The organism is Corynebacterium nasorum (genome assembly GCF_032821635.1).
In the GTDB taxonomy this organism is placed as follows: domain Bacteria; phylum Actinomycetota; class Actinomycetes; order Mycobacteriales; family Mycobacteriaceae; genus Corynebacterium; species Corynebacterium kefirresidentii.
Window position 1 is genome coordinate 56807 of the sequence record NZ_JAVBIE010000002.1, and the last position, 113414, is coordinate 170220.

A 113414-nucleotide genomic window follows, 5' to 3' on the forward strand; every position below is an offset into this window, starting at 1 on the left:
TCATGAATGGTGAGTACCGCGGCCGCGGCCTCGTGCGTGCGGCGGTACTTATCCCCTGGGCCATTCCAACGGCCGTCACGGCCAAGCTATGGCAGTTCATGTTTGCCCCGGATGGCATCGTCAACTCGCTGCTTGGAGCACAGATCGCCTGGACCACGGACCCGTTCTACGCCCGCCTGGCCGTCATCATCGCGGATGTGTGGAAGACCGCCCCGTTTATGGCACTGCTTATCCTGGCGGGCCTGCAGATGATTCCTAAGGACGTCTACGACGCCGCCCGCGTGGACGGCGCCAATCGTATCCAGACGTTCTTCCGGATCACTCTCCCGCTGGTGCGCCCGGCGCTCATGGTGGCCGTACTCTTCCGCACCCTGGACGCACTGCGCATGTATGACCTGCCGGTCATCATGATTTCTAGCTCCTCCAACTCCCCTACCGCGACCATCTCGCAGCTGGTGGTGGAGGATATGCGCCAAGGCAACTTCAATTCCGCCTCCGCGCTCTCCACCCTCATTTTCCTTCTTATCTTCGTCGTCGCCTTTATCCTCATTCGCTTCCTTGGTGCGGATGTCTCCGGCAGGAAGGCAGCTAAATAATGCGTAAATTCGAACACTTCGCCGGCATCATTTTCATCATGTTCTGGGGCCTCGCTCCCTTCTACTGGATGCTGGTAACCGCGCTGCGAGATCAGCGATTCACCTTTGATACCACGCCATGGCCTACCCATGTCACGCTGGATAATTTCCGCGATGCCTTGGCTACCGATAAGGGAAATGACTTCCTTGCCGCGCTCGGTAACTCGCTTCTCATCTCACTGATTACCACCGCGGTGGCCGTGCTCATCGGTGTCTTTACCGCCTATGCGCTCTCCCGTTATGACTTTCCTGGCAAGGGAATCGTGACCGGCATTATTCTGGCCGCCTCCATGTTCCCGGCCATTGCCTTGGTCACCCCGCTCTTCCAGCTCTTTGGCAACCTGGAGTGGATTGGTACCTACCGCGCAATGATCATCCCCAATATTTCCTTTGCGCTTCCTCTCACGGTCTATACGCTGCTGAGCTTCTTCCGCCAACTTCCCTGGGAACTGGAAGAAGCAGCCCGGGTAGATGGAGCCTCGCGTTCTCAAGCTTTCCGTTTGGTGCTATTGCCACTGGCGGCGCCAGCGCTGTTTACCACCGCGATCATCGCCTTTATCACCACGTGGAATGAGTTCATGCTGGCCAAGCAGCTCTCCACCACCGATACTGAGCCGGTGACCGTGGCCATTGCACGCTTCTCCGGCCCCTCGGCCTTTGAGTACCCCTATGCCGCGACCATGGCCGCTGGCGCGCTGGTTACCATCCCACTGGTCATCATGGTGCTCATCTTCCAGCACCGCATCGTCGCTGGCCTGACCGCAGGTGGTGTCAAGGCCTAATGCGCAGGGCCATGCTGTGGGATACCGCGCTGGGCTTCCTTGGTTTCTTCAGCATCCTCGCGGTTATTCAGGCCATCATCAACCTCTTTCACGACTCCCCCTCCATCTGGCCCGGTCTCGTGGCCGGAGTACTGTGCCTTCTTACCTACCTAACCTGGCGGGCCAAAAGAAAGGACCTTTCATGAGCTGGTACCACAATGCAGTCTTCTACCAGGCCCTCGTCGGCTCGTTTAAGGCCGATGGTGATAAGGAGGTAGGAACGCTGCGCGGGGTCATCGATAAGCTGGACTACCTTCAATGGCTCGGCGTGGACTGCCTGTGGCTTTCGCCGTTTTATGCCAGCCCCTTGCGCGATGATGGCTACGATATTGCGGACTACTACTCCATCCACCCAGATTATGGCACGATGGAGGATTTTGAAGAGCTCATTGCGGAGCTGCACCGCCGTGGCATGCGCATTATGACGGACTTGGCGCTCAACCACACCAGCTCCGATCACCCATGGTTCCAGGCCTCCCGCACGGATCCCACAGGCCCCTATGGCGATTTCTACGTCTGGGGCGATGACCCGGAGCGCTACCCCGAAATCCGCGTCATTTTCACTGACGTGGAGACTTCCAACTGGACTTGGGATGACAAGCGCGGCCAGTACTACTTCCACCGCTTTTATTCCCACCAGCCGGATTTGAACTACGATAACCCGGCCGTGCAGGAGGAAGTATTCAAAATTTTGTCTTTCTGGATGGACAAGGGCTTGGACGGTCTGCGCCTCGATGCTATTGCTTATCTCTTTGAGCGCGATGGTGTAGGCGGTGAGTCCCTGCCGGAGACCATCGAGTTTGTGGAAAAGATTCGCTCCTTCATGGATGCGCACTACCCGGAAGCCGTGCTCATCGCGGAGGCCAACCAGCCGCCGGCCGAAACCATGCAATTCTACGGCCAGGGCGAGCGCTTCCACATGGTCTTCAACTTCCCGGTCATGCCGCGGTTGTATCAGGCTTTGGCGCTTGGCGACGCCACCCCGGTCTACTCCATCCTCGACGAACTTCCTTCCCTACCGGAAGGGTGCCAGTGGGGCACCTTCTTGCGCAACCACGATGAGCTCACCTTGGAAATGGTGGACGATACCGTGCGAGATCTGATGTACCAGGCGTACCTGCCAGAAGACAATATGCGCGCGCACGTGGGTATTGCCCGCAGGCTTATGCCACTGATGAACGGCGACCGCCGCAAGGTGGAACTGATGTTTTCACTGCTGATGACCCTGCCGGGCGCACCGTTTATCTACTACGGCGATGAGATTGGCATGCTCGATGACACGACACTTCCGGACCGCTATGCGGTCCGCACCCCCATGCAGTGGGACGATTCCGAACACGCCGGTTTCAGCATCAATGCGCCATCCCGGCTGCCGGTTGTAGGCGGAACGTCTGTGGCCGCCCAGATTGAAGACGCCGCCTCGTTGCTCAATACTGTGCGCTCCATGATCGCCGAGCGCCATGCCCACTCTGATCTCGGTACCGCGCCGTGTGAGCCGGTTGAGACCGGCGAAGAGGCCGTCCTTGGCTACCAACGCGGTGATCTGCTGTGCCTGCACAACTTCAGTGATCGTTCCATCGATCTCGGCCCAGTGGGGCTCGGCGCTTATGGCTACGCTTGGCTACCTGCCTAACCCCTGTCCTCTCGACTCAAGCTTCCGAAAGCGCCTAGCCGAAAGAAAAGCGCCTCGCCAGTCCTTTCAGATTGGCGAGGCGCTTCCTTAATGGGGTGGATTAGTTCCACTCAGGGGCGTCTTCCAAGCGCAGCTCAGAGTAGCGCGCTTCTGGCACGGAGGCCGAGTACGGCTTGCCCTGGGCTTCCCACTGCTGGTCAGAGTTGCAACGAACGTCCTGACCGTCAGTATCGAGCATGGTAAAGCCCCACACCAGCTTGCCCTGCGAATTCGCTGGCAGGGTGTACGGACCAACCACCTGGTTTAGCTTCCAGTGCTGCTCACTGACGTAGTTGAAGCCATAGGTCTTGGTCAACACCTTGGCCAGATCACCGGTACCCTCAACGGAGCCGGAGACCTCGATGGTCTGGGTGCGGGCCTTGGTGACGGTGTGCTTGACCGGCACTTCCTCGGCATTGCGATTAGCCACGCTGGTGGCGTCGGTCTGCTTGAACCAGCGGCGCTTTGCCGTGACGTAGGTGCCGTTTTCACCCGGCGTCGAGCAATGTGTGCCCGGCTTATAATCGTCGTTCCAGCGCTGGGGCAGCTCGAAGTCCCCACCGAAATCAGCGGCGTGGGCAACAGGAGCGGCCACCAGGCTCAGCGCCGCAAGGGCGCTGGCGATGGACGTCTTGCTCATGTTTAGCCCCAATCGTTGTTATCGCGAGTGGAAACCTCGACGTGGCGTTCCTTCGGCAGAGAAGCCGTGAAGGTGCCGCCATTAGCCTGCCACTTGTGGTCGGAGCCACACACGGTCTTCTGACCTTCGAAATCAGAAACAACCCAACCGGCGCGCAGCACGGCAGTCTTGCCCGGAGCAATGTTGTACGGACCAACCTGCTCGCCTACCTCGTAGGACTGACTATCGGTGTAGCTGGAAGAGAAGGTGAAATTAATGAGATCCAACAGCTTGAAATCGACGCCAGCAGACACGTTCCAAGTCTTTGTCTTGGTCTCCTTGATAGAACGGGTGACAGGCAATGGCTCATCGTTGTAGTTGGACACAGTCCAGGAACCGGCGGAGCCATCAAAATAGGTGCGCTTGATCTTTACGGTCTGGCCGGTGTCACCTGGGTTGGAGCAGCGCTCGCCGATGGTGGTCGGGTTAGCTGGGCCTAGGTCGCGCTGTGGTAGGGCGTTAGCGGCCGGAGCGAAGATCAGGCCGGAGGCAACGGCGAGAGCCGCGGTGGTAGAAGCAATCTTGGACTTGAACATGGAACTTTCTCCTTGTGTAGGTGTGGTGGGGTTTAGTAGATGGTCTGGGTCGGAACCGGCAGGTCGCGGAATTCGTCCGGAGTGACGTCCTCAGTACGGGTATTGCCGGCCTTATCGGTGATCTTGGCCTCTGCCCAGAACCCACTCGGGGCGGAGGTCTGCTTGTAGTTAGAGGTGAGGTCGTAGTTTCCGCTCTTGCCGCAGTGAATCTCGCGGTAGTTGATGCGGGTCATGGTGGTGCCATACTCCACGCGCACGCGCTCGCCTGGCTTGAGGTCAACGTGCTTGAGCTCGGTGCCGACCGGCATGTAGGCGCGCTTTACGGCACCGACGGACTCCAGCCAGCCCTTCGGAATATCGCCGCGGTTGCCCTGCCAGTTGGTGTACGGGGCGTGCTCGGCGCCAACGACGAAGTCAGTCACTGGGGCGAATTCATAATCGCCCTTGGACCAGTTGAGGAAGTCGGTGGAGTAGCCGGCCTTGCGGTAGGTCGGCTTTACAGCGGTGATGTCCAGCGGGTACCAGGAGGTATCGCCAGCTTCACACTTATCGCCTTCCTTTGGCCAGGATGGATCGCGCTGCAGTTCCGCGGCCGGCTGCATGATCTCATCCTTTTTAGGATCGGCAATCTTTTCTAGGCTCGGGCCGGATACGGAGGTGTAGGTACCCTCGATCGGCTTGGAGTTTGCCCCCGGAGAGCGGGAAGGAATTTCCATGGCCAGATCGGACACGGAGCCATCTGCCTTAATGATGTAGGCAAAGGCGTAACGCTCGGCCGGGCCCTTACCGCGGATGACGTTGGCACCCGGGATGTTTTCCAGGCGGTCATCATTGCAGCCCACGAACATGGAGATGAAGTCCTTTTCGATGACCCCGTACTCGACGCGGAAGGACTCACCCGGCTTCAGCTTCACTGGGCCGAAAGTTTCTTTATCGCGCCAACCATTGGTCATCTTCAGACCAATATCGGACTTGGCGGTGGTGTCCCAACCAGAAGGCAGCTTGGCCTTAGAATTGGCATCAATCTCGTGATTGGTACCGGTTTCTACCTCGGCGGTGTAGGGCACTTCTTGATTGGTGGTGTTTTTGAACTGCAGGGTGCCATCGCTCATGTAGCGGCGGCCGGTTTCTGCAAAGCGCCATTCGCGCTCGACATTGTCGCCAGCGGCACTGCAGCTCTTATAGAGGTTGGAAATGGGATATGCCTGCGGCATCGGGGGAATATCTCCCGCGTGCGCCACTGGCGTGAAGAGAGCCGCTACGGCGAGCGGTGCGAGCAAGCGCAGTCCCTTTTTAATCACCAGAAGACCGTCCTTAATAGATCGTTAAAAAACAGGGGAAACATTCATGAAGACTCAGATAATAATAAGGGATTACAAGACTCACATCAATAGTTGAATGAAAACTTTTCTAATCTTTTTACCTCCCTTGAGGTGCAACAATTAGCGCTCACCTGCCCAGCGCCCTAAAATGTTTACACTGGTCACCACCCCCACAATAGGGTAAGCGAGCGGGGTGCCATTCAAGGAATTCCCAGGTTTAATGCTTAGTCCACGGTGCGGTGGCAAGTACCACATAAACGATTTTCACTCCTCGCTCTTGCTGCCTTTCATTCCGCATTGACCGGGGTGCGCTAGTAGTGTGGGGGCCTATGACTGACCTGAAAACCACCGCCGGCAAGATCGAGGACCTGGACGCCAAGCTTGCCGAGTCCCGCGCACCGCTGGGAGAAGGCGAGCCGGCCGCCCGCACCCGCGTGACGCAGCTGCTCGATGAGGGCTCCTTTGTGGAAACGGACGCACTGGCCCGCCACCGTTCCACCGACTTCGGCCGCGAGCATGACCGCCCCTATACAGATGGCGTGGTTACCGGCTACGGCACCATCGATGGCCGCCGCGTATGCGTCTTTAGCCAGGACGGAGAAATCTTCGATGGAACGATGGGTGAGGTTTATGCCGAAAAGCTCACCAAGATTTATGACCTCGCCATCAAGACCGGTGTTCCCGTTATCGGCATTTATGAATCCACCGGCCCGCGTGTACAAGAAGGCATCGTCACCATGGCTGGATACGCCCGCCTCATGGCGCGTGTCTCCCAAGCCTCGGGCCTCATTCCGCAGATCTCCGTTATCGCAGGCAATACCAGCGGCATTGCGGCGTTCGCGCCGACGTTTGCTGATGTCCTTATAGTCACCCAAGGCACCGCCCTCCACCAGGCTGCCAGCCACGTGGCCGGCGCGGAGCCAGAGACCTTTGGCGGCGCCGCAGCCCACGCAGAGTCCGGCACCGCTCACCTGGTGGCCAGCGACGACAAGCAGGCTTTGTCCCTCGTGCGCGACGTTTTGGCTTACTTCCCCGCCAATAACCGCGCAGAGGCGCCGCGTGTGGATGCCGGTAGCGTCGCGGACTTTGATCTCAATAGCGTCATCCCGGATACCGCCGCGCAGGCCTATGACATAAACGATGTCATTAAGGCTGTAGTCGATGAGGGGTCATTCTTCGAACTCTCTGCAGAAGCGGCCCAAAATATCGTCACTGGCTTTGCCTACATCGATGGCCGCACCGTCGGCATCGTTGCCAACCAGCCGCTAGCATTGGCCGGTGCACTGGATTCCGCCGCCGCAGAAAAAGCCGCGCGCTTCGTGCGCACGTGCGATGCCTTCAATACTCCCATCGTGGAATTCGTGGACTCCCCAGGCTTTGTGCCTACCCCGGAAGAGGAAAAGGCAGGCCTGCTTCGCAGGGCGTCGAAGTTTGCCTATGCGCAGGCCGAAGCGAGCGTCGGCAAGCTCACTGTAATTACCCGCAAGGCTATTGGCCCGGCCTACGTATTTATGGGTGCAAAAGACCTGGGGGCGGACCTGGTCTACGCGTGGCCCACCGCAGAAATTGCCGTCACCCAAGCCTCCCAGGCTTCCCTGGCCATCTATGGCTCTGAGGAAAAGGAAGAAGAGATGGACGAGCTCTTCTTGCACCCGTATGCCGCTGCGGAGCGCGGGCTGGCCGATAATGTCATCGAGCCTTCCGCCACCCGCCACTACCTGGTGGAAGGCCTGCGTCTGCTAGAGCGCAAGGCCGTGGCGCAGGTACCCAAGAAGCACGGAACTGTTTAGGAGGCGAGATGTCTACGCCTGAAATCAAGGTAGTAAAGGGCAATCCCACTGAAGACGAGCTCGCGGCCCTGCGCACGGTGTTGGCGCAGATGAGTGCAAAGCACTCGGGTGCTATCGGCGAGCGCAATGAATGGGGCAACCCGGCTGAGCGCTTCGAGCGCTTTGGGTCGCAGCGCATTTATAATCCCTCCGCTTTCCATACAGTGCGGTACTTCTAATGCGGCTCATCCTCGCCTCCCAATCGCCCTCGCGTGCGTCCATCTTGCGCGGCGCGGGCGTAGAACCTGTCTTGGAACCGGCCGACATTGATGAGCGCTCCCTTGAAGCCTCGCTCGCCGGCCGCCCACCGGCCGATATCGTGGCGGCCCTAGCGACAGCCAAGGCCGAAAAGGTGGCCGAGCGCTACCCCACCGAGCCCGTCATCGGCGGCGATTCTATGCTGTTGCTCGGCGGCGAGTTACAAGGCAAACCGCACGCCGAGGAAGCCACCATCGAACGCTGGCACCAGCAAGCCGGCCGCACGGCCGAGCTGCTTACCGGCCACTGCCTCCTCTTTGGCGATAGGCGCCATGTGGAAACATCTACCACCACGGTTCACTTTGCCCACGCCAGCGAAGCCGATATCGCAGCGTATGCCCGATCCGGTGAGCCACTCCAGTGCGCCGGTGCTTTTACTTTGGAGGCAATGGGCGGCTGGTTCATTGACCGCATCGAAGGCGATCCTTCCTCCGTTATTGGGCTTTCCCTGCCGGTGGTGCGCCGCGCGCTGTATTCATTTGACCTTAACGTCTCCGATTTCTGGTAGCTGCGCGCCGGCGTCGCTACAGTGGGGTGGCATGGAAATGAAAGACATGCTTGCCCCGAAACCCATTGAGCTGCCAGCCGATCCCGGTGCGGACTCCACCTCGGATCTCGCCGCCGGCATCGTTGCCCATCCGGATTCTCCGCTGCTGTGGGCCTTGCTTGCTGAGCAAGAGCTTAAGCAGCAGGAGGGCGCTGAGCCAGCCGCTTTCATCACCGCCTACGCCTACGCGCGCACGGGCTACCACCGTAGCCTGGACCGCCTGCGCGGGAATGGGTGGAAGGGCTGGGGCCCGGTCCCCTTCTCCCACGAACCGAACCAGGGCGTGCTGCGCGCCATCGCCGCCCTCGGCCATGCCGCTAAGGCCATCGGCGAGGACGATGAGTACGACCGCATTCGCCAAATGCTTTCCGACGCCGACCCAGACAGCGTCGCCACCCTCCTCGACTAGACTTGGAGAGCCGCCATGCCTGCCGTGCCTCCTCGCCGCTTACGGCGATTCTCTGCCGCTCTGCTGCTTGCCACTTCCCTGCCACTAGCGCTTAACGCCTGCGGTTCCCAAGAGGATTCTTCTTCCTCCGAACAGCCAGTCTTTTCCAGCCAAGCACCGGCCGAGACTGAAGCGTCCGGAGCGGACGACGCCGCTTCTACTAAGGCGTCATCCCCGTCAGACTCCACCGACAAAGGTGAAAAGGCCACCACGCAGCAACAGGAAAAGGGCAAAGACCGCGAATGCGCGGAACTGCCCAACGACCCGCGCAAGGTTTATGCCTCTGGCACCGCACCTGGGCGCATGCCCGCTGACGATGGCAGCGATTTCAACTTTTGGATCGGCGATATCGAGAACGCCTATGATCCCTGCGCCACGATTAGCTGGATCATTTTCCGCGGTTCATTGGGCGATGTGGAAGGTCCGGCAGGCACCGGCGCCTCAATGGTTGATGGACTCGCCCTCTATGTCAACGGTGCTCCGGCCAAGGACATGTCCGTCTTCGAAAAGGTAGAAAACGTCACCTCGGTCTCTGACGACCAAGTCGATTTCACCTGGGGAGAGCGCAGCCGCTCCACCGCGGAGGGCATTACCGCGCACCACACCGTGCGCCTACAGGCACAAGGCGACACCATTGCACCAGTTTCTGGTGAAGTCGAGGAATTCAACAAGATGTGGGTTGATCTTCCCAGTTACCAGCTTGGAACTTACGACTAGCCTTTAGCCAGCCCGCAAAAGGCCTCGGACTCTACGACAAGCGCCCCAGTACAATCTGCTGGGGCGTTCCTCATTTCTCGCATTGCCACTCGCTTTGTTCAGCGAGCCACTCATCGCAAAAGATTAGTCCATTTTGTCGAGGATATCGCCGGTGTTTTGGGCGATCCGCACGTTTGCCACCATAGCCTCTAGGAACAGCCTGATAGCCACCATAAAAGCGTAGAAGATGATGGTGCTCAGGACCGCTAGGAAGATGAAAGCAAAAATGCTTCCGAAGATGGCGGACGCGGAGTCCTCCTCGATGCCATAAATGCCCATGCCGGTAGCGAATAAGAAGGCACCGAGAAGGTGCAGAATCCACATGATTCCACCAAGAATCATGGCGACCTTATAGATCTCCTTCACGTGGGTGATGGTCAAGAAGTGCTTGAACTCGAACTCAAAAAGTCCGCCCAAGAGCCCATCCTTTTTGGCCAAGCCCTTGAGAGCACCGCTCATGCGACTGTTCTTATTATCCAAATCCTGGTCAGAATTGGCAGGAGCAGCGCTAACCGAAGGGAACTCTCCGAATCCTTGCCCCGTTCCCTGCTGTTGAGCGTAACCGCCAAAAGCCGGTTGCTCGTTCGTGGACTGGGCGGAACCGAATTGGTTGCCGTTCGCAGCAACGTCCGTCGATGCCGAATCCGTAAATGGGTTATGCGCACGGGAGGCAGCGCCCTGACCTGCGGCGGAAGACTGCGTGGCCCAGAAATCGGAGTTGCCGGTACTTGGAGATGCCGCAGAAGCAGCCGAACTAGCCCGCTCGGCTGGCTTCTGAGAGGAAAGATCCCGCGAGTTTCCAGAATCACCAAACTGATCAGTGTGACCAAATGACTTCGTTTCATCTACATCGAAAGAGCCAAACTCCTTGGTCTCATTCACCTCGGCAGCGCTGGCTCCCTCAGCGTTTTTCGCAGCATCCCCAGCGCGGTGGTGCGGAGTTTCGGAAAAATCGCGCGGGGAAAAATCCTTCGGGAAACCGTCGGAATTGAAGTCATTATCAGCCATTATGCGGTCCTCAAAATGTTTTAGGGATGGTAGGAAAATGCCCCACGGTCTCCCGTGGGGCTACTTGGCAGGATACAGCTAGCGCTAGGCGTTCGCGTCCTGAACGCGTCGAATTGCCTCGGCGGCAACCTTTTCTTGGATTCCCATGTCCAGCTCGGAAGTGAAGCCAACGCAGGAGCAGTTGATCTCGCCGAGGACGTAGGTGTCGGTGCCATCGGGGGCGTCATCAAGCATGAAGTCCGCAGTCCAAATCAGCGGAACATCCTTGGTATCGCCGAGCTTCTCTGCGATAACGGGGCGCGCCTTATCAAACATCTCCAGCAGTTCCGGCCACGATTCCGGCTTATCGTAGGTGTACTTGGCACCAGAGAAGAGCGTTGCGGAGAAGTTATCGCCGCCTTCCGCTGGCTTCTTGTGCACAATGAATACCGGCTCATTGCCCACGAGCAGGATGCGGATTTCGCCCTCTACAATGCGCGGCATAAAGCGCATATCCACCAGCATGCCGTTATCGCCCACAATGTACTGGTCGCAGAAGTCCATGAAAGCACCCAGCTTGTAGTCATGGGTCTGGTTATCCACTGCCTCGGTGCACTTCAAAGCGGTATCGAGCGGGAGCGCAGTCCCCGGCTCAACGGACTGGGCAAGATCCGTATCCGCGAGGCGCACGCGCCAAATGCCTTCACCCGTGGAGCCGCGGTTTTGCTTGAGCACGCGCTCGCCATAGGACAGCGAGGTGGGGAAGGTATTATGCAGCTCTTCCACCTCGTAGTACGCGGCAGTATCGTCCGGCACCAGCGGGGTGTCATTGAGCTTAACCAGGGCGTCCTTGGCGCCATAGGCCATCATGTCCGCCGGAGTGGACATACCTACCAGGCCGGCATCTGCCAGCTTGCTCAGCAATTCGAAGTAGCCCTTCTCACCGCCGGGGATATTGCCGGGGTTGACGCGGGAGATATAGGCATCAAAGTTTTCAGAAACCTGAGTGTAGATCTCTTCAGACTTGTCCGGATGGAAGTAGATTACCTCTGCCTCCCAGCCTTGTTCCTTGATCGCATTGACGATTGGCATGGTGTCTTTGCGGTGGCCATCTGCGCCTTTATCCGAGCCGCCTTCTACCTCAAATACAACAATTGCCTTGTGCACTTGCAGTTCCCTTCATAGGTGGTGTTCATAGCACGTTGTCGCACCATATCCCGAGTTTATCCCAGCTCTTCTTCCTCCGCGCGCCCAACTGCCCCCTCCCTTTAACCCCGCCGGCCGGCGGCCCCAATCACCGGTTAAAACCTGTATCTCAGGCCACAGGAATAATGCCCGAGTGATCATCACGGGAAAAATCGGGTTAAAGTGGTGGGAGCGAATTATTAACCCTTATAGGAAAGGCAGGCGGACAGTGGCTGACGTTGATCCCTATCCCCCATTCCAGGAATACGCACATCCCGAACGCCTCGTGTCTGCACCGTGGCTGTCCGCACGCCTAGGCATCAAAGGCCTGCGCGTTATTGAGGTGGATGAAGACTCGCTCCTCTATGACATTGGCCATATCCCCACTGCCACCCGCATTAACTTCCGCACGGAACTACTTAGCCCACTTACCCGTGATTTCATCGACGGAGAAGAATTCACTTCCCTAATGCGAGAGAAGGGCATTAACGCCGACGATACGATTGTTCTTTACGGCGACAAGTCCAATTGGTGGGCTGCCTACGCCCTGTGGGTATTTACCCTCTTCGGGCACAAGGACGTTCGCCTGCTCGATGGCGGCCGCAATGCGTGGATGGCCGAGGAACGCGATACCTCTTTCATGGTTCCAGACTTCCCAGCATCCGAATATCCCGAAGTAAGCCGCGATGACTCTATGCTGCGCGCCTTCGTAGATCAGGTGCGCGAGACCGAAGGCACGCTCGTAGACACCCGCAGCCCAGAAGAGTTTGCGGGCGAGGCCACCGAACACGATCCCAATGGCGATTCCGCCTACGGCACCACCATGCGCCACGGCCATATCCCTAGCGCGATCAACCTCGAGTGGGATCGTTCCACCTACCCCAACTCCTGCTTCCGCTCGGCCGAAGAGCTTCAGGTCAATTACGGAATGTTGGAGCCTGAATCTGCCACAATCCTCTATTCCCACGTGGGCGCCCAAGCCGCGCATACGTGGTTTGTACTCACGCATCTTTTGGGATTCACAAAGGCGCAGGTCTACGATGGTTCGTGGTCTGAGTGGGGCAATATGGTGAAAATGCCGATTGAGCGTTAGTTTTTCGGTTTAGCCGTATAAGCCCATGTCCACACTGGATGTGGGTTTATTTTTGTTCAAAAATGTCCCCCTTGCGTGCGTGAAAATTAACTCATGCTTTTGTGTGCAAGAATAGATTGCGTATTCAACCTAATGTGTTCAGGAGGTTGCTGCCGTGGCAGTAGAAACCAAAAAGATCTCAAAGGTTCTCGTAGCGAACCGCGGTGAGATCGCCGTTCGCGTGATCCGCGCGGCCCGCGACGCTGGCATTGCTTCCGTCGCCGTCTACGCCGAGCCAGACGCCCAGGCACCTTTCGCCTCGCTTGCCGACGAAGCCTTTGCACTCGGGGGCACCACTTCTGCCGAGTCCTACCTCGTCTTTGACAAGATTTTGGACGCCGCAGAAAAATCCGGCGCAGATGCCATTCACCCCGGCTACGGTTTCCTATCCGAAAACGCCGACTTTGCCCAAGCCGTCATTGACGCCGGTTTGACCTGGATTGGCCCCTCTCCTGAGTCCATCCGCAACTTGGGCGATAAGGTCACCGCGCGACACATCGCCGAGCGCGCCGAGGCCCCTATGGCCCCGGGTACTAAGGATCCGGTAGCCGGTGCCGATGAGGTGCAGTCTTTCGCCATGGAATACGGCCTTCCCGTTGCCATCAAGGCGGCCTTTGGCGGCGGCGGTCGCGGCATGAAGGTGGCCTACTCTGCAGAGGAAATCCCCGAGCTCTTTGAATCTGCTACCCGCGAGGCTACCTCCGCCTTCGGTCGCGGCGAGTGCTTCGTGGAGCGCTATCTGGACCGCGCCCGCCACGTCGAGGCTCAGGTGCTGGCGGATAAGCACGGCAATGTGGTCGTCGTCGGCACGCGCGATTGCTCCCTGCAGCGCCGCTTCCAAAAGCTAGTCGAGGAAGCCCCCGCGCCTTTCCTTACCGATGAGCAACGCACCTCCATCCACGAGTCTGCCAAGCGCATCTGCCGCGAGGCCGGCTACTACGGCGCCGGCACCGTTGAGTACCTGGTGGGCGCCGATGGCCTCATTTCCTTCCTCGAGGTCAATACTCGCCTGCAGGTGGAGCACCCCGTATCCGAGGAAACCACCGGCCTCGACCTCGTACGCGAGCAGTTCCGCATCGCCGAGGGCCACGAGCTTTCCCTGCAGGAAGACCCCGCCCCGCGCGGCCATGCTTTCGAGTTCCGCATCAATGGTGAGGATGCCGCGGCAAACTTCATGCCGGCTCCTGGCACCATCGTGAAATACTCCGAGCCGGCCGGTCCGGGTGTGCGTGTGGATTCCGGCGTCGTCCAGGGCTCCGTCATTGGCGGCCAGTTCGATTCCATGCTGGCCAAGCTCATCGTCTGGGGGCCAGACCGCGAGACCGCACTGCGTCGCTCCGCCCGCGCCCTATCCGAGTACACGGTTGAGGGCCTGCCCACCGTTATCCCGTTTGACCAGGCTATCGTTGCTGACCCAGCTTTCACCGCAGAAGACGGCAACTTCGGTGTCTACACCAAGTGGATCGAGGAGGAATGGGATAACCAGCTTCCCGCCCACGATGATTCCACTGATGCCGAGGCTGCCGAGGCAGAGCCTTCCCAGGTACACACCGTAGAAATCGACGGCCGCCGTATCGAGGTAGCCCTCCCCGCGTCCTTCGGTATCAACGGCGCCCCACGGAAAAAGAAAAAGCGCAAGGGTTCCGGCGCCAAGGCTGCCGTTTCCGGCGATGCGGTTACCTCCCCAATGCAGGGCACGGTCATCAAGGTCAACGTGGAAGAAGGCCAAGAGATCGCCGAGGGCGAGGTCCTCCTCGTTCTCGAGGCCATGAAGATGGAAAATCCCGTCAAGGCGCATAAGGCCGGCACCGTTACCGGTCTGGCAGTAGAAGCAGGCGCTTCTACCACCAAGGGCAGCGTGCTGCTGGAAATCAAGTAGCCTACCCCGCTAGCCTTGGAAGAATGACTGCTTCTTCCCTCGGCGTGCGCTTGGCCAAGGAAGAGGACCGCGACTATCTCGCGGGCCTCTTCCCTTCTTATATCTCTGAGTGGTCCCCCATCGTGGACGGCGGTGTCCTCGCCTTGCCCATGTCCGCGAACGAGGATCCCACCATTGCTCCCCGCGGCGCCGCGCTTTTGCGCTACTACCCCGCCGCTGACAAAGGCCCAGCTTTCTTGGGCGATCCCTTAGCCCACCCGCTTGACGACGCCGCCTGGCTCACCCCCTTCGATCCCGAGGAAATCCCCGAGCTCGTCGTCGCCACCGACGATCCAGCCGCCCGCACCCTGCTCATTAGCAACGCCATCGACCTCGCGGCCGAGCAGACCGCTCCTGGTATCTCGTCGGCCACGCCCCTGCCTGGTTTCGAGGAGCTTGCCCCAGGTAAATTCTTCCGCCGCTTTTAGCCCCCCCTAGGGCCAGCCGCCTGTCTGCTAACCTATCAACGATGTTGAAAATAGATGCAGCCTACGGACATGCCACTGCCCTAGGGCACCTCAATCGCGGCTTTGATGTCGGTCGCGTATACGGCCTGAAAGGCCCGAATGGTGCGGGTAAATCTACGCTGCTGCAGACGTTGAGCGGCGAGATTGCCCCACTAAATGGCACCGTTTTCATCGACGGTGCCGCGCCCGGTAGCGCTGCGGCGGCCGGTTCCGTCATCTCCGTCGGGGACCCAGTCTTTCTCCCCGACCTCACCGTGGGTGAGCACTTTAGTGTGCTATCCCGCCGGACCGGCGTGGACTTTACCGAGATCCATGAGCTCTGGGCCCTCGACCAAGCCATCCTGAATTCTGCGGTCAGCGATCTTTCCTCGGGCCAGCGCCAGCGCGTCTACCTCGCAGCCCAGCTCTATCAGCCGGCCAAAGCCCTGCTTATCGACGAGCCCGAACGCCACCTCGACCACACCTGGATCGACTTTTTGGCCGAGGAGCTACGCCACCTCGCAGCCGATGGCCGCTGTGTTGTACTTGCTTCCCATTCTCCAGCCATCTTCGATGCCTGCGACGAGGTGGTGGAGATATCATGAAACTTCTCTCCACAGCCTCCTCAGCCATCTATTACGCCTTCATCGCGGCACTTATCGCGAGCGTCAGCGTTTACGCCTGGCACAATGCTGCAGCGCTTCTGCCCTCGCTCGCGCAGCGCACGGCTGCCGCCCTTCCTGCCACCGCAATCATTGGTGCCGGGTTCGGCTCGCTCGCCCTCATCGTTCTCCTCGAGGCGCTCTATCCGCTGCGCAGCCTTTCGCTCGGGCGTTGGGTCTATGCGGATAGGCCGCGGGGGCGCATGGGAGGCGTCGATAAGCTGTCTATTGCGCAACTCGCCGGCATAAGCCTCCTTGGCCTCGCCCTGTGCACGTCACTGCATCTTCCACTCTATGCGGCGATAACCCTACCCCTGCTGCGGTTTGTCATCGGCTGGCGGTCCTTCGATCTCGCCTCGCTCCTTCACGCGGGCCGTACCCGTGCCATCGGCTCGTCCTCCTTTGGGCTACTGGATTCTGAGGTTTCTGCCGATGCCATCGCCTCCCAATCCGCGCGCCTGCGCCCGCGCTCGCGTGCCACGGCTTCGCTCAGTCTCCTTTTTGCTTGGCGCCTGTATCGCCGGTGGTACATCCCCCTCGGTGCAGTCGCCGTCATGGGGCTGACCCTGGCGCTTGCCCCACAGCTCGGCAGCCTTGCGCTCATTGGATTCACTGCCGCTTGGACCATTGTCAGCGCCGCTACCAGCCGCGCCGCCTCCTTCGGCCGCATCGTCGATGGTGCGTGGCCCGACTGGGGACTGCCGCTGGCTGCCACCGCAGGTGCTGCCGTTCTTGGCACCGCCTTCATCGCCACCGTGTGGAAGCTGTCCCTGTTCACGCTCGCAGCATGTTGTTTGGGGCTTAGCTACGCCGCCTTTAAGCGCTCCCGTCCCGCACGTGTGACCACCATGAATATCATCGATACCGGCGGCTTCGGCGCCTCCTTCTCTCCCGAGGTCTTCGGTTACTTCATGCGCGGGAGCTACGGTATTGCTGCCATCGCAGTAGCTCTTTTCCTCTAGTCTCCCTGCCCCAACACCCCAGGTATGTCACTGCGTTAAGTCACACATACCTGGGGTTTCTTTGGGATCTCATTTTGTATTACAACTAGCAATACAGATTGTGTTACTATAAGTAATACAGAAAAGAGATTGGAGGTGACAGATGTTCATTACCCTTAACCCCGAATCTGACGTCCCCGTATTTCAACAAATTCACGATGAAATCGTTTTGGCTATCGCTCACGGACAGCTTTCCGATGGCGACAAGCTAGATCCCGTCCGCCGCGTTGCCAAAGATATAGGCATTAACCCCGCCACCGTAAAGAAGGCTTACGACCTCTTGGTTTCCGAGGGCCTTGTAGAAACCGCCGGCCGGTCCGGATCCATCGTCAGGCCTGGTTCTCGCACCGCCTCACAAGAAAAACAACTGAATGAGCAATTAAGCCGCGTAGTCGCACTCGCCCGCGCCCAAGGCTTTAGCCCAGATGAGCTCCACGCTCGACTCAGCTCCACCCTTAATGACCTGGAAGTATCACCATGATTTTCACACTTTTAATGGCCGCCACCACCCTCGTTATCACCTGGATCATGGCCACAGCCCCCTCCCTGGCCTCGCCTGGCACACCGCTCGGAGTGCGCGTGCCCAAGGCTTATCTTTCCGATCCTGCAGTTACCTCTGCCCTCGCTGGATTCAAGGCACGCACGTGGAGCTGCGGCATCGTGGCAACGGCCATGTCCCTCTTTGCCTGGAAACTGCCGTTATTAGCTGCACTACCTTCCCTCGTGGTAGCGCTCGGTGGCATGTGGGCCTACATCTCCCAACGTCGCCGCATCATCGCCGCTAAAAAGGCGGGCGGCTGGTTCGACGAGGTGGAAACCACCATCGCTGCCCGTGTTTCCCGCAAATCCATTGGCACGCCCAACTTCGACGGCTTCCCTACGCCGACTTTTCCATGGGTAACCATGCTCTCTTCCCTGTTGTGCATCGCGGCCGGTGCAATCATCGTCGCTTCCCACTGGTCCGCCATTCCGGACCCCGTTCCCGTGCATTGGAATGGCTCCATGGAAGCCGACAATTGGAGCGACAAATCAATCGGGAGCGTGTTTTTCTCCTCATTCGTGGCTCTAGGCGAGCTCTGCCTATTTGCCATTATCTGCTCTTTTATCGCGCATAGTGAGGTGTCCCCACGCTCTGAGCGCAGCATTAAAGCGCGGCTGCGTAACGAAGCCAACCTCGCTGTCACGAACACCGGAATGGGAGTACTTACTCTGCTCATCAGCGCCGGGATGGCCTTCATACAGGTAACCGGCCCTATCCCGCACTATCAACGCTTCCACAGCGCCGCGATCATCACAATGTTGATTCTCGCCATTGGTGGCAGCATCGGTCTAGTTGTATTTCTTCTCTACAAGCAATCCCGGTTATCCGAGCAATTGCGCGGCATTCCCTTTTCCGATGAAGACAAAGAATCACCGGACAATGACCACCTCTATAAATGGGGCGTAATGTATTACAACCCGGATGACCCAGCGGTACTGGTAGATAAGCGCTTCGGTACGGGAATGTCGTTTAATTATGCCCGGTGGCAGGCCAAGGTCTTTTTCGGCCTCGTGATACTCATCCTGGTCGGCTCGTTAGCATTGCCCGTCCTCCTTGGCTAAGGCAAACCTCCGCTATCATCGCGAATCAACGATTTCGTCCATCTAAAGCAAGGATTTCGTCGACGGATCTGGTCATTTGGATGGGCGAAATCGTTGATTTCTACCGCTGCTAGACACCAAGGCGCCCCGCTGCCTCGAGATAAATCGAGGGAAGCGGGGCGCTTGAGTGTGCAGACTAGTTGATTACAGCAATGAGGTCGCCGCCTTCAACCTTGGTGGCCTGGCCGATGGCCACGCGTTCGACCACGCCATCCTTAGTGGCGGAGATGGAAGCTTCCATCTTCATTGCCTCAATGACGGCAATTTGGTCGCCGGCCTTCACCTCGTCGCCAGGCTTGGCGGTGGGATTGACCACGCCGGCGAATGGTGCGGCGACATGTCCCTCGTTGGAAGGGTCAGCCTTTTCTACGGTGGCGACGGTGGACTCGGCGTTTTCGTCGCGAACCTTCATCGGGCGAATCTGACCGTTGACATTGAGTACGACGTTACGCATGCCCTTTTCATCCGGCTCACCCACGGCGTCGAGACGCACCACGACCTGCTTGAGATCGGCGCGATCGGTGGAGCCTTCTGGGAAGTAGTGGACTACCTTTTCTTCGCCTTCAGTCAGACCGTAGAAGAAGGTGGTATCCGTCAGCGCCTCGGTATTGCCGTACTTACGGCGGAACTCGTTGAACTCCTCGAACTGCTTGGGAAAGAGCAGGCGGTTCAAGCTGGCACGGCGTTCATCCGAATTATCGGACTCGAGGTGCGGCTGCTCCTCAGCAGGAACTTCGCTGATTTGGGCGCCGGTCGCCTCGCGACCGTCGAGCACCTTATCGCGCAGTTCCGGCCAACCACCAGGAGGGGTACCGAGCTGTCCGCGGAGGAACTGGTTAACCGAGTCCGGAATATCAAACTTCGTCGGGTTAGCGGCGAAGTCTGCAGGATCTACGCCCGCGCCAACAAGGTGCAGGGCAAGATCGCCCACGACCTTGGAAGATGGGGTGACCTTGGTCGGACGTCCCAGCATCTCATTGACCGCTGCATAGGTGTCCTCGATGACCTCGAAGCGATCCGCCAAGCCAAGAGCAACGGCTTGGGCACGCAGGTTGGAGAGCTGACCGCCTGGAATCTCGTGTTTGTACACGCGACCGGTCGGGCCAGGGATGCCGTTCTCGAACGGAGCGTAGAGCTGGCGCACGGCCTCCCAGTACGGCTCGAGATCGGAAACCGCCTGCAGGTCGATGCCGGTATCGCGGTTGGATTGGGAGAAGGCGGCAATAAGCGCGGACAGCGATGGCTGCGAGGTGGTTCCTGCCAGCGGCGCAGAGGCGCCATCGACGATGTCGGCACCGGAGAGCGCAGCCGCATAGTAAGTGGCCATCTGTCCACCGGCGGTATCGTGCGTGTGCACGTGCACCGGCAGATCGAATTCCTTGCGCAGCGCCATGACCAGCTTGGAAGCAGCCTCTGGGCGAAGCAGACCCGCCATATCCTTGATGGCGAGGATATGGGCGCCGGACTCCACAATCTGTTCGGCCAGCTTGAGGTAATAATCCAGCGTGTACAGGTTCTCCTTCGGCGAGGCAAGGTCGCCGGAGTACGCCATGGCCACCTCAGCAACGGTGGTATTGGTCTCGAGAACGGCCTCGATGGCGGGGCGCATCTGGGAGACGTCGTTAAGTGCGTCGAAGATGCGGAAGACATCAACGCCCGACTTGGCTGCTTCTTGGACGAAGCCGCGGCAGACCGAATCTGGGTATGGGGTATAGCCCACGGTATTGCGGCCGCGCAGGAGCATCTGGATATTTTGGTTCGGCATAGCCTCGCGCAGCATGTCTAGGCGTACCCAGGGGTCCTCGTGGAGGAAGCGCATGGCGACGTCATAAGTCGCACCACCCCAAGCCTCCACGGAGAAGAGATTCGGGGTCATGCGAGCGACAGCCTCGGCGGCGGAAACCAGCGCAGTACTACGCACGCGGGTGGCCAGCAGGGACTGGTGGGCATCGCGGAAGGTGGTATCCGTAACCATGAGTGCGTGCTGCTTACGGATCTTTTCTGCCCACTTCTGTGGCCCAAACTCGAGCAGATCGTCGCGGGAACCGCGCGGTAGCGGCTCAGAAGAGTCCAGCTCGGGGAGCTTGTCAAAGGGACGAAGTGCCGTCGGGCGCTCGCCGTTGGGTTTATTAACGGTGGTCTCCGCAATGTACTCGAGGATTCGACCAGACTCATCGACGGCGGGCGGTGCCTTGAGGAGGTGCGGGTGTGCGTTGATGAAGCTGGTGTCCACACGGGTCTGAGTGAAGTCCGGCTCGCGCAGCAGGGCGCGCAAAAAGCCGATATTGGTGGCCACACCGGAGACGTGGAATTCGTTGAGCGCGCGCTGGGCGCGCTGCACGGCCTGCTCGAAATTGACGCCGCGACAGGTCATCTTTACCAGCAAGGAATCGAAGTTCGGCGATACCTCTGCACCCACAGAGGTTGCACCGTCCAAACGCACGCCAGCGCCGCCCGGCGAACGATACGCGGTCAGCGTACCGGTATCCGGGCGGAAACCATTATTCGGATCTTCAGTGGTAATGCGGCACTGAAGGGCAGACCCGGTGATGGAAATCTTGTCTTGGGCGAGGTGAATATCCTCCAGCGAGGCACCGGCCGCGATATTCATCTGGGCCTTCACGATGTCGACGCCGGTGATTTCCTCGGTCACGGTGTGCTCCACCTGCACACGCGGGTTCATCTCGATAAAGACGTGGTTGCCGCGCTCATCCACGAGGAATTCCACGGTACCTGCACCCTCATAGTTGATGTGTTCGCAGAACTTTACCGCATCTTGGCAGATGCGGTCACGCAGCTCTGGGTCTAACGTCGGCGCTGGGGCGATTTCCACTACCTTCTGGTGGCGGCGCTGGACGGAGCAGTCACGCTCAAAGAGGTGAATAACGTTGCCTTGGCTATCAGCCAGAATCTGCACCTCGATGTGCTGTGGCTTGATTACTGCGGTTTCAAGGTAGACGCTGCCATCGCCGAATGCGGCTTCCGCTTCGCGGGAGGCCTCGGCAGCCTTCTCGCGCAGCTGATCTTCGGATTCTACGAAGCGCATTCCGCGCCCGCCGCCACCGGCAACGGCCTTAACGAATACGGGGAAATTGAAATCCTTGGAGTATTCCACCAGCTTATCGACGTCCGTCGATGGTTCTGAATCCTGCAACGTCGGCAGCCCAGCTTCCTTCGCGGCGCTTACCGCTGCAGCCTTATCACCAGTCAAATCCAGCGTGGAGGGGGTCGGGCCAATGAACTTAATTCCATTGTCCTCACAGGCACGAGCAAGATCCGCCCGCTCCGAAAGGAAACCGTAGCCGGGGTAAATAGCATCCGCTTCCGCTTTCTTCGCGGCGCGAATGATTTCATCGATATCGAGATAAGCCTTTACCGGCTGCCCCTCGGTACCAATACGGACGGCCTCATCCGCAAACGCACGATGGAAGGAGTTACGGTCTTCACGAGGGTAGACCGCTACGGTCTTTGCCCCAGTTTCAAAGGCAGCGCGAAATGCACGCACGGCGATTTCGCCGCGGTTGGCTACCAGAATCTTTTTGAACGATGGAAGCGCGGGATTAGCCACTTCTGTGTTCCTTTCAGCTCGGAAGACGCCGCGATGCAACGCCTCCTGTTGGGTGATCCGCATCTCAGTCTAGAGGGCCACTCCTCAAATGTCTGCCCTTTTTAACGCCGAATTCGCCACACTTACCAGCCACGGAGCCACCTTGCGGACATTTCTACAGGTCGACCAGTAATAACAAGGTTGGCGATTCTGTAAATGTTGCAAATTTTTAATTCAACAACTTACACAGCGGGGACACCCGCTTTTACACCGCAGCTCCACCCCATATCACTCCTACCGTTGACCGCGGGCACCTTTCGTTATATGGTTACCCTCATAAATGGTTAACCCATACACCGGAAAGGGAATCATATGCCACGAATCAGAGGGGCCGCAGGATGAGTGACACCCGGCCTATTTACCAGCAACTGGCAGGAGGGATTAGGGACATGATCATCAGTGGCGAACTGCCAGAGGGCGAACGCGCCCCCAGTACCAACGAACTTTCCGCGTTCCACTCCGTCAACCCGACCACCTCTGCCAAGGCTCTCACCGTCCTCTTCGAGGAAGGGCTGCTAGAAAAGCGCCGCGGCTTGGGCATGTTTGTACGCGAGGGCGCGCGCGAGAAAGTTCGTCACCAGCGCCAAGAATCACTCAGGGAAGACTTCATCGTTCCCCTCCTGAAAGAAGGGGCCGCATTGGGATTAAGTGCCAGCGACATCGCTGACCTCATCGAAGCCGAAGGAGACCATCATGACGCACCTTAAGTTGCAGAACGTCACCTGCAAGCACCGCCTGCACGTGCCGCACCTCGATCTCAACTCCGGTATGTACGGATTGATCGGCCCCAATGGCGCAGGCAAGACCACTCTCTTGCGTGCGGTAGCGGGGTTCCTGCCTACCAAGGGCAGCATCGACGCCTCGTCAGTGGCGATCGCGCGCACCGGCGCCGATATCTTGCTTTCCGGTTCTACTGTGGCCCAACATCTGCGGGCCGCAGAGCACGTCCGCGATAAATTCGACGTGGAGTATGCGGAGGAGCTTTTGGATAGTTTGGGCGTCGATAAGCGCAGCAAGAACCGCTCTTTAAGCACCGGCCAGCGCCAACTGGTTGCCTGCGCCACTGCCCTGGCAGCGCGCACACCGGTCACCCTCCTCGATGAGCCTTTCAATGGCCTGGACGCACCGACGCGGACGCGCCTGCGAGAGCTCATCATCGCCCATGCCGCTGCCACTCCGGATTGGCTACTCGTGCTTTCTTCGCACCGCGCGGAAGACCTCGTAGGTTTGGTTGACCAGGTCATCACCGTGCACGACGGCACGGTCAATAAGCCCACCGACCTGGAATCCCAACGGCCGCACTACCCCGTGCTCACCGGCAGCGCAAAGGACGTTGAGCAAGCACTCGCGCTTGCCGACGCCCTGCCCCTCCACCAATCCTCCCTAGGCTCGACCACCAAGGTTCATGCCTGGTCCCCAGTACCATTTCCAGCTGATACCGCAGCTGCCGCCCACGTCACTGTTTCCTACCTCGATGACGGCCAGCTCATTGATTCCCTTGTTTCCCACGCCCTTGAATCCGCCCGCACCCGACAAGAGGAGTCCTAAAATGTCCCTGCTGAAGACCTTTAATCTCAACGCCACAAAGACCCTTATTGCCGTTTGCATTATCGTCGCGTTGCTGTGGAGCGTGCCTTATTTCCTGCCCACCGACCCAACAACGATTAGCGCTAACCCTGCTGGCTGGGGAATTCTCGCCGTATTCATTTGGGGCCTCTACTGCGCCTTCACCGCAACTGAATACCGGGCCCTTCGTGGCCTGGGAATGCGCCCACGGCAGTGGCTGATGAGCATGCACGCGACCCTATGGCTCGCCGCGTTCGTATTCGGCGCCATTGCTTGGCTGACATTTTATGCCGCGCTACGCGCTGGCGTAGACATGTACTCATCGTGGGTTATCTCTCCAGGCAGTTCCGGTCTCAGGCCTCTCTTCGCTCGAATCGCGACCTTGGGAAGCTTTATTTGTGGCCACCTACTTACCGGATACATCGGCACTTTCATCGGCTTAGTGGTCAGTAGCGCCAAACAACGCTCTCTGTTCACCCGGTTCTTGCTTATTGCTGGCATCCTTGTCGGCTTCTATGCAGCAGCACTCCTGCTGGCAATTCTTATTGATAGCCTAGGGACTGTCCAAATCGGCGCCCCTTGGCCGGGTCTATTCTTCTTCTCAGCTTTGGCTGTCATCGTTTTCTCACTATTGATGCATCAGTTAGCACAGCGCGTCCAGCCTTAGACTATCCGTGGAAAACGGCTGCTCCCCCACCCTGAGAATGAAAATTGTCTCTGGAGGAGGGGGAGCTTGTGAGTTTTAGAAGGACTTCGGCGGGACCGAACGCTGCTCCTCGCCGTTATAAGCGGATAGCGGGCGGATAAGCGAGTTATTCTCGTTCTGCTCTATGCGCTTCACCACGTCCCCACCGAAGCCCAAGAAGTAGCTACTTTAGGTCTCGCGCAATACGTCGCTGCCGCGGTCACCATGCCGGATGGCCATGCCTACCTGTGGTTGGGCGGTTTTGTGCAAGGAACCGGAGGGAAACTTTACTCCAGGTCGTCGTGAGCCACGAGGCGTCGCGCGGCCTCGGTAATGGTGCCGGACAGAGACGGGTAAACGGCGAAGGAATCGGCCAGCTGATTTACGGTGAGCTGGTTGGTCACGGCCATGGCGATGGGCAGAATGAGCTCGGAGGCGGTCGGTGCAACGATGACGCCACCGATAACGCGGCCGGAGGTCGCGCGGCAGAAAAGCTTGACAAAGCCGTGCTGCAGGGAACGCATCTTCGCGCGCGGGTTGGTATTGAGCGGCATGGTGATGGTGCGGGCGGCGACCTCACCGGCCTCGATTTCTGCCTGGGTAAAGCCTACGGCTGCGATCTCTGGGCGGGTGAAGACGGCGTTGGCCACGGTCTTCAGACGCAGCGGGGACACACCCTCACCCAAGGCGTGGTACATGGCCACGCGGCCCTGCATTGCGGCAACGGAAGCCAGCGGGAAAAGGTCAGAGCAGTCGCCAGCGGCGTAGATGCCGGCGATATTGGTGCGGGAGACGCGGTCAACCTGAATGTGGCCAGACTTGGCGGTTTCCACGCCAACGTTCTCCAGCTTCAAATCCTGAGTATTCGGGATGGAGCCGATAGACATAATGACGTGGGAACCGGTAATTTCACGCCCGTCCTGAGTGGTCACCAGCACGTTGCCGTCCTCAGTGCGGTTAACGGTTTCCACGCGGCAGTTCTTTTCCAGCTCGACGCCGCGCTCGCTAAGCACGGTCTCGAGGACGTCGGCCGCGTCGGCGTCGTCATGCGGCAAAATGCGGTCGCGGGAGGCAACCATGGTGACCTTAACGCCCAGCTCCGCAAAGGCGGAGACGAACTCGGCACCGGTGACGCCGGAACCGACGACGATGAGGTGCTCCGGCAGCTCGGTGAGGTTATAAACCTGCTGCCAGGTAAGGATGCGTTCGCCATCTGGCTGCGCACCAGGTAGCACGCGCGGGGTGGCGCCGGTAGCTACCAAGACGAGATCTGCGTTAATGGTTTCTTCGTGACCATCCTCGTTAAAGACGGCGGTGACCTTGTGACCGCCAAAGGCATCGGCTTCCTGATCCTCTGGGAAGTAGCCGCGGCCATCGATAACGCGTGCGCCCAGGGACTCCACAGTGGCGCGGATATCGGCGGACTGCTTGCTTGCCAGATCCTGCACGCGCTTATTCAGTGCGGTCAAGGAAAGGTGGGCCTGGCCAATGCCCTGGTTAAGTTCCATATCCTCGGCACGGCGCAGGTCGGTCTTGATATTAGCGCCAGCGATGAAGGACTTGGAAGGAACACAGTCCAAGATAACGCTGTTGCCGCCCATGCCCTGGTCTTCAATAATGGTGATTTCTGCACCATATTTAGCACCTGCCAACGCGGCCTCATAGCCGGCTGGGCCGCCGCCGATGATGACGATTCGCTTGGTCTGGTTCAACACGCACTTGCTCCTTTATCGGCTCCACTTTAAAAGTCGCTTACGAGTCTAACGTGTGGGACCTTAAAGCGCGTTAGTCTGTCTCCGCATTCTCCCCTATGAACTGCTCAACCACGGCGCCGAAGAGTTTGATGCCCACGCCGATGGCTCGCTCGTCCACGATGAGATCGCCCATGTGCAGGTCATGCTGTTCGCCTTCGCCGGACCAGCAGCCCAGCCGCGCCATGGAACCGGGGACCTTTTCCAGATACCAGGAAAAGTCCTCGCCACCGGAGGACTGCGGGGCTTGGACCACGGTCTGCGGATCGATGGATTGGGCCGCGGAGGCAAGCAGGGCGGTTGCGACGTCGTCGTTAAGCACCGGTGGTACGCCGCGGTTATAGGTCAGCTCATGTTCTACGCCTACCGGCGCGAGGATTTGATCCACCAGTTCGGTAAAGAGGCTTTGCATATCGCGCCAGATGCCAATATCGGCCGTGCGCATGGTGCCAGTCAGGCTGCCGGTCTCTGGAATGGCATTGGGTGCATACCCCGAGTTGACCTGGCCAAAGACCAAAACGGTGCCGGTGCGCGGGTCAACGCGGCGCGAGAGCAGCGCGGGCAGTTCGGTGATGACCTTGCCCAGGGCATAGATGACGTCGGCGGACAGGTGCGGACGGGAGGTATGCCCACCTGGGCCCTTGATATTGAGCTCCACCACGTCGGTAGCAGAAGTGATAGCCCCGGCGCGGATACCGATGCGCCCCACGCGCAGCTTGGGCTCGGCGTGGATGGCAAAAATGGAATGCACGCCTTCCAACGCGCCCCATTCAATAACGTCGGTCGCACCGCCGACCCATACTTCTTCGGCGGGTTGGAAGATGACTCGAATACCCAGCGGTAGGTCGTGGACGCGCTGAAAATCCGCCAACGCGCAGGCCAAGCCGAGCGCCACGGTGGTGTGTACATCGTGGCCGCAAGCATGCATCTTGCCGGGCACCTCAGAGGTATATTCCAGGCCGGTGACCTCGGTAACTGGCAGGGCATCAATATCCGCACGGAAAGCTAATCGGCCTAATTCCGTATCGGGGCCAATATCTACCATGAGGCCGGTCTGTGGGAAACGCTGGGGCACCAGACCGTAGTCCTGCAGGATTGAGGCGAGAAAGTTGGTGGTTTCTACCTCTTGGTTCGCGGTTTCCGGGTGGCGATGGATATGGCGCCGCCACGCAATGACCTCCGCACGGTGGGCATTGAACCACTCGTTGATGAATTCCGAGATCATCCGCGTGCCTTCCCTGTCGTTGAAATACGTCTGGGTGCAAAGTCTACAACTAGACCATGCGGTTCAGTAACTCAGGTGGTGATGCGGGGTGCTCTAGCTCAAGGCGCCGTTCCACGTGGCGGCAAACCGACGCCGGTCCACATAGCCTTGTGGGAAGGGCGCGACGTCCTCGGCGGCGGCCACCGCGGAATCGGTCAAATGCCCTTCCACCACGTCCCCGCCGGCCGGCAGCAGCACCGCCGGCGGGATTTCTAGGGCCAAGGCCAGCTTATATACCGTAGACAGCTGCGGGTCGGCCATGGCATGCACGCCATTTTCATTGCGCTCCAAATTGGAAATTTGGCTGCGGGAGACCCCAGAAATCTCCGCGAGCGCCTGTTGCGAAATCCCCCTACGTTTCCGCACGCGCCGCAATTGCTGTGAAAATCCGTGGCCATAACTCGACCACATTAAATGAATGAAACTCATATACTCCCCCTGGAAAGTGCGGTCGCCTTTCCAGGGAGAACACTACCTTAAAGGTCGATATTGCGCGGGCCGTAGAGGCGGTCGCCAGCATCGCCCAAGCCCGGCACGATATAAGCATCTTCGTTCAGGGAAGGATCGATGGCGGCGGTAACCAAACGTACCGGCAGGCCGGATTCGGCCAGCGCATCCACGCCCGGTTGTGCCGAGACCATGCAAATGGCGGTGATATCGGTGGCGCCGCGGTCAGCAAGTAGGCGCAATGCGTGCAGCAGAGAACCACCGGTAGCCAGCATCGGATCCACCACAAACACAGTGCGGCCAGTGAGATCTTCCGGCAGTGCTTCCAGGTACGGCACCGGTTCGTGCGTCTCTTCATTGCGGGCCATGCCGATAAAGCCGACCTGTGCATCCGGAATCATGGACAGGGCCGGATCCACCATGCCCAGCCCGGCGCGGATAATTGGCACGATAATGGGCGGGTCCTGCAGGCGGGTGCCTTGGGCGGTAGAAACCGGGGTGGCGCAGTCAAAGTTCTCCACGGCAAGATCGCGGGATGCTTCGTATACGAGCATGGCGCCCAAGTCTTTCAGGGCGGCGCGGAAGGCGGAGTTATCGCTGCGCGCATCGCGCATGAGTGTCAGGCGGGCGGCGGCTAGCGGGTGGTCTACTACGTGGATGTCCATGACCACCACTTTAAACTTTTTGGGAACCAAATGGGCCATTGGGCAGTCCAATAGGGCATGAGACCTTTCACGATCGATACCGACTATGCCCGCCACCTTGCCCGCGACCTGCATGCCCAGTCCCAAGGGGAGAATCCGCCCCATCCCGTTTTGCCTGAAGATTCCGCTTTCACTGCTTTTAATGAGGCCGTGCATGCCGCGCTCGATAATGTGGGCGCGCGCATGAGCGTGCTACGCAACGATATGGGGCAGGTAGCCCACTCCGGTTTCCAGATGTCGCGCGAGGCAGAAGATACCGATGCCGCGCTAGGCCAGCATCTTGGGGCGGCGATGTAGATGCTCGATAGCGCGCTCAAGCAGATCGCCACTATGCAACCGGCGCAGCTTCCGGAGGTAGAGCTTCCCCGCGTGCCGGACCTTTCCGCCGCCGCGCCTTTGGCAGCCATCGCCCACGGCAATCCCGCTCCTTTACTCGAGTCAGCCAAAAACATCGACCTCGATAAGGAAACCATCTCGGTTGCGCTCGGCCAAGCCCGCACCTTAGTGACAGGCACCATCCGGGATCTGGTGGGCATCGCGACACAATTGCTGCGCCAGGGACTTCCCACCGCGCTGGGTCTTCTTTCGCTGGATCCGTCCACGCGTGCCGCCGCCATGGCCAAGCTGCGCGCGCTTGTCTCCCAGCACCTGGGCATGGCTACTGCTCGCGTGCAACGCCTGATGGGTGATCTCAGCGCTGCCGCTCAATCTTTACAACCGGTGGCGCAGCGGCCGGTGCACTCCGCGCTTGCCGACGCCCCCGCGCACCCCACCAGCTCCCCACATCCCATTACCCTTCCGGAACAACCTGCGGCAGGCGCTGGAGCCGACGCCACGGCACACGAAGCGCACTCTCCCTCGCCCACACCAGAGTCCGCGGCCGAAGGTGGTTCTGCCGCCGGTCAGGCTGCCGTCGCCGCCGCGAAGAGCCAAGTGGGCCAGCCCTATGTATGGGGAGGTACTGGAAACGGCGGCTTTGATTGTTCGGGGCTTACCCAATGGGCCTACTCCCAGGCCGGGGTGGAGTTACCGCGCACTGCGGACCAGCAAGCCATCGGTCAGCAGGTCAGCGCGGATCAATTGCAGCCCGGTGACCTGGTGGTCTGGGATGGGCACGTAGCAATGTATTCCGGCAATGGCGAAATAGTAGAGGCTGGAGATCCGGTGCAAACCAACCCGCTGCGCACTACAAATATGGGCATGCAATTCAAAGGATTTTGGCGCCCCACGGCCTAAGGCCGATGCGCTCTCGCGCGGTACTTGAGGCGTTGGGTAGACTAAAACGCCATGAGCACCCGCGCAATTGTACCTGTAAAGCTCTCGCTGACCGAGGGCGATTTTTATACCCTCTGGGCACCCAAGTGGCGCCAAAGTGGCTCCGAATGGCAGGCCTTTCTGGGCGATGATGAGGATGTCCTAGCCTTTAACTCGCCGGCCGAGCTGCTGTGCTTCGTGGAGTCTGGCACCAAGCACGATTTGCTGGACCATCCGCTGTGGGACCAGTTTGCCGGCCGTGATGCGGACCGCGTTACCCCAGCCGAGCGCGATGAGTATGACCTCATCGGCATGCCGGTGGCGCTAGCTGGTCGCCCGAGCCACCAGAACGTGTCCACCGTGGCCCGCAACCTGGAGATTGCCTCCGCGCTTGCTGACGTCGCCGGTGCAGAACACACCACCATCTTCTTCGCTTCCCACTCCATTCTGCGCAATGTCTCCCGCGGCGCCGACCACTACTCCGGCGAGCAGGGCATGAGCGAGTGGTCCGGCGTGGGCCACGTCATCGCCGGCAATTGGAAGGGAGTCATCGAGGATCTGGATCAGCACGTTCGCGTGGTCTCCACCGATGACTTTGACGCGGCCAAGGTTTCCGATGCCAAGGAGCGCATCTCTTCTGCTGCCGCCGCCTCCGCAGCAGCGGCTAAGGAAGCCGAAGAAAAGCGCAAGGCCGCCGCCGAGGCAGCCGACCCGTACGACAACTCCCCGTGGGCCGCCGCCGGCATCGATCCCATCAAGATCACCGCGCAATCCAAGTCCGTCTACACCCTGCGCACCTACCTGGACGGCAAACCCATCTTCTTGGGCAAGTGGGGCGAAATCTTCACCTTCGATTCTCCGAAGACCTTGGTGCGCTGGATCATGGACAACGATGACCACGACCTAGCCCGCGTATCCACTTGGGAAGAGGTTGTCTCCGCTGCCAACGCCGGCGAATTGGAGGTACAGGTCCACCCGGATAACCAGTACTCTTTCAATGGCATTGTGCGCGATATTGAAAAGGGCCCAGAGGCTGTCGATTCCGATCAGATGGCGCGTTGCTACGAAGTATGCGCCGATGCCGCCGACTGGGCGGGCGACGATTCCATTAACTCCTATATGCTGGCCAACCCCCGCCTGCAGGACTACTTGGGCTACATGCTCGGCTCTACCGAGCACGCCGGCTATGTCCCCTCTAAGCCGTATAACGAGCACGCCGAGTCGTGGAAGGGCTTGGAAGACATGCTCATCAAGCGCTTCTCCAAGTTCTAAACCCGCACGGTCTGTGCCGCCTCACTTCTTCTCTACCACACAACAGGTGGGAGGAGTGGGGCGGCTTTCTGCGTTTAGTGGCCCCGTTCTTCTTTTTCTTGGCGTCGGCTCCGGTCGCGCATGTATTTATCGAAAAGCAGCCATACGATAAACAAGCCGAGCCCGACAATGGACCGGGCCAGGGTCCCTAGTCCAAAGACCCCGCCCAGTATCAGGCCGAGCACAATAGCGCTGACGAAGAATACGACCCACGATACGTGCGTGTTGTAGTTCACCGCTTGACCTCCCTGAGTGTGACTTTAAAGGTGGCGGCGGAGGTGGTCAATGAGGGCGTCGATAAGCTCACGCGATTGCGGGGCCTTGGGTTTAATCTGGTCAAACCCGTGGTAGGCACCGGCCCATACATCGAGGGTGGTTTCCACGCCGGCTGCGTCGAGGGCTCGAGCAAAAGCGACGGATTCATCGCGGAAAAGATCAATGCCACCGACTCCGATCCAGGTCGGCGGCAGGCCGGAGAGATCGGCTCGCGTGGCCGGCGAAGCATAGCGCGGCAGGTCAACATCCAGGTGATCGTTTCCCAGGTACATGGACCACGCGCCGCGGTTCGAGCCGGCCGTCCAGATGAACTGGCCCACCGCGCCGGACTTATCCGTGGTGCGGTGATCGAGCATGGGATAGACCAATCCGAGCGCGCGGACCGGGTGGCCCTCGTCGAAGGCACGCTGGACTAGGCCCGCGGCGAGGCCACCGCCTGCGCTATCACCGGCGACGGCGATGCGCGAGGTATCTCCGCCCAAGGTATCGCCGTGTTCTTGTACCCAACGCAGCGCGGCATAGCATTCATTGTGATCCGCGGGAAAGGGCTCCTGGGTGGATTTGTGGTAGCGCGGGGCTACCACGATCGCGCCCAGCTCGGCCGCCATACGAGCATTTTGCGGGTCATACATGGCCGGACCACCGATGAGATGGCCGCCGCCGTGCGTCCACACCACCACGGGGCGCGGTCCTGATGCGGCTGCTCCTGCGGAAGCACTGCGTGGGGTAAGTACGCGGGCGCTAAAAGCGTGGCCATCGAAGGAGGCGGAAAGCTCCGTAATGTCCACCGCATGTCGGATCGGCCGAGAAAAGTCGATGGTGGCGAAGAAGCGGCTGGCGCGGGCAAAGGTGGCGTCGGGAAGCACGTGCATCGGCAGATATAAAACCGGGCTGCGCAACCCTGGTGCTACCTCGCGCAGGTACGGCCGCCGACTTAGTGCATATGCCACCGCCCCAGCGGCCGCGGCAACCCCGGTTAGGGCTGCCCCGGCCTTGAGAAATCGCGGCATGCGCATTTAGAAGTCGCGCAAGATGCGCTGTGCCAGCGGCTCGGAAGATGCCGGGTTCTGGCCAGTGTAGAGGTTGCGGTCCACGATGACATTAGGGGACATCGGGTCAGTTTCCTGGTAGTCCGCACCGAGCTCACGCAGGCGGGTCTCCAGCGCCCACTTAGCTGCGGCCACCATCTCCTCGCCTTCTTCGGCATTGCTAAAGGCGGTCATCTTGTAGCCCTTGAACGGCCAATTCTCGTTATCCACTGCCAAGAGCGCAGCCGGGGCATGGCAGACCAAGCCGAGGGCGCGACCAGAATCCATGCGCGCCTGCAGGAGCTTAGCGGAATCCTGGTCATAGGCCAGATCCTCCATCGGGCCATGGCCGCCTGGGTAGAAGATGAGGTCATAGTCTTCCTCATTGACATCGGCCAGGTTCATCGGGTTTTCCAGCGCTACGCCCAACTCTGCCAGGTAGTTCTCCTGTGCCTCACGCACGTTGTCTGGCAGTACCTCCAGGCTGTACTCGTCTACGACCGGAGCCTTCGCACCCGGGGTGGCGAAGTGGATATCCCAGCCTGCGCCTTGGAAGACGCGGTGCGGGGCAATAAGCTCCTCGGCCCAGTAGCCGGTGGGACGCTTGGTCCCATCGGCGAGAGTCCACTCTTCAGCAGCGGTAACAACAAAAAGTACGGAAGGCATGTAGTTCTCCTTTAGTCAGTAATTTCTTCAGCGGCGTCTGCCGCATCAGCGAGGGATTCCTCCGTGTCCGGGCCAGCAAGCTCCGGATCAGATAATTCCTCGTATGCTGGCAGGATAACCGTTTCTAGCAGATGCTGCCGTAATTCCTGGTCAGCGAAGGAATTCTCCACTGCTTTGACGGTGAGATCGAAAAATTCTTCCAGCCCGTAGCCAAAAGTCTCGCTCAAGGCGAGGAATTGCTCGGTGAGCGTGGACTGTCCGGAGGACACGGCGCAGGTAAAGCCTAGCTGTTGCAGCAGAGGCAGTGGGTGGTCAGTCAGCTCCTCGGCCTCCTCCAGTGGGGTAAAGACGAGTGGAATGTGGCGGTCGCGAATGTAGCCAGAGGCCTTACCGGGCACGATGCCTTCGATATTCGCAGTGAAGTCATCGATCATATTCACCGGGTGGATCAGGCGGTTCACGCCGGACTGAGCGGCGCGCTCTACTTCTGCGAAGTCCTCTCCCACCAGGATCTGGGTAGGCAGGTAAGCCGCGCGGAAATCTGCGGCCGCACTCGCCTGGTTTTGTGGCAGGCTATAACCCACCACGGGGGCATCATCAGGCACTGCTTCCTCTGGGGCCGAACCAGCGAGGACGATGCGGGAATCAAGGTTAGGGACCCCAGCAGCGACGGCGGCTTCGGCAACCGCGGCAGCGTCCAGGCCGATCTCTGCTGGATCCAAGTGTAGTTCCGCATAGACCACGCCATCAGCGGCCAAGGCTTCGTAACGCTCGCGGATTGTCGCGGTCAGCTCCTCCGGCGTGGCGGCCGTGGAACTGATGGTCTCAAAGAGGGAGACCTTAGGAAGCTTGGCCACCACGTCGGCGGCGGAGTCCTTGTTTTCAGGGCTAATTAAAGGCGCGTCATGCATGCGTCCCATCGTAGGCACGGGCCTATGATGTGTCATGTCATGAAAAGAATTCTCGCTAGTTCTCTCACCGCCGTCTTGCTGAGCGGCCCACCGCTCGCGCTGGCGGAAGCGCCGACTACTCCTACCACCACGCGAACCACTGCCCCGGATACCGATAGGTGCCCTCACGCCGAGCGGCCGGAAAAGGCCACTACCACCTCGGAGCGGCTCGCCCCCGGGCAAGCCTCTCCCACCCCGCTGCCGCCGGTGGATAGCGATGAGGCCTGTGGCACTACCCTGCCTGCGGGGTTCCATGTGGACAAGGATGTAGTGGCCGCAGCATGGATGGTCTCCGATATCGATACCGGCGAGATTATCGCGATGAAGGACCCTAACGGCCGCTACCGGCCGGCCTCTATCATTAAGGCGCTGCTGGCGCTCGTGGTCATCGACGAACTGGATCTGCACAAGAAGGTCGAGGTAGGCGAAGAATCTGCACAGATTGACGGCTCTGCGGTAGGCATCGGTCCCGGTGGCAAGTACACGGTGGAGCAGCTCCTTGAGGGCTTGCTCATGGCTTCCGGCAACGATGCCGCGCACGCGCTGGCACAGGAATTGGGCGGCGACGAGGTCACTTTGCGCAAGGTCAATGACAAGGCGGCCGAGATTGGCACGAATTCCACCTTTGCGGCCAGCTACTCTGGGCTCGACGCCCCCGGCATGTCGACCTCGGCCAAGGATATTTCCCTCATTTACCGCGCGGCCTTCCATAACCCGACCTTTGCGCGCATTGTCGATACGGAGTCCGTAGATTTTCCCGGCTGGGGAGATTATGACGGCTACCAATTAGGCAACGATAACGGGCTTTTCCTCAACGATCCGGACGGTATTGGTGGCAAGACGGGTTTTACCGATGATGCGCACCATACCTTCGTCGGTGCGCTCGACCGCCACGGCCGGCGCTTGCAGGCGGTCTTACTCGATACCACCGTGGAGCACGGCCCGCGTGCCTGGGAACAGGCCCAAAAGCTTTTGTACGAGGCCTATAAGGTTTCCCCTGGGGATGGCGTAGGCCAGCTGCTTTCCGACGCCGACTCCCCTGCCTCCCCCGCACCCACACCTGCGCCCGATACCCAGGCACAATCTGCAAACTCCTCTTTAGCTGGGGTGCAGGGGTGGCTTGGCTGGGTCATCGCTGGCGCTGTAGCTTTGCTGGCTATTTGCGTGGGTGCTTTTTCACTACTTCGGCGTTAGCCCACTCATCGTGGGAGCCGCGGCGGTTATTTTTCTCCGTAATGGTGAAGGTGTGCACGCCGGCACCCACCCAGCTGGCGAAGGTACCAGGTCCCGGCACAACATTGACTAGGCGCCACCACTGACGCTTTGCGGACTGGGTGAGGCTAAGCCGCTCTTTGGTATCGACATCGCGCACTGTGTAGCCCATCAGCAGCTTGGCCGGGCTGGCGCCGAGCCAACACTCAGTGCCCAAAACGTAGAGCAGCAAGATGATGGCACCACCGATAAACGTCGAGAGTTCATCCACACCACCAGAAAGCAGCGCGCCGCCGAAGCTACCGCTGATGAGTGAGAAAAAGAATAGGTCCAAAATGGCCATTCCGATGCGCGCATCTTGACCGGCGCGCTGACTGATTTCAGGCGCTGGGTGTTGTAGCAGCGGTGCGGGGACGGCCGCGTTCGCCGTTGCCGGAGGGAAAGGATTGTGCTGCGGGGCAAAGGGGTTGCGTGAATACGGCGACCCGTAAGGGCTAGCAGTCTGCGCAAATCGTGATTCTTGGTGCGCTTGGTACCCCGGTCCTGCCGCCTGACCAGACTGAAAGAACTGAGCCTGCTGCGACTGCTGCGGCTGCTGCTGTTGCTGCGGCCGCGGGCTCCACTGGCCTATCGCGCCCAGCTGTCCCAAGTCACCCCACGTGGGGCGCAGACCCGCCTCACACGCCTTATCGTATTCCGCGCGCTTCGCAGCAGAGCCCAAGACGCTGGCGGCGATGCGCAGCTGCGCACGCCGCGGGTCCTCGATGTCTTGACCTTGCTGCTCTAGCGACAAATCCTTGGACTCCAGTAAAACTAAGAGTTCCCGCTCGCCATCGCGGCGGTCTAGTCCCCATTCTTCATAAAGATTCGGTGCGATGTCATTGGCGTTCATAATGTTCTATCTTAAAGCCGAATAGCAGCGGCGTCCTCACCCCTTAGGAGGAGATTTACTTGCGGCGCAGCAAGCTAAACGCACCCACGGCCGCAGCACCCAAAGCAGCACCAATGCCGAAGGTCGCGCCTGCCGGTGCGCCCTCCTTGACCTCATTGCGCACGCGAATTACGGCTGGCTCTGGGACAGGCGGGTGCGCAAACTTCAGGGACTCGGCGGTGGTGGCGGTCCACGCGGAGATATACAGCACCACGCGCCAAATCAGGTACATGACCACCATGATCACGATGACCGGACCGAAGACCGCACCGGCGGGGCTGCCGGTAGCAGAAGACATGATGACCGTAGACAGTTGCTTGAGCAGCTCGAAAGCCACCGCACCGATGGCCGCACCGATGAGGCCAGATTTCTTCGGCACCTTGGTGCGCGGCAGGATCATAATCATCCACCACATGACGATGAAGTTAGCCAATAGGCCCACTGCCAAGCCGACAAAGAAAATCACAAAATCCATGCCCGGGAAGGACTCGATGCCGACCTTCTCAAAAATCTTCTGGGTAAGACCAGAGGAACCGGCGGCAGTCACGCCAAAGGCGATGAGGAACGCCAGGATCAGGCCGATGAGACCTACCAAGTCAGAAAGCTTCTTCTTCAGGAAGGAACCGCCTTCGTTGGAGTCGATGCCCCACATAGCCGAGATGCCGATGCGCAGGTTATTCATCCAGCCCAGTCCGGACCACAGGGTGGTCAAACCACCGATACCAAACATGGCCCCGCGCTGCTCAATGGCTGTATCGAGAATCTCGTTGACCGTATCGCCCATATCGCCATCTAGCGAGCTGGTGATCTGGGACTGCAAGTCATTGAGCAAGTCCTCGCGATTAGCCAAGACGGCGGCGACGGTAGCCACGATCAGCATCGCGAGCGGGAAGATAGACAGCACCGAGTAATAGGTGATGCCGGCGGCAAATTGGTTTCCGCCTTCTGCACCATAGCGCTCGTTCATGCGCATCAGATGATCAACGAATCCGGACTTGGCGCGGATCTTATCTACCGCACCGGGATCGTCGGCATTGGCGCGTTCGATGCCGTAGTGGTCCGTCTTCTTCGAGGAGGATTGCGTGGTGGTAGGCACGTGCTTCCCTTCTTGCTCGCACAGTATTTATCCCACCTAGAGTAACTGGCAAATGTCCTGTTGTCCCTTTGTGGGGTGGAGCACGGGGGAAGCAGCCCCCTTGCTACTTGCGCAGGCGAGGAAGGAAGCCGACCTTTTCATAGACGTCGTCGACAAGCGGCTGGGCAATTTCTTGCGCCGTTTCTGCGCCCTTGGCCAGGATGCGCTCGAGCTCGCCGCGATCCGCCATCAGCTCATCAAAGCGTGCCTTGAGCGGAGTGGTAAATTCCTGCAGCGCATCTGCGGTATCGACCTTAAGGTGGCCATAGCCTTGGCCGGCGTACTTCTCCACCAGGGAATCGATGGATTCACCGGTCAGCGCGGACTGGATGACCAATAGGTTAGACACACCCGGCTGATTTTCGCGGTCAAAGGCTACCGAGCCCAAGTCATCCGTTACGGCGGACTTAATGCGCTTGGCTGAGGTCTTCGGCGCATCCAAGAGGTTGACCAAACCCTTGGGGTTGGCTCCGGACTTAGACATCTTGGAGGTCGGCTCCTGCAGGTCATAAATCTTGGCCGCGCCCTCTGGGATAAACGGCTCGGGCACCTTGAAGATATCGCCGTACTTATTGTTGAAGCGCTCGGCCAGGTTGCGGGTCAACTCCAGATGTTGGCGCTGGTCTTCGCCCACGGGCACATAATCCGGCGAGTACAGCAGAATATCTGCGGCCATGAGGATCGGGTAGGTAAATAGGCCTACCGAGGTGCGGTCCGATCCCTGCTTGGCGGATTTGTCCTTGAACTGGGTCATGCGGGAGGCCTCACCAAAACCGGTCAGGCACTGAAAGACCCAGGTCAACTCCGTGTGCGCAGGCACGTGCGACTGGACAAAGAGCGTGGACTTGTCCGGGTCAATGCCTAGGGCAATAAGCTGGGCGGCACCCGCGATGGTGCGGTTGCGCAGCTCCTCCGGATTTTGCTCTACGGTTATCGCGTGCAGGTCAGGGATGAAGTAGAAGGCATCATAGCCGTCCTGCAGGTCAATCCACTGCTTCAGCGCTCCCAGGTAATTACCCAGGTGATAGGAATCAGCGGTGGGTTGGATACCGGACAGGACGCGGGAAACGGTGGAATTGTCTGCAGTCATGGTGCTTTATCCTACCCCCTAGCTCCGGCGCGCGGTCCACATCCTTCCCCCAGCAGTGTCCCTCCCGGATCGAAAAATTCCCCCCCCGCCCGGAGGGCAGAGGGAATGCGACGCAAAGATTTTAAATCTTGCGGGAGGTGGGGCTGACCACGTCCATCAGGATGGCCCAACCGGAAACCATCAGCGCGCCGCCCACGCCCATGAGCACGATGGGGCCGAGGAAAGCGAAGGACGGACCAACAACGGTCCACCACCAGATGCTCAGGCCGAGGATTACAGCGCCGAGGATGAAAGAAATAATTGCGCGAGCCATGAACTTTCTCCGTTGCAGATTACTGAATTTTTTGACCTACCCATAGTAGCACTACTGCTTGTGTTTAGGCGCCTTGCGCTTGCCGACGTCCCCCTTATTAAAGCTCCACTGCTGCTCCACGTTTACTCCCCTCGCCCCTGGCGAGTGCCGGCCACTCGGCCGGGTAATCGATTGTTGCTTCGGGCGGCGCGCGATGCGGTTGCTGGAAATATCGTCGTAGTCCGCCCTCTCTGCCGCAGTAGAAAAAGCTCGTGTCTTGTTCTTAAACGGGCGGCTTAAAGGCCTAGTCAACGGACGCGTGATGGGGCTGGCGTATCGCGTGGCCGCGCCTGCCTTGCGCTTGGCCTTGCGGGCGCCATCGCGCACGATGCGCGCGGACAACCGCAGGCGCGGGTCCATCTGCTGTTCGGCATCGCGATATTCAAAGACGGGCAGGCCCTTCTTGAAGTAGATCGCGGCCAAGCGGGCAATAAAGCACACGGAGGCGGTGATGATCGCGGCCGGTTCTTCGGCTAGGCCGCCGTGGTAGAGCGCCATAAAAAGCGCCGCGGCCAGCAGGGAAATGGCGGCATAATATTCGCCGGAAAATACCAGCGGAATGCGATCTGAAAGCAGGTCACGCAGCACGCCGCCAAAGACGCCGGAAATCACCGCAGACACCGAGGCAATAATGAACCCGTGGCCCAGGTGGACTGCAATTTGGGTGCCCAGCACCGAAAAGACCGCGAGCCCTAGGGCATCCAAGATGAGGAAGAGATGCCGGAAGTAGTGCATGAGGAAGGACATGCCCACCGTCACCACTGCTGCCACGATGACAATCACCAGATAAATGGGGTGTTCTACCCAGGTAAATGGAGGGTCATCGAGGATCATATCGCGCACCGTGCCGCCGCCGAGCGCAGTCATGGAGGCGATCATGGTGACACCAAATAGGTCGAGTTTTTGGCGTCCAGCGGATAATGCGGCAGTCATGGACTCGGCGGTAATGCCGACTACGTAAAGGACGCTAAATAGTGGCGTCATCAGCTGTACTCCACCACTAGTGGGGAATGGTCGGACCAGCGCTGCTCCACGGTGGGGGCCTTTTCCACCCAGGTGCGCTGCGCGCGCTCCAGCATCGGACGGGTAGCCGCCTGGTAATCGATGCGCCACCCAGCGTTGTTATTAAAGGCCTGGCCGCGGTAGGTCCACCAGGTATAGGGGCCGTCTTCGTCCGGATGGAGGCGACGGGCTACGTCGAACCACTGTGGCTCTGTGGTTGGGGCCCACGGCTCGCCGCCGGCGTAGTCGACGACGCCCTGCCATTGCCCCAGGTTCTTCTTTTCCTGCGGCTTATCATCCGGGAACGCCCCAAAGACGTGGTCCATGAAGGCGCGCTCTTCGGGCAGGTGTCCGGCCTTCTTTTCATTGGCCTTATTATTCTTTAGGTCTTGGGCGCGGTGGCAAATATTCCAGTCGCCGCCGATCACCATTTCGGCCGGGCTGCCATCGGGGTTCGTTCGCGCCGCGTTATCCGCCAGAATGTCTTGGAACTCGTCCAAGAAGCGGTACTTTTCATCCAACTTCGGCGAATCCGTATCACCGGAAGGCAGGTACAGAGAGGCAACGCGGATATCGCGGGTGGTGGCCGCAACCCAGCGGCCGGCGTCGCTAAAGGAGCCGAAGCCCACTTCGACGTCAGCAAGCGGGGTTCGAGATAAGATGCCCACGCCGGCGCGGCCCTTTGCGGCGGCGTCGGCAAGAGCCAAGTGCCAGCCCGCCTCCAGGGCCGGGGCCAAGGCCTTTTCGGCCTGCTGCGGGGTAGCGCGCACCTCTTGCATGAGCACGATATCGGCCGAAGTCGCCTCTAACCAGGCATTCATGCCGGGATTATTTTCATTGCGCTGCTTACACGCAGCGCGGATTCCGTTGACGTTAACGCTCGCGATGGTAAGGGTCATGCAACCAGCATATCGGTCCGTTTATGAATGGCGAGCAAGGCGCTTTTTATCCCACATCGTCGCAGCCCACACCAGGCAACCCGCAGCCGCCAGGCTGGCTCCCGCCAGCGCCGGAGCGGAGTAGCCCAAACCAGCACCCACGACGGCGCCGCCAATGGTCGCGCCCGCTGCATTCGCTATGTTCAGCGCGGACTGATTGAGCGCAGCGGCCAAAGTCTGGGCGTCGCCAGCCACATGCACCAAGCGCAGCTGCAGCGAAGGCACAAGTGTGGAGCCCATAAAGGCCACGCAGCCAAAGCAAATCGTGGCCGGGATAGCGTGTCCAGAGAGGAAGTAAAAAGCGGTAAGGATAACGATAAGGCAGGCCAAGGCAAAGATGATGCCAAACTCCAGGTTGCGGTCCGCCAGCCAGCCGCCGAAGGCATTGCCGATGGTCATGCCGATGCCATAGGCCATGAGCACGACCCAGATGAGGCTCTGATCCATGCCGGCAACCTCGGTCATGGTCCAAGAAATATAGGTATAGACGGAGAACATGCCGCCAAAGCCCACCACGCCCATGATGACGGTGAACCACACCTGGCTATTTTTAAACGCCCCAAACTCCGTGCGGATATCGGTCTGTTTCATCTCCGTCATGTGCGGCATCAGGAAAAACAACGCAATGGCGGTGATAATGCCCAGCGCCACAACCACAAGGTAGGCCGCCTGCCAGCCTAACGCGGAGCCAAGCGCCTGCGCGGCCGGCACCCCAATGACCGTGGCGATGGCCAGACCCATGCCTACGTAGGCCATGGCCTTGCCGCGGCCGCCTGGAGGCGCCATGGATGCGGCCGAAAGGTTCGCCACGGAGAAATAAGCACCGTGCGGCATACCCGCAATGAAGCGCGCCACCATGAGGATGGCGTAATTCGGTGCCACCACCGATAGCAGGTTTCCCACCACGAGGAATCCAATGAGCAGCAGGATCAAGCGACGGCGTGGGAGCTTGCCGGTAAAGGCCGCAATCAGCGGGGCACCGACCACCACGCCCATCGCGTAAATGGTGATGAGAGTCGAGGCGTTTTCTTCCGAAATGCCAAAATCATCCGCGATAAGCGGCAGCAGGCCCATCGACACGAACTCCGTAGTGCCAATGGCAAAGGCACCAAGCGCCATCGCCACCATGACAATAGCGCGGCGACCAGCGGTAATCTCCGTTTGTAAAGGCAACGGACGACGCCGAATGCGGGGTTCATGGGCGCTGCGCGGGCTTAGCTCGTAGATGATTTTCATGGAGAGTGAGGGTACACCCCGCGTTTTTCTGCAGCATGCCCGCAGCGGGCGGCCGTGAATATCTCCACCCCGCCAGCCAGTGGGTGATGCTAGCCACGCAACCCTTTTCAAGGGGCGCAAATGGGGGATCACTATCAGCAAACTGGCCCACATGCCGCCCACAAAATCGGTACTCTGGGCACTTGAGCAATTTTCCAACGTTAATTAGGAGAATCATGGCAAAGATTACGTGGACCCGTACCGATGAGGCGCCGCTGCTGGCGACCTACTCTCTCAAGCCCATCGTGGAGGCCTTCGCTTCTACTGCGGGCATTGACGTAGAAACCCGAGATATTTCGCTGGCCGCCCGCATCGCCGCGCAGTTCCCAGAGCGCCTGACCGAAGAGCAGAAGGTCGAAGACGCCTTGGCAGAGCTGGGCAAGATGGCCAAGACTCCGGAAGCAAATATCATCAAGCTGCCGAATATTTCCGCTTCCCTGGTGCAGCTGAAGAAGGCCATCGCGGAGCTGCAGGCTGCCGGCTACGACCTGCCTGATTACCCGGATAACCCTTCCACCGAGGAAGAAAAGGACATCGCTACCCGCTACGATTCCGTCAAGGGCTCCGCTGTTAACCCGGTGCTGCGTGAGGGCAACTCCGACCGCCGCGCACCGGAGGCCGTGAAGAACTTTGTCAAGAAGCACCCGCACCGCATGGGTGAGTGGTCCAAGGACTCCAAGACCAACGTTGCCACCATGGCGGACAACGACTTCCGCCACAATGAAAAGTCCGTCATCCTGGAAAACGAGGACACCTTGTCCATCGTCCTTAAGACCGCCGACGGCGAGCAGACCCTGCTGCCGGAGTTGCCGGTTCTCAAGGGCGAGGTCATCGACGGCACCTTCATGTCCGCCAAGGCTCTGGATGAGTTCCTCATCGCACAGGTCAAGCGCGCCAAGGAAGAGGGCGTGCTCTTTTCCACCCACCTGAAGGCCACCATGATGAAGGTCTCTGACCCCATCCTCTTCGGCCACGTCGTCCGCGCTTTCTTTGCTGATGTATATGACAAGTATGGCGAGGAGCTGCTGGCTGCCGGCCTCAACGGCGAGAACGGCTTGGGCGCTATCTACGAGGGCCTGAAGAACCTGGACAATGGCGAAGAAATCAAGGCCGCTTTCGATGCCGCGCTTTCCGACGGCCCCGACCTTGCCATGGTCAACTCCCACAAGGGCATCACCAACCTGCACGTGCCTTCCGACGTCATTATTGACGCCTCCATGCCCGCCATGATCCGTACCTCCGGCCACATGTGGAATAAGAACGACGAGGAGCAGGACACCCTCGCCGTCATTCCGGATTCCTCCTACGCTGGCGTGTACCAGGCTGTTATCGAGGACTGCAAGGAAAATGGTGCCTTCGACCCGACCACCATGGGTACCGTGCCGAACGTTGGCCTGATGGCGCAGAAGGCCGAGGAGTACGGCTCCCACAATAAGACCTTCAAGATCCCGGCCGCGGGCACTGTTGAGGTTCGCAACTCCCAGGGCGAGGTCCTCATCTCCCACGACGTGGAGGAAGGCGATATCTGGCGCGCCTGCCAGACCAAGGATGCCCCGATCCAGGACTGGGTCAAGCTCGCCGTCAACCGCGCTCGCCTGTCCGGCATGAAGACCATCTTCTGGCTCGACCCAGAGCGCGGCCACGACCGCAATATCCAGTCCCTAGTGGAGAAGTACCTTAAGGACCACGACACCGAGGGCCTGGACATCTCCATCGAGGACCCGGTAACCGCTACCAAGACCTCCATCGAGCGCATCCGCCGCGGCGAGGACACCATCTCTGTTACCGGCAACGTGCTGCGTGACTACAACACGGACCTCTTCCCCATCCTCGAGCTGGGCACCTCCGCCAAAATGCTGTCTGTAGTTCCACTCATGGCAGGCGGCGGCCTCTTCGAAACCGGTGCCGGCGGCTCCGCCCCGAAGCACGTCCAGCAGGTAGAAGAAGAAAACCACCTACGCTGGGATTCCCTCGGCGAGTTCCTGGCCCTGGCCGAGTCCTTCCGCCACGAGAAGCAGACCAACGGCAATGAGAAGGCCGGCGTCCTGGCCGCTACCTTGGACAAGGCCACCGAGCGCCTGCTCAATGAGGGCAAGTCCCCGTCCCGCAAGGTAGGCGAAATCGACAACCGCGGTTCCCACTTCTTCCTGGCCACCTTCTGGGCCGAAGAGCTGGCTAACCAGACCGATGACGCCGATCTCGCCGCCGCCTTCAAGGACGTAGCTTCCGAGCTGTCCTCCCAGGCAGACGAGATTGCCCAGGCGCTTGTCGACGCCCAGGGCAACCCCGCCGACCTCGGCGGCTACTACTGGCCAAATGACGAGAAGACCTCTGCCGTCATGCGCCCAGTAGCAAAGTTCAACGAAATCATCGACGGCCTGAAGAAGTAATTCTTCCCAGGCAAAAGCCGCCCCGCAGCGTTCATCAATTCGCTGCGGGGAGGCTTTGGTATGCGCGCAGATTTAGAAGCTATCGAGCCAGGCGGCGTGCACGCGAGCGTCGCCATTTTCTTCTGGGTGAAAGCTCAGCGCCGTCACGCGGCCTTGGCGCACACCGACCACCGCGTCGCCGCCCTCTCCCGGCACCGTCGCGATGACCTCAACGCCCTCGCCTACGCGGGTGACCAGCGGTGCGCGAATAAAACTCGCCTTTATATCGAGCGTTTCCTCCCCCGTCGTAACGGGCACCGTGCGCTCTTCGGAAAAACGCTGGTTACCAAAGGCATTGCGGCGCACGGTCACATCCAGCAACCCCAGGGTCTGCTGCCCCGGCGCGGGGTTATCGAGCTCGCGGGCACAGTAGATGAGCCCAGCGCAGGTCGCGAGCACGGGCAGGCCTGCAGCTGCGGCGTCGCGAAGCGGCTCGGCCAGCCCGAAGCTGCGCGCCAGCTTATCGATGACACTCGACTCGCCGCCCGGAATCACCAGCCCGTCCAGTCCTTCCAGGTCCCGCGGCACCCGCACCCGGCGAGTAGCAACACCGAGCCCATCGAGAATGCGCAGGTGCTCCTCGACGCCGCCCTGCAGCGCCAGCACCCCAATAGTGGCTACCATCCGCGCTCTGCCAGGCGATGCGGCGCAGGCACGTCGTTGACATTGATGCCTACCATGGCCTCGCCTAGGCCGCGGGAAAGCTTTGCGAGTTCGGCCGGCTGGTCGTAGAGGGTCGCCGCCTTGACGATGGCCTCCGCACGCTTGGCGGGCTCGCCGGACTTGAAGATGCCGGAGCCGACGAAGACGCCTTCGGCGCCCATCTGGCGGACAAGGGCGGCGTCGGCAGGCGTGGCCACGCCACCGGCGACAAAAAGCACAACCGGGAGCTTGCCGGTCTCCGCAACCTCTGCGACCAGGCCATACGGCGCCTGCAGCTCCTTGGCCGCGACGTAGAGCTCATCGCGATCCAGGTGGCGCAGCCGTGCAATCTCGGCCTTAATCGTGCGCAGGTGCTTCACTGCCTCAGAGACATCGCCCGTGCCGGCCTCGCCCTTGGAACGAATCATGGCCGCGCCCTCGGTGATGCGACGCAGGGCCTCACCCAGGTTGGTCGCGCCACACACGAACGGCACGTCGAAGTCCCACTTATTGATGTGGTTGACATAATCGGCCGGGCTGAGCACCTCGGACTCATCGATGAAGTCCACGCCCAACTCGCCGAGGATCTGAGCCTCCACAAAGTGGCCGATGCGGGCCTTGGCCATGACCGGGATGTCCACAGCCTCAACAATGCCCTCAATTAGTTCTGGGTCCGACATGCGGGCTACCCCGCCCTGCGCACGAATATCGGCCGGCACGCGCTCCAACGCCATAACTGCCGACGCACCTGCGTCCTCCGCAATGCGCGCCTGCTCCGGCGTGACGACGTCCATGATGACGCCGCCTTTCAACATATCGGCTAGTCCTCGCTTCACGCGCGTAGTGGCGCGTCCTTGTTCATTTACCTGTTCAGTCATAGGTCACATAGTGGCCCACACAATTGGTACAAGACAAGAGCCATTTTCAGCGTGTTGGATTAGACCACTTATGATGAGGGAATGCCTCTCCGCCTCGATCCCTCCGATACGCGGCCGCTACCCGTGCAAATCGCCGCAGCCCTCCGCGCCCAGGCTGCTGCCGGCGTCCTCCTGCCCGGAGAGCGCGTTCCCTCTACCCGCACCTTGGCCGCCCAGCTCGGCGTTTCCCGAGGCAGCGTAGTCACCGCCTACGAGCAACTCACGGCCGAGGGATACCTCACGGCCGAGGTTGGCTCCGGCACCGTCATCAACCCGCTGCTCCCCCACGCACGCGCCCCGCGCCCGGAGCCGGCCCCCATACCGGCCGCCGAGCCCGAGCTGGTGTCCCTGACGCCCGGACTGCCCGACACCGCGGGAATCCTCACCCCTGAATGGAGGGCCGCGTGGCGCGCTGCGGCCGTCGACCCCTCCGGAGACCTCCCCCGCGAGGTCGCCGCGCACCTGCGCCACATGCGCGGGCTTAACGTCGACCCAACCTGCGTCCTCATCACGGCCGGCGCCCGCGATGGCCTTTCGGTACTCCTGCGCGCCCTCGGCCGCCAGCTGCAGGTGGGCGTGGAATCACCCGGTTACCCCAGCCTGCGCCGGGTCCCCCAGGCTCTCGGCCACACGCTGCTGGAAATCCCCACCGGCCCCGACGGCGTCACCGTTCCCACCGCCAACCTCGACGCCCTCATCGTCACCCCCAGCCATCAATATCCCTACGGCGGCTCCCTGCCTGCAGCCCGGCGCGCGGAGCTCGTCGAATGGGCCCGCGCGCACGATGCCCTCCTCATCGAGGACGACTTCGACTCCGAGCTGCGCTACGTCGGCCAGCCGCTGCCTGCCCTGGCCGCACTCGCCCCAGAACACACCGTGCTACTCGGGACCTTTTCTTCCGTCATTTCCCCCTCGATTGCCTGCGGTTACCTCGTCCTCCCGCCACGCTTGCGCCCGGCCGTGGACCGCGTGCGCGATATCTTCGGCCAACCCGTCGGCTCCATCCCCCAGGCCGCGCTCGCCCACTACCTTGCCAGCGGCGCTTTACGACGCCACACCGGCCGCATGCGCCGCACCTATAAACACCGCCGCAACCTAGTGGCCGAAGCGCTTGGCTCCATCGATGGCACCCAGCTCCTTCCCATCCACGGTGGTCTCCACGCAGTCCTACTGTGCGATCCGGCCGTTGTCCCCCGCGCTGCCGCCCGCGGCATCAAACTCACCCCGCTGCGCGATTATTGGGGCGGCGCCGATGCTGAAGACGGCGTCGTACTCGGCTTCGGCCACCTCAGCGATGCCGAGCTACGCGAAAGCCTTTCTGCAGTCGCGGCCGCTTTACGGCAGTGATACCTTAATTCCAACGATCATAAACGAAAGGTACTAGATGTCTTTAGGTCCGATTGAGCTCCTTCTCATCCTCGTTTTCGTCCTTATCCTCGCTGGAATTATCGCCCTCGTGGTCAAGCTCGTGCGCAATAGCAATGACACCCGCGCGAATACTAGCCGCATTGCTAATCAGCTCGAGGAGCACGACCGCCGCCACTAAGAAAGACACCCCACCAGACCAAGCGCCACACCGACCGCTTGGTCTATTTTTATTCTCACGGCTGCCAGCGCGTTTCTACAAAATCATTCGCTATATATACCGCTTGGTCTAGTCTTGCCAAGCATGACGACGAAATACGATAACTCCAATTCCAACTGGTCCTTCGCTACCCGCTCTGTACACGCAGGCCAAAACCTCGACGGGCACCACAACGCCCGCAATGTGCCGATTTACCAGACCACCTCCTACGTTTTTAACGACGCCGAGCACGCGGCCAACCGCTTCAATCTTTCCGACGCCGGCCCCATCTACACCCGCCTCACCAACCCCACCCAGGACGCACTGGAAGAACGCCTCGCTTCCCTCGAGGGCGGCGTCGCCGCCGTCGCTTTCGCCTCCGGCCAGGCCGCTGAAACCGCAGCCATTTTGAACCTCGCCTCGGCAGGCGACCACATCGTGACTTCCCCGCGCCTCTACGGCGGCACCTCCACCCTCTTTACCGTCACGCTCAAGCGCCTAGGCATCGACGTCACCCTCGTCGAGGACCCGGACGACCCGGCCTCCTGGCAAGACGCCGTGCAGCCAAATACCAAGGCCTTCTATGGCGAGACCTTCGGCAACCCCGTGGCCGATGTGCTCGATATCCCGGCCATCGCCGAGGTCGCCCACAATAACCAGGTCCCACTCATCGTGGATAACACCATCGCCACCGCCGCCCTCGCCCGGCCGCTGGACCTCGGCGCAGATATCGTCGTGGTCTCCACCACCAAGTTCTACACCGGCAATGGTTCGGCCATCGGCGGCGCGATTATCGACGGCGGCTCCTTCGACTGGACCGTCACCCGCAACGGCGAGCCCGTATTCCCCTATTTCGTCACCCCGGATGAGGCCTACCACGGACTCAAGTACGCCGATCTCGGCGCCCCAGCCTTCGCGCTCAAGGCCCGCGCCGGCCTGCTGCGCGATACCGGCGCCGCCATCTCCCCCTTCAACGCCTGGCTGACGCTGAATGGAATTGAGACGGTAGGGCTGCGCGTCGAAAAGCACAATGCCAACGCCCAGGCCGTCGCCGAGTACCTGGAAGGCCACGCCAAGGTCACCAAGGTCAACTACGCCGGCCTCGACTCCTCGCCGTATAAGGCCACCAAGGAAAAGCTCGGCTACGCCTATACCGGCTCCGTCCTCTCCTTCGACATCGACGGCGGCCGTGAAGAAGCCTGGGCGTTTATCGACGCCCTCAAGCTCCACTCCAACCTCGCCAATATCGGCGATACCCGCTCTCTGGCCGTACATCCGGCTACCACCACGCACTCGCAATCCGATGAACCTGCGCTGGCAGCGGCCGGCATTACGCAATCTACTATCCGCCTGTCCGTGGGCATCGAGCACATCGATGACATCATCGCGGACCTCGAGCTGGGCTTTAACGCGCTGGCATGAAGCTAGTTAGCATCGGCGATTTCCACACCGAAGCCGGCGCCACGCTTGCCGACGCCCACATTGCCTACCACCGCTTCGGCCACCTCCTCGGCGATCCGCATGGGGCCAATAACGTCATCCTGGTCGAACACGCGCTTACCGGTGACTCGAATGTGGCCGAGTGGTGGGCCGACCTAGTAGGCCCCGGCAAGGCGCTGGATACGACGAAGTGGTGCATTATCGCTACCAATACACTGGGCGGCTGCGGCGGCTCTACCGGCCCGGCTTCCCCGCACCCAGACGATGGCCGTGCTTGGGGTTCGCGTTTTCCCGCGCTTTCCGTGCGCGACCTCGTTGCGGCCGAGCGTGCCGCATTGCACGAACTTGGCATCACCCACGTGCATGCCGTCATCGGCGGCTCAATGGGTGGTGCGCGCACGCTCGAGTGGACACTGATGCACCCCGATTTCCTCGACGCGGCCTGCGTCATTGCCGTATCGGCCCGCGCCTCCGCTTGGCAGATTGGCATTCAGTCGGCGCAGATCGCGGCCATCGAGCAAGATTCGTTCTGGCATGGCGGCGATTATTACGCTTCCGCCCAGCGCCCGCGCGAGGGGCTGGCGGCCGCGCGCCGCATTGCGCACCTGACCTACCGCGGCGAACAGGAGATTGACGAGCGCTTCGGCGTTCAGGCACAGACCGGCGAGAACCCGCTCGGGCCTTACCGCCGCCGCGATAATCGCTTTGCCGTTAACTCCTACCTGGATTATCAAGGCATCAAGCTGGCCGACCGCTTCGATGCCGGCTCCTATGTCACTCTCACCGAGGCGCTCAACCGCCACGATATCGGCCGTGACCGCGGTGGGCTCAACCGCGCGCTGGGATCATCTAAGGTACCTACAATGGTCGTAGGCGTAGACACGGACATCTTGTACCCGTATCACCAGCAAGAACATATCTCGCGCAATCTGGGAAATCTATTGGCTATGGCCAAGGTGGTCTCCCCGGTAGGCCACGACGCCTTCCTTACCGAGTCACGCCAAATGGATCGCATACTGCGTAACTTCCTTAGACTTTCCCAGCCAGACCCGCGCATTGATGCAGCGGCAGGCGATCCCACCGAGTACTCGATTTAAAAAACTCGCGGCAGCAATGATCGCCAAAGCCGCGCAGCGCGCACTATGCGCTGCGCTGGAGCGGCGAAGGGACGAAGCGGCTCAGCGATCGTCGGGTGGCTTCGCCCAAGGCGGGCGCCACACGATGCCTTCTCCAGGACGACGCTCGAGCCGGCCGCGACGCGGCGGTGCATTCGGGTCATCGTCGTTCACAGCATTGTGATACTTGCACGCAATGGTGAGGTTTTCGGGATTCGTATCGCCGCCCAGCAGCCACGGGGTGAGATGGTGGACCTGGCATTCATCCGCCGGCGTGTGGCAGTCGGGCCACGGGCACACCGGGTTTTCTGCCATCGCCATTTGGCGTTGCTTCCATGTAGCCAAGCGCCGCGATTGATAAAGGTTGACGGGACCGGTGACGGGGTGGATGAGGGTGATAAGGCCGACGTCGGCAAGCGCGCGGCGGACAAGATCCGCACCAGATATCTGGGCGCCGTTGGTCAGCTGCAAGGTGACGTCCTCGCCGTGGGTGACCTTCACCATCTCATTCAGGTTGAGCACCACATTGGTGGTGATTGTGGAGGTAGAGGCGCCCTCGGCAAAGACGCGACGAGCATCGGCGACGGTGGAGACGTGGTTATTAATTTCTGCAACCAACTCGGACTCGGCGGTAATTGTCAGGGTCCACAGGTCATCGCGGCGGCGGGTCAGGCGCACGCCTTCGGAGCGCTTGGTGGTACGCTCCTCGCGCACTAGGCGACGGGCGCGCTTATCAATCTCGCTGGTGGAAAGGCGCAGGGCACATAGTTCCTCGCGCAATGCCCAGGCCGCCCGCTGGGTTTTCATCTTCTGTGCGAAGTGCTCGATAATTTTCAGCGCGTCGAGCGGCAGCGAAGTGCGGCGGGCGGCGCGCTGTTTAGCACCAAAGGCGGTGCGGCCGAAGTAAGTATCGGCCAGGCGGGCAAACTCGGCGGCCTCGCGATCACTAAAGCCCTTATCGACGAGCTCTTCTACCGACAGCCCAACGCACTCCTCGATGAGCACCATCGGGGAGTTCACGGCAGCCAGGTAGTTCGAAATCATGGCACCGAACCTAAGCCGGCCGTGCATAACGGCGCGCGGTGGTGGCCCAGAGCCTGTGGATAACCGCCCGAACCACACCCTTTCGGGCCGAGTTAGGTGAAGGCTCTACAAAAACCTGTGGATAACTAGCTACCGAGCGCGTCCACAGAAAAGGCCAGAAAGGCCATCGTGGCGCCGAGCAGGCCGGTAAAGCAGGCGTCAAAGCGGCGCGAGCGTACGGCCAGCACGCCGACGCGGCTGGAATCACACGTCAGTCGGACCACGGTGAGCCACAGCAGGGCCAGGCCGAGGAGGAACGTGGCCCGGCGCCAGTATTCGAAGACAGCATAGCCGCCGGAGATAACCACGCCGGCCACGAAGATGCCAATTGCTGCCCACTGCGCGGCAGGCGGCAGTGGGGAGGGCGCGAGCTCGGCGTCGTGCGGATTATCTAGATTCACGCCAACTTTTCCGCGCGTTCGACGATATTGCGTACCAGGAAGGCACGGGTCAGCGGGCCGACACCACCTGGGTTCGGAGAGACGAACCCGGCCTTATCCCAGCAATCTGGGTGAATGTCGCCGGTGAGCTTGCCGTCGACGCGGGAGACTCCGACGTCGAGAAGCGCGGCGCCTTCCTTAATCATGTCCGCGGTGAGCATGTGGGGCTGGCCGGCGGCGGCAATGACGATATCGGCCTCGCGGGTCTCAGCGGCCAAGTCCTTGGTGCCGGTGTGGCACAGCGTGACGGTGGAGTTCTCGCTGCGGCGGGTAAGCATCAGGCCGATGGGGCGGCCTACGGTAACACCACGGCCGATGACCACGGTCTTGGCGCCGTTGAGCTCGACGCCGAAGCGGCGCAGCAGATGCAGGCAGCCGTTCGGGGTGCACGGCAAGGGCGCCTCCTCGTTGAGCACGAGCTTGCCCAGGTTGACTGGGTGCAGGCCATCGGCATCCTTGGCGGGGTCAATGCGCTCGAGGATGGCGTTTTCATCCAGGTGCTTAGGCAGCGGCAACTGGACGATGTAGCCGGTGCAGGCATCATCGGCGTTGAGCTCATCGATGACGGCTTCTAGTTCTTCCTGGGTGATATCGGCCGGCAGGTCCTTGCGGATGGAGTTGATGCCAAGCTTTTCACAGTCACGATGTTTCATCTTCACATAGGATTGGGAGCCCGGATCCTCACCTACGAGGACGGTCGCCAGGCCAGGGGTAATCCCCTTCTCCTTCAGCGCGGACACGCGCTGGGCAAGGTCGGAAAAAATCTCGTCGCGGTACAGTGTGCCATCTAGTTTGGTAGCGCTCATAGCCACCATCCTAGACTGAAGGCATGAGCCAGCTGCACATTGTCTTTGATAACCCAGTCATCCCTACTAATACGGGCAACGCGATTCGCACGGCCGCGGTGACGGGCGCGAGCCTGCACCTGATTGAGCCGCTGGGTTTCAATTTCGACGATAAGCACTTAAAGCGCGCCGGTCTGGATTATCACGATTTGGCCGATGTGCAGATTCACAAGGACTTCCAGGCCTGCATGGATGCGCTGCCGGGCGCGCGCGTCTTCGCTTTTACCACGCATACGGATAAGTGGTTTACGGATATCGAATACCAAGAAGGCGATGTCCTACTCTTTGGCACGGAGCCGACCGGCCTGCCAGAGGAGCACATCAATCATCCGCGCGTAACGGACCACGTGCGCATTCCGATGGTGCCGGCCAGGCGCTCAATGAACTTGTCGAATTCGGCCTCGACGGCCGTATTTGAGGCGTGGCGCCAATTGGGATTTAACGGGGCGGTTTAAGCTCCGGCAGTTGGCGGGAGCGTAGCTGGGTAAGGAGTGCGGTGGCGTCGGCAAGCGTGAGGTTGCGCGCGTCCATACGTACCGGGCCCTGGACTAGGTCGAGGCCGACGGTGGCTAGGCCGAGCGCCTGGGAAATCGGCCCGCGGCGGTAGGTCAGCTCCTGGATATGGGAGGTGTGGATGGCTTTGACGCGGCGATTGAGCCGGCCGTTGCGCACTATGACGTAGCCGCCGGTAAGTGCCACGGTTTGTTGGCGGTAGTCCAGCGGGGAGACCCACTTGGCGCGGGCTGGCGAGGCGTAGGTGGGCGCGGCGTCGGCCGGCAGGAATTGCCGGGCTTGGGCGAGGGTGCCCACCGGCAGGATGCGGGTGGAACCAGAAGCCTTTCCGCTTGCCGACGCCCCATACCCCGCCACTGAGACCCGTACCTCGTACCAGCCTAGTGGCCGCCAGAGGAAGGGCTGAGTTATCTGCACGGCGTGGATGCGGTCAAGGCGAATGCTTTGGCGGCGGCGATCGGCCAGGCCGTAGGTGATATTGAGTACCTCGCCGTCGGTGCGGGCGGTATAACGCCAGGAAGAATCGAGCACGTTCCAGGCGTTGGGCAGGGCGCCGACGAGGATGGGCAGCGCGGCCGAGAGCGGCAGCCGCGTAACCACAACCAGGATGAGGAAGCCGACGAGGAAAAGCGTGGACGTGCGCAACGCGGCCGCAATCAGGGAGCGGGCGATGGGAATCTCGGGCACGAGAGCTGGTTCCTCGGCCGGTTCTTCAGCCGATTCCTCGGCCGGCGCCTCGGTTTGGGAGGTGGGAGCGCCGTGAACGCGGGCGAGGATGTCATCGCGTAGGGCCTCGGCGTCAGACTTTTTGAGGTAGGCGATTTCGATGACAGATGATTGGCCGCCTGCGGTTTCCACCCGCACGGCCGCAAGACGAAAGAGGCGGGCGATGACGGGTTCCACGACGTCAACGGCCTGGGTGCGGTCATAGCGCGCGGTGCGCAATTGGACAGATAAAAGGCCGCGGCGCAGGGAAAGCTCTTCCGCGCCGAGCTGATAACCCATGCGGCGCCACCATAGGCCGGAGGCGAGCCACACCACCGCGCAGACCGCGATGAAACCGGCGAGGGCAAGGGCGGTATCACGCAAGGCCTCGCCGCGGTGTTCGCCGGTAATAAAGGCAAAGATATCGCGCAGGGCCTCCATGTTGGCGTTGAGGGCGAAGCCCGCGATGAGGGCCAGGATGACCGACCACAGACGCAACAGTGGGGTAAGGCGGTGGACGCGACGGAAGTTCGGCTGGGGACTCATAGGCCGCTCATCCGTTCGCGGGCTTGGTGGGCAAGGCGGGTGCGGAGGGTGTCGGCAAGCGGGGCTTCCAAGCCTTTGATGGTGGCATCCGTGCTGGCCGAAGCTGTGTGGAGCTGCAACTTTTTCAGGCCGAGAGCGCGATCGATGGGCCCGGAGGTGACGTCGACGAATTGGATGCGGCCGTAGGGCACGACGGTGAAGGTGTACCAGAGCTTGCCGCGGGTGATAAGCAGCTCATCGTCGGTCTCGAGCCAGCCCATATTGCGCACTTGGGCGGGGATGAGCCAGAGCAGCCAGAAGAAAAGGGCAACGAAGATGCCGGCCGCCCAGTAGAACCACGGGGTCCACCAGAAGCCTGCCGCAGCGGCGGCCGCGGCGAGCAGAAACATCCAGCTCAGGTGGTGGATATAGCGCGAGGTCACCAGGCGCGGTGAAACGGGATTCATTTCTTCGCTCATAGTTATTGACAGTAACAATCAGGAGAAGCCCTTGGGCAACTTACCGTTTCCTTAACGGAAAACCATTGGTACCCTCGTCAGCTCGACATCGATTGGTGGGCCATCCAGCGCGGCATCACTCCAGTTAATCTCTCCGTTCTGAAGAATAATCGTGCCCAAGCCGTACGCTTTAGCACTCTGGCAGCACTATGCGCGGCACTGGACTGCCAGCCAGGGGATATCTTCGGCGTCGAGTAGCAACCCTTGCCAGGGTGTTGGGTTTATGCAATACTTTGACTTATGTCCCCAAAGAAGAAGCCCTCCGCACCCATTTATAACCGGGTACGCGTACTGCGCGCCGAGCGGGACATGTCGCGCGCGCAGCTGGCCGAGGCCATCGACGTCAATCCTCAGACCGTCGGCGCGCTTGAGCGCGGGGATCACTCCCCCAGCCTGGACCTAGCCTTCCGCGTCTGTGAGGTCTTTGACCTTCCCGTGGAGGCTATTTTTTCCCGCCAGGAATTTTCCCCCATGTCCACTGAAATCTACAGGAAGAATTCCTAATGGCTAACCCGATTCCCGCCTCCGTTTCTCGCCGCAAGCGCCTGGTCTTGGCCGGCGATATTTTCCTCGGCCTGGCCATCGTAGCTGCGGCCCTGCACTTCTTCACGCTCAGCTTGTCTAACTTGCTATGGCCGATTGCCGGCATTGCGGCCACCATCTGCACCACATGGCTCCGCCAGTCCATCCGTCACCTCGACGCACCCACCACCGAGATGGACGAGTACGAGCTGCGCCTGCATACCGACGCCCGCGACGCAGGCCTCAAGACCGCTGTGGTTATTTCCATAGTGCTCTTCCTCGTCGCCGGTGCCACCGCCTTCGGCCTGCGCTCCCTCGGAGCGGATGAAGTCGCAGCGGAGGAGGCAACCTCGGGGGCTAATATCGCCATCTTCTTTGCCAAGCTCATCTACATACAACTGCTGTGGATTCCATTTGCGGTAGCCAAAGAGTTGGCCAATAAACTCAACGCAGACGAGCTGCGCAGCTGAGGCAACTAGCGGAAATCGCGGGAGCCGCGGGAGAGGAATTCGCCAAAGTCCAGCGGCTCGAGCTTATCCGCGACCACGCTGACCGCGCCGGTGGCGTTTTGCACGATGCCGCGGATAATCATTGCGCGGGCGGTGCGGGCCACAACCTTATGCCGCGACCATAATCCGGGCGAAACCATCACGTTCATCAGGCCAGTTTCATCCTCCACGCCCAAAAAGGTCAGGCCAGACGCAGTGCGCGGGCGCTGGCGGTGGGTAATAATGCCGGCGATGCGCACGCGGGTGCCATCGGGGACATGGGGAAGTTGGGAGGCAGGCAGGACGTCGGCAAGCGAGGCACGCACCAGCTCCATGGGCTGTTGGTTATGGGTCACGCCGGTGGAGGCGACGTCGGTAGCCATAAGCTCGAAGGCGGACATACCAGGCAGGTGCGGTGCGGCTAGCGCGGAAGTGCCAGGCAGCATGCCCTCGCGCTCGGTGGCGGCAACGCCGGCCTGCCACAGCGCTTGCCGACGATCCAACCCCAGACACTCCAACGCCCCAGCCGTGGCCAGCGCTTCCACCTGCTCCACGCTGAGATCCGCCCGGCGCGAAAGATCGGACACGCTAGTAAAAGGCGCGGCCGCCTCCACGCGCTCGGCGGCAGACTCCCCCAGCCCCTTGATGAGGTTCAGGCCCAACCGAATCTCGCCCGACCTTGTCGCCCGGGCCTGCGCACCAGAATCATTGATACTCACCGGCAGCACCCGCACACCGTGGCGCCGGGCATCTTGGATGAGCGACTGCGGGGAATAAAAGCCCATCGGCTGCGCGCGCAGCAGGCCCACGCAGAATTCCGCCGGGTAGTGGTATTTAAACCACGCGGAGAAATACACCAACGAGGCAAAGGACTGCGAGTGCGATTCGGGGAACCCATAGGCGGCAAAGGCCACAATTTTGGTCCAGAGCTTATCGGCTACCTCGCCCTCGATGCCATTGGTCTCGCGCAGACCAGCATAAAAACGGCTGCGCAGCGCGGCCATCTTTTCCGGGGAGCGCTTCGACCCCATGGCGCGGCGTAAGTCGTCAGCCTCGGCGCCGGAAAAACCTGCCGCGTCTACGGCAATCTGCATCAGCTGTTCTTGGAAAAGCGGGATGCCCAGCGTCTTGCCCAGGGATTTTTCCAAGACAGGGTGGTCATAGGTCACCTCTTCTAGGCCATCGCGGCGACGCAAGTAAGGGTGCACGGATCCGCCTTGGATGGGGCCGGGCCGAATAAGCGCGACTTCGACCACTAGGTCAAAGAAACGGCGCGGCTTCAGGCGCGGCAGCGTGGCTAGCTGCGCGCGGGATTCCACTTGGAAGACGCCCACCGCATCGGCGCGGCAGAGCATGTCATAGACCGCCGGCTCGGCGAGGTCGAGCTCCCACAGGTGCACCTCGCGGCCGGTGGTAGCACGCACGGCGTCAATCATGTGGTGCAGCGCCTCCAACATGCCAAGGCCGAGCAGGTCGAATTTCACTAGGCCGGCGGCCGCACAATCGTCCTTATCCCATTGCAGCACGGAGCGATTTTCCATACGCGCCCACTCCATGGGGACAACGTCCGCGATGGGGCGGTCACACAGCACCATGCCGCCGGAGTGGATTCCTAGGTGACGGGGCTGGCCGAGGAATTGCTCGGCCAAAGATGAGACCTCAGCAGGCGGTTCGGAGGTACCCTTCGACCACGCATCGGCCGAGCCCTGCGGATACCCCAGCGCGCGGGCGGCATCGCGGGTAGCCCCCTTGCGGCGATAAGTAATGACATTGGCCACCTGCGCGGCTCGTTCCCGGCCGTGGGTGCGATAGACATACTGGATTACCTCCTCGCGGCGGCCGGATTCGATATCGATATCAATATCGGGCGGGCCATCGCGGTCCGGGGAAAGGAAGCGCTCAAAAAGCAGCTGCGCGGAGATGGGCTCGGCGTTGGTAATACCCAGTGCGAAACACACCGCAGAGTTAGCGGCCGAGCCGCGGCCCTGGCACAAAATATTTTCCTGGCGACAAAAATCCACCAGGTCGCACACAATTAGGAAGTAGCCGGGAAAGCCCAGTTGCTTGATGACGCCCAGCTCATGCCTAATCTGCTTCTTCGCCGCCTGCTTAATCTCGGCCGGCCGCGAGGCATAACGCTCCTTGGCACGGCGCCACACCTCGCGTTCTAGCCAGCTCATCTCGGTATGCCCCTCCGGAACGGGAAAGTTCGGCAGGTTCGGGGCAAGCGCGTCCCAGGTAAAGGAACACTCGCGAGCCAGGCGCACAGTTTCAGCAATAAGCTCCGGCCGGTCAGGCAAAAGCTGGGCCATCTGCTCGCCGGATCGCAGCCAGCCGGCGCCCATGGGGTGGGTGTGCGGCGCAGCGGCCGCAAGGGATTCGCGGCGAGCCAAGGCGCGCTTGGCGGCGGCGAGCCGAGCTTGGTCACGGGTCGCCGCCGCGGGCCGTGCGGTTGCGATGGCCCGCAAGTTATTGTATTTATCGAGGAAACGGTGCCGATCCGCGTCTTCAGGGGACATGCTGCACGAATATTCGAGAACTATGCTGTCTATTTTTATTCTTTCGAGCAGGTTATCGATTTCTGCTAACGCTTCCGGCCCTACCAGGAAGAAGCACTCCCCTTCCAGCTCGCGCACCACCTCATCTAGTGGCGGATAATCCACCCGATCCTTCTCCCCCGCTTCCATCCGTGCGTGCGCAATAAGGCGCGATAACCGGCGATACCCTTCTGGGGTGCGCGCCAGCACAGTCACTGGAGCCTCCGCGAGGGATAGCTCCGCGCCATATACGGCCGGGAGATTCGCTTTAGCAGCAGCTTCAGCGAATTTCATCAGCCCATAAAAGCCATCGCGGTCCACAATGGCCAGCCCCTCGAGCCCCAGCTCCACAGCCCGGCCAACCAGCTCTTCCGGCTCAGCAGCGCCGTCGAGAAAGCTATACGAACTTACCGCGTGCAACTCCGCGAAAGGGACAGCGGAATGGCCCCGCTGCACAGAATCCACTAGCCCATGAAGGTGCTTAACCGGCACAGGCGCAGCAGATTCGCAGCCAGAGAGAATGCGCTCCACCCGCGACCACGACAGTGCTTTTCCGCCATTAAATTCCACTCCACACAGCGTAATATCGAATTATTGTTCTATACAAGCCTGTAAGACGTGATGCCGACAATAGACAAAGCGGTTCGCCGATTGCTAAGTTGCTAAACAGACAAATTATTTCAACTCCTACAAGAAGGGGAATCCCCATGCAGATCCGTCGCGTAGTGGCTGCTACTGCCGCTGTAACCATCGCTGCCACCAGCTTGGTGGCCTGCTCCTCCGATGATTCCAAGTCCATCAAGGTGGGCACCACCGACGACGCCAAGAAGGCGTGGGTAGCGTTCGAGCAGGAAGCGAAGAACGCTGGCTATGACATTGAAATCCAGCCTTTCGCGGATTACAACACCCCAAACCAGGCTCTGGACCAGGGCGAGCTGGATACCAATAACTTCCAGCACCTGAAGTTCCTAGCGGAGTACAACCACGGCAATGACACCAACCTGGTGCCTATCGTGGCCACCGAAATCGTGCCGCTGGCACTGTTTTGGAAGGACCACGACTCTCTCGACAGCATCGAGGGCGAAGAGGTCGCCATCCCGAATGACTCCACCAACCAGGCCCGCGCCATCAACGTACTGGTCCAGGCCGGCCTTATTACTTTGAAGGATAAGGACAACTTGGAGCCCACCCCGCTGGATATTGATGAAAAGAAGTCCAAGGTCAAGGTCACCCCGGTAGACGCCGCGCAGACCACGTCCGCGCACGGCGAGGGCACCCCGGCGATTATCAATAACTCCTTCCTGGAGCGTGCCGGCATCGATCCGAAGACTGCCATCTTCCAAGACGATCCGAATTCTGAAGAAGCAGAACCGTACATCAATGTCTTCGCCGTTCGCGAGGAGGACGCCGATAACGAAGACATCAAGAAGCTTGCCGAGCTATGGCACTCCGACGCCGTCCAGGAGGGCGTCGATGAAGACTCCGCCGGCACCTCCGTCGAGGTGGAGCGCAGCCAGGAGGATCTGCAGAAGATCCTAGATAAGCTCGAAGCAGATCTGGACTAATCACCCTTGCTTTTACCCCGCCGGAACCCCCCGGCGGGGTTTGGCACTTTCCTAACTAAGGACGCAAACACGTGGCAGATTCCACTCAACGCGGCACCCGCATCGAGTTCCGCGAGATCACCAAGATCTTTAAGCAGAAAAAGGCGCGAGTTAAGGCACTCGACCATGTCTCCATGACCATTGAGCCCGGCGAAATTGTCGGCATCATTGGCTACTCCGGCGCCGGCAAGTCCACCCTTGTACGCATGATCAACGGCTTGGACACCCCGTCCGCGGGAGAGCTGCTGCTTGATGACACCAATATCGTTGGCATGTCCGAGAAGAAACTGCGCGGCATTCGCCGCAATATCGGCATGATTTTCCAGCAGTTCAACCTGATGAACTCGCGCACCGCGGCCGGCAATATTGAATACCCGCTGCAGCTGCAGGGCGTCGGCAAGCAGGAGCGCACCCAGCGCGTGCAAGAGCTGCTGGAGTTCGTCGGCCTGGGAGACAAGGGCAAGAGCTACCCGGAGCAGCTTTCCGGCGGCCAGAAGCAACGCGTCGGCATTGCCCGTGCGCTGGCCACCAACCCCTCGCTGCTGCTTGCCGACGAAGCCACTTCCGCCCTCGACCCCACCACCACGCAGGAAGTCCTCGACCTACTGCGTCAGGTAAACAAGGAATTTGGCATCACCATCGTGGTTATTACCCACGAGATGGAAGTCGTACGCTCCATCGCCGATAAGGTCGCCGTGATGGAAAACGGCCGCGTCGTGGAACAAGGCAGCGTCTACGAAGTCTTTTCCAACCCACAGACCTCCGTGGCCGCCAAGTTCGTAGCCACCTCGCTGCGCAACGAGCCCGACGTCGTTGAAACCGACGACCTGCTCGCGCACGAAGGCCGCCTATTTACCATCAACCTCACCGAGGAATCCGGCTTTTTCACCGCCGCCGCCCGCCTTAAGGAAGCCGGCGTGTCCATCGCCGTCGTCCACGGCGGCATCACCACGCTGCAGCAGCATTCCTTTGGCAAGCTGACCGTACGGCTCAGCGGCGACGATAACGCCATCGAAGAGTTCTACCGCACGCTTTCTACCACCACCCAGATTGAGGAGATTGCACGATGACCGTCACCACCCTCGCCCAAGCCAACTGGGACCGCCTCGGCCCTTCACTGGCCGATGCCATCGTCGATACCCTCATCATGGTCTCGACTACCCTCATCGTTTCCGGCATCCTCGGCCTTGGCCTAGGCATGCTGCTCTATACCACCCGCACGGGCGGCATCCTGCAAAACCGGTTCGTCTATTTCATTGTCAACCTGCTGGTTAACTTCGTCCGCCCCATCCCGTTCATCATTTTGCTGGCTTTTGCCCAGCCACTGACCGTCATAGTGATGGGCGGGACCATCGGCCGCGGACCGGCCACCTTCGTCATGGTCATCGCCGCAACCTTCTCCGTAGCCCGCGTGGTGGAACAAAACCTCGTGTCCATCGACCCCGGCGTTATCGAGGCCGCCCGCTCCATGGGTGCCTCGCCGTGGAAGATCATTACCTCCGTTATCGTCCCAGAGGCCCTCGGCCCACTGATTCTGGGCTACACCTTCCTATTTATCGCCATCGTGGACATGTCCGCTATGGCCGGCTACGTCGGCGGCGGCGGCTTGGGTGACTTTGCAATCGTCTACGGTTACCGCGCCTTCGAATGGGAGGTCACCGTCGTGGCCACGCTCATCATCATCGTGCTGGTGCAGGCCGCCCAGTTCTTCGGCAACTGGCTCTCCTCCAAGGTCATGCGCCGCTAGCCCCCGCTTGCCGACGCCGCCCTACCCCGCGACCGGCTCCACGCCGGTCGCTACGATGGCTTGGCCCGTCTTCGGGGCGTCACCACACGAGGAAACCACACCTTCTACCTCGCGCTCCTCGAGCGTCACGCGCCAGCGCCGGCCGTCAATGTGGCTGACCTCGCCGCTATCAGTGGCGGTGAGCTGGCCGTAGGAGAGCTCCTCGCCGGCGTCGATAAGCGCTCGGGCCACCGCCAACTCCGCCACCTGGCCGCGCGGGCCGAAAATACCGCGCCCGCGATTTACCGGGTAAAAATACTTTCCCCGCGCCGCCGCCGCAATCATCTGCGCGGCGGCTTCTTTATTCATTCGTCCAAAGGAATAGCCCCACGGCATGAGCATGACCGATGGCGCGAACCGGTGTCCCTTCGTGTGCGAGGTCTCCCAGACCATATCCGGGTAATCCTCCACCAGCTCCGCGGCCAACGGCCGCCCCTTGACCGCACAGCAGGTATCGCGCTTCGCGTGCGTACACACCAAAACCAGCGGTGTTTCCACTGCGCCGCCTCCATTGCGTCCAGGCCCTGTCAGATCCAGATCAAGGATTTTCTCTGGCCCTGTCAGCAGCACGAGTTCCATCACTCCCTGCTCGGCCCACACCAGGTAACAGCGGTGCATCTTGCCTACCTGGCGGCCGTCGCGGCCCGGCCGACGGATAAGCTGCAGCCCCGCCACCCCCTTCAGTTTGGCCTTAAGCTGCGCCGTGAGATCCGGCCCAAAGGTATCGCCATCGAGCACGTCTCGCGACCATCCGCCCGGCCACTCAAAAAGCACATAGACGGATTCCTTCTTGGCCGTGCCTGGCAGCGGCTCTACCTGGATGTCTGAACAGAACTCGGTCATATACCTAAGCCTAACCTTTCTGCATTTCAGCTCACACCCTTGGCCACAATTCGGCCACGAAATACCCCCTCGGCTATACAGTTCACGGCCGAAACTATAACCTAGGGGGCATGTTGAAAGTCCGTCTCGTCGCAACGCTTCTCGTCGCTGCTTCCCTCAGCGGCTGCGCCGCCCAAGAGACGGACCGCACCACCATGGCTGCATCTGCGGATAACTCCCGGCTCAATCCACTAGGCCAGGCCAATATGGAAATGAAAACCCTCCGGCCGCAGGCCCCCTCCGAGCTCACGGTGACCAACGTGCGCATCGGCCAGCACGAGGGTTTTGAACGCGTTGTCTTTGAACTCGACGGCAGCGGTTCTCCCGGCTGGTTCGTAGACTATGCCGACACGCCCACGCAGCAGGGTTCTGGCAAGACTATTGACCACTCCGGCGAGACCGCACTCAATGTCAATATCGACGGCGTGGTCTACCCCTTCGAGGCGGGGAAGGACGATCCCCACATCGGCGTGGTGGATGCCCCCGTAGAGGGAGTCGTCACCCAGGTGGTCAATGGCGGTACCTACGAGGGCCGCTGCCAATTCGTCATCGGCATGACCTCGCGCAAGCCCTATTCCGTGCAGGTGCTCGATAACCCCACCCGCCTCGTAGTCGATATTCGCGATTAATAGGTCGCCTCCACCCGCCAGCGCCCGCCGGACCATACCAAAAGCCAGGCCCGCTGGTGCTCTTCGTGGTCGGCTTGGCCCACCACCTGCAGGCGCGCTACGTGCTGCGGATTATCAGTCCACCACTGCGTATCCACCGGCCAGGGACCGGCCCAGCCCAGTACGCGGAAGCGATGAGCTCCCCAGCTCAATGCCACCGGCGCCCCCGAAAGGAGAGCCTCGGCGGTGACGAATACTTCGCGACGAGCGGCGTCGATAAGCCGGATGCGCGCGGCCGGATGATTAGGCCCACCGCCCAGCCGCGCAGGCAGGGGTGCCGGAATACGGCCGGGCCACTCGCCTTGTGGCGGTGCGTCGCGCTGCTCGCCATAGGGCACGTACTCGATGCGCTCGGCCACCCCACGGCCGCCCACCGCCCGCGGCTGCAGCACGCGGTCAACCCCCAGCTGTGATTGCACGCGCGCGATCACGCGTTTGACCTGCTCCTGCGATCCCTCTCCGCCCCAGAGCCCGGTGGCGGACGGGGTGGCCACCTCCGCCGGCTCCAGTGCGAGGCGGCGGATAGCCGCGCCCCCACCAGTGGCACGCGAGAGCCAGCCATCGAGCTGCCAGCGCACGCGGTCCGCGGTGGCCTGCTCCGTCAGCGCTTCCTGTGTGCGCCACACCCGCGCCAACTCCTCGCCGGTGCCAAACTCCGCCACCACGCGCAGCCGCAGGCAGACCTTGCCGGCCTCTTCCAAGCGGGCATGCAGCCGGGACGCTAGCTGACGGGCCGCGAAGGCCGCCGCGTCCACGCGCTCGATGCGCTCTTCCATTTCCACGGCCAGGTCTGGGCGTGCCAGTTCTGGGGCCACCCGCCTATCCGCACGAGCCTGGGCCAGTTCGTGCGCGCGACGCCCGGACTCACCGAAACGGGTGGCTACCTGCTTAAACGGCAGTGCAGCTAAGTCGCCCAGGCGGCGCACGCCCAACTTATCGAGCTGCGCAACAAACCCAGCATCAAAGCCCAAGGCCTCATCGGCGGCGAGCACTCCTATGGGCTGGGTGGCCAAAAACTCTCGCGAGCCGCCCTCTGGCACCACCGCGCCCATGCCACGGTGCCGGGCCGCGATAACGGCCGTAGCAATCTCATCGGCGACGCCGAGGGTGGAATCGAAGCCGGCGTACGAAGAGGCGTCGACAAGCATCTCTAATGCTTTCTCCCCGTGGTAGCGCAGCGCCGCGCCCGCGTCCACAATGGCCAAACCAGGGCGCAGCACCTCCACCGAGGACGCCACCGCATCCAAACCGGCCGCAACCTCCGCAAACGCCGCACCATCCCGATCCGGATTGGCCTCCACCACCGTCGCCTCGGGGCACAGCGCTTGGGCCTGACGCAGGCGCATCCCACGCCGCACCCCCGCCCGGCGCGCCGCTCTATCACATACCGCAACCGCGTGATTGCGCGCAATGACCATAGGGCCCTGCCCGCCGACGGCCTGGATGGGCCAATCCGGAAACCACACGGCCGCTACCCTCATACGGCCTCCAGTCTGCGGTGTTGGCCCACCGTGAGCACCCCATGCACGCTAGCCTGCTTCGAGGTCACCTCAACGTCCATGTCCACGCCGCGAATGCGCCCACTGCCCTTGCCGACGCCCCGATAGGCACTCACCTGCGCCCCTATCTCCACCGCCGTGCCGGGCAAGCGCGTGCCCACCGTCAGCACCGCCGCGCGCCCGCCGCGCACCTTCGCCAGCACCGGCCGGGCCTTGGTTGGGCTCACCTCACCGGGCGGCCCATGATGGATGACTAGGTCCAGTCCTTCCGCCAATACCCCTGTCACCATCCAGGAATCCACGCCCGGATCTGGGACGGTTACCACACGTTCGATAACACCTTCCTCGGCCACTTGTGCGAGTAGTAAATCTGGCCACCCCACCACACCTACATACCCGCCGCGGGCGGTGAGGTGACAGATAAGATCCACCACAAGCGCTGGACAGTTAGTACAGTGCACCACGTGCCGGCGCGCCAAGCCGCCCGCAGGAAGCAGACGTGCCAGGCCAGGAAGCGTATCTACCAGCTCCTCTTCCGGGCCACGCTCCATAGCGCGCATGCGAGTACGCAGCATCGCCACACGGTCCGACCTACTTAGTCCGGCCACCGCTTTTTCTAGGCGAACGCTCGTTTGATTCACCCGAATAGTATGAACCCTCACCCGGACACATGCAAGTGTATGTTCGAATGGTAGCCTTAGCGGCATGAACTTCAACGCTGCCTACGGTGCCATGCGCGAGCACACCACCCCCATTCCCACTCCGCCATGGGTGCGTTTGGGTTCGTCCATCCTCATCGGTGCGGCCGTGGCGCTTTTGGCCAGCCGCGCACATATTTTTGCTGCACTAATCGGGGCGCTCGTGTGCCTCGTGGCAGCTTTCGTTCTCGTCTTTGCCCACCCCTACCGCCACGCGATGCGCGATTATGCCACCAAGCGCAATGTCACTCTGGTTCCTAGCATCGCACAGCTCGTGCCGCTGATGATTCTGTGGCTTATGGTGATGCTCGCCCCCATCGTGGCCCTACCCGCGTGGGGTGCCGGCCTGGTATGGCTGGTGGTCTTTGGCCTGAGCTTTCTCGTCTTCCCCCACGTGGATGGCACGCGACGGCTCGCGTTTGCCTAATCTATACGACACTTTTCGGGGTTATCCACAGCTTTTCCGCCCCGCCTCGGGTATGTAGGCCGGGTTATCCACACAACTGGCCGCAGCGGTTGCTCCGGCCGTGCGCCGGTGTAGGTGCGCGTCGTAGCGTTGCAGGCATGAACGCACTCGAGACCTACCTCACTGCCTTAGGCCCCGGCATGGACATCATCGCCGGGTGCCAAGGCATGTCCGGGTCCGAGCTTATGGACTACGGCGCGCCCGATGCCATCGCGGCCGATCTGCTTCTTTTGTGTGAGAGCTACTTTGGCCGCACCAAATTTACCCGGCTACAGCGCCGTGCTATTGCCGACGCCCGTCGCAACACCCATTCTATCGCCACACTCACCGCCCTAGAGCGCATTGTTAACCGCGCCCCGAGCAAGAAACAGGCCTGGGAGCTACGCGCGGAGTGCTGCGCAATGACCGGCGCGATGAGCCATATTCTCAAGCACGCCCGCCGGCGCCTGCGCGAGATGAAAGACAACACCGTTACTCCAGGTGTGCGCACTTACCGACGCCCCAATGACTACTGGACGCTTGCCATCACCGGAACCTCTAGTTTCATCGCGGATCTCAACGCCGCGCTGGCCGCGACCGGGAAGCAATCGCTCGAGGCGGTAGAAAAAATTTTCTTTGACCAGGCAGCGGCCGCGCGGGCAGAGGTGATAACCAATGCCATCGTGCCATTAGACAAATTCATTCGCATCCGCGACGGCCACGGCTACGATATCGAGCTCGACCTGACCAATGGCGCCACCATTACCGGCACCGAATATCTGCGGCGCGTACTCAACGACGTCGGCTTTTCTGGCGATAGAGAAACCGGCTACGTCACGCTCGTGCACCCCGAAGAAGGGCCGGTCAACCTCTACCGCACGGCGCGCGTGGCCAATGACAAACAGCGCATCATGGCCGCTGCAGAAAACCCACGCTGCGCCTGGCCGGGCTGCAACCAACCGGCCGATCTCTCCCAGGTCCACCACCTCAAGGCGTGGAGTAACGGTGGGGAGACGAATATGAAAAACCTGGTCATGTGCTGCGCCTACCATAACGGCGTCAACGATGATGACCCCAACGCTCCGCCCCGGCGCGGCCGCCTCGAGCGGGTGGGCGGGCGCATTGTGTGGCGTCCACCGTTTACCCCGCGCGAATAAACACGCCCCTCAAACGAGCGAAAAGGCGCTCAGCACTAGACTGAGCGCCTTCTACGCATGCCGTTTTACTCCCACTCGATGGTTCCCGGCGGCTTGGAAGTGCAGTCCAAGACCACGCGGTTGACGTCCTTCACCTCGTTGGTGATGCGGGTAGAAATCTTCTCCAGTACCTCGTAAGGCAAACGGGTCCAGTCTGCGGTCATGGCGTCCTCCGAGGACACTGGGCGCAGCACAATCGGGTGACCATAGGTACGGCCGTCGCCCTGCACGCCAACGGAGCGGACATCGGCCAGCAGTACTACCGGGCACTGCCAAATCTGGTCATCCAGGCCGGCATTGGTCAGCTCGGTGCGGGCAATAAGATCCGCCTCACGCAGCGTCTCCAAGCGCTCCTCGGTTACCTCACCGATAATGCGGATACCCAAACCTGGGCCTGGGAATGGCTGGCGGTAAACGATTTCTTCCGGCAATCCCAGCTCGCGGCCGACGGCGCGTACCTCGTCTTTAAACAGCAGGCGCAACGGCTCAACCAGCTCGAACTCCACGTCATCTGGCAAACCGCCAACATTGTGGTGAGACTTAATATTCGCCGTGCCGTCGCCGCCGCCAGACTCAACGACGTCCGGGTACAGCGTGCCTTGGACGAGGTAGTCGACGGTGGAGCCTGCAGGGGCGTCGTCAAGCACGCTCGCAACCGCACGCTCAAAGGCACGGATAAACTCCGCGCCGATGGCCTTGCGCTTTGCTTCTGGGTCGTCAACGCCGGCCAACTTCTCCAAGAAGGCACTGCGCTCATCCGCAGTCACCAGCTTCGCGCCGGTGGAGGCAACAAAGTCCTTTTCCACCTGCTCACGCTCGCCGGCACGGAGCAAGCCGTGATCTACGAAAACACAGGTGAGGCGATCACCGATGGCACGCTGCACCAGTGCCGCCGCTACAGCGGAATCCACACCGCCGGATAGGCCACAGATGGCGCGGCCGTCCTCGCCCACCTGCGCGCGGACATCCGCAATGAGCTGCTCGGCGATATTATCGGCCGTCCAGTTCTGCTCTAGGCCGGCAATCTCGGTCAGGAAGCGGGTAAGCACCTCCTGGCCGTGCGGCGAGTGCTGCACCTCAGGGTGGTACTGCACGCCGGCCATCTTCTTTTCCAGGCACTCCATCGCTGCAACCGGGGCACCGGCCGAAGTGGCCGTAACTTCAAAGCCCTCGGGAGCGGCAGATACGGCATCACCGTGAGACATCCATACCTTATGGGTAGTCTCCAGGCCAGCGTGCAGTACGCCGCCCTTAACGTTCATATCAGTGCGGCCGTACTCACGCTCGCCAGTCGACGACACAGTGCCACCAAGAGCGTGGTTCATGGCCTGGAAGCCATAGCAGATGCCGAAGACAGGAATGCCGAGCTCAAGCAGCTCCGGCTTCAGGGCCGGGGCACCGTCAGCATAGACGGAGGACGGGCCGCCCGTCAGAATAAGCGCGACAGGATCTTTAGCTTTGATTTCCTCCACGGACGCGGAGTGAGGGACAACCTCGGAGTAAATCTTGGCCTCGCGCACGCGACGGGCAATAAGCTGCGCGTACTGAGCGCCAAAGTCCACAACGAGGACGGGGCGCGGGGTAGTGTTTGGCTTAGTCACGCCCCATAGTCTAACCCACTAAACTGATAGCTTATGAAGCGCTTGGCTATTGTGCTCACCACCGGGCTATTGTTATGCGGTTGTGACGCCACCCCAACTACGGCCGAGGTGACGTCTGCGCTGGATGAACAAGGTCCACAAGAGGTAACACTCCCAGCCGCAGAAGTCTTTGGAAGCGAGTGGGACGAGTGGGCTCCCTTATGCGGCACTCAGCAGGCAGAGCGCATGGGATACCCAGAAGTAGCGCATAATTCGGTAGTGCTGCGCGCGAAAGAGGAAAAGAAGGTTGTAGAACTCAATCCTGCGGGAGCACGCGTGTGCCCAGTCCACGATGCAGGACAATGGCGGCCGATGTCGCGCGAGACCACATGGAGGAGGGAAGGCGGTTGGCAGTTGGTTTCCTGACCACCCTCCTTCTCCGCCACGCTCTACCTCTCCAGAGGAAAAGAAAGCTTGAAGACAAAACGCGGCTGCGCCAAGAAAGCACAGCCGCGTTCGAGATTGCCGATTAGTGGCGGACGGCGAGCTCGACCTTCTGGAAGGACTTCAGGTCGGTGTAGCCGCACTTTGCCATGGAGCGGCGTAGCGCGCCGACCAAGTTGGTGCGGCCGAAGGGCTCGCTGGAGGGACCGTGCAACACCGTTTCAAGCGAAGGAGCGGCAGACTCTTCTGCAGCTTCGGCCGGGGTACCGGCGGTGAGGAAATCAACATCCAAGTCGGCATCAGCTCCGGAGAACTGGACGAAGCCGCGGGGGAAACGCGGGTGACCGGCCGTGGCGGGCCAGTACCAGCCTTTACCGCCGGCCTCGCGGGCCTGAGCAAGCAGTGGGCCGAGAGCGACACTGTCGGCGCCACAAGCAAAAGCCTTGGCAATATTGCCGGAGTTTTCAAACTCGGTATCGGCGATGATGTGCACGTAGCGGCCGCCAGTCTCGTCGAGGTAATCGCGGCGGGCTGCGGCGGCGTCGGCAATCGCAGTGGCCATGGCCGAGTCGATACCAACGGTCTCGGCGTTGGTCGTCACACCAGCGCCTACGATAACGCCGGCCGCGCCAGTGCGCATCAGGTGCAGCGCGGTGGTGTAGTCGGTAACTCCGCCCGCGATGACCGGCACATCCAGCGATCCGATGAACTCCTTGAGGTTCAGCGGCTCGCCCCCGGTAGCCACGTGTTCGGCCGAGACCAGGGTGCCCTGAATAAACAGCAACTCAGCGCCGGCCGCGATGACCTTCGGAGCCATCTCACGAGCATTTTGCGGAGAAACACGCACAGCGACGGTGACTCCGGAGTCGCGGACTTGGGAGATGCGCTGGGTGAGGAGGGCGTCGTCAAGCGGTGCGGCGTGCAGCTCCTGAATGATGGAGTTATCGCCCGGCTGCGAGTAAATGCGAGCTAGAGCGCCTTCGAGGTCCTCGTGGCGGCCCCACAACCCCTCAGCATTAATGACGCCCAGGCCACCTTGCTTGCCCATCTCGATGATGAACTCGGGCGTGGCGAGCGCATCGGTGGGGTGGGACACGAAAGGGATGTCGAAGGTATAGGCATCGATGTGCCAGGTGGTATCCACGTCCTTGGAGGAGCGGGTACGGCGTTGCGGCACGATGGATAGTTGCTCTAGATCAAAGGTGCGGCGGGCCTCGCGGCCGATGCCAATTTCGGCGTATTCACGCATGATATTCCTAGCGGTAGTTTGGTGCTTCTGCGATTTGCTGCAGGTGGTGCGGGTGGGATTCCTTCAGGCCCGCGGCGGTGATTTGAACGAAGCGCTTGGTCTTTAGCTCAGCCAGGGTGGCGGAGCCGGTATAGCCCATGGAAGCGCGCAGGCCGCCGATAATCTGGTGCACAATGGCATCGATATCGCCGCGGAAAGGCACTCGACCCTCAACGCCTTCCGGAACCAGCTTGTCTTCGCTGCGGACATCGGCCTGGAAGTAGCGATCCTTGGAATAGGAGCGCTTTTCGCCGGAAAGTCCACGGCCCTGCATGGCGCCCATGGAGCCCATGCCGCGGTAGCGCTTGTACTGCTTGCCCTGGTAGACCACGATGTCACCGGGTGCCTCGGTGGTGCCGGCAAACATGGAACCCAGCATGACGGTATCGGCGCCGGCCGCCAAGGCCTTAGCAACGTCGCCGGAGTACTGCATGCCACCGTCACCGATCACCGGTACACCGGCCGGGCCAGCTACTGCGGCAGCTTCCATCAGGGCTGTAATCTGCGGCGCTCCCACGCCGGCGACGACGCGGGTGGTGCAAATGGAGCCCGGGCCGATGCCGACCTTGATGGCATCCGCGCCGGCATCAATCATTGCCTGGGCTGCCTCGCGGGTGGCGAGGTTACCGCCGATGACATCGACCTTGGAGCCAAAGTCCTTTTGGACGCGGGAAACCATTTCCAACACGCGGTTGTTGTGGGCATGGGCGGAATCGACGACGAGGGCGTCCACGCCGGCGTCGACAAGCGCGGCGGCGCGCTGGTAGGACTCCTCGCCGGTACCGATGCCGGCCGCAACCAACAGGCGACCGGCCGAGTCCTTCGACGCGTTAGGGTACTGCTCGGATTTCACAAAGTCCTTGACGGTGATCAGGCCGGTGAGCTTATTATTCGCATCGACGATGGGCAGCTTTTCCACCTTATTGGCCGAGAGCAGTTCGAGGGCTTCCTTCTTGGATACGCCCTCGCGCGCTACGACGAGCGGCATGGCCGTCATAACCTCGCTGACCTTGCGGTCAAAGTCAGGCTCGAAGCGCATATCGCGGTTGGTGCAAATACCGACTAAGGTGCCGTCCTCATCTACCACCGGCAGGCCGGAGATACGGAAGCGGGCGCACAGCGCGTCTACTTCCCCAATGGTCATATCCGGGCGGGCGGTGATGGGGTCGGTGACCATGCCCGACTCGGAGCGCTTGACTATTTCTACCTGCTCGGCCTGGTCCTCGGTAGACAGGTTGCGGTGCAGCACGCCGATGCCACCCTGGCGGGCCATGGCAACGGCCATGCGGGCCTCAGTCACGGTATCCATGGCGGCCGAGGCAAGCGGGACGCCGAGGCGAATATTGCGGGTAAACTGCGCGCCGGTATCGACCTCGGAGGGCACGATATTGGATTCGGCGGGCAACAGAAGCACATCGTCAAAGGTCAGGCCGCGCAGGGCTACCTTGTTCGGGTCATCTCCACCAGTATGAATACAGTTCTCGCTCATCGAGGTCTCTCCTTAACAGGTTTAGCGGCTACCACAACTGTAGTGCTTTGCCGGCCGACGACACCATTTGGGCAGGGGTAAATTGCCTCGGGAGGGTAAGTTCAATAGGCTCGCAGGCGTGAACTTCTTCGCCAATATGCCCCGCGATCCTTTCGCCGATGACCCGAATGACCCCGCCTCCTTCCTGGAGGAGGACGAGCAGGTCATGCCGCTTACCGACGACGACCGAATCGCCATCATCCACGACCTCGCGCTGGTGCAGAAATTCGCGTCCATCCTCGGCCCGCGCGGCATCGATGGCATCTTCTTCCTGTGCGAGGATTGCCAGGAAAACCACTTCTACGAGTGGGATATCATGGCCGCAAATATGCGCGCCACGCTCGAAGGGGAGCTAGCGCCAGTACATGAGCCGGGCGCCGAGCCGGATCCCTCCCGCTATGTTCCCTGGGACTATGCCTTGGGATACTTGGATGGCCTAGAGGGCCGCTAGCTTCTACAGCTGCTGGCCCATATCGATGGTGGTTGTCGGCTCATCCTCAACGTTCGGGTTGGGCTGTGGGTTCTGCTGCGCCGGCTCCGTGACTACCACGGTTTCGGTGGCGTACTGAGTTTCGGTCACGGTAACCTGTTCCGGCTGCTGTTCCGGTTGGGAAGCTTCTTCCGCCACGGTTTCGGTGGCGGTCTCCGTCACGGTGTGCGGGGCGGGCTTCGGGTGCGCAGAGCGCTTGTGTTCCGCCTCACTGTTGGCGGCGATGGCCTTTTCTTCCTTGCCTTCGGCCGCGTCCAGCTTGGCTCGGGCATCCCTCATCAGTTCCCGAGCACCTTCAATATCGCCTTCGGCCGCGCGAGATTCCATCTCTTCCAGCGTTCCGGCCAGCTCTACATTGCGGGTCTTATCCCCTTTATCAAAAGTTCCGGCATGCAGCATTGCGCCACCGGCTCCAGCAATGACTAGGGTTGCAGCGGCCGCGCCAATGAGACCATGCACGAAAGGCCCGCCGCGGCGACGCTTGCGCACCTTACCAAGATCAATAACCTGAGGCTCCGCCTCAGCGCCTTCTACCAGCGGGGCCGGAGGCATGTGCTTGTCGACGTCCCCCTTTAACTCCAGCAGCAACCCCGCCAGGTCATCCTGACGGTCGGAAGGGTCGTTGCCTTTCGAAAGCTCAGTGAGGAATGCATCATCATCGACCAAGGGCTGGAGCTGGTCCACTAGGTCGTCGTTATCGCCGTGGTGCTTAGGAGCCATGATGGTGTCTCTCCCCCTTCCTTTCTGTTATGAAATATCTGCTGTGAGATTGGGCTATAAGCCCTTTAGCGTGCAGTTTCCTGCGCGGCTTGGAGGGTCTTTCGCAATTGAGCTAGTGCTCGGTGTTGTGCCACACGGACCGCGCCTGGAGTGGAACCCACAATTTCCGCGGTCTCTTCTGCCGACAAACCGTTGAACACGCGCAGAATAACGATGTTTTTCGCCTTATCACTTAATGTATCGAGCAAGGCGCGCATTCTGTTACTACCGTCGGCCTCTAGCGCCCACTCTTCAGGAGTGGCTTCACGCGCGGAGTCTTCCGGAATTTCTTCGGTAGGCGTGGACTTATCGCGGCCCATCGCGCGGTGAGCATCAGTGACCTTATTAAATGCGATGCCATAAACATAGGCCATAAAAGGACGGCCCTTGTCCTCATAGGAACCAATCGAGGTAGCCACTGCTAGGCAAATCTCTTGGGCCACATCTTCCGCGGTGGGTTGGCGGCCGCCCCCGATGCGGGCGCGGCAGTAACGCAGGACCTGCGGGTGAATGATCTGCAGGACTTTTTGCAGCGCTCGACGGCTGCCGTCGACGGCATGCGGAACGAGATCCGCTAGCTCCTGTTCCCTATCGCTCACGTATGCACCCTCTGAGATGTTTTCGACCGGTAACTAACCATATTGGCACACGGGGAGTTTATGCAAAGGCAACGCGCAGCCCCATTACCTATGCAAGCTGAGCGGCAGAAAATTCACAAACCGTTAACCTTCGGCGTTTGCGCTGGTAAACCATGGTGCAGGAAGAGGAAGTGCGAGAATAATACTTAAAAGTCAAAAATCGGTAACCCACCGTTTACCCACGCGCGAAACACTACGTGAGGTTGCTTTCCGCGACGCTGCGGAAGCCACACAAGAATTCTCGCCCTTACAAAGGAGCTTAGTAACGTGTCTCAGCCTCATTTGCTTCCCGGTCCCACCGCTGACCTGTGGGATTGGCAGCTACAAGGCGCCTGCCGCGGAGAAAACTCGGACGTATTTTATCACCCGGATGGCGAGCGCGGCCGCGCCCGCGCCCAGCGCGAGAATCGCGCCAAAGCCATCTGCAATTCTTGCCCGGTCATTGATTTGTGCCGCGAGCATGCCTTGCAATCCGCCGAGCCCTACGGTGTCTGGGGCGGAATGAGCGAATCCGAACGCGTGGTAGAGCTTCGCCAGCGTCGCCGCGCCGCCGCGCCGGTCAACGCTTAAGGCAGGAAAGTTAGGGGGAGACGAGGGCGTCGGCAAAACGCCCCTTCACCGAGTCACGCTGTTCGGCTAAGTCTGCTGGCGTGCCGCTAAAGACCGCCTGGCCGCCGGCCAAACCGGCTCCGAGGCCCAAATCGATGGCGTAGTCCGCGTGCGCGAGCACAGCCAGGTTGTGGTCGATACGGATGACGGTATGGCCGGAGTCCACCTGCTCATCACGCCCGGCTCCACGTAGACCACACCCGCGCCGTTGCGATTGAGGCAGGCACCCTCGAAACTCGCGGAATAAGAGTGCGGGTTTGATGCCATTGGCCTTGGCGAAGGCCTTGCGAACGGGGTCGGTATCACCGGTGACCTTGATGTATTCCACGGCCCTAGTCCAGGTACAACAAAACCCGCCTCGCGGGAAGCGGGGCGGGTGATGTTGGTAGCCAGTTTAGTGCTGGTGGCCGTGACCGGTGTCAGCTGGCTGCTCTTCCTGTGGCTTTTCCACCACGGAGGCCTCGGTGGTAAGAACCATGCGGGCCACGGAAGTGGCGTTGACCACGGCCGAGTGGGTGACCTTGACTGGGTCAATGATGCCGTTATCGATGAGGTTTCCGTACTCCAGGGTATTGGCATTGAAGCCTTCGCCATTGGACATCTCGGCAACGCGGGAGACGACGACAGCACCGTCGAGACCGGCGTTTTCGGCGATCCAGAACGCCGGGCGGGTCAGCGCGCGGGCGACGGCGAGGACGCCGACCTTTGCTTCGCCCTCAAAGCCCTCAGCGAAGGACTCCAGCTCCTTAGAGATCTGGACCAGCACAGAGCCACCGCCGGCGATGACGCCTTCTTCAACGGCCGCGCGGGCCGCGTTGATGGCGTCTTCGACGCGCAGCTTGCGCTCGTTGACCTCGGTCTCGGTGGCGGCGCCGACGCGGATGACGGCCACGCCACCGGAGAGCTTAGCCAGGCGCTCCTCCAGCTTTTCCTTATCCCAGGTGGAGTCGGTGCGCTCGATTTCGCGGCGGATCTGCTCGCGGCGCTCCTCTACCGCTTCAGCGGTGCCGCCACCATCGACGATGACAGTGTCTTCCTTGGTGATGGTCACGCGGCGAGCGGAGCCCAAAACGTCGAGGTCAGCCTCGTTGAGGTTAACGCCCACCTCTGGGTCGATGACGGTGGCGCCGGTAACGACGGCCAAGTCATCCATGAAGCCCTTGCGGCGCTCGCCAAAGTACGGAGCCTTCACGGCTGCGACCTTGAGCACCTTGCGGATGGAGTTGACGACGAGCGCCTGCAGCGGCTCACCCTCAACGTCCTCTGCGATGATGAGGGTTGGGCGGTTGGTCTCGGCGATCTTCTCCAGCAGCGGCAGGAAGTCCGGCAGGGAGGAGATTTTATTGCGGACGAGGAGCACAGCGGCGTCGTCCAGCACGGCGTGGTAGGTCTCTTCCTCCGTAGCGAAGTACGGGGAAAGGTAGCCCTTGTCAAAGGAAATTCCCTCGGTGACATCGACGGCGGAGTCGATGGTCTGGGATTCTTCGACGGTGACAACGCCGTCCTTGCCCACCTTGTCCATAGCACCGGCAACCATCTCGCCGACCTCCGGGTCGCGGGAAGAGACGGTGGCTACCTGGGCAATCTCGGACGAGGAATTGACTGCGGTGGCGCGGGCCTTGAGCTCCTCCACGGCCTTTTCGGCCGCCGCCGCGATGCCGCGGTTAAGCTCGATTGGGTTAGCGCCAGCTGCGACGTTGCGCAGGCCTTCGAAGATGAGTGCCTGGGCCAGCAAGGTGGCGGTAGTGGTGCCGTCACCTGCGATGTCGTTGGTCTTGACTGCAACGGACTTAACCAGCTGGGCGCCGAGGTTCTCGAATGGTTCCTCGATGTCGATATCGCGGGCGATGGTCACGCCATCATTGGTGACGGTGGGGCCGCCAAAAGCCTTGGACAGCACGACGTTGCGGCCGCGCGGGCCGAGAGTGACCTTGACGGCATCAGCCAGCGTATCGACGCCGCGCTGAATTCCCTCGCGGGCTTCTTGGTCGAATGCAATAAGCTTTGCCATAGTGAGGCCTACTTCTCGATGACGGCGAGCAGGTCACGGGAGGACAGCAGCAGGTACTCCTCACCGTTGTACTTCAGCTCGGTGCCGCCGTACTTGGAAAAGACCACGGTATCGCCCTCGTTGACGCCTACCGGGGTGACCTCACCCTTGTCGTTGGTGCGGCCTGGGCCTACTGCAACGACGGTAGCTTCCTGCGGCTTTTCCTTAGCGGAATCCGGGATAACCAGGCCGGAAGCGGTGGTGGTTTCAGCTTCTACGATCTGTACGAGGACGCGGTCCTCGAGAGGCTTAATGTTTGCCATGATGTTTCCTCCGTAGTGTTCGTATGCGCGCCGGTATGGCACGCGCGTGCCGGTTGTGGATGTCCAGCACAGCCGTCGTCGCGGGTGAACAACTGTGGGTCAAACAACCTGATTAGCACTCTACCCTCGCGACTGCTAACCCTCAACAATGACCCGGCCCACATTCTTAAGCCCTCAGCGATCCTTTCAGCGCTCCCGATTCCCCGCGCGTACAAAGCCGGCAAGCGCCAGCTTGACGACGCCCAGGGCGATAGACATCGCACCAAAAATTACGGCGAAGGCCGGCCACCACAGCTGCTCCACCAACGTTTGGCCGAAAGGAACCTGTGGGGTGAGCAGGTGGTGGAGTGGGAGGAGCGTCGCCAAGCACAGCGCCCAGACCACGCCGGCCGCAGTCAGGGTGAGGCAGGCCGCCTCCCCCACTTGTATGCGCGCCCAGGCCCCGGGGGTAGCGCCGGCGAGGGTGAGGCCGCGGATATCGGAGGCAATGCGTCCGTGCATGAGCAGCGAGGTGAGCACGGCACTCACGATGCTGGGGGCAAAGACAGGCCCTAAAAGGGCGACGAAGACCTGCCAGGACGATAGGGTGCCGCCGGCGCCTGCGGCGCTTTCAAAGCGCAGGCCAGAGCCTACGGCGACGATAAATCCGCCGACGAGGACCCACGGCACGATGTGCGGGGTAGAAAAGTTGCGACGCACGCGTACATTGGCCCCAGCGATGCCGGCCGCGCGGGTCCATTGGTCGATAGCGGGCATAAGCCAGGGCCAAAAGAGGGCGACGAGGATGACCAAGCCCATCTCGGCCGAGAGAAGATCGCCGGGATCGGCAATGTGCAGGCACCCGTAAACCGTGCTGCCGATGGCCGCGGACGCGAGCAAGAATTTCACCACGGTCCAGGCCGGGTGTGCGGTGGTGCGCGGCCGGAAGACTCGGCGCAGTGGAGGCAGCGCGCCAACTAGCGCTGCGGACATGCAGACTATGACCGCAATGACCGTGACCTGGCCGGTAATGGCAAGGTCCGGCATGGGGATGCCATCGCTGCGTAGCGCGCGTACGCACGGAGCGAGCAGCGGGCCGGCCGGCAGTACTCCAAGGAGCCCTGCGGCCGCGCTGACTACGGCGACCTGGCCTAGAATGAAGGCAATAATCATCCACCCCGGCATGCCCACCATGCGCCAGGAACGGTAGACCGGCTCGCGCTCGGCGATGATAAGGCGCATTTGCGATAGCGTCACCAACACCACCACGCACAGGGCCATGCCGAGTACCGTGCCGCCCACCGGGCCGGCGGGGTTTTCTTCGGCCCCGGAGGAGGCGACCAGCATGGCTAGCGCCAGGGTGCACGAGGTGGAAGAGACCACCAACGTCAGCGCCACAGCCAGCCACGATAACCAATTGGACTGTAAGTCCTTAAGCCACACCAGCATGGGCTACCTCCTCAAGGGAAATAACGCGGTCGGCCGCTTCAGCGGCGAGGTGCGAGTGGGTCACCATAATCACGCTGGCGCCATCGCGGGCGGCGGTGCGCAGGTGGGAAAGGACGGTGGATGCGGTGGCGTCGTCAAGCGCGCCTGTGGGTTCGTCGGCGAAGATATAGGGCGCTTGAGCCAGCAGGGCCCGGGCTACAGCCACGCGTTGTTGCTGACCACCGGAAAGCTGTGCGGGCAGGCGGCGCTCCAGACCAGCAAGGCCGAGCGAATCAAAGACCTCCGCCACCCGGCTGCGTGACGGGCGCCGGCCGGAAAATCGCGCGGTCAAGGTGGCATTGCGCTGCGCATTGAGGGATTCTAAGAGGTTATAGTCCTGGAATACAAAGGCACGCTGCCTGCGCCCCGGCGCGTTGACTTGTCCGGAAGTGGGTTTATCCAGCCCGGATAGCAGGTTTAGGAGCGTGGTTTTACCGCTACCGGAAGGCCCCATGATGGCGACGAATTCGCCCGGGGCGATGGAAACAGTGACCCGCTTGAGCACAGTGCGGCGGCCGTAGCGCTTGGTGAGATTTTCTGCTTTTAACATGCCTTTGATTCCACTCGGCCGCGCAGAAGAAAGACATGGGGCGGGCTGCCCAGAAAATGGTAGAGCTAGCTCTACTGCCCCACGCCGGGTAAGGCGGCTAGGCTCTTGGGTTATGCGAACCCTCAAAGCCTGCGCGTGGAGCCTTGTCCTTGGCGCGCTATTTATCCCGGCGTTGGTGGTTTCGGTGCTGATGCTGCCGTGGGTTCCGCTGGTGGGTCGGGCGGCGGAGTTTGTCGGCCGGTTGGGTGCACGGTGGATGGGCGTGGAGATCCCTTCCCGGCGTGCGGGCCGGTGGTTTGATTGGCAGCAGTTTTATCACCTTATTTTGCAGCTATTGCTTTCAGCTGCCTGCTTTGCCGCGTGGACTGCCTTGGGTTTTACGGCGGGTGTGCTGGTCATTGCGCCATTCGTGCCAAAGACCGAATTCTCCTTTGGCGAGTGGTCTACCACCAACCGGCCGCTCATTTTCTTTACCTGCTGGCTCACCGCGCCGTTGCTGGTGGCTTTATTGGTGGGGCTCAACCGCCTATTGGTCTTGGCGTCGACCTCGTTGACTCGGCTGGCGTTGAGCCCCTCGGCCGAGGAGTTGGCGGCCTCGCGCGCCACGCTTATCGATGCCTTCTCCGGCGAGCGCCGCCGCATCGAGCGCGAACTGCACGATGGACCGCAGCAGTACCTGACCGCGCTCAAGCTCAACTTGGCGGCGGCGAAGTTGCAGGCCCCGTCCGAGGCGCTGCCTGCTTTGGCCGATGCGGAACATAATGCTTCTTTGGCCCTGGCTTCCCTGCGCGCAACGGTGCGCGGCATTGCCCCGCAGGTGCTTTTCGACGCCGGGCTTATCCCCGCCCTCGACGAGCTACTCGCCCACTCCGGGCTGGAGACTGAACTGCACGTGGACGGGCCGGAACGCTCCGTGGACGAGACCACTGCCCTGCTGGCCTATCATGCGGTGGCCGAGGCGCTTACCAATGCCTCCAAGCACGGCACGGCCACCGAGGCGAAGGTAACGGTTACTTTCGGGGACATGCTGCGCCTGGACATCGTTGATAATGGCACCGGCCCCGACCTCAGCCCCACGGCCAAGGCGTCCACCACGGACGCGGCGACAGTCGCCACGTCGGGAGCCGGTACCGGCATAGCCGGGCTACGCGAGCGCGCCGCCGCACTGGGCGGCACGCTAAAACTTGCCGCGGCACACGAGACTGCCGCGGGCGAACGCGGCGGCCGACTACTAGTCGAGCTGCCGCTGAAGGAGGCGGAATGAAACTATTACTCGCGGAAGATTCCGCGCTGCTGCGCGCCGGGCTCGAGCAGCTACTCAGCTCTTTGGGCCATAGAGTTACAGCCGCCACGGATGCCGAAGAACTGCGCGCAATCGCTGGGCGAGAAGCCTTCGACCTCATTATCAGCGATGTGCGCATGCCGCCCACCATGACTGACGACGGCCTGCGAGCCGTCCATGACCTGCGAGCGCTAAACCCTACCCAACCAGTGGTGGTGCTAAGCCAATACGTAGCGGCAAGCTACCTCGACCGCCTCTTGGAGCACGGGGGATTTGGCTATCTGCTCAAAGAGCGCGTCTCTGATGTAGAGGAATTCGTGCGCACGCTCGACGAGGTCGCCCGCGGCGGCACCGTGGTGGACCCAGAGGTGGTTACGGCACTGCTGTCTGCAAAGCGCACTGGCCTCGCCCAACTCACCGCCCGCGAACGGGAGGTGCTGGGACTGATGGCGCAGGGGTTGAGCAATAAAGAAATTGAAGACACGCTCGTTCTTAGCGCTGGCGCGGTAAGCAAGCATGTCTCCAATGTTTTTACGAAGCTCGGGTTCCTGCCCGAGGATTCTAACCGACGGGTCAAGGCCGTGCTGGCGTGGCTGCGCCACACCGAGCGCTAATAACGCCGGCGACGCGAGCTACTTCTTGGAGCTGAGTCCACTCAAAGCATCGCTGGAGCTCAGGGAGCTGCCGCCTTCCGGATCCTGTGGCACCTCTGGGGTGTCGGGGTCGGTAGAGGCGTCGGCAGGCGCAGCGCCACGGTCCTTCTTCTTCAGCGAAACCTTGTCTACCAGGGTGTTATCGGCTTCGTTGAAGGTAGCGAAGGTGAGCTTGTCATCGGAGACATCCACGCGCATGTAGTCCTCGGTGTAGTCCTGGCGCCACATGGCGGTGGACTCATGGGCGAGCTTCGGATCGATGGTCTCCATGCGTGCGCCCTTGTGCTTCTGATTATTAACGTCAGTGAAGTCGTAGTACTTGCCGCCACCCGCGGTGGTGGTGGTCAGATACAAGGCCTCACCATCCTTGGGTTCGAGGACATCGCCGCGCTGCGGCTTCTTTTCTGGCAGAACTGGCTTGTTGTTTTTCATCAGGTGGCTGCGGGTGTAGATGTGGTCGTGGCCGGAGAGCACGGCATCGACGTTGAGCTCAGAAAGCACCGGGGTGAGCTTCTCGCGCAGGTTGGTGACGTCCTTATCAAAGTGATGCGAGCCCTGGGAGTACGGGCCGTGGTGCATACCGACGACGATCCAGTCATTATCCGCGCCGCGGGATTCGATAGCCTCGCGTAGGAACTGCTCGTGACGGGCGATATCGGCGTCGGAGGAAGCATTGGAGTCTAGGCCGATGAAGAGCACGTTATTGCGCTCGAAGTAGTGGTCGCGGATATCGTCCGCCTGGTGCGGGTTGGAGAAATGCTCATCATGATGTTTCATGGTGAGGTTATAAGTCTCGTGGTTGCCCGGAACGGTATTGGTCGGGATGTGACGAATTTCCGGGGCGGAGAAGTAGGCATCGTACTGCGGCACTTGGGCGCCCCAGCCTTCTACTTGATCCCCTAGGGACCAGATCATGTTGGCATTGGGCACATGGGAAGCCGCGTGAGCGATGGTCTTGCGCCACTGCTCCGCTTGGTCATCTACCTTGAGGTCCACGCCGATTTGCGGGTCTGCAACGGTGAGGAAAGACCACTCATCGCCATTGGAGCCGGTGTTAAAGGTCTCTGGTTCGGACCAGCCGCCTTCCTCAGAGCCAACGCGGTAGGAGTACTCGGTATCCGGCTGCAGATCGGTGGCGGTGGCGAACTGGGATTTATAAAGCAGGGCGCCGTAATCGCGTTCCTCGGCGCGGAAAGTCTTGGTGCCTTCCGGGCCGGTAACCTCGAGGACTTCGTCGGCTTTGGACTTGGTGCGCCACGTAACCATTACCTGGGATTCATCCTCGCCCGGCTGCAGGATGGTGCGGTAGATGGGCGAATCAGCGGCCAACGCCGGGGTGGCGGGCACGATGGTGGCGGCACCGCCCACGGCAAGGGCGGTAACGAAGGAGGCGACGAAGCGCGATGATCGAAGCATACAGTTTTCACCTTTTGGAGTCTTAGAAAAAGCAGTACGACTCCCTAGGACACCATAAGAATGTGAACACCGTATTACGAGCGCGCGAAAAGCGCTTGAACCCTACCTGTGAGGGGCTAGGTTTAAAGGCTCTTGGTGGAATTGATAACGGCCGCGCGCCAGAGCGTGTACTCCTCTGGGTTATCTTCGCGGTAGTTCTTGACGGCGCGAATGCCCTGCTCCACGGACTCGATGACGGCGTCAATGGTTTTATCTTCGCCCTCGGCATCAACGAAGATGACCGGACCACAAATGGAGCGGATGGGGTCTTGCAAGAAAGCGGCATTGCCGGTGGCGGCGGCGTTGCGCGCCAAGGAGGCTACTGGGTTGGGTTCGGCGCCTTCGGCCTTGGCTTCGGGGTTGTAGAGCGCCGCATAGGTGGTGCCGTCTTCTTGGAATACTACGGAGACGCGGTCCTCAGTGGTGCCGCCCAAGAACTGGTTGGCGTGCTCCAGCTCGAATTCCAGCTTGCGGCGGGTGAGATCAGGGTTGACAAGGAAACCGACGGTCATGAGAGAAAGCTCCTTCACAAAGCCAAGAGGGCATGAACGCCTTTTAGGGTACCGGCCCCGCACCCCGCCTGCAGAGCGAGAAAGAAGAACTTTAGGTTAACTGCGGCTCTTCTACATCCAGCTGGGTATCGGTGCCAACTCCGAGGCCAGAGGGCTGGGCACCTTCATGAATAAGCTGCGCACCAATGCCCGCGATCATCACGCCATTGTCGGTACACAGCGAAAAGCGCGGCACGCGCAGCTCGACCCCAGCGGCGGCACAGCGCTCGGCGGCGAGCTCGCGTAGGCGGGAATTCGCGGCCACGCCTCCTCCCAGCAGCAGGACGCGGGCGCCTGTATCTGCGCAGGCGCGGACGGCCTTAGCGGTCAGGACATCGGCCACGGCTTCCTGGAAGCTGGCGCAGACGTCTTCCACGCTGATGGTCTCCCCTGCCTTTTCGGCGCGCTCCACGTAGCGAGCCACGGAAGTCTTTAGCCCAGAGAAGGAGAAATCGTGGCGATGAGGGCCGCGCAGATCCTCGGGGCGGGACATGCCGCGCGGAAAATCGATGGTGGCTTTACCGCGGGCGGCGAGCTTATCAATCACGGGGCCACCGGGGTAGCCCAGCCCGAGGAGGCGGGAGACTTTGTCGTAGGCTTCACCGGCGGCGTCATCAAGCGTGGAGCCCAGCTCGCGCATGGGCTTGCCGACGGCCTCTACCTCCAACAGCTGCGTATGCCCACCCGAGACCAAGAGGGCCACCGAGTGCGGCAGCTCTTCGCCTTCCAGGTTGGCCACGGCAACGTGGCCGCCAAGGTGGTTCACGCCGTAGAAAGGCACGCCCCAGGCTGCGGCATAGGCCTTAGCGGCCGAGGCCCCCACCAGCAGCGCGCCGGCCAGGCCGGGCCCCACGGTGGCGGCGATGGCATCTGGCTTGGCGATGCCGGCCTCTTTGAGCGCCGCCTGCATGACCTGCGGCATGGCTTCAAGGTGGGCGCGGGAGGCGATTTCCGGGACGACGCCGCCGAAACGGGCGTGCTGTTCCATGGAGGAGGCGACGGCATTTGCGAGGATCTCCATGTGACCGTCCTCGCTAAGCTCGACGATGCCCACGCCGGTTTCGTCGCAGGAGGACTCGATGCCCATGATCTTCATGACTGCTCCTTAAGTTTCTTTAACGCTCGGACTGGCGCGGGCGCACCATCACGTGCGCATCTGCTCCGGAAGGTTGGTAATAATTCTTACGCATCCCCTGCTTGGCAAAGGCATACCCCTCATAAAGGCCGATAGCAGGTTCGTTGCCTACCCGTACCTCGAGGAAGACCGGGGCGTCTTTAAGATCCGCAATATGACAAATATTGTCCATCATCATGCGAGCGATGCCGCGGCGCTGTGCGGCGGGGTCGACGCCGATGGTGTGGATTTCAAATTCTGGATCAGCCGCTGGCCCCATCATGCCGATTCCCGCATAACCTAGCAGCACTGTGGATTCGTGCGCGGGGTCGAGCGCGCCTTCTACCCCGAAATAGAAGTTGAAGGGCTGGGCCATTTCCTGGTGGAAGACTCCGCTGGACCATGGGGTCTCTCCGGGGAAAAGGACCTTTTCCAGCTCGGCGCACCGGGGTGCGTCGGCCGGGGTCAACTCGCGCAGCTTCACAGTTCAACCTTAGGAATGGCGGCCGACAGCTGTTGCTGCTTCGGCGGAACCGCATCCGGGCGGCGTAGGTAGAGCGGCACAACGGGGGCCGGTTCCGCAGTGAGGTCAGCTACAGCCACTAGGGCTGCTGCGGTGGGATGGGCCGCGCGGTGCGGCAGCTCGGTCAGCTCCTCCGGTAGCTGAGCGGCGAGGCGCTCGGGGATGATGACCTCGGCAGTACCGGTGAGTCCCACCTCAACTTCTGCCGGCTTAGTTACCTCAGGACCAGAGATGCGCTGCACACCAGAATCGGTGGCGCGGTAGGTGGCCCAATAGATCTCTTTGCGGCGTGCGTCGGTAGCCACCAAGGCGGTGGCCTCGCCGTCCGCGTCTGCGGGGCTCGCGGGGAGGCCGGCAGCATGGGCGATTGCATCGTGGGTGCATACGCCGTGGAGGGGGATGGACAGGGCGTCGGCAAGCGCGGAGGCAGTCGCCATCCCCACGCGCAACCCGGTAAACGGGCCTGGGCCCACGCCGGTGACCACCGCATCTAGGTCGGAATACTCCATGCCTGCCTCTGCGAGGGCGTCAGTGATCGTAGGTATGAGCAGCTCATTATGAGCGCGGGTATCTTCCAATACGCGCTCGGTGGTCTGCCCAGTGGCGGTATCTACTACCCCGGTGACCAAGGCGGTAGTTGCCGTGTCGATCGCGAGGACGCGCATTAGCCAACCAGCTTCCAGGTTCCATCCTGACGCTGGAACGCCAAAGGCTGAGCGCCCTGGACCATCGGTACTCCGCCATCCAGGCTCTGGCCCTGCTGCTCCATGGCCTTGATTTGGGTATTGATCATTTCACAGACTTCGACCTTTTCCGGGTCCAGCTCTTCGATGAAGGGCTCAGTGCTCTGGGAGATGGCAACCGCATAGCTCTTGCCCTCTGGGACCTTGCCATCTTCAAAAGTGATGTCCTTGGTATCGATCTGTGCCTCTTTGACCTTATCTTCCTTCATGCCCGGGCAGATGAAGCCAATAGCGGCATAGTCCTTGCCGTAGACATCGGAAGGAATAAGGCTCATCGCCTCCAGGTTTTTCGGCGTCTTAGACAGCGTGGAGCTGAGGTTTCCCTCCAATGGATTGTCCTCGCGCAGGGTAGACGAGGCGAGGAGAACCATCATGACAACAATAAAGATGGCGATAATGGCGGCGGTAAGGTTGCGAGCGAATTTAGTCATGGGGTGAGTAAGGCTCCTTGAAAAGTTTTTAAGTTTCAGGCGGTGGGCGGTTTATCTGGCAACCGATGCTACCTGGTTAACCGCAACACAAAACCCACAGGGTAGTGCCTGCCAGTGTAGGCGGGCGACCCTGTGGGTGAGTAATTAACGCGATGTATTGGCGCTATAGCAACAACAGGAGCAATACCTGCGCGGCAATAATCTTGCCGATCATCGTGGTGGGATAAACCGTGGCCCATCCACGAGCTGCCAGCTCGGTGCCGGTTTGGTCACGAATATAGGCAAAGACCGCAGGGTTGGTGGTCATACCAGCCGCACAGCCCATGGCCTCGTCCCACTTCAGCTTCAGCACTAGCATGCCGATGACACCGATAAGAATGGCGGAGATCAAGGTGATGATAAGGCCCACGCCCATGATGGTCAGGGAGGACGGATCAGTTAGGGCATCGCGGAAGGAGGCGCCGGCCGAGGTGCCCACGCCAGCGAGGAAGAGGGTCAGTCCCATATTAGAAATGGTTTCGCGCGTGTGAAACGGCATCTGCCAGTTAAGCGGACCCGTCCGGTTGAGGTAGCCCAGCAGCAGGCCGACGACCACGGGGCCGCCGCCGAAGCCTAGCTGCAAGGTGGAGCCGCCCGGCATCGGAATCGGAATGAGGCCGAGCAACATACCCAGCGTCAGGCCGATAGCCATGGATAGCAGGTCCGCGTTACCCAAAGCAGCTTCAGAGTCACCGAGGTACTTGCGCACGTACGGCAGGCGGCTCGGGCTGGTTACTACGCGAACGCGGTCAGAATAGTTAAGCACCGTATCCGGGTGCGGGACGAGGTCTTTATCGCCCTTGCGGACACGAGCGATGATAAAGCCGTGGTCAAGAGCTTTGATCTCGCGGATCGACTTACCGGCAATATCCGGGTTGGACACGGTAACGCGGGTGTACTTTAAACCTGCATCCTCGGTCAGCTCCACCGGGTGTTCCTCACCCAAGACCTCGATGGCCTTATCGACGGCTTCTTCAGAGCCGTTAAGCAGATAAGCCTCACCCTCACACAGCGGCATTTCTGGAACAGCCAGGCGGTGGCGCTCTTCGTCAGAAATGATACGAGTAGCAACGACGGTCTGACCGGTTACGCGATAGATATGACCAGCGGTGTCATTAAAATTCTTGGTCAAGCGCACACCCTTGGCCACAAGCTCGGCGGGAATCATGCCCTCTGCGCGGGCATCTTCTTCATGGTTGACCTTGACCACCTTAGCGCCGATGGCGGCAACGAGAATAGCGCCGATAACCGCACCCGGGTAGGCCAGGGAGTAACCGACAACCGGGGTGGAATCGCCCACCATTTCCACCACGGCGGCCATACCCGGTGTGGAAGAAAGCGAACCGGCAAACATACCGGTAGCTTCTGGCGTGCTCAGGCCAAAGGCGCGGATGAGGCCAAAGCCTACGGCAACCAGGATTACCAACATTCCCAGCATGAATACCGTGAGCTTCCAGCCACGGGTCTTAAACTCGCGGACGAAGGAGGGCCCGAAGCTGAGGCCAATGGCATAAACGAAAATCGCCAAGCCAAATTGATAGACCAAAGGCGGAATTTGGATATCAGGATTGGCAGTAGAAAGACCCAGCGCCACAAACATCGCAGCCGCGGCACCGAGGGAGATGCCGAAGATCTTAATCTTGCCAATCGCTAGACCCACCGCCATGATGACGAAGAGAGATAGCAAAGGACTAGAGGCGAGAAAATTCAACACCTCAATAGAATTACGCACTGGTTATACCCGGGGCAAATTCTCCGCGTAGGAGATTCATCACTTATCCGCACTTTAGGCGGACATTTGTGCTAATGACCGCCCCGCAACGACCACGTAAAGCGGCGAACATCCTCGTCTGCGCCCGCGTATTCCGCCGGCTCGCGGTCGATGCTAATAAACAGGTAGTGCTCCACAATCTGCTCTACTAGTCCCCCACCCCATTCGGCAATGACCACGGCGTCTTCTAGCTCCGTGTCCAAGTCCAAAGCATCGAGCTCCCCTAGCGGATCCCCGGAATTAGCGCCGCCTTCATCGAGCAAACGGTAGGCATCAACGTGAACGAGGTCCGGCCCACCTACGGTTGAGCGGTGCACCCGGGCAATCACGAAGGTCGGCGAGGTTACCCGCCCCTTGACCTGCATGCCCTTGGCGACGCCCTGAGTTAGCGTCGTCTTTCCAGCCCCCAATGGCCCATCCAGGATCACCACATCGCCAGCCTCGAGCGCCGCGCCCAGCTCTTCGCCGAAAGCATAGGTTTCTTCCACCGTGGATAGGTCACGGCTGCCGGATTCCGGAAAGCTACTGCGCATCTTCTTCTCCTATGTATTCGCGTTCGGTGCGGCCATCGGGCAAGCAGACCACCTCGTAGTTGATGGTTCCTGCCGCCGCGGCGAGATCCGTAGCCGATACTCCCCCGTTGCCGAAAATCACGGCAGCTTGACCCGTGTCCACGCCATGGGGGTTGTCGCCCAAGTCCACCACAATCTGATCCATACAGATTCGGCCTACCTGTGGATACAGGTGCCCGCCGATGCCTACATGCAAGTCGCCTTGATAACCACGCGGTAGACCATCGGCGTATCCGCAATCCACGGTGGCCAAAAATCCCGGCTTATCCGCCTTCCAGGTCAGTCCATAACAGGTGCCTTCCCCTGGCTGAATCGGCTTTACGTTAAAAATCAGCCCGGACCAAGTCATGGCTGGGCGCAGACCATGCTCGCGGCCGTCAATAGGCTCCAAACCATAGCAGGCGGCGCCTACACGTACCTGCTCAAAATAGGAGGAAGGACGCGTCAGCACAGCTGGTGAATTGGCCAGGTGATTGACTGGGCACTCCAGCCCAATCTCGCGCGCGAGCCGCAGGGCCTTGCGGAACGCCTCCTCTTGGGCGTCGTTGTGTGGATTATCCGGCTCATCAGCACAGGCAAAGTGCGACATAAGGCCGAGGACCTTGATATGTGGGGCGTCGCGCAGCACCTTAAAAGTGTCCGCCCAATCCTCTTCATCCACACCGGAACGGTGCATGCCGGTTTCTACCTTGACATATATCTCAGCAGGAAAATCGGCTTTAACCAGCTTATGTGCCTGTTCAAGAGAGTTAACTGCTACCTCAATGCCGCAGGCAAGTGCCTCTTCGAGGATTTCGTCCGTCTGCCAAATCCACGCCACGATGGGTGCCTCCACACCCGCGCGGCGCAAATCCACCGCCTCCCGCAGAGTGGCCACGCCAAAGCTATCCGCGCCTGCACGCGCCATTACCGGCACGACTTTGGTCGCGCCGTGGCCATAGGCATCGGCCTTGACCACGCACATGAGCTTGACCTCAGGCCCTACCTTTTCCTTGATGAGGCGGACGTTGTGCGCAATGGCGGAGAGATCAATGGTGGTTTTCAGCATGTCCACCATTGTGCCACTGCTCACCCCTTTGCTGAATTCGGGCGGGTAGGGGCGCATTCGCCCGCGATAGCTCCACCTTGGAGTCGGCTCATCCAATGTCCTCTATGGAAACTTGCCTCGTAAGTTCTATCCGCGAGCAGAAATCTTCATCGTGGCTCACCACTAGCAATGCACCCCGATAACTTTTCAATACCGAGACCAGCCAATCAACAGTTGAAATATCAATATTGTTGGTCGGCTCATCGAGCATTAGCAACTGCGGCGCCGGATCCGCCAAGAGCACTCTGGCGAATTCCGCCCTGAACCTCTCGCCTCCCGAAAGGGTCCCTGTCAACGCATGAACCGAGTCAGATTGAAACAACAACTGAGCAAGCTGATCACGGATAAACTGCGGCTCCTCTTGTGGATTCGCGTTGGTAACCACGTCCCACACGCTGAGAGAAGGATCTAACACAATTCGTTGACGTAAGTATCCTGAGTTGTCGATAACGAAGCCCGCTCCACCAGAGTCAATTCGGTTTAAGAGCGTGGTTTTTCCACTTCCATTTGGCCCTGACAAGCGCACGCGTTCTGGGCCGACAATCGACAGCCCGGGAACCGAAATAACCCGCTTTCCTTCCGGCAGTTCAGTTCGTGGCAGCTCGATATACACCGAGTCATCATCACGTATATTTCGCTCTGCCCGAACTATAGAGCGTTGGGCTGCTTCAACTGCGCCTGAATGCAGCTGTGCTCTGCGCGATGCTGTCTTTTCGGCTCGCTGTTTATCAAGCTTCATCGTCATACCAGGTTTGCGCTTCGCCTCTGCGAACTTCTTTCCTCGGCGCGCATCACGCGCAATCCGTGTTTGCATTGCTTGTTGTTCGCGGAGTTGTTGCTTATAAGTCGCTTTGGCGGTGGACACTGCCTTTTGCGCAGCTTCCTGTTCTGCATCAATTGTGGCAAGGTAATCGGAATAATTGCCCTGGAAGAAGCGTAGGTTCCCATCCCTTAGCTCCGCTACCTCGGAAACTACATCTAACAGGTCTTTGTCATGGCTTACCACTAACACCGGCGCCGCGGCATTTACCAACATATCTTTCAGATGTTTCTTTGCAGCTCCGTCGAGGCTATTGGTCGGTTCATCGAGGATAATGAAATCTGGCTCGGACAAGAACACCGCCACCAAAGCGACGCGGACCGCTTCCCCTCCAGAGAGGCTTTCGATAGGGCGGTCCAACGGGATATCCAATCCAGCGGCGGAAAGGGCAGCGCTAATGCGCTCACCAACGTCCCATTGCTCCTCAATTAACTCATAGAGTTCTGGGTCATACTCACCAGATTCGACTACGGAAATCGCCGCGAGCACTTGGGTGACGCCGAAGATGTCTGCTACTACGTCATCTCTATTCCAAGCAAGGTCTTGTGGCAGGTAAGCTACCGATTCCGGCTTTTCCACCGTTCCGGCCGTAGGCAAGATATTTCCAAGGATGACGTTTAATAGAGTTGTCTTCCCTGCACCATTATCCCCAATTAGTGCAGTTAAAGGGCCAGAAAAGGCACCGTTTAGGCCACTGAAGCAGGTCGTTCCATCGGGCCATATAAGGGAAAGATCATTTAATAAAATAGGCATGCTTAAATCCGTTCTTCCTTTAGTGTTTTAGGCGAAAACACGACGGATGAGCACTGCCTACTCCTTTCACCGACAACGATTGCTCCCTAAAGCATAACAGTTTCAAGCTGCAAAGAAATGCCAAAGCCCCCCTTTCCTACCACGCAAGAAACGCGGCAGGTAAGGGGGCCTAACGGCGGACGCTTGGAGTGGATTACTCCACGGTCACGGACTTGGCCAGGTTGCGCGGCTGGTCCACGTCGTAGCCCTTGGACTTGGCTACGTGGGCGGCGAAGATCTGCAGTGGCACGGTAGCCAGCAGCGGCTGCATGAGGGTCGGGGCCTTCGGGATGCGGATGACGTGGTTTGCGTAATCCTCCACGGCGGTATCGCCTTCTTCCGCGATCACGATGGTGATGGCACCGCGGGCACGGATCTCCTGAATATTGGAGACGACCTTGGAGTGCAGGGAGTCGCGGCCACGTGGGGATGGCACGATAACGAAGACCGGCTGGCCCTCCTCAATAAGCGCAATTGGGCCGTGCTTGAGTTCACCTGCGGCAAAGCCCTCGGCGTGCAGATAAGCGATTTCCTTGAGCTTCAGCGCGCCCTCTAGCGCTACCGGGAAGCCGACGTGGCGGCCCAAGAAGAGCACGGATTCCGCGTCCTTCATGGAATTGGCCAGGTTGGCCACCTGGTCTTCCTCGTCGATGACGCTTTGGACCTTATCCGGCATGTGGCGCAGCTCAGCAAGAACGCCCTGGATCTCATCGGCGAACATATTGCCGCGCAGCTGAGCGAGGTAGAGGCCAAGCAGGTAGGTGGCGGTAATCTGCGCGAGGAAGGCCTTGGTGGAGGCCACGGCGATTTCCGGGCCGGCGTGGGTGTAGAGCGCGGCGTCGGATTCGCGCGGGATGGACGAGCCCTGGGTATTGCAGATGGCAATAACCTTGGCGCCCTGCTGGCGGGCGTGGCGCACGGCCATCAAGGTATCCATGGTCTCGCCGGACTGGGACAGCGCAACAACGAGGGTCTTCTCGTTCACGATCGGATCGCGGTAGCGGAACTCGTGGGCGAGCTCGACCTCGGTAGGAATGCGGCACCAGTGCTCGATGGCGTAGCGCGCCACGTGGCCGGCGTAGGCGGCGGTACCGCAGGCAATGACGATGATCTTGTCGATGGACTTCAGCACGGTCTCATCGATGCGCAGATCATCGAGGGTCAGTTGGCCTTGCTCATCGAAGCGGCCCAGCAGGGTATCGCGCACGGCGGAAGGCTGGTCGTGGATTTCCTTTTCCATGAAGGAATCAAAGCCGCCCTTTTCCGCAGCGGCGGCATCCCACTTGATTTCAAAAGGCTTGCCCTGTGCAGGGTTGCCCTCATAATCGGTAATTTCCACTTCGTCCGCGGTGATGGTCACAACCTGGTCGTTGTCCATCTCCACGGCAGACTTGGTGTAATCAATAAAGCCGGATACATCGGAGCCGAGGAAGTTCTCGCCCTCGCCCAAGCCGATAACCAGCGGGGAGTCGCGGCGAGCGGCAACAATGCGATCGGCCTGCTCGGCGTGGATGGCTAGCAGGGTAAACGCGCCCTCCAGGCGAGCGCAGGTTAGCTGCATAGCCTTGGTCAGGTCACCGGCTGCCTCGTTGTGGAAGACATCTCCCAGCAAGGTGGCAGCGACCTCGGTATCGGTCTCAGAAACGAAGTTATAGCCCTTGTGCAAAAGCTCGGACTTGAGCTCCGCAAAGTTCTCGATGATGCCGTTGTGTACCACTGCCAGCTTGCCGCCATCGACCACGTGCGGGTGCGCATTCAGGTCGGTGGGGCCACCATGGGTAGCCCAGCGGGTATGGCCGATACCCAGCACGGAGTCAGGCAACGGGCGGGCTGCAATCTCAGCATCCAGCGCAGCGACCTTACCGGCCTTCTTGCGCCAGCTGATATCTCCATCGGCGTACATTGCTACGCCAGCGGAGTCATAACCGCGGTATTCCAAACGGCGCAGCCCTTCTAGAACTACGTCGAGGGCGAAGTAATCACGGCCACCACCAGCGTGACCAATATATCCAACAATTCCACACATGGTTGCTGATTTTACAGCACAAGGGGCAAAGCTCTAGGCGGGCGGGGCGTCGGCAAGCAAGGCACGGCACCCCACCCGCTACTGTGCTGGGAAAACTAGCGCGATGCCTGTTCCAAAAGCTCCAAAATGTGGTGGTAATCCTCGCCGGTGGCTCGGGTGAGACCAAGCTCGCAAGTGCGGTTGGTCGAGGCGTGATACTGCGCTCCGATTGCCCTGACCTGTGCCGCTTCGGCGCGGGTGGCGGCAGCGGTAAGCTCCGGGTGAAGCATGCCGCGGTCGCCGGCATAGCCACAGCAATTCCACTCGGTGGGAATGTGTACCTCGGCCGCGGCGGCGCGGGCCACCTTTTCTACATCATCCATCATGCCCAGTTGGAAAGCAGAGCAGGTAGGGTGCACAGTCACGGAAGTCACTGGATTCTTTACTTCCAGCTGCGGCAGCAAGGTATCGGCCGTAAAGCTAATGGCGTCAATAACGGTGATACCCACCGACTCCAATATATCTTTAAAGCCAGCGGTGCAGCTGCTGGCGTCCACGATAACCGGCAGGCGCGCACCATCAGTAGCGTCCATGACGATATCGCGCACGCGCTGCTCCATTGCATCGTGGCCGGCCTGCATGCCCTTGGAAGACCATGGTGTACCACAGCAAAGCTTGTCGATGCCCTGCGGAACCTCCAGCGCGACCCCGGCGCGCTCCAAGAGCGCCACAAAGGAATCGGTAGCACCCTTGCCGCCGCCTTGCGGGCCGAACATGGTGTTCACGCAGGCGGGCAGATAGATTCCGGTGGTCTGGGCATAGCGATCACCTACGCGGCCGGCCAAGCGGCCGCGGGACTTGCCGCCCTTGCCCAACTCTGGCTGGTACTGCGGGAGATTATCGGCACCGATGAGACTGCGGCCCACATCGGTAACCTTTTTGACTAGCTCGGTGGGCAATAGGTGCGCGCCGGTAAGCGCTACCCCGGCGCCTTGGCTGACTACCTGCCAGTTCTTGGCGGCAGCACCCCACAGCTTTTGCTGCGCTGGCTGGGCTTCCTCGCGGCGCAAGCGCTTGATGAACTTGCCGGTATCGATGCCTACTGGGCAAGCAGTGCGGCACATCGAATCCACGGCGCAGGTCTCGACGCCCATGTACTCGTAGGCCCGATCTAGCTCAGCGACGAGTTGGCTATCGCCAGCTTCTTCCGCGCGCTTGCGGGCGCGGCGCACCACAATGCGTTGGCGTGGGGTAAGCGTGAGGTCGCGCGACGGGCAGACCGGCTCACAGTAGCCGCACTCCACGCAGCGGTCTACTTCCTCTTCCACGGTGGGATTGAGCTTGATGTTTTTGATGTGTGCATCGGGGTCATCGTCCAAGATGACGCCGGGGTTCATCGTGTTGGTGGGATCGCAGGCCCGCTTGAGTTCCTGCATTACCTCATAGAGCTCATCGCCGTACTGGCGGCGCACATACGGCGCCATGGCGCGGCCGGTGCCGTGTTCCGCCTTGAGATTGCCCTCGGCCGAGAGGACCAAGTCCACCATGCCCTCGTTGAAACCGTTATAGCGACCGATGGCATCATCGCCTTCAAAGCGGTCCGTAAGCAGGAAGTGGATATTGCCGTCCTTGGCGTGGCCGAAAATGACGGCATCATCATATCCATAGCGGGCAAAGAGTTCCTGCAGCGAAGAACAAGTATCTGCCAGATCGCCGACGGGCACGACGATGTCTTCCAAAAGGGCCGTCGTGCCAGACGGGCGCGCCTCTGCTACCTGGGCGTACAGACCCTTGCGGAAATTCCAAGCGGTAGTGCGCGTTGTGGCATCAGCCGAGAAGGCTGCCGGGGACTGCAGCGGCAATTCGCGCAAGAGCTGCGATCCCTTGCTTTCTTTCTCCTGCAATTCCTCTTGGGCATCAGCGTGATACTCAATGAGCAACGCGGCCTGCTTATCCACATCGAAACCGGTAATGGCCTGCGGCACCTTATCAAAGCCTTGACCGACGCGAATAGAGGCAGAGTCCATCAGCTCCAGGGTGGCCGCTCCGGTCTCCAAAAGTGCCGGCAGGGACTTGGTGGCAGCGCTGAGATCATCAAATACGGCCACCGTGGTGGTGGTCAGCTTAGAAATCGGCACCGTGCGGAAAACCGCTTCCGCAATGAAGGCCAGGGTTCCTTCCGAACCGATAAGCAGGTGCTCAAAAAGCTTGACCGGGCTATCAAAGTCGAGGAAGGAATTGAGACCATAGCCCATCGTGTTTTTCAGCTGGAAGTGACGGCGGATAATATCCACGGATTCCTGGTTATCGCGCACACGGCGCTGCAGGCGGATAAGCGTGTCCACCAGCTCCGGTTCCTGCTCCTGGAACTGCCGGTCTGCATCCGGATCGGCGGTGTTAATTACGGTGCCGGTAGGCAGCACAAAGGTCAGCGATTCCAGAGTGTTATACGTATTGAGCTCAGTGCCGCAGGCCATGCCGGAGGAGTTATTAGCCACCACGCCGCCGATGGTGCAGGCAGACTCGCTGGCCGGATCCGGCCCCAGTTTGCGGTTGCGCAGGCCTAGGCGGGCGTTGACCTGACGCACCGTCGCGCCGGGCTGGACGCACACGCGCTTGCCCTCATCAAGAACTTCTATACCGCGGAAGTGCTTGCGCACATCCACCAGGTATCCATCGCCGGAAGCCTGACCTGCCAGAGAGGTGCCACCGGAGCGCAGAGTTACCGGAACATTCTGCTGCCGGCCCGCACGGAAGATGGCCGCCACATGCTCGGCGGAGCGAGCCTCGATGACTGCCTTGGGGGTGTACAGGTAGTGCGAGGCATCGGAGGCATGTGCCACGCGGTCAATGGCCTCGGTCTTTACCTCCATCCCATAGCGAGTAGAAAGTTCTTGCACATCAACGACGCCGGTAGTCATGTACCGCAGCCTGCCTTCCCAGAAAAAGAGTACGTAGTTGTTCACACATTGCACTCCCCTGCGCTTAGCGTCGCAAGTTAGGAGGGGCTTAGGAAAGCTCGCCGCCACACCCGCTCCTCGGCCGGATACTGCGTAGATTTTTCTCATATAAACCCGCACCCTTTCCCGCCTGGCGGGTGATCTTCATCTATCCTGGAATGCGTGTCTGCGAATTTGAAAAAACATCTAGCAACGTTGTCGAAGCGTGGCCGCAACCGAGTTTTGGTTGGCGACCTTGACTATGCCGGAATCACCGGCAAGGTTTATACCCCCGCGGAGGGCCAGAGCCTGCCCGCGGTGGCTTTTGGCCATGACTGGATGCACAAAATTAAGGATTACCACGCCACCCTGCGCCACCTGGCTAGCTGGGGCATCGTCGTGGTAGCCCCCGATTCTGAGACCGGCCCCTTCCCCGACCACCGCAACCTAGCTGCGGATATGGAATCCGCGTTGCAGATTGCCGCCGGGGTAAAGCTAGGCTCCGGAAACATTACGGTCTCCCCGGGCAAGCTCGGCATGATTGGCCACGGCATGGGCGGTGGCACCGCCGTGCTTGGGGCCTTGGACAATAAGAAAGTCGCCGCCGTCGCCGCTATTTACCCCTCGGTCACCTCCCCCTCTGCGGTGCAGGCTGCCCGCCGCATTGACACCCCGGGCCTAGTCATCGGTTCCGGCCAAGAAGACATCTTCAATGCTGGCAACCCCGCCAAGCTGGCCTATAACTGGCGTGGCCCGGTGTGCTTCCGCGCCATCGACAAGGGCAGCCAGGCTGGTTTTACCGAGGATCGCCTGCGCAAGTTGGCCTTCGGAACGGCTGCTTTCCAGTCCGGCCCTACCGAAATCGCCCGCGGTTTGCTCACCGGCTTCCTGCTGGCCACCCTAAATGATGATTCCACCTACGCCGCCTTTGCAGATCCAGAGGCAAGCGCGAAGAAGGTAGAAAGCCTGGTAGGCGAAGACCTGGCCGAGCGCGCCGGCGTAACCCGCGACGCCTAAGGCTTTAGCCCCGCCGCAGCACTGATTGCACCTGCCCCGACGCGTTTCGTGAACGCGCCGGGGCAGCGCCATATCGGGGCCTGGGCGCCGCTGCTTGTCGACGCCCCACTTGCCCCTTCTCCCTCCGTGCCTCCTGCATGGCCTTATCCGCGGACTTTTCAAGCTCGTCTTGCGCTTTCGCCAGCGTTTTTTCAAATTCCAGCAAGCGTTTAGCCGTCCTTTCTCGAAAGCCCTGCGCAAACTCTGCGAAATCATTATTCATTACCACTGCCCTGCCTTTCGTGCCTTAATGGATGGTTCTTCTGGCGCGGGTCCTGCCTCTGGCTGGGGCGCTGGCGCCGGCGCAGGTGCTGGGTCGGGAGCTGGTGCTGGCTCAGGAGCCGGTTCTGGGCCCGGCTGAGGCGCTGGCGCAGGTGCCTGTTCAGGCGCCGGTGCTGGGGCTGGTGTCTCCGCTGCACCAGCGGCTTGGAGGTGCGCCACCTTTTCCGGTGGCGGCGTTGGCTCCTCTAGCTGAGACAGCTCTGGGGGCGGTGTTATGACTCCGTCATCACCAGTCGGTTCAGGTTCAGGGCAAGGCTCCGGTTCGGGCTCTGGCTTAGGCTCAGGGCAGGGATCAGGTTCTGGCTCAGGTACGGGATCGGGTTCGGGTTCTTGCACCGGACAATCCAGTTCGGACATGTTCTCCAAGCACTGTGCAGCGCCTTCCACAATGAGGCCCACGCCCACCAATGCGATTCCAGCTCCGACCAAGCCGAGGCTACCGCTACAGGAGGATTCGATCTCACAGACTTCTGAGCTGGTCTGGGTAGTAGTGACACATTCTTCAGTACTCTCCCCGGTATTCTCTGGGCACAGTGGTTCTTCGCTTGTGTCCGTTTCAGAAGCGGGTTCGGTTTCCATTTCTGGCTTGGGCTTCGGCTCTGGATGAGATTCTGGTTCCGGGCACGGCTCTTCTACCTGCTGCGGCTGTTCCGGTGCTTCCTGCGGCGGAATGATCTCCGCCTGCGCCGGCCTAGTGGTCTCTACTTCGCGCTCCGACTGTACTGGCCGCTCGGTGTTTGATTGCTCGGTGCACTCACAGCAGTGGCACCCAGCACCAAGCTCTGATGAGGTCTCCGTGTGCATTTCCGTCTCGGCTGCAGGCTCCGGTGCAGGGCATGCCTCAGGTGGAGTAGGCGTTGGTGAAAGAGGCGTCGGTTGTGGTGGAACGGAGGTGGCGTGGTGTGATTCCGGCTTGGAATCAGGCTCAGGCATCGGTTTGGGCACAGGTGGGCACTCCACTTGCGCAGGCTCGGTGGGCCGCGATGGCGAGCACTCATCCTTTGGCATCGGATTCGTGGGAGGTGGAGCGTCTGGGCACTTCTCTACGGGTGCCGGGCAGGCTTCATCTGCAGGTTTAGCCGGCGTCGGGCATTCTTCCGGCATCGGGCGCTCACAGACGCACTCACAGCGCGATTCGAACTCGCTATAACAGGATTCGATCGCATCATCGCGGTCGCGGCAGGTGCTGGCGATATTGTGATTTGTCTCCTCAATAATTTGCCCCCCGATCGTGGAAAGAATCGGGATGATGAACCTGGCTAAAGGGTGTTTGGTGGCGACCATGGACAAAATATTTAACAGTGGGATGACCGCAGAGACGAGCTCGGTAAGGGCCGTGTCAGAGACATCAACGACGTCAGCAATAGCGCCTGAGCACTGCTCCGCCGAGCTAGTCAGATGTGCGGCATCTTGGCGGTCAATGTCGAAGTCTTCCTGCACGCCGCACAGGTGCTCACGCATGGCTCCCTGAGCAACCTCGGAATCATCCTGCTGCAAATAGCCCGCTAGTCCAGCACCGCCTCCCTTCGGGCGATTGCCGCCCACGGCCGCAACGGTATTTTTCACCAAATTTTCGGGCGCAATGCCATCAACCGCACCGACTAACTCTCCTAGTAGATTCATCGGCATGCTGGGGCCCGAGTAGCTGCCCAGGCAGGCGAATTGGAATTGAGAAATAGCGTTAGAGTAGTCCCCCAACAGGGATTTTGTCAGCGTACTCACTTGCTGCCAGCCTCCCTACCGCGTGCAAAGGAGCTGCCAAAGGACTCATCAAAATCGGCGAAGGCGCGCACCTGTTCATGAGCGGCGTGGGCGGTGGCGGATAAATTATCCAACCTCTGCCCGCCGCGCTCATGGATGCGCGCCAAGACATCACGAATGCGCTCACCGTGGCCGCCAAAATTGCGTCCAGCCGCGGCCACCGGAAAATCCGGTACCTCGGCCCGGTGGGCATCGCGTTGCTCGTCGTTATCGGCTACGACCTGCCGTAGTGCGGACATCGCCTCCAAGGGGCGAAGAAAAACCTCAGACACTTGTGTATTCCCCCAAATCCATATGCGGTAAAAGTTCTCACCTTCATTGGACTGGGGATTGCGCCAAATGGTTCCCTCGGATTATAAAAATCTTCCACACTAAGCGGTGACTCTAGACCGAAGAAACGATGGCGGAAAGCCTCCCTGCAACCTTGCGGGCCTGCTCCTTGTCCGCAGCCTCTACCATGACGCGGAAAACTTCCTCGGTGCCGGAAGGTCGCAGCAGGACGCGGCCGGTCTCGCCGAGTTCTTCCTCGGCCTGAGCGATGGCTTCTTGTACTTCGGGGGCATCCATGATGACGCCCTTATCAGAAACCGGCACGTTGATGAGCACCTGCGGTAGCACGGTCATTACCGATGCTAATTCCTTTAGGGACTTCCCGGACTTGGCCATGCGCGCCATGATAGACAGGCCGGTAAGGGTGCCGTCGCCGGTCGTGCAATCATCCGTCAACACCACGTGGCCGGACTGCTCGCCGCCCAAGGAGAAATCGCCGCGGTTGAGCTCTTCTAGAACATAGCGGTCGCCTACTGCGGTGTGACGCACCTCGATGCCTTGTTCCTGCATCGCCAGCTTCAGGCCTAGGTTGGACATCACGGTTGCTACCAAGGTGTTATAGCGCAGGTCATTATCATCCTTCATGCCCACGGCCAACAGCGCCATAATCTGGTCGCCGTCAATCACATTGCCCTCGGCGTCCACAGCCAAGCAACGGTCGGCGTCACCATCGTGGGCCAGGCCCAAATCGGCGCCATGCTCGACGACGGCCGCCTGTGCCTTTTCAATATGCGTCGAACCGCAGTCCTCATTGATATTAAAGGCGTTCGGCTCATTGTGGATAGCAATAACCTCAGCCCCGGCCGCCTCATAGGCGATGGGAGCAACCTTGGAGGCCGCACCATTGGCGGTATCTACGACCACCTTGATGCCGCTCAAATCCGTGGAAACCACTTCCTTTAAATGGTTGAGGTAGCGCTCGCGTCCGTCTGGCGCCTCCGAAATGATGCGCCCCAACTTGGTGCCAGTCGGGCCGTCCTCAGTGAGGTTTTCCATAGTGGCCTGAATCTTGTCTTCTATTTCGTCCGGTAGCTTCTTGCCGCCGGCGGAGAAGAACTTAATGCCGTTATCCGGCATAGGGTTGTGGGAGGCAGAAATCATTACGCCGAGATCCGCGCCATAATCATCCGTCAGGTAGGCAATCGCCGGGGTCGGCAACACGCCCACGCGCACCACGTCAACGCCGCGGGAGGCCAAACCGGAGGCAATCGCCGCATCCAGCATCTCGCCGGAAACGCGCGGGTCGCGACCAATAATGGCCAACGGCCGACGCTCATAGGATTCCCGCTGGGCGGTGAATACCTCCGCAGCGGCCTGGCCTAGTTGCAAGGCCAGAATCGGAGTCAGCTTCTTGTTCGCGAGGCCGCGAACGCCATCGGTTCCAAAAAGTCGAGTCATGCAGTCAATTATGCATGCCTGTGCCCAGCGATTGCATGTTGGGGCAGTTTAGGCGAAATCAAGCTTTTGGTTTATCGACAGGTTGAGCAATATTCCTTCCACCCGCGCTTCCATAAAACGACGAAAGCCGCCTCCTCCAAAAGGGAAGCAGCGGCATTCTCGGCGTTTGCGCGCGCAGTAGAAGCGAGATTAACGCTTGGAGTACTGCGGTGCGCGACGTGCCTTGTGCAGACCAGCCTTCTTACGCTCAACTGCACGAGCATCACGGGTGAGCAGACCAGCCTTCTTGAGGGCGGTGCGGTCACCTGGGTTGTAGATGTTCAGTGCACGAGCGATAGCCAGACGCAGGGCGCCAGCCTGACCGGTTGGGCCGCCGCCGTTGACGGTGACCTTGAGGTCGAACTGGTTCTCGCGCTCCAGCAGGGTAAGCGGCAACAGGATGTCCTGCTGGTGCAGCTTGTTCGGGAAGTACTCGCCGAACTCGCGGCCGTTAACCACGATCTGGCCGGAGCCAGCAACGAGGCGAACACGAGCGACGGCGCGCTTACGGCGTCCGACGGTCTGGATCGGGCCCTCGTGTACCGGAGCGGCAGCCTCAACCTCTTCGGTCTCGGCCGGTGCGATGGAATCACCGATGGTGTTGGTGAACTCTTCGGTAGCGGCGCTTGCTGCAGCGATGTCAGCAGCGTCGGCTACGTTGTTGTCGATGTTCTGCTCAGACATTACTGTGCCACCTGCTTAAACTCGAAAGTTTCCGGCTTCTGGCCGGCGTACGGGTGCTCTTCGCCTGCGAAGACGTGCAGCTTCTTGATGGAAGCGCGGGAGAGCTTGTTGTGCGGCATCATGCCGGCAACGGCTTCTTCGATAACGCGAACCGGGTTGGCGTCCAAAGACTGACCCAGGGTCATGGACTTCAGGCCGCCCGGGTAGCCGGAGTGACGGTAGCGCATCTCGCGGCCGCGCTTAACGGAAGAAACGTGGATCTTGTCAGCGTTGAGGATGATGACGTGGTCACCAGCGTCAACGTTCGGTGCGAACTGTGGCTTGTGCTTGCCGCGCAGCAGGTCTGCAACGGTGGAAGCGAGCTTGCCCAGCACCACATCAGTAGCGTCGATGACGTACCACTTGCGGGTGATGTCACCGCTCTTTGGGTGGAAAGTAGACAATTTGACTCCTTGAAAGTCTGTCTCGGAACTGCCGGCCAGCGCTAAGCATCCATCCACTCCCGTACAGCGGCCGGTGGAGACCTGCAGGGAGCGCTTCGCCAGCTGCTAGCCGACGAGCGAACACATAGGTCTCCTACCCTACTTGCTCACCTGCTCGAAAACCAAAACGCCGAAACCGGTACCTTCCGCGGCTCAAACGGAAGGTACCGGCTCGTGGGTGTGGACTAGAAAGGTACGACTTGAAAAGGTGGAAGAGAGGAAAAGAGGTGTTGGTCAAAAAGTGCTCACGCTGCAATCTTTTGCCAAGACTGCGGCTGCGTCCGCCTCCTGCCACTCGAGTGTGGTCAGTGGCACCGCAGGCTCGGCCCAGACAGCCTGAAATAGTGCAGGCGGGGCGCGGATTTAACCCCAGCTTGCTGCGGCGCGACGGTTGACGTCACTCATTGCATCGTTGCCCTGGGAGACGGTCTTGGAGATGGTCGCGAGTACGGTATTGAGTTCCTGAGATGCCTTGTCCCATTTGGCCTGTGCTTGGTTATAAGCCACGGCGGCCTCGCCTTCCCATGTGCTCACCATCGGCTGCAGCCGCGCCTTCAGGTCTGCCAAGGTGCTGTTGATGCGACCTGAGGTGGCGTTGATATCGGCTGCGGCGGAAGAAATGGCACCGAATTCGTACTTGATCTCGGACATGTGGTGGTGGATTCCCTTCTGTGAATCTTTGGCTTTTGGTCGGTGGACTAGTGGACTGTGCAGTGCGGTTTAGAGGGCGAGGCCGCCACCAACATTGGAGAATGCCTGGGCGTTTTCTGCTTCCACGTTGTCGAAGTTGTGGGCGTTGCTGCGGATATTGTCAGAGATAGAGGCCAATGCCTCACGCAGCTGTTGTGCAGAGGTGTTGTAACGCTGCATCAGGTCATCGAAGGAGACCTGGGCTTGGCCTACCCAGCTTCCGCGCACAGAGTCGACGACTCCCTGCAGGCGGGTGAGCTCGCCTTGGACTTCATCATTGGTGTTATCGACTTTGCCGGCGGTGGCAACCATGACATCGGCTTGTGTCTTGAAAGTCTGAGACATAAGAGTGCGCCCCTCCTTAGGGCGGATGAGATTGTGTATATTCCCCCGAAAAAGCATCTGTGCTTTCTCACCTTTATTGGACTGAACTTTCTGCCAAACGGTTCCCGTCTGGGACAAAGTTTTTAAGACTATTTTTTGACCAGGCTTTCCGTAGCCATGCGGCAGGCTGCCTTTTGGACAGCATTGGAATTGTGGCGGGTATGGCATCCCACAGACATCTGATGCCCACGGTCTTCCCAGGTAGTCCACTCCACCAAAGAGCCGTCCCCCGGATCTTCGGTATAGCTCAGGCGGCCAGCCTTATCGGTGGCATCGCGAAGCGCCGGGTCTTCGTCAACCTGCGCGTGGATTTCTTTAAAAAGTGCATCCGCTGGCACGTTAAACATTTCATCCGCTGCCAATAAGATGCGCAGGTTCGGATCCTCCCCGGTGGCGGTAACCAGCCCATCTTCTACCTTGGCATGAAACCCGGTGGGAACGACCACAGACATTCCCTCAATATCTAAGCGCTTTTCTCCCGGATGTAATTCATCACCACCCGGTTCTGCAGCACCCGTGGCACCAGACTCTGGCGAGTTGGGTACGGATTCCACCGCGGTATCGCGGTTCGGCTGTGCGGCGCGTGGTTGTGGGCGGGGATCACCTGAGACGGCATCACCGTCCGCTGAATCTCGCTCGCCGATAGCCCACCAGGACGCTCCGGCAACAGCGATAATGACCACTGCAATTGCGAGGTGGAAGATATCAATAGCCCCGAGCCAACCGCGCAGCCGGTCGGACCAGTTTGGTGTTATTGGCTCTTCATAGGCTGGCGCTTCCATCACTCTGGTGGGAGGGGCTGGTTCCGTAATCTCCGTAGCCGGATGAGTAGGCGGTCCTAATGAGACTGGCGTAGCTGACGAGGAGATAGCTGGTTCTGGGTCAATGAGCCGCACCCCGGTGACTTCCAATTGCCGGCTGACGATGGTGGTGGCCTCTTGCGCAATGTCCGTGCCGGACGAGTCTGCCATCACGCAAGCTTCCACATCGGGCCAGGACGGTCCGGCCAGCTTCGAAATCTGATCCATGACCTGGCCCAAAGCCCAACCTTCCACGATTCCGGTACCCGGCAGGTCGTAGCGGTATACCGAATCAGGTCCTTCAAAAATGGTGGCCGCGTCCAGGATTGTGACGGTAATTGGTATGGCCTTGGTCTCCGCGCCGTAAGTGATTGGGGCGTCGGTGTGCGAATTCGCGCTGAGGTTGGTGGTCATTTACTTCTCTCCTTCTGGGTACACCACTTGGGCGACGCCAAGGTTTTCACCGCGGATGCTCCACTGACCGCGACCGGGTGGTTGTTGGCTGGGTTTAAGGCCAAAGATGGTGCCTTCGTCCCGGTCGGCGTCGAAAAGCAGCAACGCTGGTTGAAGATCGCGCACTGCAGAGAAGAATTGGCCGAAAAGGGCGCGGCCAATGCCACCAGACTTGCGAGCGACGATGAGATGCAAGCCAATGTCGCGGGCGTGCGGGAGTAGCTCCAGGAGCGGTGAAAGGGCAATATCGCTCAGCAGGTCCGCATCGTCGATGACTAAGTAGATATCTGGGCCCTCCCACCAGTCTCGTGCGGCGAGCTGCGCTGGGGTAATATCCGGGCCCGGCAGGCGGGATTCCAGTGTCCGGACAGTATCGAGAATGGTCTCTTGTGCACTTGTCTGCGTTGCGGCATAAGCGGCAACCATGTCTTGGTTCAAGGTTCCTAAGTGAGCCCGCCGCTGGTCGATGACCACAAGGCGAGCGTCTTCCCGCGCGAAGGCGCAGATGCCGCGCATTATCTGCGCCAAGAAGGTGGACTTGCCGCAACCCTGCGCTCCTATGGCCACTAGATGCGGCTCGCGCGATGGATTCCACGTCAGCGGATCGAGATCCCGTCCGCCGATACCCCAGGCGATCTCGCCGTCGGGAACGTTCCCTTGAGTAGCAAGGGCAGACGGGGTGAGTACCGCGGGCAGCATCTTGAGTTGCGGAACTGGATCGGCTGCGGCATGAACGCGGCAAATGTGGGCGATGTCCTGGTTTGATGTGCGAGCCAAAAGCATATTCTCTCCGGCCAAGGTAAGCCCGCGGCCCGGCGCGCTGGGTAGCTTCTGCTGCAACTTGCGGTCAATTAGCGAATCCAAGGACTCACCAAGACGCAGCTCAAGTCGGTTGGCTATGAGATCGCGAATGGCGGGGCGCATCGTGGTCCACCGCGAGGTGGCAATGATGACATGTACGTGGGCAGAGGCGCCATCGGCGACGATCTCTGTAACTTTCTCCGCTATGTCTTCAAACTCTGCATTGGAGGTGCCAATGTGGTGCCAGCCATCGATAACGAGGAAGGTTGCGCACTGTTCCGGGCGGCGAATAAAGCCGGCTACTTCGTCCACGATTCGCCGCACCTTTTCCCCTTCATCTCGCCCAGCAACTCCGGCAACGTGGGGAAGTCTCTCCAAAGACGCTAGCTGACCGCCGCCCAAATCGATGACGTAGAAGCGTGCCGCCTTGGGGCTATGCCGTAGCGCCAGAGCCGAGACGATGGTGCGCAGCGCACTTGATTTTCCTGACTGCGGGCCGCCGCATAGGGCCATGTGCCCGCCGTGCTGGTGGAAATCAATTATCAGTTCATCTTGACGTTGATAATACGGCCTATCGATAATGCCGACGGGAGCCAGCAGCGTCCCGTTACCTGCAACAGACGACGAGGCGCCCACGTCCGCTCCGCTAGACAGTCCGGGTAATGCAGATAGCTCAATGACCGGTGGTAGCGGCGGCAGCCAGATACGGTGCGCCGATTGATCACGCAATCGGGCTTCTTCTGCCGCGGCACGCACGACCTCGCTAAGCACAGTGGTGGTGTCATCGAGAACAACCACAGGGCTAGTGCTTTCTTCCTCCTCTGCCCAACCTCGAAAGAACTGCACGCGGCCGCGGGCTACGGCGGGTCCGTCCCCATGAGCTTCAGCTATCGCCCGGCGCGGCACGGGCCCAGAAACATAGGAGGCTTGGAAACGAATCAACGCCTCGGCATCAGACTTGAGGTAGCCCGCGCCGGGTTGGCCGGGCAAATGGTAGGCATCGGTCACGCCCAATACTTGACGGGATTCCGCCGAAGAGAAGGTTTTCAGCCCGATTCGGTAGGACAGGTGGGAATCCAGCCCCCGCAAGCGGCCTTCTTCGAGTCTTTGAGAGGCTAAAAGCAGGTGCACGTGGAGACTGCGCCCCAAGCGGCCGACGGCAACGAAAAGTTCCGCAAAATCAGGGTGCTGGCCCAAAAGCTCCGAGAACTCGTCAACAACAATGACCAAGGCGGGCAGTGGCCCGTGCTCGCGTACTGCGGCGGCGGAGGCGTTGTACTCGCTGACGTTGGCGAAGTTTCCGGCGGTGCGCAACAACTCCTGGCGGCGGTTCATCTCGCCGGAGATGGCATCGTACATGCGCTCTACCAGCGTAGATTCCTCTTCCAAGTTAGTAATCACCGCAGAGGTATGCGGCAGGTGGTCACATCCTAAGAAAGTAGCGCCGCCTTTAAAATCCACCAGTACGAGGTTCAGCTCGTCCGGGCTATGGGTAGCCGCAAGCGCGGTGACGAGGGTGCGTAGGAGCTCTGACTTAAATGAATGTGGGTTGTGGGTACTATATAGCATTTCCATACACAGCAGCACAGCAGCACGGCAGCACGGTACAGCAGCAGGTGGGGGTTAGGGGGCTTACTTTTAACCCTGCGCTAGAAAATAGGAAAATTTAAAAGGTTTTGTGTACCTAAGCTTCCATTTTTTTATGTTTTTGTATAGAGGGCCGAAATCCAAGCCCCATAAGCCCCATAACCCCCACCAAAAAGCACGCAGTAAGGCTGATAGCACCGGAGCAATCTCGGACGGTACCTAGGCCGCGCCAACCCCTACATGTCCCGTACCTAACGGCGGCGACCTGTGCCAAAAAAGTGCTCTTTTTTCTTGACGGCTGGCGGGTTGCTCCCTATACTTGTCATCAGTGTCGATTTTCCGTTATGCGAGGGAGTCGGCAGGGATAACCCCGAGAACAATGCTTAAAATGGGTAGCCCCGACGGCACGAGCATGCCGTTTCTCCGACGATAAAAGATACATCCGCGTAAGTCCTGGAACGGCAAGCCAGGCTGGGGACAGAGGTTGGGTAGGGAGTTAGCGCTCCCGTAAAGCGAAGCTGCGCACGGTGCTCTCAGACCGCCCAGATATAAGCCGGGAACGCACCCCTCTCCGGATAGCGATTAATGCTGTCTGGAGTACGCTTTGTCTTCCTCTGTTACCGCTCCTGCGGTCAACCCCCGTCTTTCGTTTTATACCCTCGCTGACCTCACCGACATGGGTCTCGGCAGCGCTGACGTTCTGCGCGACAGGATTAAGCGTGGCGAGCTGGGAGCACATCTTATCGGCGGCACGTACCGAGTAAGCCGCGCCGATCTCGATGCTTACTTAGCGGCATGTCACCGCCCGGCGACTGTCGAGGATTTCATCGATGCCATTGTAGCTGTTGCGCCTGCTTTAAGTGAGGAGCAACGTTGCCGCCTTACAACTGTTCTGTCTGGGGGTGCAGCGGCGTGACACATAAGAAAAGCGCCCCGGAGAGCGCCTCTCATAATCTGAACAACTCTGATTCTACTGCCTCGACTGTCATAAGTCCAGACATTGACCTTAATTCAGACCATCTAGCTGAGCTTCATGCCTCTGCTATTAGCGATGAAACAATCGCTGCAACTGGTGTCTATACTGCCTCCACCCGTGACGAGCTGCCTGAGCCGTTGCGCTGGATTGCAGATAGAAACGACACCCTTCCGGCTTTGGTCTATCCAATGGTTGAGGCCGGGCGCGGTGTGACGTGGCAAGTAAAGCCACAACCTGGTTCTTTGGTGGACGAGGAGGGGCGACCCCGTAAATACATCTGCCCGAAGAAAGAAGGGTCGAATATCTCGCCGTCGTTTATCGAGCGGCGACCGATTACGAGTGCCACACGTCGCGTGCTGGTGGTCGAGGGCACGAAGCAGGCTCTTGCTGCGATGACCTGGACTGATGACACGACTGCTGTGTACTGCATCCCTGGTATTCAGACATGGATGGGTGGCGAGGACGGGCCTAACCCTGCTTTTGCCCGTCTTAAAGGGCAGTCTGTCTACATCATCCCTGATGCTGATGCTGGCTCTAACCGTGCTGTCTACGACGGTGCGCAAGGCCTTGGTGAACACTGTAAGGCGTGGGGTGCATCCCCTGTCCGTTTCGTGCGTATGCCAGGCCACGGGTCGCAAGGGTTAGATGATGTCCTTGCCACTGTGGACGATGGCGAGCGCTCTGAGATGCTTGAGCTGTGGATTCGCCGGGCGCAGGCTAAGCCTGCCAGCAAGATGCCGAAGCGTGCTAGCAAGAAGCAGCGCAGCAACACTGACGAGACTCGCAACGACTCGCGTCCGAAGCTTCATACCGACTTGCCGCCTGAAACGCTATGGGATCGAGCTTGGGAGGCAATTGAGAGTAAACATGCAGGTGTGACACTGTTTCGCCAGGATTCTCGTCCTGTAATGATTTCTCGGCGTGATGGCCAGGCTGTCCTGGTGCCGGTAGACCGTGCAACGGGGCGGCGTCTGGCTGCTGCTGCTTTCGATTTGGTGCGTGAAACTGACGATTCCACCACTGTCGTGGCACCGATGGACAAAGATATCGACGTGATTTTCACTCCTTTCTATACCGATAGTCTGCCGCCGCTGCACAGCGTGACGCGGTCGCCGCTGGTTACAGAGACTGGCGAAATTATCACGCGCTCGGGTTACCACAAGGGCACGGGTGTCTATGTAGACCTCGACGATTCCCTTACCGGTATCTCTGTGCCAGATAAACCAAGTGATCAGGACGTGGAGAATGCAAAGGTGCTGCTTGAGGATGTTCTCTACGATTTTCCGTGGGTAACTCCTGCTGATCGCACCCGTGCTCTCGGTGCTCTGCTAACACCTCTGGCGCGTCCGATGCTTACCACAGCACCTATGCACGTGATTTCTGCCGTGCGCCGATCCTCTGGAAAAGGTCTGCTCACAGATGTTTTCCATCTGATCGCAACAGGCGAGACTGCTGCGGTGCAGGACTTGCCTGGTACTGAGACAGAGATGCGGAAGGTAATTGCGTCGAAGCTTTTTGCTGGTGCTGCAACACTTTTCCTCGACGAATGTAGCGTCGGTGTGGATAGTAAAGCTCTATCTGCCCTGCTGACAGCCGAGTCTTATACCGACCGCATCCTTGGTGAGTCGCGCATGATTTCGGTACAAAACAACCTGTGCGTGTACGCAGCCGGAAATAATATCGCTGTTGACGGCGACCTGGCCCGCCGTGTCGTTCCTATTCTTCTCGACCCGAAGTGCTCCAGGCCTGAATCTCGCAGCGGTTTCCGGCATCCTCACCTGCGCCGATATGTGCGTGCTCACCGGCGTGAACTGCTGGCAGCGGCACTGACACTAATCCGTGCATGGGCTGTGGCTGGCAGGCCATCGCCTAATGTGGCCGGCCCGTTCGGCTCTTTCGAGGGCTGGTATCACGTGGTCGGTGGCACTTTGGAGCACGTCGGGTATGCCGATCTCACGACAGACTTGGAGGAGATCCGAGCACGGTATAACGCTTCTGAGCAGGAAAACGCTGAGCACCTAGCGTGGCTCTATGAAGCAATGGAGGGCGACGATTTCCGCGCCTTCGACGCGGAATGCAAAATCGCTGACTCCCGCGACTATGTCCCTCTGCCTGAGGGTCTGGTTTCTTTGGACGAGGTCTCAGCACGCCGCCTCGGGCGTGTCTACTCCCGTCTGCAAGGCGCGTGGATTGGTGGATACTGTCTTGAAAGCGCTGGTGTAAAGCACCACACGAAGCTTTTTCATGTGGTGTGCGAGGATGACTGGGGTGGTGGCCCCGGCCCTGGTGCTGGTCCCGATAACAGTGTGCCGCCAGAGCCTTCTACCCCTGCAACACCTGAGCCTTCGGATACAGATAGTGTTGACACGCTGGTATTCGACTTGGAGACCGGCCGTGCCGATCACCTGCACGTGACGGATGACCCTGGCTTTGTCCGGCTGGCTACTTACTCCATCAATGGTGCAGAACCTGTAGCTACAACCGATATTGCAGGTGAGCTGCTACCTCTAATCGAGCGTGCAGGCGTGGTCGTAGGCCACAACATCGTCCAATACGACCTAGCTGCGCTACAGCGTCTTTATGGTCTCGATGTTGAGGCTCTGGTGAAGTCTAACCGTGTGCATGACACTCTCGTCATGGCGCGGCTGGCTGCAGGTGGTGCTAAGAACTTAAAGTACGACCTCAATGCTGTCGCGTCGCGTTACGGCGTTGGTGGAAAGTTGCTCAAAGATGGGAAAACAGTACTTGACGCGCAGGCGGAGCAGTTTGGTGGCTTCGACAAGATACCCACCGATCACCCTGACTATGTCAAGTACGCGCTCCAGGACGTGCGGGCGAACACTGCCGTATACAGCAAGCTTCTGCCTGAGACCATCGACGCAGTGGGCGAGGAATATCTCCAGCGTGAGCACGAAAAGACGTACGCTCTATCCGTCGTGGAAGCGAAAGGTATCCGTGTAGACACCGGTAAGGTCGAGGCTTTTTTCGCGGAGGAAGAACAGACGAAAAGCAATATCCGACAGTGGCTAGTAGACACTGTCGGTATGCCCGACGAAGGTACGTCGCCATGGGCTTCGGTAGATGGCAAGCAGGCTATTGCAGACTACTTTGGCCGATTCGGTGCCGAAGTGCCGCGTACAAAGAAAGGTGGAATCTCGATTAGCGGTAAGGCGATGCAGGAGCTTGCTGAGCAACATGCAGGCACCCCCGAGGTAGTCGAGCTGGCGACTAGGATGCAAACACTGCTGCAAGCCTCGACGCCTGCTGCGACGATTAAAAAGTATCTGCACGGTGACCGTGTGTACCCGTCTATTAAGCCCAGTCAGAACACTGGACGCTTGAGCACCAAAGATCCAGGTATGACGGTTTTCGGTTCTCGTGATAAAAGGCTTATCCGTCAACGCGAGATGATCCTCTCGGATAGTGCTGACGAGGTTCTTATCAGCGTGGATTTGAGCCAGATTGATGCTAGGTGCATGGCTGCTGGCAGCGGTGACGAGCGCTACTCAGAGCTATTCGCGCTTGGTCGTGACGCACATACAGAGATGGCTGTCCGTGTATTTGGCGATAAGTCCCGCAGGTCTGAGGCTAAAGCTCTCGGCCATGCGGCAAACTACGGCATGGGGCCAAAGTCGTTTGCCGACCATGCTGGCATCTCTGTTGTTGAGGCTCGGTCTCAGCTTGACCGCCTGCATCGTGAGTTCCCGGAGCTGGAGTCCTTCAAAGAGTCTCTGCGTAAAAGCGCCGAGACTCGTGGCTGGGTTTCCACCGGCTTCGGTCGCCGTGTCGCTGTCGCACGAGATAGGGCTTATACCCAAGCACCGGCTGCATACGGTCAAGGCACGGCCCGAGACGTATTCCTGGAGGGCGTTCTCAATCTCCCGAGGGAAGTCCTGGAGATGGTACGCATTTTCGTCCATGACGAGATTATTCTCTCGGTGCCACGCGAGCGTGCTGAGGGGATTAAGGAGTGTGTGGTAGCCGCCTTTAAGGCTGTCGAGCTGCCTTCCTCTGGTGGGGTCTCTGTCCCTGTGCTCTCGGATTCAGCTGGCCCTGGCGACAACTGGTCTGAGTGTAAGTAGGCGGTTTGCATGCAGCTCTCTCGCAGCCCTCCCCTAGACACTTTTATCGTCACAGAGACGTTAACAACGTAGGAACATACCCCTGGGAAGCCTTGAACCATCGGGTGCTTAACCCAAGTGCCCGATGGCACCGAAATACCGCAACCTAAAGAAAGGAGTTGGCCATGGAGCCACAATCACCGCAGCCACCCCGGACACCTCGCGGCGGGTCGAAGGAACGCTACGAAGCCGAGGAATCTGCAAAAGGCCTTATCGCAGGTTTAGTCGGCCTAGACTGCGCCGACATCATTCGTCGTTCTAATCGCGTCCAGGAGATTCTCGAGGATCTTGCCCAACACGCTCCCGCAGAGGGCGTGTCCCTGGAGCAGCTTAGGGAGGAGAGGAAAAAGGTCGATGCCGAAATAGACCAGCTGTCACGAGAGCTTGACGAACGCGACAGGAAAATGCAGGGCAAGCCCAACGGCAATCCCCCGGGCCAGCCCGAGCGCAAGCCCCGTAACGTCACGGTTAAAGACCCGCGATTTGCCCCTCTTTTCCAGAATGAACCAGAAGAAAACGACACAGATAAAGGATGGGAACCAGAACTATGATTACGAAGTCTCAGACCGCCTCTGCGATAAAAAAGTTTGAAGCTCGCCTGGAGAAGCAGAAGCGAGAGGAAACCGAATTGGCTGCGGAGTTCGAGGAAATTGAGCGTAGGTTAGGCAAAGTTCTCGCCGCCTGCGTTTATGAACCGTCGAGCAAATGGGCCGCATTTCTCGACCGTTCTGTCCGGGAACTGCTCGTGGAATGCGGCGCACAGGTGGCCCCCTCCCGCGAAGAGTCCGAGGAGGACGAGAGCGCTCATCGCGGGGAGGACGAGGGAGCTGATAAAGGCTCCGAAGTCGATTCCGAAGGCTCGACCGAGCCGGAGGAGTCGGAGGACGAAGAAGCCGATGAAGGCTCCGATGACTCTACAGAGTCGGAGGAGTCGGAGGGTTCTGAGGACTCCCACGGCGGGGAATACGAAGAGGCTGACGAAGCCTCTGAGGCAGATTCCGAAGGCTCCCCAGAGCCGGAGGAATCCCCCGCAGGCCCGGAGCAAACTGACCACTACGGTCAGTGAGCGTAGGACCAGAGGGTCGAGGGAGAGAATCTCCCTCGCCAGCGCCACGAGACACCGGAGGTGCCCGAGTGGCTTGCTGGCCGCCTGTTAGGGAGGGCCGTCTTTGACGGTGGCGAGTACGCCTGAAGCTGCGCAGCAGATTCAGGGGGCCGACACCGGAGAAGCGTGACCCTCACTAACAGACTGTGGCCCTGGCTGCGTCAGCAGCCGGGGCCACCCTGCCACAGTAAGTATGGAAAGTAGGAGGTGGATATGCGAGACAAGTTCTCGACATATTCGCGGACAACCGTGCGCCTCGACAAGGATTTGGACAAATTTGTCGAGGAGGTCGCACGGTTCGCAGGTGTGCAAAAAGCAGTCGTGTTCCGGGAAGCTCTCTATGTCCTCGCAGAGGAGGAGAGCGTGCTAACGCAAAAGCGTTTGGCCCCGGACACGCTGCGCCGGTGGGACGAGATGAACGAGCAACTGCGCCGGATTGGCATCAATCTGAACCAGCTGGCTCGGCGGGCAAATATCGACGGGACTGAATCGGTGTCCGAGTTGGTAGAAGGCATCGCTGACAAAGTCGATTCTCTCCGCCAGGAGGTGAAAGACTTTGTCCACAATCAAGATTAGCTACAGCCAGAACCTCCGCGCGGCGACAGTGTATGCCGTCTACGGAACGGCAGACAATGCCCGCAAGGGCCGGGCGCGAGCTGATGCTTTATGCACGGTTCAACCTAATGCTGAATCGTTCTCGCCGCAGGCGACATCTGGCCGCTGGTCTGGAGTGGACTTCATGGAGGCCAGTGTGGACGAGATGGAGCGTTATGCTCCGTCTCAGCGCACTGACGAAGCAATTATTTATATCCAATCGTGGGCGAAAGACGAGCTGGATAAGGACAACCCGGCTGATGTAGCTCGGGCTAATGCAGCCGGTTCAGAGCTGGCGATGCGGCTGACTAAAGGCACGGGAGTTCCGTTTACCGTTGCCACGCACACCGACAGTAAAAGCGGCTGCGTCCATAACCATATCGTCTTTGCCAACCACGACCCGCAGACAAAGAAGGCTGCACCGAGGGACATGCGTAACTGGTTTAAG

Annotated in this window: 108 protein-coding genes and 3 pseudogenes (2 of these 111 running past the window's edge); 49 read left to right on the top strand and 62 right to left on the bottom strand. The window is 60.2% G+C overall.

Going from position 1 to position 113414, the window contains the following annotated elements; genetic code table 11:
- From RAE07_RS02085 to RAE07_RS02095, 3 genes are all read left to right on the top strand, one after another.
- Positions 1-596: the 3' portion of a carbohydrate ABC transporter permease gene (locus RAE07_RS02085; RefSeq protein ID WP_023020706.1), read on the top strand. The gene continues 409 nt to the left of window position 1, outside the view; 596 of the gene's 1005 nt are visible here — the last part of the coding sequence; the start codon falls outside the window, past its left edge; its stop codon occupies positions 594-596.
- A complete protein-coding gene (locus RAE07_RS02090) occupies positions 596-1417 on the top strand; it encodes a carbohydrate ABC transporter permease (protein ID WP_317001225.1) in 822 nt (273 codons plus the stop codon). Before RAE07_RS02085 ends, RAE07_RS02090 begins: the two co-directional genes overlap by 1 nt.
- Before the next feature lie 181 nt (positions 1418-1598).
- Positions 1599-3089: an alpha-amylase family protein gene (locus RAE07_RS02095; RefSeq protein ID WP_317001227.1), complete on the top strand. Its 1491-nt coding sequence runs from the start codon at positions 1599-1601 to the stop codon at positions 3087-3089.
- A gap of 100 nt (positions 3090-3189) precedes the next feature.
- Here the strand turns inward: RAE07_RS02095 and RAE07_RS02100 are convergent, their stop codons facing one another.
- From RAE07_RS02100 to RAE07_RS02110, 3 genes are read right to left on the bottom strand one after another with little or no spacing between them, the layout of a single operon-like run.
- Positions 3190-3768, bottom strand: coding sequence for a hypothetical protein (locus tag RAE07_RS02100; protein WP_317001228.1), 579 nt, complete (start codon positions 3766-3768; stop codon positions 3190-3192).
- A 2-nt stretch (positions 3769-3770) separates the two neighbouring features.
- Positions 3771-4343, bottom strand: coding sequence for a hypothetical protein (locus RAE07_RS02105; RefSeq protein WP_049383651.1), 573 nt, complete (start codon positions 4341-4343; stop codon positions 3771-3773).
- Between the two features lie 32 nt (positions 4344-4375).
- Positions 4376-5644: a hypothetical protein gene (locus RAE07_RS02110; RefSeq protein WP_317001229.1), complete on the bottom strand. Its 1269-nt coding sequence runs from the start codon at positions 5642-5644 to the stop codon at positions 4376-4378.
- Between the two features lie 350 nt (positions 5645-5994).
- Between RAE07_RS02110 and RAE07_RS02115 the strand changes: the two genes are divergently transcribed.
- From RAE07_RS02115 to RAE07_RS02135, 5 genes are read left to right on the top strand one after another with little or no spacing between them, the layout of a single operon-like run.
- A complete protein-coding gene (locus tag RAE07_RS02115; RefSeq protein WP_023020699.1) occupies positions 5995-7455 on the top strand; it encodes an acyl-CoA carboxylase subunit beta in 1461 nt (486 codons plus the stop codon).
- 8 nt (positions 7456-7463) lie between these two features.
- Positions 7464-7673 carry an acyl-CoA carboxylase subunit epsilon gene (locus tag RAE07_RS02120; RefSeq protein WP_248099749.1) on the top strand — a complete coding sequence of 70 codons (210 nt, stop codon included), beginning with the start codon at positions 7464-7466 and terminating at the stop codon, positions 7671-7673.
- Positions 7673-8260: a Maf family protein gene (locus RAE07_RS02125; protein ID WP_317001230.1), complete on the top strand. Its 588-nt coding sequence runs from the start codon at positions 7673-7675 to the stop codon at positions 8258-8260. Before RAE07_RS02120 ends, RAE07_RS02125 begins: the two co-directional genes overlap by 1 nt.
- Before the next feature lie 31 nt (positions 8261-8291).
- Positions 8292-8708 (top strand): DUF3151 domain-containing protein, encoded by a 417-nt coding sequence (locus RAE07_RS02130; RefSeq protein WP_034655777.1) that lies wholly within the window; start codon positions 8292-8294, stop codon positions 8706-8708.
- 15 nt (positions 8709-8723) lie between these two features.
- Positions 8724-9464 carry a hypothetical protein gene (locus RAE07_RS02135; RefSeq protein ID WP_317001231.1) on the top strand — a complete coding sequence of 247 codons (741 nt, stop codon included), beginning with the start codon at positions 8724-8726 and terminating at the stop codon, positions 9462-9464.
- Between the two features lie 123 nt (positions 9465-9587).
- Here RAE07_RS02135 and RAE07_RS02140 read toward each other — a convergent pair whose 3' ends face one another.
- Both RAE07_RS02140 and RAE07_RS02145 read right to left on the bottom strand, forming a co-directional pair.
- Entirely contained in the window at positions 9588-10511 is a 924-nt protein-coding gene (locus tag RAE07_RS02140; RefSeq protein ID WP_317001232.1) for a DUF4282 domain-containing protein, read from the bottom strand.
- 84 nt (positions 10512-10595) lie between these two features.
- Positions 10596-11657, bottom strand: a complete 1062-nt coding sequence (locus RAE07_RS02145; RefSeq protein WP_317001233.1) for a Cj0069 family protein — start codon at positions 11655-11657, stop codon at positions 10596-10598.
- Between the two features lie 247 nt (positions 11658-11904).
- Between RAE07_RS02145 and RAE07_RS02150 the strand changes: the two genes are divergently transcribed.
- The 7 genes and pseudogenes from RAE07_RS02150 to RAE07_RS11960 all read left to right on the top strand — a co-directional run.
- The gene (locus RAE07_RS02150; RefSeq protein WP_023020692.1) at positions 11905-12768 is read left to right on the top strand and encodes a sulfurtransferase; all 864 of its coding nucleotides are present in this window, start codon (positions 11905-11907) and stop codon (positions 12766-12768) included.
- Positions 12769-12922: 154 nt separating this feature from the next.
- Positions 12923-14686, top strand: coding sequence for an acetyl/propionyl/methylcrotonyl-CoA carboxylase subunit alpha (locus RAE07_RS02155; protein ID WP_248099757.1), 1764 nt, complete (start codon positions 12923-12925; stop codon positions 14684-14686).
- A 23-nt stretch (positions 14687-14709) separates the two neighbouring features.
- A complete protein-coding gene (locus tag RAE07_RS02160) occupies positions 14710-15153 on the top strand; it encodes a hypothetical protein (RefSeq protein WP_248099759.1) in 444 nt (147 codons plus the stop codon).
- A gap of 41 nt (positions 15154-15194) precedes the next feature.
- Positions 15195-15776 carry an ABC transporter ATP-binding protein gene (locus tag RAE07_RS02165; RefSeq protein WP_248099761.1) on the top strand — a complete coding sequence of 194 codons (582 nt, stop codon included), beginning with the start codon at positions 15195-15197 and terminating at the stop codon, positions 15774-15776.
- Positions 15773-16795: an ABC transporter permease gene (locus RAE07_RS02170; RefSeq protein ID WP_239206229.1), complete on the top strand. Its 1023-nt coding sequence runs from the start codon at positions 15773-15775 to the stop codon at positions 16793-16795. The genes RAE07_RS02165 and RAE07_RS02170 overlap by 4 nt, the downstream gene beginning before the upstream one ends.
- Before the next feature lie 142 nt (positions 16796-16937).
- The gene (locus RAE07_RS02175; protein ID WP_239206227.1) at positions 16938-17315 is read left to right on the top strand and encodes a GntR family transcriptional regulator; all 378 of its coding nucleotides are present in this window, start codon (positions 16938-16940) and stop codon (positions 17313-17315) included.
- A gap of 422 nt (positions 17316-17737) precedes the next feature.
- Positions 17738-18358, top strand: a pseudogene (locus tag RAE07_RS11960) (DUF1648 domain-containing protein); the annotation flags it as partial.
- Positions 18359-18611: 253 nt separating this feature from the next.
- Here the strand turns inward: RAE07_RS11960 and RAE07_RS02185 are convergent.
- The gene (locus RAE07_RS02185) at positions 18612-22043 is read right to left on the bottom strand and encodes a pyruvate carboxylase (RefSeq protein WP_248099767.1); all 3432 of its coding nucleotides are present in this window, start codon (positions 22041-22043) and stop codon (positions 18612-18614) included.
- A 377-nt stretch (positions 22044-22420) separates the two neighbouring features.
- Between RAE07_RS02185 and RAE07_RS02190 the strand changes: the two genes are divergently transcribed.
- The 3 genes from RAE07_RS02190 to RAE07_RS02200 are packed head-to-tail and all read left to right on the top strand — an operon-like array spanning position 22421 to position 24315.
- On the top strand, positions 22421-22789 hold the full coding sequence (locus RAE07_RS02190) for a GntR family transcriptional regulator (protein ID WP_049359605.1): 369 nt from the start codon (positions 22421-22423) through the stop codon (positions 22787-22789).
- Complete coding sequence (locus RAE07_RS02195) at positions 22776-23630, top strand: ATP-binding cassette domain-containing protein (RefSeq protein WP_248099769.1); 855 nt, start codon at positions 22776-22778, stop codon at positions 23628-23630. The genes RAE07_RS02190 and RAE07_RS02195 overlap by 14 nt, the downstream gene beginning before the upstream one ends.
- A 1-nt stretch (position 23631) precedes the next feature.
- On the top strand, positions 23632-24315 hold the full coding sequence (locus RAE07_RS02200; RefSeq protein ID WP_317001235.1) for a transglycosylase: 684 nt from the start codon (positions 23632-23634) through the stop codon (positions 24313-24315).
- Between the two features lie 305 nt (positions 24316-24620).
- Here RAE07_RS02200 and RAE07_RS02205 read toward each other — a convergent pair whose 3' ends face one another.
- The 4 genes from RAE07_RS02205 to upp all read right to left on the bottom strand — a co-directional run bounded on the left by RAE07_RS02205 (position 24621) and on the right by upp (position 28460).
- Complete coding sequence (locus tag RAE07_RS02205) at positions 24621-26048, bottom strand: NAD(P)H-quinone dehydrogenase (RefSeq protein WP_238801201.1); 1428 nt, start codon at positions 26046-26048, stop codon at positions 24621-24623.
- A 70-nt stretch (positions 26049-26118) separates the two neighbouring features.
- A complete protein-coding gene (locus RAE07_RS02210) occupies positions 26119-27309 on the bottom strand; it encodes a M20 family metallopeptidase (RefSeq protein WP_317001236.1) in 1191 nt (396 codons plus the stop codon).
- 93 nt (positions 27310-27402) lie between these two features.
- Positions 27403-27777, bottom strand: coding sequence for a type II toxin-antitoxin system RelB family anti-toxin (relB, locus tag RAE07_RS02215; protein ID WP_005322588.1), 375 nt, complete (start codon positions 27775-27777; stop codon positions 27403-27405).
- A 47-nt stretch (positions 27778-27824) separates the two neighbouring features.
- Positions 27825-28460, bottom strand: coding sequence for a uracil phosphoribosyltransferase (upp, locus tag RAE07_RS02220; RefSeq protein WP_034656252.1), 636 nt, complete (start codon positions 28458-28460; stop codon positions 27825-27827).
- A gap of 57 nt (positions 28461-28517) precedes the next feature.
- Here upp and RAE07_RS02225 point away from each other — a divergent pair, with 57 nt between their 5' ends.
- Genes RAE07_RS02225 through RAE07_RS02235 form a run of 3 tightly spaced genes read left to right on the top strand, consistent with a single transcriptional unit; the run spans position 28518 to position 31025 of the window.
- Positions 28518-28796, top strand: coding sequence for a hypothetical protein (locus RAE07_RS02225; RefSeq protein WP_049383645.1), 279 nt, complete (start codon positions 28518-28520; stop codon positions 28794-28796).
- The gene (locus RAE07_RS02230) at positions 28797-29735 is read left to right on the top strand and encodes a C40 family peptidase (RefSeq protein ID WP_317001237.1); all 939 of its coding nucleotides are present in this window, start codon (positions 28797-28799) and stop codon (positions 29733-29735) included. It begins immediately after the preceding gene.
- A gap of 51 nt (positions 29736-29786) precedes the next feature.
- Positions 29787-31025, top strand: coding sequence for a SatS C-terminal domain-containing protein (locus RAE07_RS02235; protein ID WP_049383643.1), 1239 nt, complete (start codon positions 29787-29789; stop codon positions 31023-31025).
- Between the two features lie 299 nt (positions 31026-31324).
- Here RAE07_RS02235 and RAE07_RS02240 read toward each other — a convergent pair whose 3' ends face one another.
- From RAE07_RS02240 to RAE07_RS02250, 3 genes are read right to left on the bottom strand one after another with little or no spacing between them, the layout of a single operon-like run.
- A complete protein-coding gene (locus RAE07_RS02240) occupies positions 31325-32350 on the bottom strand; it encodes an alpha/beta hydrolase (RefSeq protein WP_316330612.1) in 1026 nt (341 codons plus the stop codon).
- Positions 32351-32356: 6 nt separating this feature from the next.
- A complete protein-coding gene (locus tag RAE07_RS02245) occupies positions 32357-33034 on the bottom strand; it encodes a type 1 glutamine amidotransferase domain-containing protein (protein ID WP_023020668.1) in 678 nt (225 codons plus the stop codon).
- Between the two features lie 11 nt (positions 33035-33045).
- Complete coding sequence (locus RAE07_RS02250) at positions 33046-33954, bottom strand: amidohydrolase family protein (protein WP_396130029.1); 909 nt, start codon at positions 33952-33954, stop codon at positions 33046-33048.
- A 30-nt stretch (positions 33955-33984) separates the two neighbouring features.
- On the opposite strand from RAE07_RS02250, the gene RAE07_RS02255 reads away from it, so the two are divergent.
- Positions 33985-35178: a D-alanyl-D-alanine carboxypeptidase family protein gene (locus tag RAE07_RS02255; protein WP_317001238.1), complete on the top strand. Its 1194-nt coding sequence runs from the start codon at positions 33985-33987 to the stop codon at positions 35176-35178.
- On the opposite strand, the gene RAE07_RS02260 is transcribed toward RAE07_RS02255, so the two are convergent.
- The 7 genes from RAE07_RS02260 to RAE07_RS02290 form a co-directional block, all read right to left on the bottom strand.
- Positions 35141-36088, bottom strand: a complete 948-nt coding sequence (locus tag RAE07_RS02260; protein ID WP_317001239.1) for an RDD family protein — start codon at positions 36086-36088, stop codon at positions 35141-35143. The two genes, RAE07_RS02255 and RAE07_RS02260, sit on opposite strands and share 38 nt — an antisense overlap.
- Before the next feature lie 55 nt (positions 36089-36143).
- Positions 36144-37223 carry a YhjD/YihY/BrkB family envelope integrity protein gene (locus RAE07_RS02265; protein ID WP_317001240.1) on the bottom strand — a complete coding sequence of 360 codons (1080 nt, stop codon included), beginning with the start codon at positions 37221-37223 and terminating at the stop codon, positions 36144-36146.
- Between the two features lie 103 nt (positions 37224-37326).
- Positions 37327-38352: a tryptophan--tRNA ligase gene (gene trpS / locus RAE07_RS02270; RefSeq protein WP_248099786.1), complete on the bottom strand. Its 1026-nt coding sequence runs from the start codon at positions 38350-38352 to the stop codon at positions 37327-37329.
- 121 nt (positions 38353-38473) lie between these two features.
- The gene (locus tag RAE07_RS02275; RefSeq protein WP_317001242.1) at positions 38474-38665 is read right to left on the bottom strand and encodes a hypothetical protein; all 192 of its coding nucleotides are present in this window, start codon (positions 38663-38665) and stop codon (positions 38474-38476) included.
- 51 nt (positions 38666-38716) lie between these two features.
- Positions 38717-39688, bottom strand: a complete 972-nt coding sequence (locus RAE07_RS02280; RefSeq protein WP_248099788.1) for a trimeric intracellular cation channel family protein — start codon at positions 39686-39688, stop codon at positions 38717-38719.
- Positions 39688-40605: an exodeoxyribonuclease III gene (locus RAE07_RS02285; protein ID WP_248099790.1), complete on the bottom strand. Its 918-nt coding sequence runs from the start codon at positions 40603-40605 to the stop codon at positions 39688-39690. The genes RAE07_RS02280 and RAE07_RS02285 overlap by 1 nt, the downstream gene beginning before the upstream one ends.
- A gap of 21 nt (positions 40606-40626) precedes the next feature.
- Complete coding sequence (locus tag RAE07_RS02290; protein ID WP_049383612.1) at positions 40627-41880, bottom strand: MFS transporter; 1254 nt, start codon at positions 41878-41880, stop codon at positions 40627-40629.
- 215 nt (positions 41881-42095) lie between these two features.
- On the opposite strand from RAE07_RS02290, the gene RAE07_RS02295 reads away from it, so the two are divergent.
- Positions 42096-44309: an NADP-dependent isocitrate dehydrogenase gene (locus RAE07_RS02295; RefSeq protein WP_317001243.1), complete on the top strand. Its 2214-nt coding sequence runs from the start codon at positions 42096-42098 to the stop codon at positions 44307-44309.
- 72 nt (positions 44310-44381) lie between these two features.
- On the opposite strand, the gene pdxT is transcribed toward RAE07_RS02295, so the two are convergent.
- Positions 44382-44972, bottom strand: a complete 591-nt coding sequence (pdxT, locus tag RAE07_RS02300; protein WP_317001244.1) for a pyridoxal 5'-phosphate synthase glutaminase subunit PdxT — start codon at positions 44970-44972, stop codon at positions 44382-44384.
- Positions 44966-45868 carry a pyridoxal 5'-phosphate synthase lyase subunit PdxS gene (pdxS, locus tag RAE07_RS02305; protein WP_317001245.1) on the bottom strand — a complete coding sequence of 301 codons (903 nt, stop codon included), beginning with the start codon at positions 45866-45868 and terminating at the stop codon, positions 44966-44968. Before pdxS ends, pdxT begins: the two co-directional genes overlap by 7 nt.
- An 81-nt stretch (positions 45869-45949) precedes the next feature.
- Here pdxS and pdxR point away from each other — a divergent pair, with 81 nt between their 5' ends.
- The 4 genes from pdxR to metX all read left to right on the top strand — a co-directional run bounded on the left by pdxR (position 45950) and on the right by metX (position 50008).
- The gene (gene pdxR, locus RAE07_RS02310; protein WP_317001246.1) at positions 45950-47254 is read left to right on the top strand and encodes a MocR-like pyridoxine biosynthesis transcription factor PdxR; all 1305 of its coding nucleotides are present in this window, start codon (positions 45950-45952) and stop codon (positions 47252-47254) included.
- Between the two features lie 37 nt (positions 47255-47291).
- Entirely contained in the window at positions 47292-47453 is a 162-nt protein-coding gene (locus RAE07_RS02315) for a hypothetical protein (protein ID WP_167371285.1), read from the top strand.
- 123 nt (positions 47454-47576) lie between these two features.
- A complete protein-coding gene (locus RAE07_RS02320; protein WP_317001247.1) occupies positions 47577-48893 on the top strand; it encodes an O-acetylhomoserine/O-acetylserine sulfhydrylase in 1317 nt (438 codons plus the stop codon).
- Positions 48890-50008, top strand: a complete 1119-nt coding sequence (gene metX, locus RAE07_RS02325) for a homoserine O-acetyltransferase MetX (protein ID WP_317001248.1) — start codon at positions 48890-48892, stop codon at positions 50006-50008. Before RAE07_RS02320 ends, metX begins: the two co-directional genes overlap by 4 nt.
- Positions 50009-50089: 81 nt before the next feature.
- On the opposite strand, the gene RAE07_RS02330 is transcribed toward metX, so the two are convergent.
- From RAE07_RS02330 to RAE07_RS02340, 3 genes are all read right to left on the bottom strand, one after another.
- A complete protein-coding gene (locus RAE07_RS02330) occupies positions 50090-51070 on the bottom strand; it encodes an HNH endonuclease signature motif containing protein (RefSeq protein WP_317001249.1) in 981 nt (326 codons plus the stop codon).
- Positions 51071-51195: 125 nt separating this feature from the next.
- Positions 51196-51510 (bottom strand): DUF3017 domain-containing protein, encoded by a 315-nt coding sequence (locus tag RAE07_RS02335; RefSeq protein ID WP_239208246.1) that lies wholly within the window; start codon positions 51508-51510, stop codon positions 51196-51198.
- Positions 51507-52355, bottom strand: coding sequence for a bifunctional methylenetetrahydrofolate dehydrogenase/methenyltetrahydrofolate cyclohydrolase (locus RAE07_RS02340; RefSeq protein WP_023020649.1), 849 nt, complete (start codon positions 52353-52355; stop codon positions 51507-51509). Before RAE07_RS02340 ends, RAE07_RS02335 begins: the two co-directional genes overlap by 4 nt.
- Before the next feature lie 23 nt (positions 52356-52378).
- Here RAE07_RS02340 and RAE07_RS02345 point away from each other — a divergent pair, with 23 nt between their 5' ends.
- The gene (locus RAE07_RS02345) at positions 52379-52849 is read left to right on the top strand and encodes a tRNA (cytidine(34)-2'-O)-methyltransferase (RefSeq protein ID WP_049383604.1); all 471 of its coding nucleotides are present in this window, start codon (positions 52379-52381) and stop codon (positions 52847-52849) included.
- Here RAE07_RS02345 and RAE07_RS02350 read toward each other — a convergent pair.
- The gene (locus RAE07_RS02350; RefSeq protein ID WP_049383603.1) at positions 52833-54158 is read right to left on the bottom strand and encodes a PH domain-containing protein; all 1326 of its coding nucleotides are present in this window, start codon (positions 54156-54158) and stop codon (positions 52833-52835) included. The two genes, RAE07_RS02345 and RAE07_RS02350, sit on opposite strands and share 17 nt — an antisense overlap.
- On the bottom strand, positions 54155-54616 hold the full coding sequence (locus RAE07_RS02355; protein WP_080972299.1) for a PH domain-containing protein: 462 nt from the start codon (positions 54614-54616) through the stop codon (positions 54155-54157). The genes RAE07_RS02350 and RAE07_RS02355 overlap by 4 nt, the downstream gene beginning before the upstream one ends.
- Positions 54617-54703: 87 nt before the next feature.
- Between RAE07_RS02355 and RAE07_RS02360 the strand changes: the two genes are divergently transcribed.
- Genes RAE07_RS02360 through RAE07_RS02370 form a run of 3 tightly spaced genes read left to right on the top strand, consistent with a single transcriptional unit; the run spans position 54704 to position 55647 of the window.
- Positions 54704-54853, top strand: coding sequence for a helix-turn-helix domain-containing protein (locus RAE07_RS02360; RefSeq protein WP_317001341.1), 150 nt, complete (start codon positions 54704-54706; stop codon positions 54851-54853).
- Positions 54854-54895: 42 nt separating this feature from the next.
- Positions 54896-55159, top strand: coding sequence for a helix-turn-helix transcriptional regulator (locus RAE07_RS02365; protein WP_023020645.1), 264 nt, complete (start codon positions 54896-54898; stop codon positions 55157-55159).
- Complete coding sequence (locus RAE07_RS02370) at positions 55159-55647, top strand: hypothetical protein (RefSeq protein WP_317001250.1); 489 nt, start codon at positions 55159-55161, stop codon at positions 55645-55647. The genes RAE07_RS02365 and RAE07_RS02370 overlap by 1 nt, the downstream gene beginning before the upstream one ends.
- A gap of 5 nt (positions 55648-55652) precedes the next feature.
- Here the strand turns inward: RAE07_RS02370 and RAE07_RS02375 are convergent, their stop codons facing one another.
- On the bottom strand, positions 55653-58772 hold the full coding sequence (locus RAE07_RS02375) for an error-prone DNA polymerase (RefSeq protein WP_317001252.1): 3120 nt from the start codon (positions 58770-58772) through the stop codon (positions 55653-55655).
- 137 nt (positions 58773-58909) lie between these two features.
- Here RAE07_RS02375 and RAE07_RS02380 point away from each other — a divergent pair, with 137 nt between their 5' ends.
- From RAE07_RS02380 to RAE07_RS02390, 3 genes are all read left to right on the top strand, one after another.
- Positions 58910-59767, top strand: a complete 858-nt coding sequence (locus tag RAE07_RS02380; RefSeq protein ID WP_317001254.1) for a MetQ/NlpA family ABC transporter substrate-binding protein — start codon at positions 58910-58912, stop codon at positions 59765-59767.
- A 71-nt stretch (positions 59768-59838) separates the two neighbouring features.
- Entirely contained in the window at positions 59839-60876 is a 1038-nt protein-coding gene (locus RAE07_RS02385) for a methionine ABC transporter ATP-binding protein (RefSeq protein ID WP_317001256.1), read from the top strand.
- Positions 60873-61553 (top strand): methionine ABC transporter permease, encoded by a 681-nt coding sequence (locus RAE07_RS02390; RefSeq protein WP_317001257.1) that lies wholly within the window; start codon positions 60873-60875, stop codon positions 61551-61553. Before RAE07_RS02385 ends, RAE07_RS02390 begins: the two co-directional genes overlap by 4 nt.
- Positions 61554-61574: 21 nt before the next feature.
- Here the strand turns inward: RAE07_RS02390 and RAE07_RS02395 are convergent, their stop codons facing one another.
- Positions 61575-62435 carry a ferredoxin family protein gene (locus tag RAE07_RS02395; RefSeq protein ID WP_200288236.1) on the bottom strand — a complete coding sequence of 287 codons (861 nt, stop codon included), beginning with the start codon at positions 62433-62435 and terminating at the stop codon, positions 61575-61577.
- 110 nt (positions 62436-62545) lie between these two features.
- On the opposite strand from RAE07_RS02395, the gene RAE07_RS02400 reads away from it, so the two are divergent.
- Entirely contained in the window at positions 62546-63103 is a 558-nt protein-coding gene (locus tag RAE07_RS02400; protein WP_248099799.1) for an AMIN-like domain-containing (lipo)protein, read from the top strand.
- On the opposite strand, the gene RAE07_RS02405 is transcribed toward RAE07_RS02400, so the two are convergent.
- Together RAE07_RS02405 and imuA' are read right to left on the bottom strand one after the other, a co-directional pair.
- Positions 63100-64623 carry a DNA polymerase Y family protein gene (locus tag RAE07_RS02405; protein ID WP_317001259.1) on the bottom strand — a complete coding sequence of 508 codons (1524 nt, stop codon included), beginning with the start codon at positions 64621-64623 and terminating at the stop codon, positions 63100-63102. The genes RAE07_RS02400 and RAE07_RS02405 overlap by 4 nt on opposite strands.
- On the bottom strand, positions 64620-65282 hold the full coding sequence (imuA', locus tag RAE07_RS02410) for a DnaE2-dependent mutagenesis accessory factor ImuA' (protein WP_495525055.1): 663 nt from the start codon (positions 65280-65282) through the stop codon (positions 64620-64622). Before imuA' ends, RAE07_RS02405 begins: the two co-directional genes overlap by 4 nt.
- Positions 65283-65346: 64 nt before the next feature.
- On the opposite strand from imuA', the gene RAE07_RS02415 reads away from it, so the two are divergent.
- Both RAE07_RS02415 and RAE07_RS02420 read left to right on the top strand, forming a co-directional pair.
- The gene (locus RAE07_RS02415; RefSeq protein WP_239205811.1) at positions 65347-65766 is read left to right on the top strand and encodes a hypothetical protein; all 420 of its coding nucleotides are present in this window, start codon (positions 65347-65349) and stop codon (positions 65764-65766) included.
- Positions 65767-65903: 137 nt separating this feature from the next.
- Positions 65904-66941, top strand: a complete 1038-nt coding sequence (locus RAE07_RS02420; RefSeq protein ID WP_317001261.1) for an HNH endonuclease signature motif containing protein — start codon at positions 65904-65906, stop codon at positions 66939-66941.
- 65 nt (positions 66942-67006) lie between these two features.
- On the opposite strand, the gene guaA is transcribed toward RAE07_RS02420, so the two are convergent.
- On the bottom strand, positions 67007-68581 hold the full coding sequence (gene guaA, locus RAE07_RS02425; RefSeq protein ID WP_317001262.1) for a glutamine-hydrolyzing GMP synthase: 1575 nt from the start codon (positions 68579-68581) through the stop codon (positions 67007-67009).
- Between the two features lie 33 nt (positions 68582-68614).
- Between guaA and RAE07_RS02430 the strand changes: the two genes are divergently transcribed.
- On the top strand, positions 68615-68986 hold the full coding sequence (locus tag RAE07_RS02430; RefSeq protein ID WP_317001263.1) for a hypothetical protein: 372 nt from the start codon (positions 68615-68617) through the stop codon (positions 68984-68986).
- Positions 68987-69089: 103 nt separating this feature from the next.
- On the opposite strand, the gene RAE07_RS02435 is transcribed toward RAE07_RS02430, so the two are convergent.
- Both RAE07_RS02435 and guaB read right to left on the bottom strand, forming a co-directional pair.
- Positions 69090-70253 carry a GuaB3 family IMP dehydrogenase-related protein gene (locus RAE07_RS02435; RefSeq protein ID WP_200288243.1) on the bottom strand — a complete coding sequence of 388 codons (1164 nt, stop codon included), beginning with the start codon at positions 70251-70253 and terminating at the stop codon, positions 69090-69092.
- A gap of 7 nt (positions 70254-70260) precedes the next feature.
- Positions 70261-71781, bottom strand: a complete 1521-nt coding sequence (guaB, locus tag RAE07_RS02440; RefSeq protein ID WP_317001264.1) for an IMP dehydrogenase — start codon at positions 71779-71781, stop codon at positions 70261-70263.
- 118 nt (positions 71782-71899) lie between these two features.
- Between guaB and RAE07_RS02445 the strand changes: the two genes are divergently transcribed.
- Complete coding sequence (locus RAE07_RS02445) at positions 71900-72271, top strand: DUF5319 domain-containing protein (protein ID WP_005326826.1); 372 nt, start codon at positions 71900-71902, stop codon at positions 72269-72271.
- Positions 72272-72274: 3 nt separating this feature from the next.
- Here the strand turns inward: RAE07_RS02445 and RAE07_RS02450 are convergent, their stop codons facing one another.
- A complete protein-coding gene (locus tag RAE07_RS02450) occupies positions 72275-73030 on the bottom strand; it encodes a hypothetical protein (protein WP_316330598.1) in 756 nt (251 codons plus the stop codon).
- 65 nt (positions 73031-73095) lie between these two features.
- Positions 73096-73668, bottom strand: coding sequence for a sigma-70 family RNA polymerase sigma factor (locus tag RAE07_RS02455; RefSeq protein WP_316330597.1), 573 nt, complete (start codon positions 73666-73668; stop codon positions 73096-73098).
- 306 nt (positions 73669-73974) lie between these two features.
- Here RAE07_RS02455 and RAE07_RS02460 point away from each other — a divergent pair, with 306 nt between their 5' ends.
- A complete protein-coding gene (locus tag RAE07_RS02460) occupies positions 73975-74277 on the top strand; it encodes a WhiB family transcriptional regulator (RefSeq protein WP_023020627.1) in 303 nt (100 codons plus the stop codon).
- A 10-nt stretch (positions 74278-74287) separates the two neighbouring features.
- On the opposite strand, the pseudogene RAE07_RS11965 reads toward RAE07_RS02460, so the two are convergent.
- The 5 genes and pseudogenes from RAE07_RS11965 to RAE07_RS02485 all read right to left on the bottom strand — a co-directional run.
- Positions 74288-74626, bottom strand: a pseudogene (locus RAE07_RS11965) (hypothetical protein); the annotation flags it as partial.
- An 84-nt stretch (positions 74627-74710) separates the two neighbouring features.
- Positions 74711-76327 carry a chaperonin GroEL gene (gene groL, locus RAE07_RS02470; RefSeq protein WP_317001265.1) on the bottom strand — a complete coding sequence of 539 codons (1617 nt, stop codon included), beginning with the start codon at positions 76325-76327 and terminating at the stop codon, positions 74711-74713.
- Between the two features lie 8 nt (positions 76328-76335).
- On the bottom strand, positions 76336-76629 hold the full coding sequence (gene groES, locus RAE07_RS02475; protein ID WP_005322702.1) for a co-chaperone GroES: 294 nt from the start codon (positions 76627-76629) through the stop codon (positions 76336-76338).
- Between the two features lie 186 nt (positions 76630-76815).
- Positions 76816-78057 carry an FtsX-like permease family protein gene (locus RAE07_RS02480; protein ID WP_023020624.1) on the bottom strand — a complete coding sequence of 414 codons (1242 nt, stop codon included), beginning with the start codon at positions 78055-78057 and terminating at the stop codon, positions 76816-76818.
- Positions 78041-78646, bottom strand: a complete 606-nt coding sequence (locus RAE07_RS02485) for an ABC transporter ATP-binding protein (protein WP_023020623.1) — start codon at positions 78644-78646, stop codon at positions 78041-78043. Before RAE07_RS02485 ends, RAE07_RS02480 begins: the two co-directional genes overlap by 17 nt.
- Before the next feature lie 112 nt (positions 78647-78758).
- Between RAE07_RS02485 and RAE07_RS02490 the strand changes: the two genes are divergently transcribed.
- Both RAE07_RS02490 and RAE07_RS02495 read left to right on the top strand, forming a co-directional pair.
- Positions 78759-79910 carry a sensor histidine kinase gene (locus RAE07_RS02490; protein ID WP_200288248.1) on the top strand — a complete coding sequence of 384 codons (1152 nt, stop codon included), beginning with the start codon at positions 78759-78761 and terminating at the stop codon, positions 79908-79910.
- On the top strand, positions 79907-80542 hold the full coding sequence (locus RAE07_RS02495; RefSeq protein WP_200288249.1) for a response regulator transcription factor: 636 nt from the start codon (positions 79907-79909) through the stop codon (positions 80540-80542). The genes RAE07_RS02490 and RAE07_RS02495 overlap by 4 nt, the downstream gene beginning before the upstream one ends.
- Before the next feature lie 18 nt (positions 80543-80560).
- Here the strand turns inward: RAE07_RS02495 and RAE07_RS02500 are convergent, their stop codons facing one another.
- From RAE07_RS02500 to RAE07_RS02555, 12 genes are all read right to left on the bottom strand, one after another.
- A complete protein-coding gene (locus tag RAE07_RS02500) occupies positions 80561-81997 on the bottom strand; it encodes a purple acid phosphatase family protein (RefSeq protein ID WP_200288250.1) in 1437 nt (478 codons plus the stop codon).
- A 122-nt stretch (positions 81998-82119) separates the two neighbouring features.
- On the bottom strand, positions 82120-82548 hold the full coding sequence (locus RAE07_RS02505) for a hypothetical protein (protein ID WP_023020619.1): 429 nt from the start codon (positions 82546-82548) through the stop codon (positions 82120-82122).
- Positions 82549-82639: 91 nt separating this feature from the next.
- On the bottom strand, positions 82640-83683 hold the full coding sequence (gene tsaD / locus RAE07_RS02510; RefSeq protein WP_317001267.1) for a tRNA (adenosine(37)-N6)-threonylcarbamoyltransferase complex transferase subunit TsaD: 1044 nt from the start codon (positions 83681-83683) through the stop codon (positions 82640-82642).
- Between the two features lie 19 nt (positions 83684-83702).
- Entirely contained in the window at positions 83703-84185 is a 483-nt protein-coding gene (locus tag RAE07_RS02515) for a GNAT family N-acetyltransferase (protein ID WP_248099809.1), read from the bottom strand.
- Positions 84182-84889: a tRNA (adenosine(37)-N6)-threonylcarbamoyltransferase complex dimerization subunit type 1 TsaB gene (gene tsaB / locus RAE07_RS02520; protein WP_239208227.1), complete on the bottom strand. Its 708-nt coding sequence runs from the start codon at positions 84887-84889 to the stop codon at positions 84182-84184. Before tsaB ends, RAE07_RS02515 begins: the two co-directional genes overlap by 4 nt.
- The gene (locus RAE07_RS02525) at positions 84889-85398 is read right to left on the bottom strand and encodes a hypothetical protein (RefSeq protein WP_239208226.1); all 510 of its coding nucleotides are present in this window, start codon (positions 85396-85398) and stop codon (positions 84889-84891) included. Before RAE07_RS02525 ends, tsaB begins: the two co-directional genes overlap by 1 nt.
- Before the next feature lie 163 nt (positions 85399-85561).
- On the bottom strand, positions 85562-87151 hold the full coding sequence (locus RAE07_RS02530) for an aspartate:alanine exchanger family transporter (RefSeq protein ID WP_239208262.1): 1590 nt from the start codon (positions 87149-87151) through the stop codon (positions 85562-85564).
- A gap of 89 nt (positions 87152-87240) precedes the next feature.
- Positions 87241-87741, bottom strand: coding sequence for a tRNA (adenosine(37)-N6)-threonylcarbamoyltransferase complex ATPase subunit type 1 TsaE (tsaE, locus tag RAE07_RS02535; protein WP_316331125.1), 501 nt, complete (start codon positions 87739-87741; stop codon positions 87241-87243).
- Positions 87731-88834: an alanine racemase gene (gene alr / locus RAE07_RS02540; protein ID WP_316360541.1), complete on the bottom strand. Its 1104-nt coding sequence runs from the start codon at positions 88832-88834 to the stop codon at positions 87731-87733. Before alr ends, tsaE begins: the two co-directional genes overlap by 11 nt.
- An 82-nt stretch (positions 88835-88916) precedes the next feature.
- The gene (locus RAE07_RS02545; protein WP_317001269.1) at positions 88917-90440 is read right to left on the bottom strand and encodes an ABC-F family ATP-binding cassette domain-containing protein; all 1524 of its coding nucleotides are present in this window, start codon (positions 90438-90440) and stop codon (positions 88917-88919) included.
- A 193-nt stretch (positions 90441-90633) separates the two neighbouring features.
- On the bottom strand, positions 90634-92505 hold the full coding sequence (glmS, locus tag RAE07_RS02550; RefSeq protein WP_023020611.1) for a glutamine--fructose-6-phosphate transaminase (isomerizing): 1872 nt from the start codon (positions 92503-92505) through the stop codon (positions 90634-90636).
- 95 nt (positions 92506-92600) lie between these two features.
- Positions 92601-95405, bottom strand: coding sequence for an FAD-binding and (Fe-S)-binding domain-containing protein (locus RAE07_RS02555; RefSeq protein ID WP_317001342.1), 2805 nt, complete (start codon positions 95403-95405; stop codon positions 92601-92603).
- Between the two features lie 201 nt (positions 95406-95606).
- Between RAE07_RS02555 and RAE07_RS02560 the strand changes: the two genes are divergently transcribed.
- The gene (locus RAE07_RS02560; protein ID WP_308767308.1) at positions 95607-96440 is read left to right on the top strand and encodes a dienelactone hydrolase family protein; all 834 of its coding nucleotides are present in this window, start codon (positions 95607-95609) and stop codon (positions 96438-96440) included.
- A gap of 261 nt (positions 96441-96701) precedes the next feature.
- Here the strand turns inward: RAE07_RS02560 and RAE07_RS02565 are convergent, their stop codons facing one another.
- The 9 genes and pseudogenes from RAE07_RS02565 to eccCb form a co-directional block, all read right to left on the bottom strand.
- Positions 96702-98483, bottom strand: a complete 1782-nt coding sequence (locus RAE07_RS02565; RefSeq protein ID WP_317001271.1) for a hypothetical protein — start codon at positions 98481-98483, stop codon at positions 96702-96704.
- On the bottom strand, positions 98480-98794 hold the full coding sequence (locus RAE07_RS02570) for a hypothetical protein (RefSeq protein WP_023020607.1): 315 nt from the start codon (positions 98792-98794) through the stop codon (positions 98480-98482). The genes RAE07_RS02565 and RAE07_RS02570 overlap by 4 nt, the downstream gene beginning before the upstream one ends.
- A 112-nt stretch (positions 98795-98906) precedes the next feature.
- Positions 98907-100250, bottom strand: coding sequence for a phosphoglucosamine mutase (gene glmM / locus RAE07_RS02575; RefSeq protein WP_023020606.1), 1344 nt, complete (start codon positions 100248-100250; stop codon positions 98907-98909).
- A gap of 189 nt (positions 100251-100439) precedes the next feature.
- A complete protein-coding gene (gene rpsI, locus RAE07_RS02580; RefSeq protein WP_023020604.1) occupies positions 100440-100973 on the bottom strand; it encodes a 30S ribosomal protein S9 in 534 nt (177 codons plus the stop codon).
- Positions 100973-101416: a 50S ribosomal protein L13 gene (gene rplM, locus RAE07_RS02585; protein ID WP_023020603.1), complete on the bottom strand. Its 444-nt coding sequence runs from the start codon at positions 101414-101416 to the stop codon at positions 100973-100975. The genes rpsI and rplM overlap by 1 nt, the downstream gene beginning before the upstream one ends.
- Before the next feature lie 402 nt (positions 101417-101818).
- Positions 101819-102106 (bottom strand): WXG100 family type VII secretion target, encoded by a 288-nt coding sequence (locus RAE07_RS02590; RefSeq protein WP_301732287.1) that lies wholly within the window; start codon positions 102104-102106, stop codon positions 101819-101821.
- 69 nt (positions 102107-102175) lie between these two features.
- A complete protein-coding gene (locus tag RAE07_RS02595; RefSeq protein ID WP_023020602.1) occupies positions 102176-102490 on the bottom strand; it encodes a WXG100 family type VII secretion target in 315 nt (104 codons plus the stop codon).
- A gap of 128 nt (positions 102491-102618) precedes the next feature.
- Positions 102619-103743 (bottom strand): type VII secretion-associated protein, encoded by a 1125-nt coding sequence (locus RAE07_RS02600; protein ID WP_316331210.1) that lies wholly within the window; start codon positions 103741-103743, stop codon positions 102619-102621.
- Positions 103744-106125, bottom strand: a pseudogene (eccCb, locus tag RAE07_RS02605) (type VII secretion protein EccCb); the annotation flags it as partial.
- A 649-nt stretch (positions 106126-106774) separates the two neighbouring features.
- Between eccCb and RAE07_RS02610 the strand changes: the two are divergent.
- The 6 genes from RAE07_RS02610 to RAE07_RS02635 all read left to right on the top strand — a co-directional run.
- Entirely contained in the window at positions 106775-107086 is a 312-nt protein-coding gene (locus RAE07_RS02610; RefSeq protein WP_316327666.1) for a helix-turn-helix domain-containing protein, read from the top strand.
- Positions 107083-111228 (top strand): DNA polymerase, encoded by a 4146-nt coding sequence (locus tag RAE07_RS02615; RefSeq protein ID WP_316327664.1) that lies wholly within the window; start codon positions 107083-107085, stop codon positions 111226-111228. The genes RAE07_RS02610 and RAE07_RS02615 overlap by 4 nt, the downstream gene beginning before the upstream one ends.
- Positions 111229-111392: 164 nt before the next feature.
- Positions 111393-111818, top strand: a complete 426-nt coding sequence (locus RAE07_RS02620) for a hypothetical protein (RefSeq protein WP_046203532.1) — start codon at positions 111393-111395, stop codon at positions 111816-111818.
- Positions 111815-112333 (top strand): hypothetical protein, encoded by a 519-nt coding sequence (locus RAE07_RS02625; protein WP_316327663.1) that lies wholly within the window; start codon positions 111815-111817, stop codon positions 112331-112333. Before RAE07_RS02620 ends, RAE07_RS02625 begins: the two co-directional genes overlap by 4 nt.
- A 252-nt stretch (positions 112334-112585) precedes the next feature.
- A complete protein-coding gene (mobC, locus tag RAE07_RS02630; RefSeq protein WP_316327662.1) occupies positions 112586-112948 on the top strand; it encodes a plasmid mobilization relaxosome protein MobC in 363 nt (120 codons plus the stop codon).
- Positions 112929-113414, top strand: partial view of a relaxase/mobilization nuclease domain-containing protein gene (locus RAE07_RS02635; RefSeq protein ID WP_316327660.1) — the beginning only. Its footprint extends 1191 nt past the window's final position; the window shows 486 of its 1677 coding nt (coding positions 1-486); its start codon is at positions 112929-112931; the stop codon falls past the right edge of the window. The genes mobC and RAE07_RS02635 overlap by 20 nt, the downstream gene beginning before the upstream one ends.

Excerpts from the sequence above, each read along its gene's own strand:
- RAE07_RS02090 (WP_317001225.1), top strand. The coding sequence starts at position 596 with ATGCGTAAATTCGAACACTTCGCCGGCATCATTTTCATCATGTTCTGG.
- RAE07_RS02095 (WP_317001227.1), top strand. The coding sequence starts at position 1,599 with ATGAGCTGGTACCACAATGCAGTCTTCTACCAGGCCCTCGTCGGCTCG.
- RAE07_RS02100 (WP_317001228.1), bottom strand. The coding sequence starts at position 3,768 with ATGAGCAAGACGTCCATCGCCAGCGCCCTTGCGGCGCTGAGCCTGGTG.
- RAE07_RS02105 (WP_049383651.1), bottom strand. The coding sequence starts at position 4,343 with ATGTTCAAGTCCAAGATTGCTTCTACCACCGCGGCTCTCGCCGTTGCC.
- RAE07_RS02115 (WP_023020699.1), top strand. The coding sequence starts at position 5,995 with ATGACTGACCTGAAAACCACCGCCGGCAAGATCGAGGACCTGGACGCC.
- RAE07_RS02120 (WP_248099749.1), top strand. The coding sequence starts at position 7,464 with ATGTCTACGCCTGAAATCAAGGTAGTAAAGGGCAATCCCACTGAAGAC.
- RAE07_RS02125 (WP_317001230.1), top strand. The coding sequence starts at position 7,673 with ATGCGGCTCATCCTCGCCTCCCAATCGCCCTCGCGTGCGTCCATCTTG.
- RAE07_RS02130 (WP_034655777.1), top strand. The coding sequence starts at position 8,292 with ATGGAAATGAAAGACATGCTTGCCCCGAAACCCATTGAGCTGCCAGCC.
- RAE07_RS02135 (WP_317001231.1), top strand. The coding sequence starts at position 8,724 with ATGCCTGCCGTGCCTCCTCGCCGCTTACGGCGATTCTCTGCCGCTCTG.
- RAE07_RS02140 (WP_317001232.1), bottom strand. The coding sequence starts at position 10,511 with ATGGCTGATAATGACTTCAATTCCGACGGTTTCCCGAAGGATTTTTCC.
- RAE07_RS02160 (WP_248099759.1), top strand. The coding sequence starts at position 14,710 with ATGACTGCTTCTTCCCTCGGCGTGCGCTTGGCCAAGGAAGAGGACCGC.
- RAE07_RS02165 (WP_248099761.1), top strand. The coding sequence starts at position 15,195 with ATGTTGAAAATAGATGCAGCCTACGGACATGCCACTGCCCTAGGGCAC.
- RAE07_RS02170 (WP_239206229.1), top strand. The coding sequence starts at position 15,773 with ATGAAACTTCTCTCCACAGCCTCCTCAGCCATCTATTACGCCTTCATC.
- RAE07_RS02175 (WP_239206227.1), top strand. The coding sequence starts at position 16,938 with ATGTTCATTACCCTTAACCCCGAATCTGACGTCCCCGTATTTCAACAA.
- RAE07_RS02190 (WP_049359605.1), top strand. The coding sequence starts at position 22,421 with ATGAGTGACACCCGGCCTATTTACCAGCAACTGGCAGGAGGGATTAGG.
- RAE07_RS02195 (WP_248099769.1), top strand. The coding sequence starts at position 22,776 with ATGACGCACCTTAAGTTGCAGAACGTCACCTGCAAGCACCGCCTGCAC.
- RAE07_RS02200 (WP_317001235.1), top strand. The coding sequence starts at position 23,632 with ATGTCCCTGCTGAAGACCTTTAATCTCAACGCCACAAAGACCCTTATT.
- RAE07_RS02210 (WP_317001236.1), bottom strand. The coding sequence starts at position 27,309 with ATGATCTCGGAATTCATCAACGAGTGGTTCAATGCCCACCGTGCGGAG.
- relB (WP_005322588.1), bottom strand. The coding sequence starts at position 27,777 with ATGAGTTTCATTCATTTAATGTGGTCGAGTTATGGCCACGGATTTTCA.
- upp (WP_034656252.1), bottom strand. The coding sequence starts at position 28,460 with ATGGACATCCACGTAGTAGACCACCCGCTAGCCGCCGCCCGCCTGACA.
- RAE07_RS02225 (WP_049383645.1), top strand. The coding sequence starts at position 28,518 with ATGAGACCTTTCACGATCGATACCGACTATGCCCGCCACCTTGCCCGC.
- RAE07_RS02230 (WP_317001237.1), top strand. The coding sequence starts at position 28,797 with ATGCTCGATAGCGCGCTCAAGCAGATCGCCACTATGCAACCGGCGCAG.
- RAE07_RS02235 (WP_049383643.1), top strand. The coding sequence starts at position 29,787 with ATGAGCACCCGCGCAATTGTACCTGTAAAGCTCTCGCTGACCGAGGGC.
- RAE07_RS02240 (WP_316330612.1), bottom strand. The coding sequence starts at position 32,350 with ATGCCGCGATTTCTCAAGGCCGGGGCAGCCCTAACCGGGGTTGCCGCG.
- RAE07_RS02245 (WP_023020668.1), bottom strand. The coding sequence starts at position 33,034 with ATGCCTTCCGTACTTTTTGTTGTTACCGCTGCTGAAGAGTGGACTCTC.
- RAE07_RS02250 (WP_396130029.1), bottom strand. The coding sequence starts at position 33,954 with ATGGGACGCATGCATGACGCGCCTTTAATTAGCCCTGAAAACAAGGAC.
- RAE07_RS02255 (WP_317001238.1), top strand. The coding sequence starts at position 33,985 with ATGAAAAGAATTCTCGCTAGTTCTCTCACCGCCGTCTTGCTGAGCGGC.
- RAE07_RS02260 (WP_317001239.1), bottom strand. The coding sequence starts at position 36,088 with ATGAACGCCAATGACATCGCACCGAATCTTTATGAAGAATGGGGACTA.
- trpS (WP_248099786.1), bottom strand. The coding sequence starts at position 38,352 with ATGACTGCAGACAATTCCACCGTTTCCCGCGTCCTGTCCGGTATCCAA.
- RAE07_RS02275 (WP_317001242.1), bottom strand. The coding sequence starts at position 38,665 with ATGGCTCGCGCAATTATTTCTTTCATCCTCGGCGCTGTAATCCTCGGC.
- RAE07_RS02280 (WP_248099788.1), bottom strand. The coding sequence starts at position 39,688 with ATGACGCCACTATTTAGCGTCCTTTACGTAGTCGGCATTACCGCCGAG.
- RAE07_RS02285 (WP_248099790.1), bottom strand. The coding sequence starts at position 40,605 with ATGACCCTTACCATCGCGAGCGTTAACGTCAACGGAATCCGCGCTGCG.
- RAE07_RS02290 (WP_049383612.1), bottom strand. The coding sequence starts at position 41,880 with ATGAAAATCATCTACGAGCTAAGCCCGCGCAGCGCCCATGAACCCCGC.
- RAE07_RS02295 (WP_317001243.1), top strand. The coding sequence starts at position 42,096 with ATGGCAAAGATTACGTGGACCCGTACCGATGAGGCGCCGCTGCTGGCG.
- pdxT (WP_317001244.1), bottom strand. The coding sequence starts at position 44,972 with ATGGTAGCCACTATTGGGGTGCTGGCGCTGCAGGGCGGCGTCGAGGAG.
- pdxS (WP_317001245.1), bottom strand. The coding sequence starts at position 45,868 with ATGACTGAACAGGTAAATGAACAAGGACGCGCCACTACGCGCGTGAAG.
- pdxR (WP_317001246.1), top strand. The coding sequence starts at position 45,950 with ATGCCTCTCCGCCTCGATCCCTCCGATACGCGGCCGCTACCCGTGCAA.
- RAE07_RS02315 (WP_167371285.1), top strand. The coding sequence starts at position 47,292 with ATGTCTTTAGGTCCGATTGAGCTCCTTCTCATCCTCGTTTTCGTCCTT.
- RAE07_RS02320 (WP_317001247.1), top strand. The coding sequence starts at position 47,577 with ATGACGACGAAATACGATAACTCCAATTCCAACTGGTCCTTCGCTACC.
- metX (WP_317001248.1), top strand. The coding sequence starts at position 48,890 with ATGAAGCTAGTTAGCATCGGCGATTTCCACACCGAAGCCGGCGCCACG.
- RAE07_RS02330 (WP_317001249.1), bottom strand. The coding sequence starts at position 51,070 with ATGATTTCGAACTACCTGGCTGCCGTGAACTCCCCGATGGTGCTCATC.
- RAE07_RS02340 (WP_023020649.1), bottom strand. The coding sequence starts at position 52,355 with ATGAGCGCTACCAAACTAGATGGCACACTGTACCGCGACGAGATTTTT.
- RAE07_RS02345 (WP_049383604.1), top strand. The coding sequence starts at position 52,379 with ATGAGCCAGCTGCACATTGTCTTTGATAACCCAGTCATCCCTACTAAT.
- RAE07_RS02350 (WP_049383603.1), bottom strand. The coding sequence starts at position 54,158 with ATGAGTCCCCAGCCGAACTTCCGTCGCGTCCACCGCCTTACCCCACTG.
- RAE07_RS02355 (WP_080972299.1), bottom strand. The coding sequence starts at position 54,616 with ATGAGCGAAGAAATGAATCCCGTTTCACCGCGCCTGGTGACCTCGCGC.
- RAE07_RS02365 (WP_023020645.1), top strand. The coding sequence starts at position 54,896 with ATGTCCCCAAAGAAGAAGCCCTCCGCACCCATTTATAACCGGGTACGC.
- RAE07_RS02370 (WP_317001250.1), top strand. The coding sequence starts at position 55,159 with ATGGCTAACCCGATTCCCGCCTCCGTTTCTCGCCGCAAGCGCCTGGTC.
- RAE07_RS02380 (WP_317001254.1), top strand. The coding sequence starts at position 58,910 with ATGCAGATCCGTCGCGTAGTGGCTGCTACTGCCGCTGTAACCATCGCT.
- RAE07_RS02390 (WP_317001257.1), top strand. The coding sequence starts at position 60,873 with ATGACCGTCACCACCCTCGCCCAAGCCAACTGGGACCGCCTCGGCCCT.
- RAE07_RS02395 (WP_200288236.1), bottom strand. The coding sequence starts at position 62,435 with ATGACCGAGTTCTGTTCAGACATCCAGGTAGAGCCGCTGCCAGGCACG.
- RAE07_RS02400 (WP_248099799.1), top strand. The coding sequence starts at position 62,546 with ATGTTGAAAGTCCGTCTCGTCGCAACGCTTCTCGTCGCTGCTTCCCTC.
- RAE07_RS02405 (WP_317001259.1), bottom strand. The coding sequence starts at position 64,623 with ATGAGGGTAGCGGCCGTGTGGTTTCCGGATTGGCCCATCCAGGCCGTC.
- RAE07_RS02415 (WP_239205811.1), top strand. The coding sequence starts at position 65,347 with ATGAACTTCAACGCTGCCTACGGTGCCATGCGCGAGCACACCACCCCC.
- RAE07_RS02420 (WP_317001261.1), top strand. The coding sequence starts at position 65,904 with ATGAACGCACTCGAGACCTACCTCACTGCCTTAGGCCCCGGCATGGAC.
- RAE07_RS02430 (WP_317001263.1), top strand. The coding sequence starts at position 68,615 with ATGAAGCGCTTGGCTATTGTGCTCACCACCGGGCTATTGTTATGCGGT.
- RAE07_RS02435 (WP_200288243.1), bottom strand. The coding sequence starts at position 70,253 with ATGCGTGAATACGCCGAAATTGGCATCGGCCGCGAGGCCCGCCGCACC.
- guaB (WP_317001264.1), bottom strand. The coding sequence starts at position 71,781 with ATGAGCGAGAACTGTATTCATACTGGTGGAGATGACCCGAACAAGGTA.
- RAE07_RS02450 (WP_316330598.1), bottom strand. The coding sequence starts at position 73,030 with ATGGCTCCTAAGCACCACGGCGATAACGACGACCTAGTGGACCAGCTC.
- groL (WP_317001265.1), bottom strand. The coding sequence starts at position 76,327 with ATGGCAAAGCTTATTGCATTCGACCAAGAAGCCCGCGAGGGAATTCAG.
- groES (WP_005322702.1), bottom strand. The coding sequence starts at position 76,629 with ATGGCAAACATTAAGCCTCTCGAGGACCGCGTCCTCGTACAGATCGTA.
- RAE07_RS02480 (WP_023020624.1), bottom strand. The coding sequence starts at position 78,057 with ATGCTGGTGTGGCTTAAGGACTTACAGTCCAATTGGTTATCGTGGCTG.
- RAE07_RS02485 (WP_023020623.1), bottom strand. The coding sequence starts at position 78,646 with ATGTTAAAAGCAGAAAATCTCACCAAGCGCTACGGCCGCCGCACTGTG.
- RAE07_RS02490 (WP_200288248.1), top strand. The coding sequence starts at position 78,759 with ATGCGAACCCTCAAAGCCTGCGCGTGGAGCCTTGTCCTTGGCGCGCTA.
- RAE07_RS02495 (WP_200288249.1), top strand. The coding sequence starts at position 79,907 with ATGAAACTATTACTCGCGGAAGATTCCGCGCTGCTGCGCGCCGGGCTC.
- RAE07_RS02500 (WP_200288250.1), bottom strand. The coding sequence starts at position 81,997 with ATGCTTCGATCATCGCGCTTCGTCGCCTCCTTCGTTACCGCCCTTGCC.
- RAE07_RS02505 (WP_023020619.1), bottom strand. The coding sequence starts at position 82,548 with ATGACCGTCGGTTTCCTTGTCAACCCTGATCTCACCCGCCGCAAGCTG.
- tsaD (WP_317001267.1), bottom strand. The coding sequence starts at position 83,683 with ATGAAGATCATGGGCATCGAGTCCTCCTGCGACGAAACCGGCGTGGGC.
- tsaB (WP_239208227.1), bottom strand. The coding sequence starts at position 84,889 with ATGCGCGTCCTCGCGATCGACACGGCAACTACCGCCTTGGTCACCGGG.
- RAE07_RS02525 (WP_239208226.1), bottom strand. The coding sequence starts at position 85,398 with ATGACTAAATTCGCTCGCAACCTTACCGCCGCCATTATCGCCATCTTT.
- tsaE (WP_316331125.1), bottom strand. The coding sequence starts at position 87,741 with ATGCGCAGTAGCTTTCCGGAATCCGGCAGCCGTGACCTATCCACGGTG.
- RAE07_RS02545 (WP_317001269.1), bottom strand. The coding sequence starts at position 90,440 with ATGCCTATTTTATTAAATGATCTTTCCCTTATATGGCCCGATGGAACG.
- glmS (WP_023020611.1), bottom strand. The coding sequence starts at position 92,505 with ATGTGTGGAATTGTTGGATATATTGGTCACGCTGGTGGTGGCCGTGAT.
- RAE07_RS02555 (WP_317001342.1), bottom strand. The coding sequence starts at position 95,405 with ATGACTACCGGCGTCGTTGATGTGCAAGAACTTTCTACTCGCTATGGG.
- glmM (WP_023020606.1), bottom strand. The coding sequence starts at position 100,250 with ATGACTCGACTTTTTGGAACCGATGGCGTTCGCGGCCTCGCGAACAAG.
- rpsI (WP_023020604.1), bottom strand. The coding sequence starts at position 100,973 with ATGTCTGAGCAGAACATCGACAACAACGTAGCCGACGCTGCTGACATC.
- RAE07_RS02590 (WP_301732287.1), bottom strand. The coding sequence starts at position 102,106 with ATGTCCGAGATCAAGTACGAATTCGGTGCCATTTCTTCCGCCGCAGCC.
- RAE07_RS02595 (WP_023020602.1), bottom strand. The coding sequence starts at position 102,490 with ATGTCTCAGACTTTCAAGACACAAGCCGATGTCATGGTTGCCACCGCC.
- RAE07_RS02600 (WP_316331210.1), bottom strand. The coding sequence starts at position 103,743 with ATGACCACCAACCTCAGCGCGAATTCGCACACCGACGCCCCAATCACT.
- RAE07_RS02620 (WP_046203532.1), top strand. The coding sequence starts at position 111,393 with ATGGAGCCACAATCACCGCAGCCACCCCGGACACCTCGCGGCGGGTCG.
- RAE07_RS02625 (WP_316327663.1), top strand. The coding sequence starts at position 111,815 with ATGATTACGAAGTCTCAGACCGCCTCTGCGATAAAAAAGTTTGAAGCT.
- mobC (WP_316327662.1), top strand. The coding sequence starts at position 112,586 with ATGCGAGACAAGTTCTCGACATATTCGCGGACAACCGTGCGCCTCGAC.